Raw genomic sequence first — 101,948 nt, 5'->3', positions numbered from 1 at the left:
AGTCAGGTAGAACAAGTAACAAGCCAAGCTGATGATAAAAAAGCTCGGATTGCGGCTGCCGTTGCAAAAGCTAAAGCTAAGGTAAATGCTAAAAAAGCCCAAGAACAAGAAGCTCTCTTACAAGTCAGTAACAGTGATAACACATCACCTTTAAAACCTAGCAATGAAGAATTAGAATAATTATGGCATTTTGGATAGCAAGTTCGCCCCATAATCACAATCAAACCGAAACATCGGCTTTAATGCGTTTAGTCATTTATGCTTTATTCCCTGGGATATATGCTCAATGGTACTTCTTTGGCTGGGGTAATATTATTCATATAGCATTAGCTATCACCACAGCATTACTCTGTGAATTTTTCGCTTTATCACTACGAAGTAATTCAAAGAAAATCAATAAACAATTGTTCGATGGTAGTGCCATATTAACGGCAATACTAATTGGTATTTGTTTACCTGCTGTTGCTCCATGGTGGATTTCAGTTATTGGCGCTGCATTTGCTATTTTAGTGGTAAAACAACTCTATGGTGGTTTAGGGCACAACCCGTTCAACCCAGCGATGGCTGCTTACGTTATGTTGCTCATTTCTTTTCCTGTTCAAATGACATCATGGCAGCCGCCATTGCACCTGATGAATATAGATTTAAATTTCACCAATACGTTAACCACAATATTTACCGGTTTTACCAATGAAGGCTACTCCGTCGAGCAACTTCGCACGAGTATTGACGGCTTTACTATGGCTACGCCATTAGACACTTTAAAAACGAACCTAAATTTAGGTTTTACCACATTAGAAATCATACAAAACAACTTATTTTCTAATACTATAGGTCCAAGTTTAGGTTTTGCTTTTGGTTGGGAGTGGGTAAATATTGCATTTTTAATTGGCGGCTTAATCCTAATAGCCAAAAAAGCTATTGCTTGGCAAACCCCTATTAGCTTTTTAGTAAGCTTATTTATCTGTTCTTTTATTGCTTATAGTCTAAGCCCAGATACCAGTGCTTCACCTCTACTCCACTGGACAACAGGTGGTTGTATGTTAGGGGCATTCTTTATTTTAACAGACCCTGTCTCTGGTGCTACAAGTGTAAAAGGTCGATTAATTATGGGTGCTTTAGCAGGATTATTAGTGTACTTGATTAGAACGTTTGGTGGCTATCCCGACGGTATTGCCTTTGCTGTGTTACTTTGTAATATGACAGCCCCTTTAATAGATCAATATACACGTCCGCGTACCTACGGCCATGATATTGATAGTAACAAAGGTTAAATAATGACTAACTCTTTACCCCCTAATAAAAATGCTAAAGATAAATCAGCATTCCGATTACCAATACAAAAAAATAGTCAAATACTCGCAATATTCGCTATTGTTTGTACAGTTATCGTTGGCCTAGTTAATGAATTAACAAAAGATAGAATACAAGAACAAACACAATTGCAATTATTAAATACATTGCATGAAATAATTGAGCCAAGTAGTTATAACAACGAAATAACTCAAGACTGTGTGAATATTAGTTCACCTTTACTTGGTAGCACCCAAAATACCAATATAGTGCAAAAAGCTTACATAGCTCGTAATAATAACTCTCCTGTAGCAGTAGCTATCACAAGTACAGCACTCGATGGCTATAATGGTAAAATTGAACTGATTGTTGCTATCAATATAGATAATAGTATTAGTGGCGTTAGAGTGTTAAAGCATCAAGAAACGCCGGGGTTAGGTGATAAAGTAGAGCTTAAAAAAAGTAACTGGATCACAGCCTTTAATGGTAAAAAGCTATTATCAGAACTAGACACTCGCTGGCAGGTAACAAAAGATGGTGGTACTTTTGATCAATTTACCGGAGCAACTATTACGCCAAGGGCAATCGTTAAAGCAGTGAAAAACACGCTATTATTTTTTATCGAAAACAAAAACAAAGTATTAACGCTTCCTAATAGCTGTTTAATAGGTGATCAAGAACCTCAACCTGAATATGAGGCTACTAATGAATACTAGTGAAAATAATGTAAATGAAGCTCCTCAATTGTCAGAGAACAATATTGAGCTTGAGCAACAATTAGCAGAAAAAACATTAGCCCAAAAAGCACTTAAAGCTGAGTATAAAGAGTTAGCTATTCAAGGGCTATGGAAGAATAACCCAGGTATAGTTCAATTACTCGGCCTATGCCCATTACTAGCAGTAACCGCCACTATCACCAATGCTTTAGGTTTAGGACTAGCGACCTTGTTAGTTCTAGTCGCCTCTAATGCTACTGTTTCTGCTATCCGTCATTGGGTACCTAAAGAAATTCGCATCCCTATTTTTGTCTTAATTATTGCTTCATTTGTTACTTGTGTTCAGCTATTAATGAACGCATATACTTATGGTATATATCAATCATTGGGAATATTTCTCCCATTAATCGTCACCAATTGTGCCATTATTGGTAGAGCAGAGGCTTACGCATCTAAAAATCCAGTAAAACAAGCCAGTTTTGATGGCTTAATGATGGGACTTGGTTTTGCATTAGTGTTAATTTTGCTAGGCGCGATTCGAGAAATCTTAGGACAAGGTACATTATTTGATGGTGCTCACCTACTCTTTGGTGATTGGGCAGGTGTTTTACGCATTGAAGTGGTAAAATTAGATAGTCAGTTTTTATTAGCCATACTCCCTCCAGGAGCGTTTATTGCTATGGGCTTTATCATCGCACTTAAAAACAGTATTGATACTTATATAAAACAACGTCAACCCAAAAAAGAAAAAGCCACTATTGAGCGAGTTAGAGTTAACTTTGACTCATAAGTAACATGATACCAATTGCAATGAATAATAGTGACCGATACAAATGAATAAAGCCAAACGATTAGAAATGCTGACTAGGCTGCGTGATAATAATCCGGAGCCAACGACAGAGTTAAACTTTAGTACCCCTTTTGAATTACTAATAGCAGTACTTCTTTCGGCCCAAGCAACAGATGTAGGGGTAAATAAAGCAACCGCAAAATTATATCCGGTAGCGAACACTCCTCAAGCAATACTTGATCTAGGCTTAGAAGGGTTAATTTCTTATGTGAAAACCATAGGCTTATTTAATACCAAAGCTAAAAACACCATGAAAACCTGTCAAATGTTGGTTGACTTACATGGTGGTGAAGTACCAGAGAATCGAGCTGCACTCGAAGCATTACCCGGTGTTGGTAGAAAAACAGCCAATGTTGTATTAAACACTGCTTTTGGTTGGCTTAAAGATAATGAAGGTAACTACTTTTTAGCCGTTGATACTCATATTCAGCGACTGGCAAACCGTACAGGCTATGCCAAAGGTAAAACGGTTGAACAAACAGAACAGGCGATAATAAAAAACACACCAAACAAAACAGAGTTTATGTTCAATTTGCATCACTGGTTCATTTTACATGGACGTTACACTTGCACTGCACGTAAACCTAAATGTGGTTCTTGTATCATTGAAGATTTATGTGATTTTAAAGAGAAAACAGATTAACGCTACTTATTTTAGCTTTTGCTTTAAAAACTCGACAACCCGTTTATGCCGCATTTTTACCGCTGAAAGTTTTAGCTGATGAATATTCGCAATATCCTGAAAACTTAATTCACTACGATAACGTAATAGCATAATGTTACGATCGGTCAATGATAAATGTTGTATTAGCTCAGATAATACGGAAGCAGGGTCTTCGCTATCAGTCTTCTCATCTATTAAGTTTTCGAGGTATTCTTCATCATTCTCAATAATTCCCCAACGTCGCTCTCTTATCTTGTTAATACATTCGTTATAAGCAATTTTGAATAGCCATGCTCTAAAAGACACAACCCACTTAAAAGCCTTTAAATTTTTTAATGTTTTTATAAGAGTTTCTTGTACTACATCCTCAGCATCAGACTGATTATTAAGCAATTTTACACAGTACCCTTTTAATTCAGGTAAATATGGAGTAATTAACTGCTGAAATAAACGCGTATCATAAGGAAGACGCTCTTGTACTAAAACAACAAGCTGTCGTTCATTAAGCATAGTAAACAGTAACTCTTCTTGAAGGCTTTAATTTAATCGAAAAACTATTAGTTATAGTTAATCGATTGCAGAAATTAATTTAAGGTTATTACGAACAAAAAGTACTTAAGGGCCGTTGTGATCAGATATAACTACCATCTACTACTGATATAAATACAGAAGAAGTTATTAAGGCAATTACTATACCTACAGCGAATAACACTCTATTGTTCATTAAGGTTTCCTGACTCATTTGGATAAGATTTGGCACTACAGATGAGTCACTTAATCATGTATCTATGATAGGGGGAAAGTAACTTTAGCGTTTATCAAAATCGGACGTTGTTTTATCAATAACGGTCTAAATAACTTAAAAAGTAAATTTTCATGTTAAAAATAAACAGTTTACGATGTATGTCTGAAATGCGACAATAATAACTTACTGATAAAATGACGTATAAAAATTTTCTATGCCATCAAAAACAATAAAAAATAACTGTTCACTATCCTCCTTTTCTTGGGGGGTATTTTTTATCTTGTTTTTTTCACCAGCAAGTCTAGCAGCGTCCATTGATTACCTTGGTAAAGAACAAGGATTAAGTAACTCCAATTTGCATACTATTTTTCAAGATAGCGATGGTATTATTTGGGCAGGTACTGAGACTGATGTTAATTGGTATTTAGGAGGACAGTTTAACGAGTTAGCTATTGAGTTAAACGATACAGGAGAGAAGCCATTAAATGTTGCCCATATTTATGAAGATAACCACAAGGGAATTTGGTTTTTAAATTTTTCTAATGGTATTTTTCGATTAGACAAACGTGAATGGAAACTAGCTAAAATCTCATTCAAAGATCTACACGGTAAATTAATAGAACTAACTGGTCATCAAGTTTTTGTTGATAAAAAAGGAACTATTTGGTTAACGACTGATTCGGGGGTATTCACTTATGATGCCAATACACAATTACTCACTGCAATTCCTATCGCAAATACTGAACCTAATGAGTTATTAATTTTTAATCAGATTAGTTATTTCTCTGATAATCAAATGGCCCTAGCAACCAGCCAAGGAGTTTATTTTTGGCAAGAGCAATACGGTAAGTTTTATCCGCTAAAATCTGACTTTTTAGAAAACAAACCCGTAGAAAAAATCATTTACAATAATGGCTATAGCTGGATATTAACGACAGAATCAGTTTATCAAGTAAATCAACAGACCGATAAAATTAAAGTTGTTTTTACTTCTGACTCCCCCACCAATAAACTGCTAGATATGCTTATTGAACATGATGCTAGCTACTGGGTAACAGCTGATAACGGTATTTATCAGTTGTCAGCAGAAAACAAACTAATCCAACACTTTCAACCTAAGCTTTTTAATCAATCGGAAAACAACAGAGCCTTAGCAATAAAGAAAATTGATGAAAGGCTATGGGTAGCCTTACCCAGTTCATTAGTTGAATATGATTATAGCAGCCAAAAAATGAAGTTTATTGCACTAGGTGCTTTTCCCAAAAGTGATGAAAGTAACGAGATACTCAATATTTTTAGTGATACGTCAAAAAACTTATGGATGATCACCTCACAAGGGATTGCCAAAGTAAGTTTTAACCGACCAACATTTAATAGTTACCTTTTTGATCCTAAGTCATCTTTTGGACCTATTAGCACATTAAGTCGTGCAATTATGTATGATTCTAAAAACCGCTTATGGTTGGGTAGCCAAGATAGAGGTATTAGCCGCTATCACAGCCAAACTAAAAAGTGGGACTACTTTTCTCATCGTATAAATGACAAAAGCGCCTTGTCCAATAATCATGTAAGAGCCCTTCTTGAAGATTCACAAGGTGACATTTGGGCAGGAACAGAAGGAGGTGGCCTTAATTTATTTAACGAAGAAACCAAAAAATGGCAGCAATTTAAACAAAATGGTTGGCAAGATCATATTTTCAATTTACATGAAGGGAAAGCCCATAACTTATGGATAGGTCATGGCAGAGGCATCACTTCTTTTTCAACCAAATCTCACGAATTTACCAATTACTCTCCAGTAGAAGACAATGATACGGCACCAATGGTCAGAGCATTAAGCCCAGATAATAAAGATAACTTATGGATAGGCACCCATTTTAATAAAACAAAAGAACAAGAAAAATACACTTATGCGAGGGGGTTATATAAATTTAATACGCTAAGTCATGAATGGAAGAACTTTAATCATGATCCCGAACAGCCAGATAGTTTATCTAATGATTTAATATTTGCCATTAAAGTAGACAGTCATCAAGATGTTTGGGTGGGAACTTGGGGGGGAGGCATTAATTTATTAAAAAATGATGGTAAAAGTTTCCAGCATTACACAATGAAAGATGGTCTTTCGAGCAATGTTATTTATGCTATTTTTGAAGATACATTAGGTAATCTGTGGATTAGCTCGGCTGGAGGGCTTGATAAAATGACCCCTTGTCATAGATACCCAGTCACATCTAACTATCAATGCAAACCGATAATAAAACACTATAAATTTTCAACTCCGTTATCGGAAATTGAATTTGATTCCGAGAGCGCGTTTCAGGCCGAGGACGGTACAATATATTTTGGCGGCTTAAATGGTGTACTTAGTTTTAATCCAGAAAAACGTATGGGCTCTAACCCAAATATTCCCAAAAACACATTTTTTAGCCAACTTAGAATTAAAGACCAATTAATCACGCCTGAATTACATCAAGGTTTAGATCAATGGATAGGCTACGCAGATAAATTACAACTCAGTTATGATGATCAGCCCTTCTCACTCTCTGTCGCTAATAATGAATTTACTCAACCAGAAGAAAACCAGTATCGCTATAGAGTTGATAACGGCTATTGGTCAAGCATCAATCCTGATTTCAAAGACTTAACATTTAGAAAGCTACCATTTGGGCAGTATAAAATTGAAATTGATTCCAGTAATAACGAAGGTATGTGGTCTAATAATCCCAAAACACTAATGCTAACAGTTACCCCGCCATTTTATTACTCTTGGCTAGCCTTTACTTTATATGCCATAACTATTATCACCGGTATTTATCTTTATATATTAGCTCGACAAAATGAACATAGAAAACGTGAAAATCAGCTTAAAAGCCAAGTAAAATTAAAAACTGTAGAAATTTTACAAAGTAAAAATGAAGTTGAAAAACTGCTTAAAGAAAAACAACATTTTATTGAAAATATATCACACGAATTAAAAACCCCATTAACACTTATTTTCAACGCATTAGAAACGGTATCTAATACCGACTTAAATGCCGAAAATAATAAAAAAATAAGTAATATCAAACATAACGGCCAACGATTATTTAATCTTGTTGAGCAATTATTGTCACTTGCTAACAACAAACAATCAACTGCCAAAAAGTCAATTGTTAAGTTAGAGCATACCTGTAAACAAATCATTAATAATTTTTCTAGTTTAGCCTCAGCAAAATCGCTAACCTTTTCATTTGATTGCAAAACCAATGCCGAACTAATTATTGAAACTGAGTTGCTAGAGACTGTGTTAAGTAACCTGGTTTCAAACGCCATAAAATATGCCGAGAGTTCGAGTGAAATTAAAATTATCTGTATGTTAGATAACCCTTTTTGCATTATTAAAGTCACCAATGTAGGGCCTAATATTCCAGAACAATACGAAAATGTTATTTTCGAAAAATTTTATCGTCTTAAACATCACCACCAAACGGAAGGACAAGGCATAGGTCTTTCTTCAAGTAGAGAGCTAATTGAGTCTTATCAAGGGATGTTAACTTTAGATAATACTCAGCCTAATCTAGTTCAATTTATTATTTCCTTGCCTATTGATTTGATTTTTAATATCGATCAAACATTAATCGAGAATAAAAACAATCAAGAAGCTAATTTACAACCCAGCATCGCTATAAATCAATGTAATACCAAGCTACTTATTGTTGAAGATAACCTAGAAATAAACCAATTTCTGACGGAGTTATTGGCATCAAACTATGACGTTTTAAGCGTACACAACGGACAAGAAGCCGTTGAGCTTATTGATGGATTTCAACCTGATTTAATTTTATCTGATGTGATGATGCCATTAATGAATGGCTTTGAACTTTGTCAATTTATCAGGACAAGCAATAAACCATATAGTAAATGCCCTATCATTTTTCTTACCGCAAAAAGTGATATAGCAAGCCAAAAACAAGGCTTACAAGTTGGTGCTACAGATTATATCAATAAGCCTTTTAGCGGCGAAATATTAAAATTAAAAATTGCTAATTTATTAGACTCATCCACCGAGACTAGAAATAAAATTACAGCAATAGCAGCTAACCATTTACAAATAGAGTTATCAAACGATAGTACTGGTAATAAGTTTATTCAACGAACTAGAGAGTTTTTAAAAATACACTTTCCTGATCCTGAGTTTAATGTAAAAAAACTATCAGAATTATTAGCTATGGATGAAAGAACATTAAGACGTAAAACAGAACTTTATCTATCACAAAAACCTAAAGATATTATTCGAGAATATCGACTTCAATGCGCATATGAAATGCTAAAATTTGGTGATAGTATTTCAGATATATCAATAGCTTGTGGTTATACAACTTTGCCACACTTTTCGAAATGTTTTAAAGATAAGTATCAAGAAACCCCAAAACAAACTCAGCGAAAACTTATTATTGAAAATAACCAATAAAGAATGTGTTGTTAATAAAAAAATACCCTTCTTCTATTATTGCATGACTTAAATAAGTACAATTTACCGATAGAAGCGTAGAAACTAAGTAATACCCATGTACTAAGATTTTATCTTGCTATAAATTCACAATCAAAGGAATATCAATGAAATTTTTACATGCTATGGTGCGCGTTCGTGATCTTGAGCAATCACTAGACTTTTACATCAACAAGCTCGGTTTAATTGAAACAAAGCGCGTAGATGTACCTGAAGGCAAATTCACCTTAATCTACTTAGCTACAGCGATAGGAGAGCCTGAAGTTGAATTAACTCATAACTGGGGCTCAGAAGAAAACTATAAAGGTGGGCGTAACTTTGGTCATTTAGCTTTTGAAGTAGATGATATTTATCAAACATGTTTAGCGCTACAAAACAGTGGTGTGGTTATTAATCGTCCACCACGATGTGGCAATATGGCATTTATTAAATCACCTGATAATATTTCAATTGAGTTATTACAAAAAGGTGATGCACTACCGCCACAAGAGCCTTGGTTAAGCATGGAAAATATAGGCTCTTGGTAGTATTTGAGCACTATCATTAACGAGCTAAGTATATTATTGCCAAGAATATACTTAGCTCTTAGCAATATTTATTGAGCTAATGCCTCTTTAAGCGCTGCTAAACATAATAAGACATTTTCATTACGCGCAGTATGGCCCATTAATCCAATTCGCCAAGCAGTGCCTGCAAATTTACCTAAACCTGCACCAATTTCTAAATTATATTCTGTTAATAAGAATTGACGAACCTTAGCATCATCAACACCTTCTGGAATATAAACGAGATTTAATTGTGGTAAACGTTCTCCTTCAGGTACGATAAACTCAAGCCCTAAGCTTTCTAAGCCAGACGCTAATTTTTTATGTTGTGCTTGATGGCGTGCCCAACTATTTTCCAAACCTTCATTTTGTAACATAACTAATGATTCATGTAGTGCATATAAAGAGTTTACTGGTGCGGTATGATGGTAGCTGCGTTTACCCTGCCCTGACCAATATCCCATCACCAATGATTGGTCTAAAAACCAACTTTGTACAGAGCTATCACGATTTTTAATAATTTCAGCCGCCTTATCACTAAAGCTTATTGGTGATAATCCTGGCACACAGGATAAACATTTTTGACTACCAGAATAAACTGCGTCAATCCCCCAATCATCAACTCTTAACTCAACACCGCCTAATGAGGTAACAGCATCAACAATAGTTAAACAATTATATTTACGTGCTATTTCACATAAAGTTTTACAATCAGACAGCGCACCGGTAGAAGTTTCTGCATGCACAAAAGCAACAAAACTCGCTTCTGGTGTTTGTTTTAATGCTTCTTCTAAAGCTTCTGGGTCAACTGCTTTACCCCATTCTCCTTCAACAACCACAACCTTAGCGCCAATACGGACAACATTTTCAATCATACGTGCACCAAAAACACCATTTTGACAAACAACGACCGTATCATCAGGGGTTACTAAGTTAACAAAACAAGCTTCCATTCCCGCTGAACCTGGAGCCGAAATTGCCATGGTATAGGTGTTTTTAGTCTGAAATGCATATTGTAATAATGATTTAACTTCATCCATCATTTCAATAAACTTAGGATCTAAGTGACCTATGGTAGGTCGAGCAAGTGCAGATAAAACTCTAGGGCTAACATCTGAAGGACCTGGCCCCATTAATGTACGTTCTGGTGGTATAAAAGATTGAATTGGCATAATAAACTCAAATAAAAAAATTATTAGAACAATACCATAACATTCTCTAAATTATTTATTAAATTTATCGCTATTATCTCAACTATTTATTTTAAAAATGTGTAGTAAGGATTTCTTATACTGTTATCATTATCAATAACTTATTTTTTGAATATAGCAAAAAACACACATGGCACTTAAAGCAACAATTTATAAAGCTAATATTGAGCTTGCAGACATGGATCGTAACTACTACGACTCTTTGCAACTTACCATAGCACAACACCCTTCTGAAACAGATCAACGACTTATGGTGCGTTTGATATGCTACATTTTAAATGCCCATAATGATTTACAGTTTGGCAAGGGGTTAAGTGATGAAGATGAAGCAGTAATGTGGCAAATAAACTATAGCGATGAAATTGCTTTATGGATTGAATTAGGCCAAATAGATGAAAAACGCATCAAAAAGGCTTGCAATAAATCAGCCCATGTAAAACTTTACTGTTATGGGCCAAGCGTTGAGACTTGGTGGTCACAATCGCAAAACACATTAAATAAATTTCCCAAATTGAGTATTGAACAGTTTGAAACCAGTACTACAGATGCATTGGTAAAACTACTCAATAGAACGATGGAATTTCAATGCAGCATTCAAGACGGTCAACTATGGCTAAGCTGTGGTGATGAATCTTTATTAATAGAAACAACTACATTAAAAATAGAGCAGTAATTTACTACAACCTTGCTCAAACTTAACTGCTCAAACTTAATAGAAAACACAGGAAAATAATATGATTAAAAAAATCTCAACGTCTTTATTTACAGCCAGCATATTAGCAACAAGTATCGTCTCCTCATTTTCGACTTTAGCAGAGCAAAGCACGATATCTTTAGCACAAGTGACTAAAGATATAACCTACTTAGCCAGTGACAATTTAAAAGGTAGAGGAAATTTCTCTACCGAAATTAAACAAGCGGCCAGTTACATAGCAAGCCGTTTTCAAGAAAGCGGTTTAATCGGCACTGAAGATATCGCAGCGCATAGCTTTTTACAGAAATATAAAATATCAAAAATGAGTTCTACAAAACTCGACTTAGTTTTAAATGGACAAGCACAGCTCACTGACAACTTAACAATAGCCAGTACAGCAACAGACGTGTCATGGTTAATGACTAATGGGGTAAAGAGCAATGAGTTTACAATTCACACTATTGGTAAAGATGATAGCTTGCGTGACGCACTGAGCAATATAAATAGCCAAGGTGGAGATCACCTGGTTCTTTTAAACCCTGCACATGAAAAAACATTCCAACGCTATCAACAACGATTTGCCCGCGGAGTCACTAAACTGGTAGAAAAAAATAATCAGCAAGATATTGGTGGCACAATAGTAATAGCGCTTTCTAAAGTAACATCAGAAGAAGTTAAAAACATAGGTCTTGTCGCTAAAAACAAAAAAAGTATCAGTGAACTTAGCAACGTAATAGCCGTATTACCCGGAAAAACCAAACCAAACGAAATCGTACTTTATTCTGCCCACTATGATCATTTAGGTATGACAAATAGTGAAGGTGATCATATTTTTAATGGTGCTGATGATAATGCTTCTGGCACAACCGCAATTATTAATATTGCTCAGCATTACGCTAAACAAAATGACAATGCTCGTACCTTAATGTTTGCAGCGTTTAGTGCAGAAGAGCTCGGAGGTTTTGGATCACAATATTTTTCAAAGCAAGTAGATCCTAACAGCATCACTGCAATGATTAATATTGAAATGATTGGTAAACCGTCTAAGTTTGGCGCAGGTACAATGTGGATGACAGGAATGGAACGTTCTAATTTAGGTCAACAATTAAACCAAGTGTTAGCTAAATCGGGTAACGAAATTCATCAAGACCCTTATCCTGAACAAGGTTTGTTTTATCGTTCAGACAATGCAACATTAGCAAGATTAGGCGTACCTGCCCATAGCTTTAGTAGCACTCAATTAGACAAAGATAAACATTATCATAATGTAACTGATGATCTGTCTTCATTAAATTTACCTTCGTTACATAAAGTAATAGAAGCACTAGCAATTGCCACTCAACCTTTAGTAGATGGTTCAGTGACACCATCGCGTATTGATGTCAATAAAGTAAAAAATAGAGGTCTGATATATTAACCTACGCTCTCAAATTAAATAGCTAGAACATCAAGTGGGCAGCGCATCTGAAATTCTACTTTATTTTTTCCTTCAATTTGAAAGCCATGACGTAAATAAAGCCCTCTAGCAGGGTTTTTTAATAATACATTCAGAGTAATAGGTAGTTGAAGCTGTAATGCCTTTTTTTTAACGACCTTTAACACTTTACTGCCGATCCCTTTACCTTGATATTCAGGCAATATTTGTAATTGCCTGATATGCAAACTCTTGCTGGTATTATTAAGAGAAACGATTCCGAGTTTTAGTAGACCTATTGGTTTACGATTTCTTAGGATAATATGTGAATCGTAATAATGCTCTTTCACTCTTTCAAGGTGTTGTTCATTGGTTAGTTTTATTTTTGCATTTGCTAAATGCTTAGACATTGATTTTTTTCTTAAAATTAATAAAAAATCTAAATCTTCATGCGTAACGTTTCTAAAGCCTATTGTAAATTTCATTTAAATAGTTTTTAATTTTTCTGTATAAGGACAGTATAACAATATTTTCTGAAATAAAATCTACATAAGTACGATAATTATTGCGTAATCAGTAGCTATATCATCAACCTAAGTTTATAAGGTTAAGATCTGCGTTTAGCTATCAACAGTGCTGTAACAATAAACAAGGAACCAATAGCAAGTCGTGCAAGCTCTTCTGTTGTACCACCTTTTGCTTCACCAAACACAAATAAAGAAGCAAACATAGCTAACGGCACAACAGCATTATTAAAGGTAGCTAATACTCCGACACTTGTTTGAGTTCCTCCTTTATTCCAAAAAAAGAAACTAAGTCCTGAAGCTATTACCCCCATATACACTAAGACCAACCACTGCTCAGGTGTTGCATCTAAAGGTAAAGGTGGCTTTTGTGAAATTAATAATGTTGCAAGTATAGTAAAGACAGTAGCACCAAGATATAAAAAGCCAAAAACAGAGCTGTCGCTAATATGTGGTCGTTTTTGTTTCCAATCACGATAATAAACTTGCCCAAACGCAAAAGCAATATTAGCTATTTGCATAAGACCAAACCCTAACCAAATTTCGTTTGAGTCAATATTGCCCATTTTTATAATCGCTGCTCCAAACACCGAAAGTATAGTGGCTAATAAATACCAAGGAGTAAAACTGCGTTGTCGCAGGTCATTAATAATAACAATATAAAGCGGTGTAAGTACGCTAAATAGTGCAACTAAATGGGAGGGTAAATAACGAAAAGCAGAGAGATAACAGGTATACATTACACCATACTGAAAAGCTCCCAGTAATATCAGTTGCTTTTTTTCTTGCCAGTTAGTATTGCGTAGCTTTATAAAAGGAAGAAAAGCAAGTAATGCCAACAATAGTCGAGTATCAGCGATCTGCAGTGGATCAATACCTTTAAGCGTATTACCAATAAGACCAAAAGAAAAAGCCCAAATCAACGTAGTTATCACTAAATAAATCATTCAAAATCTCTATAAGTAAAGTTAATGTATTTAATAACTACCCTAATAAATACACAATTTCATCTTGCTCAAATACTGCTTAAAACTATTCCCCCTAATCAATGAATAGGAGGTACTAAACCTTTACTATATTACCAATGGTAAGTAGCACTAATAGTATATTGCTCACCACGACCAGGGGTACCAGGCACTTCTTCAAAAGACTCATCCCAAAGGTTATCAGCAGCAAGCATAATATCTAAACCTTTAATTTGTGAAGGAGATATTTTTACCGTTAGGTGTGTAAATAAAGCATCTTCATCTCCGTTGCGAAGAATATTTTCTTGCTGCTTACGCCATTCATTATCAACACGCACTTCAACAATGCTAGTAGGACGCCAGATCACACCTAAGGTTACACGGTGGTCTGGAAAGTTCAAAGCATAAAAGCTAGCATCAATATCAGCAAGGCCGTAGTCTTCCGATTTATCGAGAAAGGTATAACTAGTGATTATTTCAGCATTTTCTAACCGCTTTATTGCAATTAACTCAACACCTAATGTATCTATGTCAACCGGATTGGCAGTACGAGCAGAGGTTGAACTTAAGCTGTAAGTCCAATCTGTTAAATCATTATCTTGTCGATAAAAAATAGCAGAATCCAAACGCCAAGTGTCGCGATCTAAGGCGAGTCCTAGTTCAATATTTTTCGTAGTTTCTCGATCAAGCTCGTAATTACTTCTAAATAATCCACCGGTATTACTTCCACCAATAGCCGTATAACCAGCTACTTGACTAGCTTCTGCATAAGAAACATAAAGTGTTTGAGAAGTATCATCTGCATTGATTGTATTCCATGTGATATCACCAATTAATGAAGCTTGTGAATCGTCACGGTTCGTATCATCAAAAGCAGCCCCTAAACGAAAAGATAACTGTTGTTCATCAGCTAACTCTATTCTATATTCAGGTAATACACTGAATTTGTAATAGGAACGAGAGGTAAAATTATTTTCAAGTGAGGTTGATGTAATGTTATCTTCTATAAACTGTGCTGAATAATTTAATGCAAATTCAGCTGTTTGTACATGACGACCAGACAAACCTATCGATTTTACATTCGTTTCATGAAAAGATTGAAATGATTCTGGGTTTTCACGAGAAAAAATATAATGATCGTTGTTATTACGATAATAAGCAGATACTTCAAATGTACTATTTTGAGCATAATGCTGTTTATGATTCAATATAAATAACTCTGTTTTAATATCTTCAGTTTCATTAACATTAAATGGTGTGTACATATTCGGCCAGCCAAAAAACTTTTCTTGAGAGCCAAAAAACAAATCAGTTTGAGATGATGGACTCGCTAACTGAATGCGGCCTGAAGCTCGCTGAAAGTCGTGATCGCCAAACTCTATAGTACCGTCACTTTCAGAGCGTGAATATTCACCTTCAAAACCAATAGTCCAATCAGTGAAATCGTCAAGTTCAATACTAACAGCACTATGTATTCGTTGTAGATTAGAATTATTATTACCTACCCCAATTGAAGCACTACCCGACGTTTTTATCTCTTTCCATTCACGAGATACAGTTCCTACAGAGCTATTCATCCCTAGAAGCGCATTATCAACCCCTGTAAGTACGTTAGCATTACTCAACATTTCTTGAGCAATAGGAATTTCAGCAAAGTAATGCCCCGTTTGTGGGTCAACTAAAGTGGCACTGCCGACCCTAAACCCGGTATTTTCAAAAATTCCACCACGAATTGTTACATCTGCTTGGGCTTCAGCCATATTACGTGATTGAAGATCTACACGTGGGTCATATTCTAAATTTGACACTGGCGAGCCAAAGGTCCCTACAGGTTTGTTATTTGCTGTAGTTGAACCTTCCACCATGATTTTTTCAATATCATGACTTGATTCTTCCATCTCATTTTTTACTTCATTATTTGTTTCCTTATTCACATCAGATGCTAATACAGAAGTCGATAGACTAAATAACAAAGCAGGTAAGGCAACTTGTACAATTCGAATCATGTTAATATTCTCTATTCACTCTATTGGTAAAAAACGATCTTTTCTTTTAAGCACAAAATACATCAACAAAAGTTAACTGCTTCAATTGCTAATGTAAAAACAGAGCTTAAATATCGAAACATCAAGCAGGAATACCATCAGTGATATTAGCTTTAGTTATAATCGTTAGGTTGACGGGCATTATATAGCAGTCAGTAAAACATCATAGATGTAAACTAGACAAGAAGTAACTTGGTTTACATTAGTACAAAAAGAAACCACAACTGATGTAGATTATCAATTGGCGTTTACTGGTTTGGTGAGAATATAGCAGCACTAATAGCTAAAATTTATCACAAATTGATTACGACAAAGTTTATAACAAGCTTTCAGTATAAAAAATCGTTAATATGAATATTTTAACTCATTTGTTCACAGCAATAATCGAAATATCACTAACACTATATAAAGAATCAATTACCTCGAACATTAAATACATTAACGCTACTTATATTTATGTAATATTTTTTTAGGGATATGACAGTAATCATTTGGAAAGCGAGATAACCTTTCTTGGTGTTCCTCGTCACTTTTCACATAATTAAGAAGCGGTAATATTTCTACAACAATCTTATCCGCATCATCACGACAGTTAATAAACCGAGTAGCACTTTTGAGGTGACTACTTTGTTTGCTGTATATTCCAGTTCGGTATTTCTTTCCTACATCTTCCCCTTGCTTATCAATACTATATGGATCAATTATTTCAAAAAAATAACCAATAAGTTCATTAACATTAACTACATTGGGAGAAAAAATTACTTTTACACACTCAGCATAACCATCATAACTACTTTTAGTACTATCCGTTAACCCATTAGCTCGTCCTGCTTCAGTTTTAGAAACCCCTGGTAGATACTTAAGAAACTCCTGTACTCCCCAAAGACATCCACCAGCAAAATAAATAACTTCCACTTCGTTGTTATCATGATTATATTCTTCAATCTTCATTTTTACTCTTTACAAAAAGGTTTTTGGTTCGTTGTTTTCGTTAATATACTTTTACCATAACTCGCTATTACATTATTTATCAATAACACCCGAATATCAGTCAGCATCTTTGCAAACAAAAGTAAGTTATCGACTTCAATGGTAACATCATAAGCTATCCCCTATTCTATCAAGTTAAACCGAAAGATAAGCAATACCTTTATTTTACAGTGAAATAAGTCTAATACATTATATAAAGACAACAAATAAAAAATAACTGTTGGCTTTTCTTCATTCATCGCTTATTTTAGCCCATTATTGCCTCCCTCCCTTAAGCAAGGCGTTATGCCAATTTAGAGTAATTTAATGATTTCACGTAAACATCACAAAATAGTATTTTCTTTTTTTATGGCATTGCTCATGTCATGTATTATGTCTTTCGTTATCAGTGTTTTTAACGTAGGTATGGTGAGCAACATCATTGATATTTGGTTAAACGCTTGGAGCTTTGCTTTTCTCGTTGCATTTCCAGCCATCATTATTGTGTCTCCTATCGTCCATAAACTCGTTAACATTGTATTACATGAGGAATAAACAGCAGCTAATTCACTTTTTCATTAGCAATTAGGAGTAAAAGCTTACTCTATAATTATTCTATATATTCTTTATTCTCGACAATCATTTATCAAATATTGTCAATATAGCGATAATGATAAAGGGCTACATCTATGTTGATTAAATAAAAATTAGCACCTTTTGCACCTTCTGACATTTAATAATGCATGAAAAATGAGTTGTAATAGTAATTTACCTCCGTGTATCATCCTTAAGGTGTTTAAATAACAAGCTAAAAATTAACCTGCATTAAGTGTTAGTCGTATGCTAAACCGTTAAATAAATATAAGCGAAAAGGATAAAAACAATGATAAAAGTTAGCGTGATGTATCCAAAGTCTTTAGATGGAACTTTCGACATAAACTATTACTGTAAAACACATATTTCGTTAGTTGGAGAACTGTTGGGAGATAGCTTAAAGCATGTAACTGTTGATTCTGGCCTTGCTGGTGGTGCTCCTGGGGAAGATCCTGCCTTTATTGCAATGGCACATATGACATTTGATTCAGTTGAAAGTTTTGAAGAAGCTTTTGGGCCTAATGCCGAGACCATAATGGCGGATTTGGCAAATTTTACAAATATACAACCTCAAATTCAAATTAGTGAAATTAAACTCTAATATATTCTATCAACAAGAACTTCACTGTAGTATAAAAGTAGAGAATAGTTGGTTATTTTTGATGACTTATTGTTATAACCAACTGTTTATTATCACTAATTAGTCTCTTAATCTATGGTAGATTTTTCTAACACTACTATTTTTTCTCTAATTGCTTCCGCTTCAGCGGTAATCATAGCATACGATTTAATATCGCCACTTCTTTGTGCGTTCATCGCTAGTTCAAGCTTAGCTTCATAAGCCTTATTTAACTTTTTAACTGGATCTTTCTTAAAAATTGCGAACATTATCATTACTCCTAAAATGGTAGTAATTAATTATACGCAGATAAACATATTTTGGTTTACTTATTGCGAACGATTAAAGGATCACAATACGTAAGATTTAAATTTAAAGCTTATATTTATACCAATTTCACTAACTATGTGATCATTTCTACTTGTTAAAACCATCAACTACATCATTATTTATTTAATAATTAGAACAACTAGTTATTGAAATAAATGCCTTGTATTTGACAATTTTTTCTATGTATAAAATTGTAACCTAATGAATGAAACTGGTCTTATTGATATATCATTTCGAGCAATTACATATTTTGATTAGCATAAGCGCGCCAGCCGCCTAAATGCGTAATATCAGTAGCAGATTCGATTGCGTACCCTTCACAAATAAAGCTAGTTATCCAACTACCATCGTCTAGTTCAACTTTACCTAATCCTAATGGTTGCCCTATTCCCTGTAAAAAACTCCCAACAGTACTTACCGGTATACGCCACACTTCAACGTCAATGGCGGTTCCGTCTTCTGCTACTCGAATTAAACCTGGGCGAAAAGGAGGACCACCTGCTAATGCGTAAAAACGATAATCCGCAGAGGTTTTACAACTTTTCACTAAGTAGCCACCACGCTCTGTTAATTGGTGATTCAGTGGAAAACCAGTTAAATGTGCGCCACAAACAGCAATATCAACTTGCTCTACATTTGCATCACTTAAAACTGTACTACTTACTTTACTTAGAGCTTGCTGCGTCGCTCCTAAGGTAAAGTTATTCAGTTGTTGTACTTTAGCGCCAGCGCTCAATAGTAAACGGTCGCTAAACGCAGGGCCAAATAAGGTAATACCAAACGGTAATCCTGATGCTAAAAAGCCGGCAGGCACAGCAATTGCGGCATAATCCAATAAATTCATAAAGTTGGTGTAATAGCCTAAATTAGAATTTAGCTGAATCGGATCGGCTTCAAGTTCCGCTATAGTATAAATAGTGCCAGCAGTTGGCGTGACAATACAATCTAATTCAGCAAGGATGGCATCACATTCCACTTTGAAAGCCTGTAATTTATACATTGCTTTAAAAGCACTTACCGCAGAATGTTTAGTTGCACCACCAATGATGGTTTCAATAACAGGTAAACATTGTTTAGGGTCGTTAACAAAAAATTCTTCAATAGCAGCGTAACGCTCTGCAACCCAAGGGCCTTCATACAGCAGTTTCGCGGCATCTAAAAACGGTTGAAAGTTAATAGTAACTACTTCTGTGCCAGCTTGTTTTAGCTGCTCAACGCTATTCTCAAATAAGGCTTGTGCGCTTTCGTCACCAAAAAAGGCAAGCTGCTCTTGTTCTGGCACACCAATTTTTAATGACGCAAGACCTGACGCTGGTTGATAAACCGCATCAGCGCCCAGGTTGAGTCTAGAGTAGCAGTCGCTCATATCTTGTTTTGCCGCAATCGTTAATAGTTCATTTAACTCATCAACCGTATTAGCAAAAAAGGTAACGCAATCTAAACTTTTACAAGCAGGCACCACACCAGTACAACTCAACAAACCTTTTGTCGCCTTTAACCCCACAATGTTATTAAGCGCTGCAGGTACACGGCCTGAGCCTGCAGTATCGGTACCTAATGAAAAGCTTACGTTACCGTTAGCAACCGCAACGGCACTACCCGAGCTTGAACCGCCTGAAATATATTCAGGGTTAAAACTATTTTTTACTGCACCCCATGGGCTTCGAACCCCCACAAGCCCAGTGGCAAATTGGTCTAAATTAGTTTTACCTAATGGAATCGCACCCGCTGCCATTAACAATTGCACAACTTGCGCTGATTGCTCAGGCTGATAACGATACGCTTCACAGCCGGCAGTAGTCGGCAAAATGTTTAAATCAATATTATCTTTAATCGCAAAAGGTACGCCGTATAAAGGTAACTCGTCGAGCGACTTATCGCTCAGTGCCACTAACATTTCAGTTAACTGCTCATCTGAAACCGTCGCTAACCAAACATTATTTTGATCGTCTTTAGCTTGCTTTAATTTAGCGGTTAAAAAACTTTCAACGTTTAATTCACCACTACGGTAAGCATCTTGTAAAGCGCTAATGGTCATGTTTTGTGTGATCATATTGTTAGTATCAATCATTAGTTTTTCTCCAAAATCAATAAACGTTGTCCAGCGTGTACTTGCGCACCTTCTTTTTGAACTAAGCTTGCAACAGTACCTGCGGCAGGTGCTACTACTTCAATTTCCATTTTCATAGCTTCTAAAATTAATAACGGTTGTCCAGCTGTCACTTTTTCACCTGGCTTCACTAGAATCTTCCAAATATTACCCGCGACATGACTATCAACACCGCGTTGTTCGGCAGTTAAACTCACAACATCAGTTTCTACTTGAGTCATTTCGTCGGCAACAAAATTAGCTTGTCCTGATTCTTGCCATTGTTGACGCTCTGCTTCAAACGCTTTTTGCTGCTTGTCTTTAAAGGCAACAATTGACTCTTGGTTCTCACTCAAGCTTTCTTGGTATTGCGCTAAGCTAAAAGTTGTTTCTTCAATTTTTAATGGGTAATCACCACGTGGAAAATCATGACGAATTTGTGTCAATTCTTCACTACTTACGGGGTAAAATTTAATTTGGTCGAAGAAACGTAATAACCACGGTTTTTGAAATTCTGCTGTTTTACGGTAGCGGTTCCACATTTGCAAAGTACGACCAACAAACTGATAACCACCTGGGCCTTCCATACCATAAACACATAAATAAGCGCCACCAATGCCAACAGCATTTTCAGGAGTCCATGTACGTGCAGGGTTATATTTTGTGGTAACTAAACGATGACGAGGATCTAGCGGTGTTGCCACTGGCGCTCCTAAATAGACATCACCTAAGCCCATCACTAAGTAACTTGCGTTGAAAACAATTTCTTTTACTTCTTCAACCGAATCTAAGCCATTAATGCGACGAATAAATTCAATATTATCAGGACACCAAGGGGCGTCTTTACGCACTAATTCATCGTATTTTTTAATCGCTAAACGTGTTGCATAATCATCCCAAGATAAAGGAATATGCACAATACGTGATGGCACAGTTAATTGGCTTACATCCCCTAATGCCTGTTCCGCTTCTGCTAATAAGTCAAGCAACGTGGCTTGTGGTAGCAATAAATTATCGTAATGTATTTGTAGGGAACGAATACCTGGCGTTAATTCTTCAATACCAGCAATATTCATTTCTTGTAGTTTTAACATCAAGGCATGAACACGGAAACGTAAGGCAACGTCTAATACTTGCTCACCGTATTCAACTAATAAGTAGTCTTCACCACTGGCGCGGTAAACTACTTGCTCGTTTAACTCTGATTTATCAATTGTTTTGATAATAGCACTTTCAGGTAGTTCTGTTGGTGCTTTTTGTTCAACAAACTGAGCTGATTGTAATTGTTCAATTTGTTGTGTTTCTAACTGTTGCGCATCAAGAATAGAGACGGGTTGAAAACGAATGCTCGCCCCCGCTTTTAACTGACCTACTTTCCATAAATCTGCTTTGATAATGGTAACGGGACAAACAAAACCACCTAAACTTGGGCCGTCAGGACCTAGGATAACTGGCATATCACCAGTGAAATCAATGGTACCAACCGCATAAGCATTATCGTGAATGTTTGAAGGGTGTAATCCTGCTTCTCCACCATCATTACGTGCCCATTTAGGTTTTGGCCCCATTAAACGCACACCAGTACGGCTTGAGTTAAAGTGTACTTTCCACGTTGCATCAAAGAAGGCATCAATATCTTCAGGACAGAAGAAGTCTGGCGCACCATGTGGTCCGTAAATAACACGAATAGTCCATTCATCGGTAATATCAGGTAATAACGTTGAGCCTTGTGTTTCAGTACCTTCAAATGTGCATTCAGAAAAGTCTGCAATGCTTAATACATCACCCGTACGTAAAGCACGACCGGCATGACCACCAAATTGACCTAGCGTAAAGGTTGATTTACTGCCTAAATAATCTGGACATTGAATACCTTCTTGTACGGCTAGATAAGCACGTGAACCAGCCCCTTTAATATTACCCAGTGTTAAAGTTTGTCCTGCTTCCACGTTAATAACAACACCATTAGTCACACTAACGTTATCTAATTCCGCGTCTATTGTGGCACCGGCTAAAACAATACGTGTTGCACTGTTAAAGCGTAATGTTGGGCCACTAACAGTAATCTCTAAACCTGCAGCATCATCGGTATTACCTAATAAGGTATTCGCTAAACGAAAACTAACACTGTCCATTGGACCTGAGGGTGGTACACCGATATTCCAGTAACCTTTACGACCAGGGTAATCTTGAATAGTGGTTTGTGTACCACCAGCTAACACGTCAATTGAACAAGGTGAGTAAACAAAGCTATTTAATGTTTGTGTTAATAGCTCGGCATCTTCTACTACTTTACTGCTTAATAACTGGTGTAAATAATCTTTATTGGTTTCTATACCGTAAATTTCACTACGAATAAGTGCTTGTTTTAAGCCGGTAAGCGCTTGTTCACGTGTTTTACTATGACAAATAACTTTAGCTAACATAGGGTCAAAAAATGGTGACACTTCAGTGCCACTTTCTAACCAGTGATCAATACGTAATGTGCCTTGGTCAACTTCTGTTGCCCATTTAACATGACTAATTAAACCGGCGCTTGGTTGGAATGATTTATTCGCGTCTTCTGCATACATACGCACTTGAATAGCATGACCTTTAGCCACTAATGTTTTTTCAAGTTCAGCTAATGGCGCTAACTCTTTTGCCGCTAAGCATACCATCCAGTTAACAAGGTCAACGTTATATACTAACTCGGTTACACCGTGTTCAACTTGTAAGCGTGTATTTACTTCTAAGAAGTAGAATTTTTGATCTTGTTGGTCAAAAACAAACTCTACCGTACCTGCGTTACGATAATTAACCGAAGCGGCTAAACGGGTTGCTGTACTATGTAATTGTTGACGAACATCGTCGGCTAAATTAGGTGCTGGACACTCTTCAATTACTTTTTGGTTACGACGTTGTGCTGAGCAATCTCGTTCACCCAGAGCGATAGCATAACCTTCACCATCACCAAAAATTTGCACTTCAATATGGCGCGCTTGCACAATAAATTTTTCTAAAAATAATGCGCTGTTACTAAAGTTGTTTTCACTTAATCTTTTTACTGAATCATAAGCTTGGCTTAATTCTTCTGCGCTATTACAGCGCTGCATGCCAATACCACCGCCACCAGCAGTACTTTTCAGCATTACTGGGTAACCAATTTTTTCAGCACACGTTAATGCATCATTTAAATCTTCAAGTAGATCACTACCTGGTAATAACGGCACGTTAGCTTCTTCAGCAATTTCACGTGCTCTATGTTTAAGACCAAACTCAAGCATTTGTTCTGGTGTTGGCCCTAAAAATACTAAATCATTTTCTTCACATGCTCGAACAAACTCAACATTTTCACTTAAAAAACCGTAACCTGGGTGAATAGCCTGCGCGCCACATTCTTTGGCGATAGCGATAACTTTTTCGATATCAAGATACGTTTGTTTAGCGCCACCTTCGCCTAATGAATAAGCTTCGTCAGCTTGAGAAACATGCAGGCTATCTGCATCGGCTAGGCTATAAATAGAAACACTTTGAACCCCCATTTCTGATAGGGTACGGATAATACGACAAGCGATTGCGCCACGGTTGGCAATTAATACTTTAGTGAACATAATGATGACCTTTTAAAGGTTGGGTCGTCCCGAAAATAGTACTGAGCGTTTGGTAACAAGGTCGTCCTTGCTGGCTCGTAATGGCTGCTAAATAGTTTATTTACAGCACGTTATCTTTTAATTAATCCCAAATCAGCATTTCAACTGCGGTTGGATTATAAGCATTACAAGGGTTATTCAATTGAGGACAGTTCGACAATAAAACAATTACGTCCATTGCAGCTGTCATTTCTACATATTTACCCGCTCCGCTGATACCGTCAGCAAAACTTAAACCACCGTCACTACTTACAGGTACATTCATGAAGAAGTTAATGTTGTGAGTAATATCGCGTTTACTTAATCCGTATTGTGGGTTTTCGGCTACGGCTAATAACCAGCTATCGCGACAAGCATGCATACATTTTTTTTCTATCGCGTAACGCACTGTATTACTTTCGGTTGCACACGCACCACCTAATGTGTCGTGACGACCACAAGTATCGGCAGTAATTTCTAACATCTCATTACCGTCGTTAGAAAGCAATTTGCTTCCTGTCGTTAAGTACACATTACCTTGCTCACGGATAGTATCCATGGCGCTGTAACGCTCACTTGGGTCGTTCGCGCTGTAAAATAATGTATCTGCCGCTTGGTTACCCTCTAAATCTAAAATGCGTAGCGTTTGCCCTGCTTTAAGTACTTGCATGTAATAGTCACCGGCAAGGACAGTATCGCTGCGAGTCGCTTGCTCTACTTTAAGTTGACTTGAAGTGATCATGATTATGCTCCTTGTGTTTCAGTGTGATTAGCATGTGAGTGATGCGGGTGTTGGCAACTATGCATTAGATTTTGTTGAAAGTTATAACGACGGTTATTTTCAAAACCGCGACCATTTTCATCGCTAGAATTTAAACATTTATCATCATCTGTCATTGCAGGAGCTTCGCTTAAAGCAATGCTCACAGAACGATTAGGATATTCGCTTGCGGGGTTCATTGGATGAGGGCATGTAGTGAATACCACTAGCGTTTCCATTTCAAAACGTAATTCTACGGTATCGCCGGCTTTACTGTGATTTGGAACAAAGCTTAAATCGCCATCGTCATTGGTTTTAACTTGGCTGAAAATATTGATGTTAGCCGCTAAGTCACGTTTGCCTAAACCATATTTAGCCACTTCAACTAATAAACTGTCGTGCCCGTTTTGCAACCAAGCATTACGGTCGCTTTGGTAATTTCTTTCACCCCATTTTTCTGCCACTTTTTGTTTATTAGCAACACCACCAACACTGTCAATCCAGTTGGTGTCATCACGCACAATTGAACAGAAAATACGCCCCATATCTGAATACAAGCAATGGCCATGAGTTAGCTTAAACGTATGTTGGCACTTTAATGTATCAGGGGCGTTGTAACGCTCTAATAAGTTATGTGGGTTATAAAACAACATAGAAACATTAGCACCGCCTTCTATATCGGTAACAGCTAATACTTTGCCTGCAGGAATAACCATAGACCAATGGCTTGCACCTGGAATAGTGTCTTGATAAATCACGCCTTGTGGTGGCTCTTGTAGTGGTTTTTGTAACGAAATATCTTTACTCATGAGTGTTCTCCTGAACAGCGTCTTTAGCTGTTGCTTCTTTTTCTATTAACGTCTGTATTGTTGATGGAATAGCCTGCGCTGAATTAAGCGCAATATCGTAAACAACTTGTGCTCCGTAACGCTCTGGCTGTTGTGGATCGATTCGCGGCTTATCTAATACCCAAACACGCGATCCAAGGCTAAAACCTTCCGACAAATCGTGAGTAATCATAAAAATGGTTAAACCACGCTTTTGCCATAACTCTCGTACCAGTTTATGCATGTCTTTACGAATGCCTGGATCCAGTGCACCAAAAGGCTCATCCAGTAATAAAATACGAGGCTCTTTAATCAGAGCTTGAGCAATAGCTAAACGCTGTTGCATACCACCAGATAACTCACTTGGGTATTTAGCAGCCGCATGGCCTAAGCCAACGGCAGTTAACATCTCTAACGCTTTTTCTTTAATTTCTTTACGTTGTTTACCAAGCACTTTTCCGAAAAATGGAGCTTTGGCAAATTCGGCACCTAACATGACATTTTCTAAAGCATTAAGGTGCGGAAAAGCTGAATACTTTTGAAAAACAATACCGCGAGTTGCGTTAGGCTCTTTAGGCATAGGTTCGCCATCAAGTAAAACGTCCCCTCTACTGTGATCTTCAGTACCTAATAACATATTTAATAACGTTGTTTTACCACAACCTGAGGCACCAACAATGCTAATAAATTCGCCGGCTTGTACGTTTAAGTTAAGTTTTTCAAGCACGATATGATCACCGTATTCTTTCCAAACTTGTTTAATTTCAATAATAGGCTCAACCGTATTTTTAATGAATGGATCTGTCATTATTCTTCTCCTCCTTTACCGTGGTACCAAGGAAAAGCGCGCTTTGAAATAAGTCGTAAAATGGTATCCATTAAAAAAGCTAATACCGCAATCCAAAGTACGTAAGGTAAGATTACGTCCATGGCTAAATAACGACGAATTAAAAAGATCCGATACCCTAAACCTTCTGTTGCGGCAATGGCTTCACCCGCAATCAAGAACAACCATGCACTGCCTAAGGTTAAACGGACTGCGCTCAATAATGGTGGTAATACTTGTGGTAACACTACTCTAATCATTATTTGCCATGTATTAGCACCTAAGGTTTGTGCCTTAAGTAACTGCTCTGCAGGTAATGACTGTGTACGTAGTTGTAAATCACGAATTAAAATAGGACAAATACCAATGATAATTAGCATTACTTTAGATAATTCACCCAAACCAAAGACGATAAACAATATCGGTAATATCGCCATTGGTGGAATTAACGAAATAGCGGTAACCAAAGGAGAAAGTGTTGCTCTGAACAGCGGCAACATGCCATTAATAACCCCAAGAACTAAACCAATAAGTGCACTAATACCAACCCCAAAAAATAAGCGTTCTAAACTTGCCCCGGTATCAGCCCATAACAAATATTCGCCAGTACGTTTACTTGGTTCAAATGCCATACGCTGTACCGCATCAGCAAAACTTGACCATGAAGGTAATAATTTGTCACTTGGGTTTTCTAATAAGCGTGCATCAGATGCAACCGTATAAATAATTAACAAGAGAACAAAAGGTAATAAGTTTAAAATCAGTCGTACTGAACGACTGGGTTTACTATTCATTAAACGCATAACAATCAGCCTTATAGTTTATTGTCGATAGCCATTTGCATAAATGAAGGAGTAAAACGAAGTTTGATATTTTGTTTGTTACCATAAACGCCACTTGGTGTTTCAATACCAATGAATGTAGCATCACTTGCACCCTCACCTAATAAGCCATGTTTAAATGAAAATTCTGCTACTTTACCCATGGTATTTTTAAGGTCAGCGCTGTTGTTAAACATTACGGCATCTTTAGCATTGAAGAACATTTTTGTTGAAGCTAATTGTGCATCGTATCCTGCTAAATCAGTGCCTGAAGCTTCTGCCATCATGGTACGTGCATCAATAGCTTTTTGATCGCTACCTTGCATAGTGGCCATAATTTCATACCAAGCACCTGTTAAGGCTTTACCTAATTTAGGGTTATCATTAAGTGTTTGTGTATTAACAACTAACAAGTCGATGATTTCACCAGGGATCATTGAAGAGTCAAATACTTTACTGGTATTTGGCATTGCGGTTATTTCACTTAATAATGGGTTCCAGGTAGTGACTGCCGTTACATCATCAGTAGTAAATGCGGCAACAAGGTCAGCATCCGAGGTATTTACAACACGTACATCACGTTCAGTTAGCGAGATAGTTTCTAGTGCGCGAGCTAATAAATAATGAGAAACACTTAGTTCAACTAAGTTAATATTTTGTCCTTTAATATCAGCTAGTGTTTTTTTACCTTTAAGCACAACACCATCATTACCGTTAGAGAAATCACCAATAATTACCGCTGTAGAATCAACACCACTGGCTGCAGGAATAGTTAATGCATCCATATTTGTCATTACGGTTGCATCAAAACCACCAGCCGTATATTGGTTAATAGATTCGACATAATCATTAACCTGAACAACTTCAATGTTGATGTCATATTTGTCAGCCCATTTTTTTACAATGCCTGACGCATTACCATAATCCCAAGGCATCCAGCCGACATAAATAGTCCAAGCTAAACGGAAAGTAGGTTTTTCATCTGCTGCACTGGCTACTGAGTTAAACAAAACAACGCTGCAAAGAGCGCTAAGTGTGAGGAATTTAGAAACTGAGCTACGTAAATGTTTAATAATATTCATATCTTTATCCTTTAGTTACACATAGAAAGTATGAGAGACATTGCTCTAATCTTCTCCCGGGCTTTTATCCCTCCGTGTAACCTTCAAATAAAGGTCGACAACTCTCGGTCCAGTCGCTAAAAAGCCGGAACCCTAGATGTCTATTACCAAATTGTGATATTGATAAGTGACTTACCAATATCCCTCATACGAGTAACTAGAAAATAGCAAATATAATGCCAATTAAAAATACTCAATAATTACAGCAATATAGCAGGAAAAAACATTCTCAACTTTAGTCATAATGCACCATAAAGGGTAAATATCAGTTAAGCTTGATCCAAAATAGTGCTTAAATTCTATTCGTAGGTTTATTTAAGAAAGCGCTTTATTTCCTAAAAAAAGCACGTCCCTTTTATAAAAAGAAAGCTTTGTACATGATTAATTTTTAGGATGAATCAGTATCAAATGAATATATTGATGCTTGAAAGTATTTGAGAAGGCTTAACAGCAGCCCTTCATTGATTTATAACAGTTGTTTTTCTACTAAGAGATAAAAGGTAAATTGATTTATCAGCGAGATTACTTTGTTTAGAAAACGAACCAATTTAACTGTTAACTTTTCTTTTACGTACAAAGAAAAATAAGGCAATAGCGAACAAAATAATAACAAGATTAGCAACTATAACAGTAACAATGGTTTTCATACTATTTTCTTCATCTAGTTTTTGTTGCTGCGCTAATTTATCGGCAAGTTCAATTTGCTGTTCATCCACTGTATTCTCCTCTGGTATTTGCGTAATTTCCTTAGGAAATTCTTTAATATTAAAAGAAAAATCAGGTACAGCTAGACGAAACTCACGTCCTGTTATTGTGCGGCCAAAAGCACTCACAGTCACACGATGAATACCAGGTTCAGTGTAAGGGAAATCTTTAGTTCGAACGGTCGGGCTTTCTATATTTTCATTATCCGTAATAGAAAAGGGTCTTGTATGTCTATCAGGTGATGTTATCTTTCCTTGAAAAATTAAACTACTTGGATCGACATAAGTAGGGTCAATAGTCAAAACTAACTTATGTGCCATGGTATCATCTTCTGCAGGCACTACCGATAATTCAACTGGTGCTTCATGTAAAATAACAGGCTCATAACGAAGCTCTCTTGTCATTAATGGCAGCTTTATAACGAAAACAGGTTGCCATTCACCAGGAGCAAAATTCAACATGAATTCCCCCGTATAAATATTATCTCCCGCATACTCATCTAGACCACGACCATCATCGCTAAACGAGCTAACTTTAAGCGCATCGGCACCAAAGTTTGCATAATCTGAATTATTGGTACTAAAAAAGTTTACATCTAACTCAACAACCTCTTTAAACTCTGAAACCTCAATATTTCGATTGCCATTGTAAAGCTTACCAACAACTTTTATCGTTTCCCCTGACAATAAAACATTGGGAAAAGGTTCTATTTCAATTTTAACTTCTGACACAATTAATATCTTACTCTCAGGTAAAATATTACCAATTGCTTGCCAAGGACCAGGCATAGGTTTAGTAATTTTTACCATGTCAAAAGTCTTATCGTCGTACCATTTCACCGTATCAGGATCATGAACACTAGACCGTATCTTTTTACCGTCCGGTTGTACTAGAATTATAGACCTACTACCCTTCACTCTAAAAAATATGAGAGTTATTTCATCAAGCTCAGCATCAATATGAAAGCGATTATCGAAGTAAGGTATTTCATTAGTAATATTATCGCTTTGATAGAAATCTATTTCTCGTTTTGTTAGATTTTTTTCTTCACTATCAGTTAGATAACTATCTTTTTCTATAGCCTTTACGTCTGTTTTTTCTGCATTTTGCGCAACGGCATAATTAACATTCGTTAGTAACAGCAAACAAAATACTAATAGCTTGGTAATTTCCAAAGTGGCTCTCCCCCTTTTTGCTTAACAACGGCTAACCTTTCTTTATGTGCTTCTTTTTCATCGACCGTAGCAGCAATAACCTTTAATTTTTTTCTATCTTTACTAAGTCGTCTAATTTCTTTGGCATCACCACCACTATTATCACCAACAGAAAGGTTAAATGCTGATTGCTTTCGCGTCATTTCAATATACACAAAAGCAAGCAATTGAGCATCAATTAAAGCCCCATGATAAGTACGATCAATAAGCTTATCAACTTTATAAAAACGGGCTAAATAATCTAAGGTTTTAGGTGATCCAAACTCGTCTTTCGACGTTTTCAAAGTATCGGTAATAGTACAAATATCTTCTGTCATAGGTACTTTATTACGAGAACGTTCGGCAAAATTCAATAAAGAAAATTCATGATCCATAAAGCCAACATCAAACTTAGCATTATGAATAACCAAGTTTGCACCGCGAATAAAATCTATGAACTCATCCACAACTTGAGAAAAAATAGGTTTATCATTTAAAAATTCATTTGTTAAACCATGGACGTTAATTACCTCTTGCTCCATCACGAAGACTTCTCCGCGCGAATCCATCGGTTTTATATAGGCATGAAATGTTCGGCCAGTTAACTGTCGATTGATCATTTCTACACAGCCAATTTCAACAATTCTATGCCCTTCTCTTGGGTTGATACCCGTCGTTTCCGTATCAAGAATAATCAACCGCTCTTCTGTCTTAGCGTCGGCTCTTGTATCTTTATTAGTAGGGTTATTGCTTAAATTCACTATACATATCTCTAATTTTTTGATGAAGTTATTTTTCAGGTATTTTTTGTGGAAATTCTGATAGATTAATATTAAATCTGTCACTAGTATAACAAAGTAATATTAACGCTAACGTTATTACCGTTTGAAGTATAAGCCACTCTAAAGAAAATAATTGCCAATAAAAATAAGCAATAACATGGGTAAGTAAATCAAACAATAACGCAACGCTTAAAATTTTTCTGCAATGTCGCCAGCTTGTTTGCACCCAAGAACCGGCTTCTGGCCTGCGTAAACTAATGATCAATAAAACAAATAAACCAATAGCACCTGAAAACAAACTAAAATAAAATAGTGACTTTTCAGGGTATATCCAAGAGATGATACTCACTCTATCACGCATATTAGTCACTGACATCAACCAAACGAGATAACCTCGTAACAAAAATATTAGCACTAAATAAAATTTTTTTGATAATTTTAAGCAATCATAGCTGTCAAAATCACCTACCGAATAATGCTGATATTTTTTAGAAAAACTTTTATTCACCCCTTACCCTTATTTTGCATTTTGTTATCACGTTCAACTTTTAATAGTCTTTGTGCCGCGGTAATTGCTTTTACCGCTTTTGAATTAAATTCACGTGTATATAAAGTATAAACAACCCATATACTCATCAAAATAAGTAAAACAGGATGAAAAAACCAACACATTGCAGCAAGTGCAAAATAATATGAACGAAGCCCATAATTATAGGCGTGAGCAGCTTGGTCTTGTACTGTGGCCATTTGTTTTGCATAAGATTTTAGGTTTTCATTTTGACCTGAAACATCAATAGGAGCAGCACCCATCATCACATTAACAAAACCATATTGACGCATCGACCAAGTAAATTGGAAAAATGATAGAACAAAAATAAAAGCAAGCAAACTTAACTTTAATTGTATCATTAAATGGCTAGTATGATCGGCATAAGGCATGGATGAAATAACCATGTCTAAGGTTTCAATTTTTGCAAAAAGGGTTAATAAACCCGCTAAAATTAATAGAGTGCTCGAAGCAAAAAACGTTATATTTCGCTCTAAATTTGACAATAATGAAGCTTCACCAACTCTCATTTCTTTAGTAATAGCTTCGTGCATCCAGTGAATTCTATGCTGATGTAAGCTACGCGCTAAACAATCCGTACTTTTTGCTTTTTTACGAGCAAACCAACTGTAGCCAGACCAAGAGAGGATAAAGACAAACAAGGCAAAAACATCAATTATCGATAAGGGCATTTAAAACTCATAAAATAAAAATGAACTAACTTTAGCAATAGTAACTTTTTAGCTAAATACTGCAACACAATATCGATGATAATTACCTTTTTTCGAAGAAAATAAAGATATAACAATTAATTTCGCTATTAAAAAACGATCGTAAATACTCAAAATAAAGTAAACATTGTGTTAACGAATAAAATTTGTAACAATTTACCTCAAAATTTATACAGTTAAACTTAACTTGCTATAGAATATGAAAATTAATTAATAGCGATAGGGATATATTTAAAATAAATATAATATTTTAAATTCATAATAATAATAAATTTACGGATGATGTATGCAAAAGCTAAGTTATAATAACTTATTTGTGCTTTTTGTTGCTTGCTTGCTGATATTACCAATGTCAGCAGTACAAGCATTTAACACAAAAAAAGAAAGTGAAACAACAATTCAACCTTTAGATATCCCCTATTACGAAGGTAAAATTAATATTGATGGCAAACTCAATGATAATTTGTGGTTACATGCCCTTACTGTAGAATTAAACTTGGTAAATAGTCCATGGAATAATCTGCCTAGCCCAGTAAAAACGACCGCTAAACTGGTAGAAAATGGTGAATTTCTTTATATATCATTTCTCGCAATAGATCCTAATCCTGAAAAAATTCAGGCATTCTTAACCGATCGTGATAATGCTTGGTTTCATGATTTAGTCGGTATTAAACTTGATACCCACAATAATCGCCGCTTAAATTACGAATTCTTTGTCAACCCTTATGGCGTACAAAATGATGCTACCTTCAATGAAATTACTGGTGAAGGAAATACTTCCTGGGATGGACTTTGGTATTCCTTTGGCAAAATAACGAGTCAAGGTTATCAAGTAGAAATAGCGATTCCCTATAATATTTTAAATTTTAAAAATGATGGTCTAGAAAAAAAATGGGCGATTGAATTAGTAAGAACCTACCCAAGAGACACAAGTTTACGTATATCTCATGTTCCGCTTAATAGAGATAACCCTTGTTGGTTATGTCAATACCCAGAAGCAAAAGGCTTTAAAAATGCTCGCATCGGAAAAAATTTAAGGTTCACACCAACTCTTACAGCAACAAGAGATGAATTTCGTGATGTCTATTTAGCTAATGATGACCCAGCGAATGGTTGGACTACAAATGATGATATTGAAGCTGGTCTTGATTTACGCTGGGGAATTAATAGCAATAATTTATTAAATGCCACGATAAACCCTGATTTCTCTACCGTAGAAAGTGATAGCGGACAACTTAGCGTTAATACTAACTTTTCATTATATTATGAAGAAAAACGTGCTTTTTTCTTAGATAATAGCGACTATTTTAGTAGTGATTTCGATTTAATATATACGCGAAATATTGCTGATCCTGATTTTGGGGCTAAACTCACTGGGCGTATAGATAAGCACAGTTATGGTGTCTTTACCGCTAACGACACTGAAACGAATATACTACTGCCTGGCAATTTAAATTCTAGGTTAGTCACTCTCGATAAGAAAAATAATGCTAGTGCTTTACGTTATCGTTATGATTTTAATGAAAACTTAACTGTAGGCTCTATAGCAACATTTCGTTCTGCAGATAACTATCATAACTATGTTGCAGGAATTGATGCACGTTATCGTTTATCTGAATCAAATGCTATTAAAGCACAAGTATTAAGCTCTAACAGTGAATATTCTGACAGTATATTCTCAAATAAACCCACTAAATACGTTGAGCTAAATAATACCCGTTTAAAAGATCAAGCTTTTAAAATGAATTTTAATCACCATTCTGAATATTGGTTGTTAGACATAGAGCATCAAACTATCGGCGCAGACTTTCGTGCTGATTTAGGTTATATGCCCCAAACAGATATAAAAACAAATACAGCATTGTTAAAAAGGACTTTTTATTCCGATCAAGACAGTTACTGGCAAGAAGCTGGTCTGGCAGGCGAGTGGAAAATTGCTCATAATATAAATAATGAATTGATAGAGCGAGAGTTAACAGCAAGCTTTACGATTGATGGTCCTTTACAATCGATCTTAGAAGTCGATTTCATTCATGGTGAAAGAGTTGGACTTCGTTATGATAAGAGTATAGCCAATATTGATGGTAATACTTCCATGTTTAACGAAGATCAGCTGCAACTATATTCCAGTGCCAATATAAATAATCGTACTTATTTATCACTTAATATTATTGTTGGTGATAAAATTGATTATTCTAACGACCGTTTAGGTGACTTAATAGAAGCCACGGGTAATTTAACTGTTTTTATTACTGATCATTTAGAATTTGATTTTTACCAAACTTACAGTAAATTAGATGCCAAAGAAGATGATCATGATATTAATGTTTATATCGCCAATATTTCTGAACTACGCTTATCTTATCAATTTGATGTACTGAGTTACCTTAAATTCAGTTTAGTTTATGATAACATTGAATACTCAGGCTCTGAGAACATAAAAGCGTTATCTACTCAACTAATTTATGCTTATAAGCTCAACCCCCAAACTGTATTTTTCTTAGGTTATTCCGACAATAGCTATCAAGATCAAGATTTAACTAAGTTAACCCGAACTGATAGAACTTTTTTTACAAAAATCAGTTATGCTTGGGCTCCATGAATTTAATTAATCTAATATTGGCTTACGCGCTTTATTCAGGTCAATTACCACTGTTGCCGAAATTTTGTCATGAATAGCTTGTTTATTAGGATCCCAATAAATTTGAATAAAGCCTAATAACCCCGTAGCAAGACCGGCTCCATAACCACCGTATCGACCAAAACTATCCCATAAAGACAAAGGTGTACCATCTAACTGTATTACTTTAATTTTTAATAGTTTTTTACCTAATGTTTGACCTTTTCCTAAAGCAATGGATACGGTGAAATAAAACATAGCCCAACCAAAACCCAACCCGAGATCATTTATTATTCCTTTGAGCCATGCAATGAGAGAATAAGCTTGTCTATTCGTTTCTTTCTCTTCAAGAGTATCACCACTCATTAAACTTTCATCTCCTGCTAAAACAATGGCTACGTCTGTCTGAGCTTTATTAATAGGTTTGCTAGGTTGCTCTATTACTGAAGAGTCTTTTATTATTTTATTTTCTGAATTTTTAATCAACTCGCTTGGTTGCTGAAAAATTTCTTTATCATAACTCGTCTGCATAGCGGTAATTAATTGTTCTTTATCTTTTTTCGGTAAATCAATTTCTTGCACAATATCGGTAAATATTTCACTGAGTTCAGTGGGCGCTACATTTATCTCATTCTCAACGCTTACATTTGCAATATTAGCTGCTACTGCTGTTAACTCAACTTGCCAACATTCAATTTTTTTGCAATGACTATTATGTATTTTTTGCAGTGTAGACAATGTAATTGCGCCAATCGATAAAGACTGACTTAACGATAGCGAATTATTATCAACACTATCCTGATGTTGACCTTCTTCAATACCAACAAGTTTAAATAAAGCGGGTAACACACTCAGCAAAATAATAAACGCCATCGAGGCAGCAATAAAACGCATAGTAGCGCGACGTTTACGCCCTTTTGTTTTATTTTGATCTTGTGCTCTTTTTTTATTGCCTAAATAGTAAAGTGTGATTGCAATAGCAAGCGCTAACAATACGCCAGGTATATCACTTAATAAAGCCACTAAAAGTAAATCGATCAATAAAGCTACCCCTCGTTTTGTTGGTGTCGCTAGAGGTAAACCAAATAAAGAGTTATCCATCTTAAAAGCAAATGGCGTTAAGTATTGCTTAGTTTCTTTTTCCGATAACGCTGCAACATTATCAACAGACATATGTTCAACAGGTATAGTGCTATTTTCCAACAGGGTGATCCTTATTCCATTACTTTGAAACAATTAAGTTAATGCTTTGATACCTTGCCCTAAGCCAGCCAGCGTTAACGGATACATTTTACGTTCAACAAGTTGCTGCATTATTTGTATCGATGCATAATAAGGCCATTGTGACTCTGGTTGAGGGTTTAGCCAAATCACTTTATTGAAGTGATCTGTTAACCTTTTCATCCATACACTACCGGCTTCTTCATTCCAATGTTCAACACTACCGCCAGGATACGTAATTTCATAAGGCCCCATAGTAGCATCTCCCACAAAAATGACTTTATAATCTCGACTATAGGTATGCAGTACTTGCAATAAATCTATTTTTTCACTTTGTCGACGATTATTATCACGCCAAACCGTTTCATAAAGGCAATTATGAAAATAGAAAAACTCTAAATGTTTAAACTCGCCATGTATTGCCGAAAAGAGTTGCTCACACACTTTAATGTGATCATCCATTGAACCACCAATATCAAAAAACATCAGAACCTTAATGGCATTATGGCGTTCAGGTTTCATTTTAATATCTAAATAGCCAGCATTACGTGCTGTCGCGGCAATAGTATCATCAAGAGCAAGTTCTTCACTGCTACCAGTGCGAGCAAATTGACGTAACTTACGTAACGCGACCTTAATATTTCGTGTGCCTATCTCAACATTTGCATCAAGGTTTTTAAATTGGCGTTTATCCCAAACTTTTGTCGCCTTACGATGTCGCGAGCTATCTTGCCCAATACGAACACCTTCAGGATTATAGCCATAAGCACCAAAAGGAGAAGTACCACCAGTGCCTATCCATTTATTACCACCTTGATGACGCTTTTCTTGTTCTTTTAGCCGCTCAGCAAGCGTTTCCATCAGTTTATCTAAACCACCTAAAGCCGCTATTTTTGCTTTTTCTTCATCACTTAATTGTTTTTCAAACTGCTTTCTAAGCCATTCTTCTGGTATTTCAGACAAATCTAACTCTAATGACGCCACGCCTTTAAAATAATCAGCAAAAGCACGGTCAAATTTATCAAAATGCGCTTCATCTTTAACAAGAATAGTACGACTTACACTATAAAAATCATCAATACTAGCAAACACAACGCCTTGTTCTAACGCACGAAGCAAATCTAACAATTCACGTAATGTACAAGGCACTTTGTAGTCGCGTACTTTACAAAAGAAATCAATTAACATAAGAATTTCAGCCTTCGATTAACGGTTGCGCTGGTTCATAAAAGCAAGTTTTTCAAATAAATGAACATCTTGTTCATTCTTTAATAAGGCACCGTGCAATGGCGGAATAACTTTTTTTTGTCTGGTTTCATGTAAAACTTCTTCTGAAATATCTTCGGCCAATAATAATTTTAGCCAATCAATTAATTCAGACGTAGACGGTTTTTTCTTCAGTCCTGGCATTTCACGTAAATCAAAAAATAAAGCAAGCGCTTCATCTAATAACTTTTGTTTTATCTTGGGAAAGTGAACATCAACAATGGCTTGCATTTCAGATTTTTCAGGAAAATTGATGTAATGAAAAAAACAACGACGTAAAAATGCATCTGGCAGCTCTTTTTCATTATTTGACGTAATAATAATAATAGGTCTTTGCTTAGCCACGATTTTTTCTTGAGTTTCATAAACAAAGAACTCCATTTTATCAAGCTCTAATAATAAATCGTTTGGAAATTCAATATCAGCTTTATCGATTTCATCAATCAGTAATACTGGACGCTTGTCTGCAGTAAAAGCATGCCACAATTTACCTTTAATAATATAGTTACCAATATCTTCAACTTTATCATTGCCTAACTGGCTATCTCTTAAGCGAGATACGGCATCATACTCATACAATCCTTGTTGTGCTTTAGTTGTCGACTTTATGTGCCACGGAATAAGCTCTACATTTAAACTAGCTGCTAACTCTTCTGCTAACATCGTTTTTCCGGTACCCGGCTCGCCTTTTATTAGCAGTGGCTTTTCTAAAGCAATCGCAGCATTTACAGCTAATTGAAGATCTTTTGATGCTATATAATTGGTTGTCCCCTGAAATGCGTTCATATGTAATTTCCAATAATTTATAATAATAGTGGTGTGCTTACTTTACACTTTTTGAATAATACTAGAAAAGTATATATCTATTCCATAAAAGCATATAAGTTATAACAAAATATCACTTCTTTTTCTGTTGTAAAGGACTAATCTTAGCAAATATACTTATGTGAAAGAAGTCAGAGGATCCCGCTATGTCTAATATATTTGAAGATAATTCAACCTCCATTGGTAATACACCACTGGTAAAACTTAACCGTGTAATCGCAAGTAAAAACAGCGATGGCACCCCTACAGCAACTGTTTATGCAAAAATAGAGTCGAGAAACCCTAGTTTTAGTGTTAAATGTCGTATTGGTGCTGGCATGGTTTGGGATGCAGAAGAAAAAGGGTTATTAGCTCCTGGTAAAGAAATTGTTGAACCAACAAGTGGTAACACAGGTATAGCCCTTGCATTTGTTGCTGCTGCTCGAGGTTACGGTATTACGTTAACTATGCCAAGTACAATGAGTTTAGAGCGCCGTAAACTACTAACGGCTTTAGGTGCAAAAGTTGAATTAACTGATGGTGCTAAAGGTATGAATGGCGCGATAGCTAAAGCCCAGGAAATTAAAGACTCTAATCCTGAAAAATATGTTTTATTAGGTCAATTCGATAATCCTGCGAACCCAAAAATTCACGAAAAAACGACAGGTCCTGAAATTTGGCGTGATACTAAAGGTGCAATTGACATTTTAGTAGCAGGTGTAGGTACAGGTGGAACAATTACTGGTACTAGCCGTTATATTAAACTAACCGAAGGCAAAGCAATACAAAGTATCGCCGTTGAGCCTACCGATTCTCCGGTTATTACTCAGAAAATTGCTGGTGAAGATCTAACACCTGGCCCTCATAAAATTCAAGGTATTGGCGCAGGCTTTATTCCAGGTAACCTTGATTTAGATATAATTGATGGTGTTGAGCAAATAACAAATGATGAATCGATGGCAATGGCACATAGATTAATGAAAGAAGAAGGTATTCTTGCCGGTATTTCATCTGGCGCAGCGGTAATGGCTGCCAAGCGTCTTGCTGAAAAACCAGAGAATTCAGGTAAAGTTATTGTCGCTATTTTACCTAGCTCTGCAGAGCGCTATTTATCTAGTGCTTTATTTAGCGATACTTTTTCAGAAAAAGAATTAGTACAGTAAGTTTTATGCTTATTCTATAAAATGAAATAACAATTTTTCTCATTTTATCTTTAAAGGCGCTTCGGCGCCTTTTTTATTGAACAACGGATCAAGTTTGCGTTATGCTAATGTTAATACTCGTTAGTTGGCTTAGTTAATTTACTTTATGTATAAGACACTTTCTTTAATATTCATGTTTATCATTTTTCTTCCAGCTTGTAGCGATGAAGACAAAATTAACGACCTTGATGATCCAAAACTTGTCACAATTGCTTTTTTTGAAGCAATATACAATGAGAAAAATATTAAGAAAGCTGCTTCGGTTTGCTCACCTAAATTAGCACGTTTACTCTTACACTATAAAACACCACAGTCAGTTGCTAGGCACTTATTTAACATGCCATATGATAAGGTTACAGAAATAAAGCCTGATGATTCTGGCATGAAAATCAGAGAAATATTTAAAGATAAAGCGATCGTAACTGTCTATTTATCTGGCTATCAAGGTGAAGATAATATCAAAGATGTTAAACGCCTATCTTTGATTCAAAACGATAGAAATCAGTGGATTATCGATAAAATATTGAAAGATCCTTTTTAACATTATTAGTGAAACCTATATAGATAGAATACTTATCTTGCTCGCCAATAAATATTAAACACAAACTCGGTTTAATGTAATATCTACCTCTGTAGATGTTTGCTGTTGTAGGTTTGCATGTTCGGCAACAAAAGCAAGTCCTTCATTTACATCCCTACTAAGGGATAATACTGCAACCATATTATCATTGATGGAAACCGTTGAACTTTGCTGTGCTTGAGTGCTTTGAGCTATTTGAGAGGTTAAACAGTCGACTTCTTCAAATGACTGCTTAATTTGTGTTAATGCACTAACAACCTCTGTCGATTGAGATAAACTATGTTGAGATAAAGTTTGCCCTCGGGTAACCGCGGCGACAGCATTTGCTGTTTTATCTTGTAAACCTTCAACCATAGACTGAATTTCAACAGTAGCTTGTTGAGTTCTATGCGCAAGTGCTCTTACTTCATCAGCAACAACAGCAAAACCTCGACCTTGCTCACCTGCCCTAGCCGCCTCAATGGCTGCATTAAGCGCCAGTAAATTAGTTTGATCTGCAATACCTCGAATAACATCTAACACAGAGCCAATATGAGCACTCTCTTCTTTTAAAAGTACTAAATCTTTAGTCATACTGTCTACTTCTTTAGCAAACGATTCACTGGTGTCTTGATTAAGGTTAGAAGATGAGATCCCTTGATTCAATATATCCATAACAACATTGGTAGTATTACTCACTTGATCCGTATTCGTTGTTAAAATTGAAGAGGTATTCACAACCTCTTCAATTGAAATCGCCATTTGCTCAATTTGATTAACCGACTTATCGACAGAGCAAACCGATTTTTTTATTTGAGCTGTCAAGGTAATAGCACCCTGATTTAATTGTTCTGATTTACTACGAATATCACTAATAACATCAGCTAAACCGACGATAAACCCACTTAGTTCATTTGCTACCTTGCCAAAATCATCATCAATTGCATCGGTTAAAGGGTCTGAAGGTGCTTGTTCAGTACTGACAACTAAAGCTAAGTAGTTTTGCAAATTAACAATACGAGCTGTTACTTGTTTTGAAAAAAAAGCAGCACTCACTGTAACTTGCGTTATAACAAGTATAATTATCATGGCTAATACGTTATATTTACTTAACGACTCGGGTAAAAATAAAATAACTAAAACAAAGAGCAACCCTACTATTGTCATAGGTAAGATAAGCTTTGTACTTAAATTTTTATTCATATATATATCCAGCCATACTTATTATTATGTTTTATTTAATAAGATAAGTTACCTGTTAAAAAGCTGTTTTACTATTACTATTTAACAATGGCGACTAGGATAAAATTCAACAAAGAGGTTTTATGTCATTATTTGGAATCGTTATAACGGTTATCGCATTAGGTTCAATAATAGGTAGCGTATATTTTATAAAAAAATCTGCTCAAAAATTTAACTTAACCCCAGAACAACTAGAAAAAATTAAGAAACGTAATGAAGAGCTAGACAAAGAAGAAGAAGAAGAAGAGAAAAAGATAAATAGTTAATCTGTATCGACATAGTTAACATTGTAACTATGTCGAAGCTCGGTTTAATATTTCTTTCTCTAACAGTAATTTTTCCTTACTTCATCGTTAAATTTACTTGCAATAGACTAGCTATTGACGCGAAATTGTCCTTGAATTAAGAAAAATTATCAAGTTAGAGTATAAAATATGGTTATATTATTAATAATTTCAATAAATTAAAAACATCTTAAACCGAGTTCAGGTTAACTAGGCAATTATATTCAGTTAATATTACCCCTCACTATTATTCTACTGGTAATACCATAAATATCTTTTACTCAATTAGTTATTACCATAAAATGCTAGCAACTTACCTTACATCAATATAAAACCACTATATGAGCACAATAAAACATTTATTTGAAAATAATAAACAATGGGCTGACAAAATCACAGCAGACAACCCTACTTTTTTCAAAAGCCTTTCTGAGCAACAATCACCACAATATTTATGGATAGGTTGTTCAGATTCTCGCGTGCCTGCAAATGAATTATTGGGCATGCTACCAGGAGAAGTATTTGTTCATCGTAATATTGCCAACCAAGTTGTTCATTCAGATCTTAATTGCTTATCGGTAATCCAATTTGCTGTAGAAATTTTAAAAGTAAAAGACATTATTGTTTGTGGTCATTATGGTTGTGGTGGTATTCATGCGGCTTATCATGATGAAAGCCATGGTTTAATTGATAATTGGTTACGCCATATACAAGATGTTTATCGCTTTAACCAAGAGAAATTAAATAATGTTAAAAGTGAAGCAGAGCGCATTGATTTACTTTGCGAGCTTAATGTTATTGAACAAGTTGCTAATATTTCAAATACAACCATATTACGTAGTGCTTGGCTTGCTAAACAAAATGTAACTGTACATGGTGTTGTTTATAATTTACGCGATGGTATATTAAAAGACTTAAATGTTTCTGTAAGTGGTAATAAATAAAACCTTTAACAGGATGATTAACTAATCTAAATCATCCTGTTAACAAAAAACTGCAAGGTTTATAACGTGCCTCGCTCCATTTGATTTAACTCAATAGATTTGAATAGGGTTGAAAAATTCCCTTCTCCAAAACCTTGATCATCAACTCGTTGGATCATTTCAATAAAAATAGGTCCAAACAAGTTTTTAGTAAATATTTGAAGTAAATAAGTATTTTCAGCTTGGCTATCAACCAATATTTGATGTGCTTTAATTTTTTCTTTATCTTCTTTAACCCAAGGAACACGATTGAATATTTCATCATAATACTCTGGCACAATATGCAATGTTTCAACGATATTACGATCTAACTTATCTAAAGAGCTTACTAAATCATCAGTGATAAAAGCTAGGTGCTGAACTCCTGGACCATTGTATTCATCCAAATATTCATCAATTTGATTATTATTATTCCCTTTGCCTTCATTAATAGGGATAGAAAACTTTCCACAAGGGGATTGCAGTGCGTAAGAAATAAGGGCACTTTTAATACCTTTAATATCAAAATAACGTACTTCAGTAAATCCAAAAATATCTTTATAAAAATCAGCCCATATATCCATAGTGCCTTGATAAACATTATTTGTTAAATGATCGACAGCTAAAAAGCCTTTTTCCTCTACTAAAACAGGTGAATCATGTGAATCAAAATCGACATCATATATATAACCTTTATTTTTACTATTATTGCGCTCTTCTTTGGCAAAATTATCTATAAAGTATATTAAGCTTTTTCCAATCCCAAAAATAGCCGGGTAAGGTAACTTACCTATTTCATTTTTAGCTGACTTAGCACCTCGCTTAAGTGCTTCTTGAAAAGCAAAGTCAGCATCATCAACACGCCACCCCATAGAACAAATAGCAGGTCCATGATTTTTAGCAAACTCGTTTGAAAAACCTTTTATTTCTTTATTAAGCAAAAAATGAATATCATGTTGATTAAAATAATCAATATCACGACCTTTAAATTTTTTAATCTTTGAAAAACCAAAACCATAGAAAACCTGCTCCATAAAATCAGAATCAGGACTAGCAAATTCAATAAATTCTATACCACATAGTTTTAACGGATTATGATTGATTAACGTTGTGCTATTCATTTTATCATCTCTTCATTTTTGAAATATTTACACCTTATAAGGTAAGGTGCTTATTGTTATAACTTCATTATCTAGAGGATTTAGCCTTTACGGAAGCCTATGATAAATAGCAAAAGCAAAGTGTACGTAAATGAATATTTACGTTAAATTTAATAGAAATAGTACAAATAGAAAGCAAACCTATATAGAGGCTTAATAGAGGATGTATTTAATTATTTACAGACAATAAAAAAGGCGCTTAAAAGCGCCTTTTGCTACGTAATAAATTACTACAAATTAGTTTTGACGTTGTGAACGTTCACTACGACGACGTGGTGCTTGTTGTCTTTCAACTTGTTCTTCTGAAGCTGTAATAGCTAATGGTTGACGACGTACACGTACACCTTTTAATTGTTTAAATAAATCATCTGGGATACCTTTAGGTAACTGTACGAAACTGTGCTTGTCATGCAAGTTTATAGCACCAATATAGCTGCTATCTAATGATATTTCATTCGCAATTGCGCCAACAATATCACCTGGACGAGCACCGTGCTCTTTACCAACTTCTAAGCGGTAAGTCTGCCAATCTACATCATTACGATCTACTTTTGCTTTACGCGGCTTTTCATCACGTGAACCACGTTGACCATTACGATCGCCTCGACTATCTGATCGTGCATCACGACGAGAATCTCTACCACGGTCATTTCTATCACGACCATTGCGATCACCACGACCTTCTGAGCGACTATCTGAACGAGCGTCACGGCGTGGTTTAGGATCTTCTTTCGGTTGGAATGGCTGCTTTAACTGCTTTTGATATATTAACGCTGCCGCTAGATCTGTCATAGACATATCAGATTCACTTGCCATTGCTTCAACAATTTCACGCATACTTGCTAATTCTGTTGACTCAATAATTTTAGCTATTTCATCACGAGCACGTTCAATACGTTTTTTACCTAACTCTTGTATGTTTGGTAACTCATACATATTCACTGTACCGGAAGTTAAACGCTCATAGTGACGTAATGAATACATTTCACGTGGACGAACAAAAGCAATTGACATGCCTTCACGACCCGCACGGCCTGTACGGCCAATACGATGAACATAAGCTTCATGATCACCAGGTAAATCATAGTTAATCACTAAAGAAATACGTGGAATATCTAATCCACGAGCAACAACATCTGTCGCTACCAATATTGACGACTTACCTGATTTCATTTGATCAATACAACGCTCACGTTGCGCTTGGTTAAGATCACCATTAAGGGCTAATGCTGGATAGCCAGCACGCTCTAATTTTTCAGCAACATCAACAGTATCATTACGTGTGCGTACAAAAATTATCATTGCATCGTAATCAACAATTTCAGCAATACGCTCTAAAGCAGTCATTTTAGTGATGCCACCTACTTTCCACGCATATTGTGTAATATTAGCTTTTGCTTTTTTAACCGCTGCAATTTTAATATGCTCAGGATCTTTTAAGAAGCGATTCGCTATTTTACGAATGGCCGGAGGCATAGTTGCAGAGAATAAACACATTTGTGTCGTTTTAGGTAAGTGATCTAAAATCCACTGAATGTCTTCTAAAAAGCCCATGTTTAACATTTCATCGGCTTCATCAAGTACGCATACTTTTAGATCATCTAATTTAAGGCTTTTACGACGTAAATGATCCATTAAACGGCCTGGTGTGCCAACAACAACTTGCGCACCACGCTCTAATTGTTGAAATTGTGGGCCATAAGACTGGCCGCCATATAATGTAGCAACACGTAAACCTTTCATATTTTTACCAAAAGATTCAATAGCTTCTGCTACTTGCATAGCCAATTCGCGTGTTGGTGCTAAAACCATTAATTGTGGTTTTTTAATTGAAGTGTCTACTTTAGCTAATGCAGGTAAACCAAACGCAGCCGTTTTACCAGTACCCGTTTGTGCTTCACCTAAAACATCTTTGCCTGCCAATAAAGGCGGAATAGTTTGTGCTTGAATACCAGTAGCAGAAGTGAAACCAATAGAAAGAACCGCTGTTAATAAGTCTTGCGGTAAACCTAAAGAATCAAAACTAACAGCAACTTTATCTAGTGCTACAGGAGATTGTTCATTATTTTTTTCTGTGTTTTTTTGTTCAGTCATTTTAAATATCATCATTTTAAGGCAGGTGTTTAGAGTATCTCTAAGACACTTATATAAAGACTTCTAATAAAGAAAAATTAGCAAAAAATAAAGAACAAAGAATAGATCACCTTCACACATAACATTGTTATGGAAAGTATACTGAATTGAATAAATTTTAAATTGCTAAGTCTTAACCTGCGTATATCATACGAGGAAACCACCAGGAAGACTTAAAGCGCATAGCGTAGGAACGCTATATTTCTGCTGAAAACGAAATGTTCAGCTGGGCAAGTCTATTGGGCGGAAAACCCCTACTCATATCGATGAGCTTATTAGTTTTATAAAATTCTTTCTTTAAGAATATTACCAATAAGCTAAACACTATTTTATAAATTAAGTGTTATCTATCATTTTGTCGACTTTACTGCGATATAAAAATATATAGTAATCAGTAGAATCAACATCCCTTCATCGAGGATGCGCATTATACACAAAGCATACCAGTTTACAAGTTATATTAATAAATCTATTAATATAACTTGAGATTATCTGATAGTAATCGCCTAATAACTGAAAGATTTATAACCTGATATGCTGTGTAAAGATAGGTAAATGCTCATCTTTTCGATGGCTCACTAATATTAAAGTACTATGTTTTTGTTGGACCAATATTTCTAAAAAGTTAAGTACTCGATGGCGATTAATTTCATCTAAACCTTGTGTCGGCTCATCTAATATTAATAAATAAGGTGATTTCACAAGCGCCCTAGCAATTAAAGCTAATCGCTGTTCACCATAACTTAACTCTTGAAACATAGCATGCTGACATGACAATAACCCCACCATATCCAGCCACTTTCGAGCTATATCAATCTGGTAGTTCTCCGGTTTTTGATATAAACCTACAGAATCAAAAAAACCGGATAAAACTACAGTTAAGAGCTCTCCTTTTACTCGATATTGCCGATGAAACTCTGAACTAACAATGCCCATATGTTCTTTTAGTTGCCAGATACTTTCACCTGAGCCACGTTTAAAGCCTAACACTTCAATATCATTGCTATAACACTGTGTACAATCACCCGTTATAAGCTGCATTAATGTTGATTTTCCGCTACCATTTTTACCTGTTATTAAAGTATGCTGTAAGGGCTTTATCGTAACGTCTAAGTTTTCAAATACATTAACGCCACCATAATGTACTTTACCATTAGTTAATTTAACTATGTATGGGTGTTCATAGTCAGACAATGACTTAATCGATGGTGGCCATTCAAGGTTATCAGGTTTCGGTGTAAGCAACGCATCTAATTGACGTTTTGTTTCTTCATTGTCAAATTCGCCTATAACATCAAGTTGTCCTCGTTCAATAAAAGCAACTTTCTGGCACCAGGTAGGAATGTCTTGACGATTACTTAAAATTAGTAATACATTAATATTTTGTTGTGGTAATAATGCTAATATTGTTGATAAAGCGTCACATGAAGCTTCATCTAAACTGTCAAATGGGTTATCACATACCAGTAAATCCACACCACTAAGTATTGCTTGTAAAATAAGTAACTTTCGCCCTTCCCCAGTACTAAGTTGTCGATAACCACTTTCTAATTTATGTTCTAAACCAAATTGAGCGATTAATGGGTCAGTTAACTTGTCTTGAGGAAGAAAGTTTTTCGCTTGCGTACCAATATCATTACTATCATTAAAATCGGTCGCATCCATTTTTAATTCATTTTCATATATAACTTGTTGTGCTTCAAAAGAAACAATTCCAACTTTATTCGACTTAGGTAAGTGAAAATGATCGACTGAGTAATCAAATAATTCTCCAGTTAATAATTGATCAAGGTACTCTTTGCCAGAGCCATTTCTTCCCAATACACACCAAGTTTCATTCTCAGTCATTTTCCATTGTTTAATACTGAGGTTGTCATGCTTAAAGTTAGTTATTTCTATCATGGTAATGTTGAAACCTAAAGAGTCGATGGTTGAAATAAAAACTATTATAAATCATTAAAAGTAATGATTTAAGCGTTATCTATTGACTATCTGGTCAACTTTAATCATATTCTTACTGTTTTTTAACATTAATGTAACATTTAAGGTTCAAAATCAGGTTAGTTTTTAAAAATAATGATTACACACTTGGAGATATTAAATGATAACGAATAAGGTAAAAACAAGTCGACTTCTCGGCTCTGGTACAATAAATTTAAGCTTGATAGCCCTCTGCGTTGCATCAAGCTTTGTCACCCACAGTGCGTTAAGTGCTGAAACATTATGGGCAGAAGACTTTAATGACATAGCATTAGACACTAAAGGTGCCATTTTTGATACGCTTAATATGAATGATGTTACGCGCTGGTCAATCGATGTAAGTAATGCAGATTTAGCAGATGATAGTGACTGGTTTAAAGTCACCAATGGCAAACTTGAGGCTAGAGATGTTGACGGGACAGTAGACTGGTTATCAGAGCCTATTAATATTGAAGGCAAACGTGATATAAATATATCCGTATTGGCTGAAGAAGATGGAACGCTAGAATCAGCAGACTTTTTTGACCTTTCATACTCATTAGATAATTCTCCCTTTGTCAAAATAGAAAATTGGCAAGGCAATGGTGATGATAATCATACATTAACTGACGACTTTACCTCAGCTGAAATTACACAAGCAATCCCTGAAGGCAGTACTCTACAATTAAAAGTATCTATGTCGAATAATTCTGCTGCTGAATACATCAGGTTAGATAATGTATTAGTTACCTCAGGGGTTTATGATGAAGCTAGCAACGATGACAACGATACTACTATCATTACGAACGCCTGCTTTAATTGTCCTGACTTAAGCAAAATAGAAAATGCTGCAGATTTTGATGCTGCTACTTATTATGCGCCAGTTATCAGCGCAATAAATTCAGAACAAAGTGTTGATATTATTAGAACGAACATCAATGAAGTAATTTCAACCAACCACAAACAACTCACTTATTCAGAAGCATGGACAGCGTTGACAGTAACGGATGAAGATCCGTTAAATGCTGATAATGTTATTTTATTTTATCGTGGCATTTCAAAAGCAAAACATTCAAATGGTAGTGGCTCACAATCTACAAACCCTGATAACTGGAATCGCGAACATGTTTGGGCAAAAAGTCATGGCTTCCCAAGCTCTAGTGCACTTGCCTATTCAGATATTCATCATTTAAGACCTACTGATATATCGGTTAACGCATCAAGAGGTAATTTAGATTTTGATAATAGTGACTCTGCTTTAGCTGAATCACCAGAAAACCGTGTTGATGATGATTCTTTTGAACCAAGGGATGCAGTAAAAGGTGATGTAGCTCGTATCGTTTTATATATGGATATGCGTTATGCAGGTTTAGACTCTATCACACCTGATTTACAAGTTAGCGAAACATTAACGACTACTGGTGAACCAAAGTTAGGTAAATTATGCACTCTTTTATCATGGAGTGATGCCGATCCTGTTGATGAATTTGAAATTAACCGAAATAACAAAATTTATGAATTTCAAGGAAATCGTAACCCGTTTATCGACAACCCAGAATGGATTTCAATCATTTATGGTACATCATGCTCAGATGTTGAGCCGGTAGACCCTGTTGACCCTATTGATCCAGTAGACCCAGTTGAGCCAACAGTGCCAACTAATAACCTCTTTTTCTCTGAATACGTAGAAGGCTCTAGCTTTAATAAAGCAGTTGAGATTTATAACCCAACTGATTCAACGATTTCGTTAACAGATTATCAATTCAAACTTTATTCAAATGGTAGTACAACAGCAACAAGTAGCTACACATTAACGGGTGAATTATTAGCAAAAGATGTGGTAGTACTGGGTTCTTCTCAAATCACTGATGATAGTGCTTTAGTACCTTACATTGATCATTTTGTTAGTGCTATTAATTTTAACGGTGACGACTACATCGAACTTGTTCATGGCAATAATATTATCGATACAGTTGGTATTTATGGTGTTAAAGAAAATTGGGGCAAAGATACTACCCTAGTACGCTCATCTTCTATAACATCTGGTGATACGGATCGCACAGATGAATTCGTAACAACGGCACAATGGGATGTACACGCTAAAGATACTTTTACAAATTTAGGCTCTCATTTATCTAATACTGGCCCAACAGATCCTACCGATCCGACAGATCCAACAGATCCAATTGAAGAACCTGTAATAGGAATGTGCGGAGATAACGCAGATCTCATTAGTAGCATTCAAGGAACGAGTAGTGAATCTCCATTTACTGGCCAAATAAAAACTATTGAAGGTACTGTTACTTCGGTATTACAAGACTCTTCAGGTTACTTTGTTCAAGAAGAAGCAAGCGACAACGATAATGATCCTATGACTTCTGAAGCTATTTTTGTTTACTTTAACGGCATTAGTAACTTCCCAACAGTAGGTAATAAAGTAAGAGTTAATGGCAGTGTCACTGAAAGCTATGACCGTACGCAATTAACTGCAACATCTGACTTTATTGATTGTGGCGTAGGTGAACCTGTATTAACAACTTCAGTATCTTTACCAGTATCAGCCATTAGCTACTGGGAAACAGTAGAAGGCATGCTGGTTACCTTCCCTGAAACGCTAAAAGTAAGTGATACATATTATTTAGGTAGATACGGTCAATTAACTTTGTCTAATGGACGCTTAATTATTCCTACCAACATCTATGATGCAGGAAGTGAGCAAGCTATCAATTTAGCCGACAAGAATAGCCGAAACCGTATCACGTTAGATGATATCAATAATGCTCAAAACCCTGATAATGTACCATTTCCGGCACCTGGATTAACCTATCAAAATACTTTACGTTTAGGTGATTCAGTTTCTGATTTAACCGGTATTATTGATTATAGTTTCAGTGAGTATCGTGTTTTACCTACAATTACACCACAGTTTATTAATAGTAATGCTAGAACATCACAACCTGAAATTGCAAATACTGGTACTTTAAAAGTAGCAAGTTTTAACGTGTTAAATTACTTTAATGGCGACGGTACTGGTGAGGGTTTCCCTACAGAACGAGGTGCTGATACTTTAGAAGAATTTGTTCGTCAAAGTAGCAAAATAGTCTCGGCGTTAGCTGATATTAATGCTGATATTGTAGGTCTAATGGAGATTGAGAATGATGGCTTTGAAAGTAATAGTGCTATTGCTGAGCTTGTACAACAGCTAAATAATCAATTAGGCGAAGGTACATATAACTACGTTCGTATGAATCAAGCTGGTATTGGTGAAGATGCAATTACTGTAGGTTTAATTTATAAACCAGCAACGGTAGCATTAGTTGGTGATGCAATCACTACAGATGATAGCCCATTTGATTTCGGTAACCGTCAACCACTGGTACAAACTTTCAAAGAAATTTCAACTGATGAAGCCTTAACTATTGCAGTAAATCACTTTAAGTCAAAAGGCAGTTGTGGCAGTGCCTCAGGAAATAACCTTGATAACGGTGATGGTCAAGGCTGTTGGAATGAATTAAGAACACAAGCAGGTAGTGCCTTAGTAGACTGGTTAAGTACTAATCCAACGGGTTCAACAGATAATGACTTCCTTATTATCGGTGATTTAAATGCTTACGGTAAAGAAGATCCGATCAACGCGATAACCGCTAAAGGATACCAAAACCTAGTGGCTGAGCATATGGGATCTGCTGGATATTCTTATAGCTTTGGCGGAGAAATTGGCTACCTAGATCATGCTCTAGCAAGTAGCGAATTAGCAAGCCAAGTGGCTGACACTACTGTTTGGCATATCAATGCTGATGAGCCAGCAATTTTCGATTATAACACCGAATATAAATCATCTGAGCAACTATCAACATACTTCGCTGAAGATGCTTACCGCTCTTCAGATCATGATCCTGTTATTATTTCGCTTAATTTAACTAGTCAAGTTGAGTTAGCCGGTGATTTTGATGGCGATAATGACATCGATATCAATGATATCAATCAATTTTTGAGCATGATTAGAAGCGGTGCAGCAAGTAATATCCAGTATGACTTCAATAACGACAATGTTGTTAATAGTCTTGATGTAAGAGCACTTATGTCTTTATGTACACGTTCACGCTGCGCTGCAGAATAACAATTAACTTAATTAAAAAATATACAGGAAATTATCATGAAAAAAACAATACTATTACTAACCATGCTTTTCGTTTCGTTAAGTAGTAAAGCAACCTTACTAACCATCGACTTAAACCAAGATAGCTATCAAGTGGGTGACACATTAACGGCCGACTTTATCTTTACTGATATTGAAGACGATTCTTTAGGCTTTCAAAAGTTACTCGCATCATTTGAATTTTCGTTCGCTTGGAGTAACGATTTAATTGAGTATTCTTCAACCAGTTTTGGCAATTTACTTGATGTTGACCCATCTTTTGCTTCTTTTCAAACCATTGATACAGAAACAAATAGCTTAACGATTAACGAATTAAGTTTCGCTCAATCAATCGACCTTTTTACAGCGCAAGACGGTTTAAGCAGCTTTGTATTAGCTAGCATCAACTTTAATGTATTAAGTAATGGTGAAGGTGAGTTTATTTTATCAAACATATTATTTGGTGATGCTTTTGGCAATAATTTTACCAATATAGCGAATGATATTGACGATAACTATAAGCCTTATGTGATTACAGCAACTAAACCTGTTGACGTGCCAGAGCCAGCATCAATTCTGCTTCTTCTAATGGCGCTAATGTTAATAATGAAGCAAAGAAAAGTTAACTAATTTAGCATTCATCTATATTAGTTAAAGCCCTTATCTTGGTGATAAGGGCTTTTTTTTGATTATTTTTCGTGTATTGAAGTATACGTTATACCAGTTTCATTAATTAGGTGAACAATTTTATACGTAAAAAAATTGCCAAATATAAGGCCTTTATTTCAATAACTAGTTGTTCTAATTATTAAATAAATAACGATTTCGTTGGTGATTTTAACAAGCAGAAATGATCACATAGTTAGTAAGATCGGTATTAATAATTTCCAAGTGAAATAAGTTTGAGAGTTAGCCAATAGCGCTAGTCAAAACTAGCGCTTTAAATATTGATTGAAGTCGATATCACTACAACCAAGCACCACTTTTACTCGGTTAGAGGCACCTAACTTCTTAAGAATAGATGAAACATGCGATTTCACCGTTGTTTCTGAAATATGAAGATTGAACGCAATTTGTTTATTCGCTTCACCTTTCGTTAAATGCTTTAACACGATTAATTCTCGGCGAGTGAGTAAAGAGATATTTTCAGGTAAAACTTTATATTCTTTTGCAGTGGCAGTTGTCGTGGTGGTGGTGGTAGCTTCTGAGCGCATAATGTCTGAAGGTAAATAAACATTACCTTGAAAAACACTCTCTATCGCTTCACCAATAACATCTTTTGACGATGATTTAGAAATAAACCCCACGGCGCCATATGATAGGGTTTGCAAAACCTTTTGTTTTTCTTGTTCTGCTGAAACAATAACAACAGGCGTTGTCGGACATTGATTACGTAAATCTAATAAACCATTAAGGCCAGACATACCAGGCATATTTAAATCTAAAAGTATTAAATCTATTTCATCATTATCTTTAACAAAAGCAAGTGTAGAGTCTATATCTTCAGTTTCATAAGTCGTTGACCCAGGAAATTTCATGCCAATAATATTAACAATGGCATCTCTAAATAGCGGATGATCATCTGCAACCAAGATTTTATACATAAAGCAAAATACCGTAAAATGAGTAAGCTACTAGACTCTAGCAGGTTATTATCAACTAGTTAACCCTCCTAAAGTTGTAGAAAACTCATCTTTTAGATATAAAGTAATAATTTAATCGCTATATTCGTTTAAAATATTATCTCTTTGATTTTTAAGGAGCAGAATATTTTTCTACTCCTTAAGCTAGATTACGACATTAAAAAGTCACCACAGCACCAATTGAGAAAGTGTTGTTGTCTTCAGCTATTAAAGAATCTGTGGCATCTGCTTCAGTATTATTATATTCAACTACGGCAGTCAAGCCTGGAAGAATTGTTCGAAAGTAAGCAATACCAGTATTACTGTGTGTCGCATCACCTACAATACCAACAGTTTCAACATTACCACTATTACTGGTTTCTGATTCACCATAAGTTAAGACTATACGGTTATCATTTAGGGTATAAGCGGCCTGAATTAGATAGCCTTCAGTTTCAACTGTGTCTGGTCCAACGATTTGATCTAAACCTGCAACATGACCTAACCCTTCAGCACTATAACCGGAAGCGGTTAGTGATAAACCTGAAATTTTGTAATTAATACCATAACCAATGCCGGTCTGATCATGTTCAACATCATTAATTTCACTTGACTGAGTAACCCCACTAACCCAAGCTTTTAATGAAGAATCATTATTAAAATTAGTACTATACATTAATTCAGCTTCAAAACGAGGTAGATCTTCGGAAGAGTCTGCACCAAGTTTATTAGGGTCCATAATGGCAACCGCTAATTGAAAACCGTTTAAATCAGGCGTTCTATAAGTAATTTGTGATTTAGGCATTGGATAAGTATAACCTGTTGCGATATTACCAAAAGAAACATTGTTACCATCAGCTAAGCCAAAAAAGTCAGATGTTTGACCAAAACCAAGTAAAAGTTCATCGCCAAGAATGTTAGCACGATTATATAAACCAAAATCTTTACCAATTAATACTTCCCCGAAATCGCCGCTAATAGTGGCATAAAACTGACGAACGTCGATTAATGAACCAGTACCCAAATCAGCAGGTGATTCATCACGTACATTGTCTGTATCACTTAGAGAAACCCAAAATGAAGAACGCATAGCGATTTTTACATCATCAAGTTGTTTAGCGATATTAAAACCGATATTACTTGGCAAAAAACCAGTACGAACTCGTGATTGTGTGCGATCTGTTTCTACCCCAGTAGCATCAGTTTTATCAATTGAGCTATTAGAGTAAAATACATTAACTAACCCGTCAGTGCTGAAGGTTATCCCGTCATTATTGTATATTTCAACGGCGGCATTTGAGTTAAATGCTGCCATAGCTAATGTCGCAGTGATTAAGCTAGTTTTGAATCGTTTAGTCATTTTCATGCTTCCTTTTTTATCGTTATTAGAGTTCAATCATCATAAAAATAACTTTAAGCGAATAGAATGAGTCAACTTATCGAAATTAACAGTGCTTTAGTCGTAAGTAAGAGTCTTAGTGCTTTAGTAGGAGTACGGATGAAAAGGTAGGAAGTAATTTAATCAGCCTGCTGTAATATAAATAAATAGCCTAATATTACAGATAATTAACGCTACTTTACTATTTAAATATACTTATGGGTGCTTTTTGACATAACGAATGGCAAGTCGAACAAATAACCAAGTTATCAGTAAAAAAATAGGAACTGAGAAGCCTTTGACAAGTGTTTTATTAACTTCAAAACCTGAAAAAGTCACGGCATTAAGCACATAATCTAACAAGCCCATCAAATAAAAAGCCATTGCAGCAACAGAAACACCTTCAACCATTTGTTGTAAACGAAGCTGTACTTTGCCACGTTGATTAATCGCAGATAATAATTGTTGATTTTGTTGCTCAATTGTTAAATCAACCCGAGTCCTTAACAAGCTACTCGCTCGAGCAATTCGGCGAGTTAGTCCATCTAAACGAACAGATAATGCCTGACAAGTACGAATTCCAGGACTCAAGCGTCGAGTAACAAATTCGTTTATCCGTTCAAAACCTTCAATGTCCGTTTCTTTGAGCTGTTCAAGTCGAGAGCACACTAATTCATAGTAAGCATTCGTCGCACTAAAACGATAACTAATATCCGCTATCAGTTGCTCGGTATTTCCTGCTAAATCTGACAATTTATCTAGCATTTGACTATCATTTTTTTCACCCACACCTGCCATTTCTTGATTTATATCGACTAAATCATTTTCCATTTGAGCTACTTTAGGCGACAAAGAGCGAGCTATAGGTAAACTCAATAACGCCATGACTTGATAGGTTTGTATTTCTAGCATGCGTTGTATAAGCCTACCCGCTTGATAACTATTGAGTAAGTTACTTTGAATGATAATACGGTCAAAACCATCACTATGTACCCTAAAAGAAGCATAAACATTTGCTCGATGGTCAGCAACACTACTCCCCAATATTTGATGTCCTTCAAAAGCGCAGTGTAGTACTTCTTCCGATATTTCATCCTGATGAATGACTAAGTTAACCGCACTCACTAATTCACCAACAATATTATCAAACCACTCTTGTGGCACAAACTCTGTTGCATAACCATCAAATAGGTATTGCCCTACCCCTTTACGAATAAAACTATAACTTGAAAACTCTAAATGACGTTCCCAACGTAATTCAAAACCGCCAAAATCTTGATAATAACAACTTGCATCACGGCTAGGAGGGTTAACATTATAGCGTTGGCATAAAGAATAAATTTGTTGATATTCTTGTTCTTGATCCTTTGCTGTTAAACGTACAGCCATATGTGTTATCGATGATGGCACAGTAACTTGTGGTGATGGCCTATTATGTAACTCTTGTGAGACTTGTTGTCGTAGAGGAGAAACCACAATGCTTGCGCGTGTTGAATTACAATGATTAACCCTTGCTTTTTTCTGTGTCGTATACAAAGTAGATGTCATTTAGTCATTCCTAAAAATCAATCAATTTTACCCGCTAGTAAAAGGGGAAATTGCCTCGTAAGTTTTGCTTGAAACTCTAATTCAGCAATGCCAGACTCTGTACGAGGTTTAGGAAAATTAATGATAGACTCATGGATAATAGTACAAGGGGAATCGCTTAAGAAAATAATACGATCTGCTAGATAAATAGCTTCTTGTAAATCATGAGTAACAAACACAACCGTAGTCTTTTTTTCTCGACATAAATCAAGTAGTAGCTTTCGTAATCGCCCTGCAGTAGGTGCATCAAGAGAGTTAAATGGCTCATCTAACAACAGTAATTGCGGGTTGATCGCAAAAGCACGTGCAATACTCACCCGTCGCTGCATTCCACCAGACAGTTGGCTAGGAAAGTAATCACCTTTTTGTGCTAAACCAACTTCTGCTAGTAACCCTTCAATTTTGTTGAACTGTGTAGGATCTAATACCAATTCAATATTTTCTCTCACGGTCAGCCATGGCATTAACCTTGGTTGTTGAAAGATATATCCAATACGATTAGCCTGTTCATTTTCTAAGTATTCGCTTTTTGAGCAATCACTTGCTAAGTCATTTTTCTTAAAACGATTACCACTTGAATTGCTGCTGTAAGAAATATGCTGGCCCACGCATGATTCAAGGCCGCTAATCATATTTAATAACGTAGTTTTTCCACAGCCTGAAGGACCGATAATAGCAAGAAATTCGCCAGAATTGACCTTAAAATCCAACTGCGACAATACCGCAGTTTCGCTATTTTCATAATACTTATCTTTAATAGCAACATTGAGTTCAATCAAAACGTTTTCCTCTGGCGACGACTTTATCAAAGGGCTTAAAGAACAATAGTTCAATGATTAATATAATAATGACAAAGGCGATGGTGTATGCAAGGATTCCGGCAATATCAAAAAACTGAAATAAAGTATTAAGCGCAAAACCAACACCATCGCTTCGCCCTAGCAGTTCAACCACTAATACTATTTTCCAAATTAAAGACAAACCAGAGCGCGCAGAAGCGATGATAAAGGGGTAAAGTTGAGGTAAAAAAACACGAAAGAAAGTTTTACTCGGTGACAATTTATAAATTTTAGCTACGGCTAGTAAATTCTGATCAACGGCTCTCGAACCTTCTCTAATCATCACAACAACTGTTGGTACTTTATTGATAACAACAGCAGTAATAGCAGCCGTTTCTACTAAACCTATCCAAATATAACAAAGCAATATGGTCACTAAGGCTGGAATATTAAGCATAATAATAAGCAACGAATCTGTAAGCTTATTAGCCAACGAATTCATCCCCATCAAGATACCAATTAAGCCACCAAGTACCATAGCAATAATAAAACTCAATAATGCACGCTTTAAGGTAATGAAAAGATTACTTACCATTTCCCCTTCAGTTAAATGGAAATGTAAACTTTTCAGCACTGTCAATAAAGATGGAAAATCTGAGCTAGCAATTACCCAAGCCAAGCTTTGCCAAAGCACGCATAGAGTAAAAACAACACCAAGCTTAGTAAACAGCAATGAAAAGAGCTTCATTGTACCCTCGGAAGATCGGAGGAAAGATTAGCAGTATTGATAGTAGAAAGGTTCATTAAATAGGCCAACTGACTAGGTCGCCAAAAAAGCCCATCACTTAACGATGTCGCTTTTCCCACTAAAGCATGCCCGCCTTCCTCGGCCAATATATTGAAAACTTGTTTACTCGCTTCCATTTCTTTTGTACCAAACTCACCTAATAAACCTGACCGGTAATCTTTTTTTAATGCGGTGAAAACTTCATCATTCTCAGCCTTTAGTAACGGTCGAATTCGATCCCATTCACCATCAGATGAAACGAGTATCTGCTTGGCTTCTCGTGAAGCTAATAAGAATCGAGTAACCGCTTCAGGCTGTTCGTTTGCCCATACTTGATCAAACACCCATCCTAATAAAGGAACGTTAGTTTCAATACCAAATTCGGTCAACATGTCTCTCATCGTCACTAACTGCTTATAACCTGTCGCTTTTAGTCTGGCGCCATAATGCCAAAAATTAATGGCAGCAGCTAAGTCGCCACGGAGTATTAATCTATTTAATAACGGTGGTACCGCAAATGTAGGCTTAGTTTCATTATTTAAATCAAAGCTATATTTTTTCTTACTATACGCTTGTAACAATAACCAACTTTTATCAACGGCACCGCCTGCAATACCTATTTTCTTTCCCTTAAGATCCACTAAAGATGCGATGCTACTATTAGCCGAAATATAAAGTCCACCTGTTGCCATTGATGTTGGAAATATAGTGTACATTCTCTGTTCAAATCGTTGACGATTTACCCAAAGCCAATCACTAAGAATAATATCAACTGCATCACCTTGTAACGCCACTGCAGATGCGTTTTTACTCGCTAGTGACATTACCTTTAAGTTAAATTGATATTTTTTATCTAACTGATGATGCTTGATCACCGCTATTTCCCAATTGACCGTGCCATATTTTAAAACACCGACTCGTATTTCAGGGGTAGCAAAAGTATGAAAAGGTAAGAAGATGCATAATGTAATACCAATTAACCATTTACTCATATTCAACCCTCTATTTCAAAATTTTTCTTGAGTAGAATTGAATGTTAATAGTTAACGTTCATCCCAAGATGCAATACATATAACTCCCCATTTAAAACGAGATGATTTGAATATAAATACAAGTAGTTCAATTTGAATAGCACTGGAATAAATGACGTTAATATTGTCATACTCTGTATTGAACTGTATTCCATATTTTCGTTAAAAATAAGTATATAAAATATAGCTCTAATTCTATTAGGACTTACTTAACAATACGTTCCTTCTTTAGTATGACAAAGCTCGTCTTTTAGTAAGACAAGCTCATCTTCAGTACAATGGTTTTTGCTCACTAACCTTGAGCCAGTTCCATTTAAAAATAAGAATTACTGCTTTTAAAATTGATAGTTTAGGTTGATACTGGCTGATAGTGGTCTTGATGGTCCAACAAAATATTCGTCGAAATCGGCATCAGGATATATATCTTCTAACACTTCATCTGCTTCACCGTAGGTACCAAAAGTATCAAAATGACGATCAAATACATTATCAACTTTAGCTGATAAACGTAACTGTTCGGTAACTTGGTAATTTAAGTAAATATTGGTGACAGAATAAGAAGGTATTTTCTTATTCTCATTTGCTTCATCACCACGATAGTATGATGAAGAGGCATATAAAAACTCAGTACCAAGATTAACAGCATCATTAATTTGCCAATTAGCGTGGAACTTAACTTGGTGCTCTGGTTGACCCGGAATAGTATCGCCTGGATTAACTTGTCGATTAGCGCCTAACGGATTCACCGGACTAAAAGAAACAAAAGGTGACTCAAAAGTTGCCTTTAATAAATTATAGCTAGCGCCAAAATCCACGTCTTTTATCTGAGTATTAAAAGCAAGTTCAACACCTTGACGTTGAGTTTTATCAAGGTTGATAAAGTAACCTTGATTAGACTTATTTGTCGCTTGTTGAAAAATAATATCTTGATGGCTAATCGTTGAAAAAACCGTTGCTAGTGCAGAAAAGTTATCTTTATTATAATTTAAAGAAGCTTCTACTGTTTTCGCGACAACTTGTTCAAGCGGAGGATCGGCCACAAAACCATTAGGCAACTTACAAGGATCATTTTCATCTGCACAGCTTAGCTCTGCTGGGCTTGGTGTTCTTGATGATTCGCTATAACTTAATTTAACCATATAATCAGAAGAAAGCTGATAATCAGCTGATATGGCAGGGTTAAATCGATTAAAAGAGTGTTCACCATTAAGTGAGCCTTCATCCGTATCTATCTGATCTTGCATACTTATTTGAGCATGATTGTATCGACCGGCCAAGTTAATGGTAAATTTATCGCTAATAGAGATGCCGTTCATAAAGTAAAAGTATTGCTGCTTTGTATCAACTTTCAAATCAACACGTGATTCCATATCAAAAAAGCCAATACCAGTGACAGAACGATCATCCGTTACAGTTTCATTATGAAGTACTGCAAATTGGGTATCACTTCTAAAGTGAATATCGGCTTTATCTATGCCTAAACCAAAAATAAATTCGTTATCAAAAGAATCAAATTTACTTAACTTAACAAATTGTAATGCTGCACCATAACTTTCATTATCAGTAAAACCGGTATTTAGTGTGCCATCCACTGTGTCAGGATCTATATCACTCAACTCACTGAGAAAAACCCCTTCATCATAACCAACAAAGTGGACAAGCTCTAACTCATCTTCTTCCTCTTCTTCACATAAACTATAGCTTTCGCCAAATTCACATTCTTCATAGTCACTGTCATCACCATTAATGCTATTAATTTCATTTTGACGATAATAGGCATTTGCCTGCCATGACATTTCGCTATTAATAACACTGTCAGTTTTAACACTAAACTGTTTATAACGATTATGAGTTTTATCTGGTTGCGTATAAATAGCATCTCTACTTGCCAAGTCAGCAAGTATTTCAGGTATAGCACCATTACCTAGCATTTCATTATCATTACCTGCAAAAGTAAACTCTACGGTGCGTACATCAGTTACATAACTCAATGTTGCAAACAACTGATTTAATTCACTTTCAGAATAATCTCGCCAGCCGTCTTCTTTGTAATGATTAGCCAAAATATAATAGCCCCAATTACCTTTATTACCGCCAGACTGCAGCGTATATTGCTGTTGTCCAAAGCTGCCAAAGCGTACATCAAATTCGTTTTTTGTATAACTAAAACCATTTTTTGTTTGTAAAGCTAATGCACCACCTAAGGTATTTTGACCAAAGGCAGGATTCGATCCTGAATATAAAGAGACGATATCAAGTGCAGCAAGGGGAATAAGATCCCAGTTAACAGTATCGCCAAAAGGTTCGTTAAATCGTACGCCATTTAAATAAACAGAAATTCCCTGAGGTAAGCCAAGTAATGGTGAGGCTGTAAAACCTCGATATTGTACATCAGGCTGGAAAGGGTTATTTTGTACATCATTTATATGTAAACTCATTAGCTGATTTTTCATATGCTCTGCTAATGAAATACTTTGTGATTGAGCAAGTGTTTCTGCATCGATTGTTTGAACACTACCAAAAATACTTTTATCACTGACTGCATTCGATGAAAGTGGTGTTTGCCCATATATACTAATTTTTTCAACACCGGTAATATCATCCCCTAAAACGGGTAAGCAAGTGCAAGTAATAATACAAGCTAATAATATTTTCATTACAGTTTCCAAATAAATAATAACTTGCTTCAGTCTACCCCCATTTATAAAAATGTAACAATTGATGTTAGTGTTTAAATAACACTCAAAGTAAAAATAAAACTAATAAATACAGATAGATAATAAAAACACAATCAATAAGCATCATGCTAAAGTATGATTAATTTACTACCCAATATTTATGGTTATAGATGATACAAAGTCTACATAAAATAAAAAATAGCGGCTATTTACCTAAAACTTAATTAACGATGACAATTTCGTCAGACACTATTGCTATTAAGAGTGCTGTTCATACATTATTATTCACACAAAACGATTAGCACGTTATGATATTGCCAAGAGAATCAAAGGAGTAAATGATGGAAAAATTAACCGTCCGTAAGGCTGAAAAAAAAGATACCGCATTAATCTTACATTTTATTCGTGAGTTGGCTATTTATGAAAAAGCCGAGCATGAAGTGTTAGCAACTGAAGATACCATTAAGCAGTCAATTTTTGCTGAAAATAGTCATGTTAATGCATTAATTTGCATGCAGGGAGATCAAGCCATTGGGATGGCAATTTACTTTTATAACTATTCAACATGGTTGGCAAAGTCAGGACTTTATTTAGAAGATCTTTACATATCTTTAGAACACAGAGGTAAAGGTGGTGGAAAACTATTACTTAAAACAATGGCTAAAATTGCTGTCGATAATAATTGTGGTAGATTTGAATGGAGCTGCTTAGATTGGAATAAACCGTCCCGCGATTTTTACCAATCGATTGGAGCACAATCACAAGACGAATGGGTTGGCTATCGCATGTCTGGTCAAACACTTATTGATTTTGCAAAAGAGGATTAACGCTCTTCTACATTTGCTAGTAACACTCCAACTAAATAAGCCTTTCTATAGCCGCTAATTTTCTGACTTAATCATTGAAATACAGTTAATAAGTATTTCAATGATTAACAACATCTGCAATCAAGCGTCGTTTATTTACCACTACGTCCATGTTGTGGTCTAAAGCTCATTAAGGCAAAAAACGATACTGTGATGGTGACAAGTAACACAGTAGTCAACGCCGTAGGTTCAATCTCGCCATAAAGCGCAAACCTTAATAACTCTACACACGCAGTAAAAGGATTAAACTGACATAACCAATATAACCAAAGACTCGCTTCTTTCATCTTCCACAAAGGGTATAACGCACTTGATAAAAAGAACATTGGAAAAATAACAAAATTCATCACACCTGCAAAATTTTCCAATTGTTTAATAAGATTGGATAACATAAGCCCGAGCGAACCTAGAAAGAAAGCGATTAAAAAAATTGCTGGGATTGCCGTAATATAGCCAATTAGTGGGATATCCACATCAACAAATTGAGCGAAAAATAAGAAAATTACAACCTGTAATAATGACAACAAAGCGCTCGCCACTAACTTACTACATAATAAAAATGGTCTTGGTAATGGACTCATCAATAATACTTTCATACTGCCCATTTCACGGTCATATACCATAGAAAGCGAGCTTTGCATGCCATTAAATAAAATAATCATGCAACAAAGCCCTGGAACAATATATTGCTGGTAAGTAATATAAGTACCATAAGGCTCCATAATAGAGACACCTAATGCGGCTCTAAAACCAGCAGCAAAAACCACTAACCACAATAATGGCCTAATTAAGGCACTTAATAAACGAGAACGTTGTTGAAAAAAACGAAAAATATCACGCTTAACAATGCCATTGAAACAATAAAGGTAGGTACGGTTCATTAAGTGATCTCCGTATTAGCCGTTAACATTCTATATAATTGATATATGTCAGCAACATTATGTGTTTCGCATAATTCACGACTTATCCCTTGCACCTTTACTTTTCCTTCATTTAGAATAATAAGTTGATCATCTGCTGATATTTCATCAATTAAATGAGTTGCCCATAACACACAAATTCCCAGTTGTTGACTCAACGTTTTAACGTATTCTGTGATCATTTTTCTACTGTCAATATCTAAGCCGACTGTTGCTTCATCAAGTAATAATACCTTAGGTTTATGGATTAGTGCTCTAGCAATTTCAACACGGCGACGATGACCTCCATTTAATGATCTGACTTTATCATTCAATCGCTGCGTCAATTTCAATTGTGATAATATATCACCAATATTTGTTAACGCTTCGGAGGATGAAATTCCTTGTAAAGCAGCATAATAAACCAAATTTTGCTTAACTGATAAATCTAAATCAACCGTACTTTGTTGAAAAACAACCCCCATAGATTTCATGATTTCAGCTCTATTGTCACGAAAATCATAACCATCAATTTTAATATTGCCTGATGATGGCTGATAAAGACCTGTTAGCATTGAAAACAAGGTACTTTTACCTGCCCCATTTGGGCCAAGCAAAACGTTAAACCCTTTATTAATCGTTAAGTTCAAATCATAAACGGCTGCTTTTTTACCATAATAAAAAGACAGTTCATTAGTTACTATACTCATGGCATTTGACGTATTACAACGCCCCAAGGATAACGCCCCACTTTAATTGATTTGGTTACTTTTAATGCATTAACATCTATCAAAGAAACATCGCCACTGATTCCATTGGTTGTTATTAACTGGCTTTCATCATGATTAAAGGCAAGTTGCCAAACTCTACGCCCAACTAACAGATATTTTTCAATAGACATTGTTTTTCTATCAATAACAGCTACATGATTTGCGGGCCCTAATGCGATAAACGCATACCGGCCATCCTCAGTTAATTCAATACCTACTGGTTGTACACGATCTCGGTGAATGCCCTTAATATGAAAAGTAAATTCTTTAACAATATTTTGTGTCGCCACATCAATAATAACTACCATACCGCCAATTTCAGAGCTCACCCATAGATACTTATTGTCTTTGGTAAAAAGCGCAGATCTTGGTCTGGAGCCAACGAGTGTATTAGCAAAATTTTCATGAGTTTCAGTGTTTATCCAATGTACCATATTGGTTGTTTCTGAGGTGACTACAACAATTTTTCCATTAGGACTTACCGCTAGTCCTTCAGGCTCAACACCTACGTCTATCTGCGTAGTAACACTAGCATCTTCAATATTGATAACTGTTAATAAAGCATCATCTTCATTCGCCGTATAAATAATCTTACCGTTGGGATGTAATACGACCGTTTCTGGATCTTCTCCTGAGGGCAACTCACCAATAATTTGTTCCGTATTTAAATCAACTATTTGGATACGATCTGAATCACTCGCACAAACATAAGCCAGCGATTGATCCTTATTTAAGATAATGCCGCGTGGTCGTTGACCAACATCTATTGTTCTGATGACTTTATTTTGACCCAGATCGATTACCGAAATATTGTCATCTTTCTCATTGGTAACATACGCATACTCGTTGGCATAACTAACGTTAATATTAAATAAAAGAGCTAGACTTAATAATTTTAATAGTAATATGTGTTTCATAATTTATTGTAAACCTTATTTACATTGAGATTCTTGAATATCAAATCCAAGCGTATCAAGTTCAGTTATAGGGTGAAGCATACCTGGTTGTGGCGACTGCGATACCAAGGCATGAGGATGTACTAACGCTAATGGCATTCTTAATTGTTTATTCCATGCTCTAAAGCTCAGTTTCCGTCCCTTATATGCTGCCAATTCAAAGGCATCAGACGTAATATAATCAAGAATATGAGCACTAACATTAGTATTCAGTTCATGTACTGATTGAGCAACACTACGTACAGCAAGGTAACCGGCAAAATCGGTTTCATTCATTTTCCTATTAGCTAATGTCATAAAACGCCCTTGTAATTGTGCCGCTCCCCATTGCTCTATTACAGCATGCCAGGCTAACGCTTCTAGACCTGCCGAGCCAATAACAGGTCGAGGTAAATAAGTATTAAAGGGAATAAACTCTGAAAAATCTTTTTCTTTATCTGCTACGTAAACAGCATCATAATCTTTAATTGTTTGAGTAAATAAAGGAATTTCCTGCTGTGCAGTACGTCTCATATCCGTATTAAAATCCCATACCTTTTCATCAACAACTTTAATACCAAAGCGTTTAGCTGAACGTTTAAAAGATTTTGCCAGTTGAATATCTTCAACTTGACTACCTCGTACCAATAACACATTACTCATACGACGATAAAGTAACCATTGTGCCAGCGCATCAGATTTCATTGCATCGCTAGGTATAGTATGAAATACCGACGCTAAACACTGAGTACTACGAATTTCATCGGCCGGCTCTCCCACATTAAATAACAAAACAGGCTTATCTTTGGCCCACTGATCTATTGGTATTAAATGGATTAACGGAACATCAAGAATAAAAATTCTACGTCCTAGATCATATTCACCTTCGATATAGGCTAATAGTTCTGTTGACTTCTTCGTGACGAAATGTGTTATTTCAAAATGTTGCTGTAAAAACTTACCTGTTGTATTGGAATCATTAATAGCAAGTTTCGCGCCCGAGTATCCTGTATTCTCAGGTATTGGGAAAATATTTGATAACGTTGGTGAGTGCTTTTGTAATAACTGAACATAACTAATATCAACCGTTATAGGCTTTGATAAAGCAGTAAAACAAATAGCCCACGTACTGATAGCAATCCCTTTTAGTAGAAACTTTTTTAACTTTGTCCTTGTCGCAAAAAACATGTTTACCTCAGCTGTATAAAGACGTACAAAAGAAATTAATGACACTAGGTCAAATAAATGTATGTACATAAGCATATAGAAAAACTTACTAAAGTAAAAAATAATCAACTACCACATAAAATGCCTTAATACTTTGATATAAAACAAGATAATATTAAAATGTGGCTTTTTACACCCGTAAAATCATACTAAGTGATGAGAACTAACCGCGCTAAAGTACAATTCTTCCACTACATCAACACAGTTAAGCTTATATCATTAAAAACATATACATAATTAATTTTGTAGAAATTGGAGTACTGAGTGATGATAAAGTTTAATTTAGGTTTAAGCCAAAAATGTTTAATTACATTGATATCTGTTTGTTCATTTAGCATAGCTGCTCACGGCCCTGTAACACCACAAGCAATAAATACTTCTACTTTACCTACCTTAGGTGAAGAATGGTTTGACACGAATCCCTACCGAGAAAAAGAAGGTGATGTGCTCACAGAAATTTTACGCGTAGGTGCTTCTGCTTATAACCAAAATTGTGCTCGTTGTCATGGTTTGGGTGGTGTTTCAGGTGGTATAGCTCCTGATATACGCAAACTGCCAGCGGATTTTGATGGTGATGAATGGTACATTTATCGAGTACAAAATGGTGCGGTAAGAAATGGTGCTGTTTATATGCCGAAAATGACCGAGCATTTAAACCAAGAAGCACTTTGGGCAATTCGTACTTGGTTAGAGTCTGTCAGTGAAAAATAATATTTTAAATGCGCTAATTTTGTGGCTAAGTTGTTGCGGCATTCTTTGCTCAACAGCTCTTGCCCGATCTTACGATGATATTATTGAAAGCAAAGAGATCACTGTTGCTGTTTATCGAGATTATGCACCTTTTTCATACCAAGAAGACGGTAAAGAGAAAGGTATTGATGTCGAAGTCGCCAAACATATCGCCAAAGAATTAGGCGTAGAACTGCATATCAGATGGGTAACAGCAGATGAAGATGTAGAAGGTGATTTACGCAATAATATTTGGAAAGGACATTATCTTAACCGCACTATTGCAGATTTAATGCTCAGAATCCCTTATGATCAAGCATACTCTAACCTTAGAGACGATATTGGCGAACCTGTACATGAACAAGTACATATGTTTGCCCCTTACCATACAGAATCGTGGAAAATCATTTTCAATAAAAACAAAATTGAAGATGTTAGTACCATGGCCGTTTTTCAATACCATAACATTGGTGTTGAAGTCGATTCCATTCCTCAATTTTATCTATTATCGGTCTTCAATGGCCGAATGCGCGACAAAACTAAACAATTTCCTTCTCTACCGTTAGCGATATCGGCCATGCAAACACATAAAGTTGATGCGGTTATGGGGCTACGTAGTCAAATCAGTCACTATCAACAGCAACTTGATCCAAAAACCTATGTGTTAGCAAATAATGGTTTTCCAATGATAGGCAAACAACAATGGGATATTGGAATGGCAATAAAAAGTGATTATCGCCAACTAGGCTATGCTATTGGCGATATTGTTCAGGCGATGGTAACTCAAGGAACAATGAAAGACATTTTCACTCAATATAATGCTATCTACCAAGTGCCTGATTATTACGCCGAAGTAGAATAAGACTAGTCGACATATACAATAGTCAACTTCATCCCTTTAATCATACTAAATGATGAAAAAAACGCTACTGCCGAGTCATATATAAGTAAATAGAGACATTTTAATATCGTTATAGCCTGCTTCAACGTTTATTCATATCTATGATTGATAAACAAGCTTATTAATGACAGCAGGTAAGTAAACATAGTACATGATCTTTAACCAAAAATTTACAACCCGAGAGGAAATAACAATGATAACAACATGTAAAACCAAGGTATTGTCATTATCCATGGCGATATCTTTATCACTAACAGGTATAGCAAATGCTTATGTAACCGATAAAGATATTGCACAAGACCAAATGACCACTGAAAGTATTGTGTCTTATGGAATGGGTCTAAGAGGACAACGTTACAGCCCTCTTGATAAAATAAATATCGACACAGTGAAAGAAATACGTCCAGTATGGGCATTTTCATTAGGTGGCGAAAAACAACGCGGTCAAGAATCTCAACCGATGATTAAAGACGGCGTTATGTATATTACTGGCTCATACTCAAGAGCATACGCTATTGACGTAAATACAGGTGACGAAATTTGGCAATATGATGCTCGTTTACCTGACGGTATTATGCCTTGTTGTGATGTTATTAACCGTGGTGTTGCGCTATATGGCGACCTAGTTATTTTTGGTACCCTTGACGCCAAACTTGTTGCTCTTAATAAAGATACAGGTAAAGTCGTTTGGAAAAAAACGGTAGAAGATTATAAAGCCGGTTATTCAATTACTGCTGCTCCAATTGTTGTTAAAGGTAAAATCATCACAGGTGTTGCTGGTGGTGAATTTGGCGTAGTAGGTAAAGTAAGAGCTTATGATGCTAAAAATGGCCGACTAGTTTGGGAACGTCCTACAGTTGAAGGCCATATGGGTTACATCTGGAAAGATGGTAAAAAAATGGAGAATGGTATTTCTGGTGGCAAACCAGGACAAACATGGCCAGGTGATCTTTGGAAGTCAGGTGGTGCTGCTCCTTGGTTAGGTGGCACGTACGATGCTGACACAGATCTACTTTTCTTTGGCACAGGTAACCCAGCGCCATGGAACTCACATTTACGTCCAGGCGATAACCTTTTCTCATCATCGCGTTTAGCACTAGATCCTGATACCGGAAAAATTGTTTGGCATTTCCAAACAACACCACATGACGGTTGGGATTTCGATGGTGTTAATGAACTGATTCCATTCGACTATAAAGAAAATGGTAAAACAGTTAAGGCTGCGGCAACAGCTGACAGAAACGGCTTTTTCTATGTATTAAACCGTGAGAATGGCGATTTTATTCGAGGCTTCCCATTTGTTGATAAAATCACTTGGGCTAAAGGACTAACCGATAAAGGACGTCCAATTTACGATGATACCAATAGACCAAGCGATCCAAGCAAATCAAAAGATGGTAATAAAGGTAGCACTGTTATTGCAGCCCCTGCTTTCTTAGGTGGTAAAAACTGGATGCCGATGGCTTACAGTCAAGATACTGAACTATTCTATGTGCCTTCAAATGAATGGGAAATGGATATCTGGAACGAACCTACTGCCTATAAAAAAGGGGCAGCTTACTTAGGTGCTGGTTTTACTATTAAACCAATTAATAAAGATTATATTGGTGTATTAAAAGCAATTGACCCTAAAACAGGTAATGTTGTTTGGCGTTACAATAACTACTCACCATTATGGGGTGGTGTACTTGCTACCGCAGGTAACCTAGTATTTACCGGTAATCCTGAAGGTTATTTATTGGCACTTGATGCTAAAACAGGTGAAGTAAAATACAAGTTTAATACCGGCTCAGGTATTGTTGGTACTCCGGTAACCTGGGATATGAATGGCGAACAATACATTTCTGTTTTATCTGGCTGGGGTGGCGCTGTACCACTATGGGGCGGTGATGTTGCCGAGCGTGTGAAACACTTTAACCAAGGTGGCAGTGTGTGGACATTTAAACTGCCTAAATAACCTTAACAACCGTTTAAAAAAGGCTTTTGAATTTATTCAAAAGCCTTTTTTTTAATTAATACGTTGCAACGAATTAATTAAAAAAAAGATATAAAAACCAGCATAAAAGAGCCTATTCCTTCTAAAGTATGATGTTTTCAATGCAAAGGGATAATAGTTTTACTTGCCTTATCAACCTTATTATAGATATACCAAAACACTTTGGTAACAATCAAAGTATACATAAACAAGATCAAGGAAAAGAGTCTTACTCTGACTGATCTAATTACGAGGTGATATATGATCTATGCAAACCCAGGCAGTGAAGGTTCTGTCGTTTCTTTTAAACCTAAATATGAAAACTTTATCGGCGGTGATTGGGTTGCTCCTGTTAAGGGTAATTACTTTACCAATACAACCCCTATTACAGGCGAAGAGATTTGTAAAATACCACGTTCAAGTGCGGAAGATATTGAATTAGCACTCGATGCTGCTCATGCAGCAAAAGTAGCATGGGGGAAAACATCAGTACAAGAACGTTCAAATATTTTATTGCAAATTGCCGATAGAATTGAAGCAAATTTAGAAACTATTGCTGTTGCCGATTCATGGGATAATGGTAAGCCGGTACGTGAAACTCTTGCAGCTGACATTCCGTTAAGTGTTGATCACTTCCGTTACTATGCTGGTTGTATTCGTGCTCAAGAAGGCACACTTTCTCAAATAGATGACGACACTGTTGCTTATCACTTCCACGAGCCTATTGGTGTTGTTGGTCAAATTATTCCTTGGAATTTCCCTATTTTAATGGCGGCATGGAAACTTGCACCTGCCCTTGCTGCTGGTAACTGTATAATACTAAAACCAGCAGAACAAACGCCTGTTAGTATTTTAATATTAATTGAGCTTATCGCAGACTTACTTCCTCCTGGCGTATTAAATATTGTAAACGGCTATGGTAAAGAAGCTGGTGAAGCCTTAGCAACAAGTACACGTATTGGTAAAATTGCCTTTACTGGTTCAACACCTGTCGGTCAACATATATTAAAATGTGCTGCTGAAAACTTAATTCCATCAACTGTTGAGTTAGGTGGTAAATCACCAAACATCTTCTTTAATGACATTACTCAATTTGAAGATGATTTCCTTGAGAAATGTGCTGAAGGCTTTGTATTAGGTTTCTTCAACCAAGGTGAAATTTGTACTTGTCCTTCTCGTGCATTAATCCAAGAAGATATTTTTGATGAATTCATTGAAAAAGTTATCGCTAAAGCGAATAAAATTATTCGTGGTAATCCACTAGATACTGAAACTATGGTTGGTGCTCAAGCATCTGAAGAACAGTTCGATAAAATCATGAGCTATTTAACTATTGGTAAAGATGAAGGTGCTAAAGTACTGACAGGCGGCGATAAAGAAAGCTTAGTAAATGAACTAGGCAACGGTTATTACATTCAGCCAACAATCATGAAAGGTAATAACTCAATGCGTATTTTCCAAGAAGAAATTTTTGGGCCTGTTATTGCCGTGACCACTTTTAAAGATGAAGCTGAAGCGCTTGCTATCGCTAACGACAGTGCATTTGGTTTAGGTGCTGGTGTTTGGACACGTGATGCCAACGTTGCTCATCGTATGGGCCGTGGTATTCAATCTGGACGTGTATGGACTAACTGTTACCATTTATACCCTGCTCATGCTGCCTTCGGTGGTTACAAAAAATCAGGTATTGGTCGCGAAACTCATAAAATGATGCTTGATCATTATCAGCAAACTAAAAACTTATTAGTGAGCTACAGCACAAGTCCTTTAGGCTTCTTCTAAGCTTAATAGTGTTGACTGAATGAGTGCCAACTATGGAGTAATGCTGCTCATTCAGCCAACAAAAAATTAAACAATTTATATAGCCTTTACTTAGCATATGACTAAATATGAAGTAAAGGCTATAACAATTTCTTTGGGTGTTAACATGCATTCTAAAAAAGTAAACCCGTTAATATTGTGGGTAACCCTGACCCTTTTTTTTATGTTATCACCCTCTTTTACCGCTTTAGCTTTCAATAACCAAACAAATCCAAATGCGACATCCATTGAGGATGATATTGCCCATATTTTTCCTAGCGCAACTCGCATTGGCCCTATCGATAAAGAAATTCCTGTTACACCAGTTTATCAACTGAATGAACTCTTAGGTTATGTTTTCGAATCTGATGATTTTGTCAATTTCATTGGCTTTTCTGGCCAAACAATTAATGTACTAATTGGTATTGATACCGACGGTGTATTTACCGGATTAAAAATATTAAAGCACAATGAACCGATCTTTTTACATGGCTTAGGTGAAGAGCCAATGTTTGATTTTATTAAGCAATTTAAAGGACATTCAGTAAAAGAGCGCTTCATCGTGAATGCACGAAATAAAGACTCGCTTGGTGCAACATATATTGATGGAGTCACGAAGGCGACGATATCAGTATTAGTTATTAATGACACCATTACCGCCTCCGCTATTCAGGTCGCTCGAGAGCGGCTCTCTGGTTTTGTTGCTCCATCACGAACCAGTATTAATCCTGACTACTATAAAGTGCTCACTTTCGCTGAACTTTTAAATGAAAACCTTATTAAACATTGGCGAGTTACACGTGATCAAGCACTGGCAATTGTTGATAAATCATCCTCAAGCTTAATAAATAAAATTAACCAAGTAAGCGAAGGAGAAAATGACTTTATCGATTTATACTTTGCTTTTGTCCATGTGCCTATTATTGGTAAAAATTTATTAGGTGAACAAGAATATCAACGCTTAATTGAAAGCTTAAAGCCTGATGAACACGCATTAATGGTATTTGGTCGTGGTAAATATGCTTTTGTTAGTGATGAGTTTATCCCCCAAACCGTACCTAGTCGTTTAACAGGACAACAAGCGACACTGCCGGTTGATCTTCGTGATATCGACTTTTATAGCTATTATGAGCCGTCATTTATACAAGCAGTTCCAGACTTTACTGATATAAAAGTCTTTCGTATAAAAGCTCAGTCTGGTTTCGAATTAAATAAAAGTTTATCGTTATCCCTAACATTGAATTACAACCAGTCTTTTTTATCTAAAAATCAGTATAGCTTTACAATTGATAATACCTTACCTGACTATTTATTTATTCATAAAGATGTAGAAGTTAATCCAGACAAAAAACAACCTTTATGGTTAAAAATCTGGATAGAGCGTAAGCTTGAAATACTAATATTAAGTGCTTACCTCTTCTTTTTGTCTTGGTTGTTTATTAAACAAGAAACCATTGCTAAAAATGTTAAAAAGACACATAAATTACGTTTTGCGTCATTAACTTTCGTCCTGTTTTTTATCGGATTTTACTCGCAAGGTCAATTATCAGTAGTCAACATTTACACACTACTATTATCGATATGGCAAGGGTTTAATATTGATGTTTTTCTACTTGATCCCATTATTTTTATTCTTTGGATTTTTGTTTTTATCAGTTTATTCTTATTTGGCAGAGGCTTGTTTTGTGGATGGTTATGCCCCTTTGGTGCCTTGCAAGAATTTGCCGCATTAATCGCCAACAAGTTAAAGATAAAACAAATTAAAATAAAACCACATCATCATAGTAGAGCGCAAAAAATAAAATATGCCGTGTTGATATTATTAGTTGGTAGCTCTTTTTATTCGCTTAGTATTGCCGAAAAGCTTGCCGAAATTGAACCATTTAAAACAAGTATTACATTAAATTTTGTACGTTACTGGCCATTTGTTCTCTATGTTGTTTTATTATTAGCACTGAGCTTGAAGATTCATAAGTTTTATTGTCGCTATTTATGTCCGTTAGGCGCTGGCCTTGCTATCATTGGTCGCTATCCTATTTTTAAGTGGTTAAGACGACGCAAAGAATGTGGCACACCATGCCAACTTTGTCGTAACAAGAAATGTGGAATAGATGCGATAAACCAAGACGGTTCAATTGATTACGGGGAGTGTATTCAATGTTTGGAATGTTTAGTTACTATTGAGAGCCCACAACAGTGTGTTGTTAATAAATATTCAAATAAACCAAAGAGAAAAAAGAATGCAACAACGTCTACACCGATAACGGTTAACTATATTGAACTATAACGAGTCAATAATATGGTAGGCGTATAATAACAATAAAATTAATAGGTAACCTTATGCAGCCAATAAAAACAATAACCGCAGTCAGTACAGCTACCGATCCATTAATTGCTAGCCAAGAGCTCTACCAGCAGCTTAATAAAGAAAATATCTGTTTTATATTATTTTATTGCTCATCAACTTATGCGCTGTACACACTAGCACAAACAATGGAAAGTACTTTCAAGGACATCGAAATTGTTGGCTGCACAACTGCAGGAGAAGTAAGCCAGCAAGGTTACAAGCAGCACTCTATTGTTGCGATTGGATTTTCTAGCCAATACTTTGCCATCAGTTCAGCCTTAATTGAATCAATGGAAACATTCGACACCATCAGCGCACAATCAACCATCAACGAACTGATAGAACAGTGCCAAGCTAAAAAATTAACCGACATTAAAAACAATAGTTTTTTACTTACATTGCTCGATGGACTTTCTTCCAACGAAGAGCAATTTTTAGTAACACTAAACTCTGCTTGTAGAGGCATCCCTCACTTTGGCGGCTCTGCCGGTGATGATATTAGTTTAGCGAAAACACATGTCTATTATCAAGGAAGTTTTTATCAAAATTCAGCCATTGTCATCATGGTAAATACTATCTTATCTTTTGAAGTCTTTAACTGTAATCATATTGCCCGTCCGATAGAAAAATTAGTCGTGACAGCCGCAAATGCAGACAGTAGAACTGTGTATGAACTAAATGCTGAGCCGGCAGCGCTTGAATATGCAAAATTATTAAACATGAATTTGAAAGACTTAAGTCCTGAAGTATTTTCACTGAACCCGTTGGCAGTTAAAGTTGGCGGGCACTACTATATTCGTTCAATTCAAAAAGTTAATGAGGCTGACTTAAGTTTGACCTTTTACTGCGCTGTCGATGTTGGTATTGTGCTCACGGCAGTTGAAATGGGCGATATATTTGCTCCAGTAGTACATAAATTAGACGAAATATCATTGCGTTACGGTAAACCAGAGTTGGTTTTAGCCTGTGATTGCTTTTTAAGACGCCTAGAGATAGAACAAAAAGGCCTCGAAAATAAAGTACGAGAGTTAAATAATAAGTACAGTATTGCGGGATTTAATACCTATGGCGAGCATATTAATGGTACACATTTAAATCAAACATTTACCGGTGTTTACATTGCCGGAGGTATTAATGAGTAATCAAGCTTTAGAAGAAGAACTTGCTCAATTAAGACAGCAAAATAGTAAATTAAAAAAAATTAACGATGCCTTGATGCAACGTGTTGAAGATAGTGGTGAAAATCAATATGCACCTTATACAGCATTTGAACACTCCGTACATCTAGCTGAACAAGTGCGAGAAAAGACTCACACTCTAAACGAAACTTTAGCAAAACTTGAACGAAGTAATCATGCTTTAAAACTAGCTAACGCACAAGCTAACCTGTTCAAACAGCGCTTTGTTGATGCGATAGAAAGCATTACAGAAGCCTTTGTATTACTCGACAGTAAAGGTCGAATTATCTTACAAAACAGTAATTTTGCTAATTTTTGGAAAAACTCAGGGTTGCCGATTAAGAAAGGTGCCAACCTAAAAGACTTAAAAGAATTAGCTAAAACACGTGGCCTTATTCGACGTGCATCACCTGGTGATGCGTTTGCTAGCCCAGTATACCAACTCGCAGATGAACGATGGTTTCAATTAAACGAACACCGAACCAGTGAAGGTGGTTGGGTTATGCTCTATACCGACATTACGGCGGTAAAAACGGCAGAAAGTGCTCGTTATGAACGAGGGATGGCACAAAAATCATTATTATTACAAAACTTAATTGATAATCTCTCGCAAGGTGTGGTGTTAATTAGTAACCAAAATAAGATTGAAGTATGGAATAGACGCTTTTCACAGCTTAGTTCATTATCTTCTAACCTTTTACAGTTGATCCCTAGTACTGATAATATGCAAAAATTAACAGAACTCGATTTAGCTCCCAAGTTTAACACCAATAATGAATATTACACTCAAACCCTTACTGATGGCACAGTACTAGAAATAAGGGATCATCGTCTAAATAACGGTAAAATAATTAAAACTTATAGTGATATTACCGCACGACATCGCTATGCTGAATCATTAATAAAAAGTGAGAGTTGGCTACGACTGATCACAGATAACGTTCCTGCAATGATTGCTTATGTGGGTAAAGATTTAAAGTATCAATTTACTAATCAAGTTTATGTTGACTGGTACGGCTGGCCTCAAGGGGCCCTAAATGGCTTAGAATTAGAGCAGAATCGTGTTCAGTCAGAGTTCATTAAGTTAAAGCCTTATGTCGATCGAGCTTTAAATGGTGAGAGTGTAATTTTTGAGATTAAAGAAAAAAACAAAAATAATGAATTAAGCTACTTATTAAAATCCTACGTGCCTAACCGTGATGCAAAAGGTGATGTTCAAGGTTTTTTTGTACTTATTCGTGATGTTACTGAACGTCGTAAAAATGCTCTCGCTTTACAAAAAGCCCATGATGAACTCGAGATTAGAGTACAAGAGCGAACATTTCAATTACAAAGCTTAAACAATAAATTGCAGACAGAAGTAGAAGACCGTCGTCAAGCACAAATCAACCTACAAAAAGCAAAAAGTGAAGCTGAGTTTGCCAACAGTTCAAAAACTAAGTTCCTTGCGGCGGTAAGTCATGATTTATTGCAACCGTTAAATGCTGCACAACTATTCACTAGCTCATTAATGGACTCACCTTTAGAAGGTAACACCCAAAAATTACTACGCTCAGTTTCCAATTCACTCGATGATTTAGAGAATCTAATTTGCACCTTGGTCGATATTTCAAAACTTGATGCTGGTGTTGTAAAAGCGGATAAAAGCTCATTCAAATTGTCCGAATTACTCGACAATTTAGTCAGTGAATATCGACATGTCAGCGGGCAATTTCAAGTAGAACTACGTCATGTTCGTAGTGATGTTATTGTGCACAGTGATAGTGTTTTACTCGTGCGTATATTACGTAATTTTCTATCAAATGCTTTTCGATATACAGACAATGGTAAAGTTTTACTTGGCTGTAGACGTAAGGGTAATCATATTTTCATTGAAGTTTGGGATAATGGTACTGGGATAGCTAAAGATCAGATTCAAGAAATATTTAAAGAATTTAAAAGGTTAAATTCGTCACACACCGCCTTTCGGAACGGCTTGGGTTTAGGCTTAGCGATTGTAGATAAAATATCTAAAGTACTCGAACATCCAATTATGGTAAATTCAACATTAGGTAAAGGATCCGTATTTTCAGTAAAAGTACCACTGGGTAAAATCAGTAATGTCTCACAAGCAAGTGATCAGTATAATTATAACCTCGATACCACACTACTAACCAATAGTAAAATTTGGCTTATTGATAACGACGCTAGCATTTGCGCGGGCATGTCACAATTGTTAGAACGCTGGGGCTGTGTTGTGATAACAGCTTCGAGTCTACAACATTTGGAGCAAAAAGTAAGCGTTACCACTGACAAAGCAGATATCTTGATTGTTGACTATCACCTTGATGATGATGTGAACGGACTATCATTAGCAAAAGAAATTAACGCATCACGTAGCGAGCCTCTTCCTATAATGATGATTACAGCAAATTACAGTAAAGAACTAAAAGATGAAGTAAAAGAAAGTGGTATTTTATTGTTAAATAAACCAGTGAAGCCAATGAAGTTAAAAACATCCATGCTTTATTTATTAAAATAACCTTTGTTCAGATTAACATGATAACGTGTTCAACATACTAGCCTGATGATAAACAAACTTTAATGACACATAAAAAATAACGCCTTAATAGTGCTTTTATTATAAAGCACTATTAAGGCGTTATTTATCGTTCATATTTTACTTTTAAGCTGTATACTCCGCTTAGTTTAATATTAATGACAATAAATTAATTAATATTGTGACTTTTACGTTTATTGTTCGTTATACCCCTAGAAAGTAAATTTTTTATTCCTCTTACTTTTTCAGTTTACATTAAAGTTCACACTAAATTTTATCAAATCAGATAGATAACAAGGAAAGAAATGAAAAAAATGAGTTTACGAACGCGTCAGTTTATTAATGATAATATAAAAATTAATGCTGCAGCCTCTTCTTATCCACAACGAATTGTAGCTCCTGGCGCTGTTAACAACATAATTAAAGCAACTGAGCCTACTTTAAATAGCCAATCACCAACCTTAAATCACTCCAGACGCCTGAAGATTGATAAGTAAAAATTGTCTCTGTGTTGTTTGCCAAAACCTTATAAATTGTTAAATTCAAATTAGTTCAAATATAGGTTTTGGCTATACCTTTATTATGGTAATAAAGGTATTTTTGACGTATATGAAAAAACTCAGAGATACGCTATTACCTTAACTTCCCTTTCAAAAATTCGATAATCCTTTTATGTCGCATTTTTATAGCAGATAACTTTAAATTACAGATATCTGCTATTTCTTGAAACTCTAATTCAGTACGATAACGCAATAACATTATATTACGATCTTCAAATGATAAGTTTTTCATTAAGGCCGATAGTACCGCAGGTAAATCTTCATAATCATTATTCTCTACGACTAAATTCTCCAGGTACTCATCATCGTTGATCATGGCATCCCAACGGCGGTCTCTTATTTTATTAATACATTCATTGTGTGCAATTTTAAATAACCATGCTTTAAAAGACCCAACCCACTTAAAGCTTTTCAAGTGAGTTAGAGCCTTAATAATTGTTTCTTGCACAACATCTTCTGCATCAGACAGGTTATTCAGCAGTTTCGCACAATATCCTTTTAAAACAGGCAAATATGGTGTGATTAATTGCTGAAACAGACGCGTATCGTAAGGCAGACTTTCTTGCACTAAAGCAACAAGCTGGCGTTCGGTAAGGGTACTCAAAAGTTAAAAAACCTAATTATTGTTTAGTAACTTTATTCGCTAATAAAAAGGTATTAGGCACTGTTGTTATCGATTCATTTTCACCCATAACTTTACTTGCGACACTACCAATAGAAGCTAACGTTCCTTTGATATCTTTTACTTCAATGTTATCGCCTACTTGATACATTTCTCGTAAATAAACTCCGGCTACAATTTCTTGTGCCATTGACTTGGTTCCTATTCCTAAAGAAATAGCGGCAGCCAAACCAACACTAGCAATAACAACGGTCATAATGTTGTTAAGCAGAGATACATCAATATCAAGTTGAGTGATTGATAACGAAATAGTGATAACAATAATAATACCACGACATACTTCAGCAACAGAGCGGCCATAATCAACACCTGTATTCTTAGCTGCTATTTTTACACCATTGAAAACGATCTGCGCAACAAAAAAGCCACAAGATAATACGGCGAGTGAAGCAAGTAACTTAGGTAAGAATAAAACTAATGTATCGATTAAACCTGAAAGTACTGTTAAACCAACAATATCTAATGCCGCTAATAAAAATATTAACAAGAAAAATATTGAAATAAGACTAGAAACAATTTGGCTACCAGTAACCGTTACTTCCATTTTTTTCAATAAAGCATCTAAACCAAGTTTATCTAAAAAGGTATTAAAGCCAATTTTGATTAATGTTTTATTTAAAAAACGTTTAATCATTGAAGAAATCATCCAACCAACCAGTAAAAAAACAATGGCAACAATTAGGTCTGGTATAAAGGTGACAACTTTATGCCAAATAACCATAAAACCGGTATATGCTTTATCTGTAATGTTTTCAGTATCCATCATTTGTTCTCATCATTTATCGTGTTAGTGTTTATCGTCTTTGGATTTGCTGCTACTTTCTTAAATATTGGCTTTAGTATTTTCATAAATATGCTAACAAAAACTATCCAAATAGAAGCCATACCCAATGTAATCAGGTCTTTAGAGCCTTGCTGGTTATTCATAGTTACTGTGGCGCGCTTAAATAGCTCATCATCTGAAGTATTAAAGGCAAATTCACTATCACGCTTAAGCTCTAATGCTATATTCTTTTCTATATTTTTCATCTTTTCCTCTAGCAATAATTTTTATCGCTTTACCTTATAACGATTGAGTCGCTCAAAAGTCACATTTAAATTTATATATGTTTAATTTTTATCCTTGTATACCTATCTATTACTGATTAAACCAGTGCATTCTACTTTATTTAAGTAATTTTTTATTACCTAAACATAAATAAAATTTTGTGACTTTCTAAAATTCTATCCGTTATAGCTCGGTATGTCGGTTTTATTAAACGATAACTACTAACACGCCCTTTAACACTTTCGACTAAGATGACTCATGAATAACATTAATATCAACACCCAAAATCAACAGGGAAATGTTTCGATTAAGACTATTTCTAAAGATAATAATGAAGAGAATGGAGGCTTACTAGCGCCGGAACAGTGGGAAAAAAGAAACAGTAATATACTCCCCCCTTATTGGTCTGATGATTATGCTTTTGCTCTGCACAAGGGATACCAGCAATATTTATTAAAAAACAAAGAATATATTGAACAGTCTTCTTATGAGCTGTTACTTAATGATACTGAAACACAACAAGAAACATCATTTACTAGAATATTTGTTACTTTTCAAAAAAAAATGGATCAAGGTAATTTACAGCTGGTATTAAAAACACATCAGACGGATGAAATTACGTTATGTGACATAATAGATCTTGAAGAACAACTTACTAATTCAAAGCGTATTATTAACCAACAAGTTGATTTTGCTCGTGCCTTACATGCAAAAATACCTGACTTTTGTATTGCGCATGGTCAGCAGCTTTTATTGCGTATTACAGGAGGATTTCTCCTTAAAGACAACATCCTTGTTTGTTCTAAATCACTATAAACGCCACTTTTAAACTAACTCTACCTTTACTTAATTAGATGCTTAATATGTTGTTAAACTGAATATCTACCCTACTTTTATCACTTGTTTCCCCGTAAAACCGCCATTAATTTGTGTATGTAATGCGTAAGAAACATCTTTTGCAGAAAAATTCACTAAGGTGACTTCAGGTGTATGAACACTATTTTTTGCCACAGCATCAAGTAATTCATTACTCATAAACCCCATTTTTTGCTGAGCACATAAACTATTGCTTAACCATGCCCCTGCTAAAGAAATAATACCAATATTTGGTGCTTTCCTGAACATAAGTGCAGGCTCTAAAAATGGTAAAGGTTTCAAACAAGCAATACGACCACAAAAGCGCATAAGTTCGATGTTACGAGCGGTAAATTCCCCACCAAGTGAATCAAGCACAGCATCAAAACCTTCGGGCCCTATCTCTGAACTTATTTTCTGATGTAGCTTGTCATCCTGTGAATCAAAAACAAAATCAGCCCCTAATTGCTTTACTAATTTATGATTACGTTTAGCTGCTGTTGTAAAGACATCAGCCCCTAAGCTTTTAGCAAATTGAATCGCAAATTGCCCTACACTGCTAGCACCTGCATCAATAAATATTACTTCACCTTGTGTAACTTGTAACTTTTTCATGGCGATTAAAGCCGCCATTCCTGAGCATGGTAATGTTGCGGCATCACTACCGCTAATATTATTGGGAACAACTGACACAGCGAAATTAGGTACGGTAGCATAATCACTTAATATACCTTGTTTTTCTATATTGGCGTGCCACATAACACGGTCGCCAACATTAGGAAATAAGCCTTTCTTGGCTTCTACAACAGTGCCTACAGCGTCAAACCCTATAGTATGAGGGTATTGCCAATCACAAAAACCAGTTTTAACTAATTCTGCATCAATAGGATTCAAACCTACATATTCCACTTTAACTAACAGCTCTTGTTCACCGCGTATTGGAAGTGGAATTTGAACCTCAGATAAAGTTAATTCATCATTAGGTTTAACAAGTACAATTGCTCGCATCGATTTAGGTAGGTCAATTATGTTTATTTCGTTGCTATTTAACATGAAACACTCAAATATTATAAGGTCTTTAAACCATAACTCCATCGACCATTAAACGCTTGGTAAGCCTTTACTTTCGCTAATGATGAAGTGATCTTGGCATTAACTGCATTATCTTCTGCTATTAAAACATCTTGCCGCGCATCTAACAACGCTAAGTATGGAATTTGTCCTTCTTGATACATCGCATTAGCTTGCAAAAATGCTTTATTGGCAAAGCTATAACGCTGATCGGCATACCCTTTTTGTGCAATACTTTTTGATAGTAAACGTAATGAAAGTTCACTGTCATTAAGTGCGCCCAATACTACTTTTTGGTATTCATTATAGGCGGCTTTACTCAAGTATTGTTGTGCATCACGTTGCGCTAATAATGCAGGATAGCTTAATAATGACCATTTAATTTGTGGTAAAATTTGCCATTGTTGCTGTGTATTACTTAACGTATTAGTACCAAGACTTACAATACCCACAAAGGCGTCTAAACTAACATCAGGTAACAATGCTTTACTTGCTGCAACACTTAGCGAATTAGTTTGGCTAAACTCATATAACGCTCTACTAATATCAGGACGTAAGGCAATAGCCTTATTAGGTTCAGCTAAAGCCACAGTAAAAAGTGTATCTAAAATAGTTTGCTCGTCTTCTAGTATAATATCACCACTAAAACGCCCTGTTAGCATAGCTAAAGTTGATAAATCTCGATATTGCGCATAGCTTACATCAGGTAATAACGCCTGTTGTTGACTAAGTTGCGCATGTGTACGATTTAAATCAAGCTCACTTGCAATCCCTTCTTGCACGCGCGCTTCAAGTACATCAATACTTTGCTCTAGAGCAGTAATCTGTAAATTAAGAATTTTTTCCTTCTGTTTATTACCTTGATAGCTGATATAACCGGTGACTACGGCAGATACTACTTCAATTCGTAATGCTCTTAACTGTTCAGCTTGACTCATAGCTGACGCATTAGCCGCGTCAACCAATGCAGTGATTCGACCGAATAAATCAAGTTGCCAATTTAACCCTAAATTAGCTGATGATTGACGAGTAACATCATCAGCTAAACCTGTACGTTGAGCACCAAGATTCACGCCACCTTGTGGAAGGTACTCAGCTTTTTGCGCACCTAATTTTGCCAGCGCACTTTTCATTTGTAATTGACTGGTCTTCAAATCGTAATTACTGGCTAACGCATCGTTAACCAGTTTATTAAGCTGAGCTGAATGCAATTGTTGCCACCAGTTTATTTCATCTTCACTGGCTAAATGCGCTGCAACATTTGTTTCTGCAACAAAAGCTTCCATTGATTGCCGATAGTTTTGTTCATCCACTTTACTAGCACAACCAGACAACACAGGGGTAATTAAAATAACACTAACAGCTAACTTATGGGCTAATTTGCACCTAAGCTTATTTGTTAAGTTAATCATGACTCCCCCTTTCCTGTTCTTTGTTTAGGTGCCGTCAGTAAAATATAAAATACCGGAGTAAATAATAAACCAAATACCGTTACTCCTATCATGCCTGAAAATACAGCATTCCCCATCGCATGTCTCATTTCAGCGCCAGCGCCTGTCGCTAACACTAATGGCACAACACCGGCGGTAAATGCAATGGAAGTCATTAATATTGGACGTAAACGTAATCGGCACGATTCAATAATTGCGTCGAAGTGAGATAAGCCTTGTTCATGCTGATCTTTAGCAAATTCCACCATCAAAATCGCATTTTTAGAGGCTAGCGCGACCAGTACAATTAATGCAATTTGAGTAAATATATTATTGTCTGAACCTACTAACCAAACACCTAACAACGCTGAAAAGATAGTCATAGGTACAATTAATATAATCGCTAATGGTAAACGTAAACTCTCATATTGCGCAGCTAATACCATGAAAACGAGCAGTACCACTAAAGGGAATACATATACCATAGTATTACCAGCCAATATTTGTTGGTACGTTACCTCGGTCCATTCATACGTAATGTCTTTTGGTAGTACTTCTGCTAAAACTTTCTCTATCGCTGCTTGCGCTTGATCTGAACTATAACCAGGTGCAGGGCTACCATTTAATTCAGCACTTGGATAACCATTGTAGTGCATAACACGATCAGGTCCGGTGGTTGGCGTAACCGTTAATATTGAACCTAATGGCACCATATTACCTTGGCGATTACGTACTTTTAAGTTAAGGATTTGCTCAGGTACTTGACGAAATTCAGCTTCAGCTTGTGCTTTCACTTGATAAGTACGACCAAACATATTGAAATCATTAATATAAACAGAGCCTAAGTATATTTGCAATGCATCAAAGACTTCATCTAACGGTATTCCTTGAATTAACGCTTGTTCACGGTCAATTTCAATATCCATTTGTGGAACTTGAACTCGAAAGCTCGAAAACAGCCCCATTAAGGCAGGGTCTTGTCTTGCTTTGTTAATCACACTTTGTAAACTGTTAAATAATACTTCAAAACCTTTGTTGCCACGGTCTTCAATTTGTAATTTAAAGCCACCCGTTGTTCCTAAACCACGAATTGGTGGTGGTGGGAATACCGCAACAAACGCTTTATCTATTGCCATAAATTTTTGATTTAACTGTGCAGCAATCGCCATAGCCGATTGACTAGGGTCTGTACGCATATCAAAAGACTCTAATGGCATAAATACAATGGCACTATTGGGACTATTGGTAAAACCATTTATTGATAAACCAGGGAAAGCAGCCGTATTAGCAACACCTGACACTTGTAGTGCAATCGCTTCCATTTCTTTTACAACAGCTTCTGTACGGTCAAGACTTGCGGCATCAGGTAACTGTGCAATGCCCACTAAATACTGTTTATCTTGTGCAGGAATAAAACCACCCGGCACTGTATTGAATAACTGCACAGTGCCACCAACTAGAATAATATAACCGGCAATCGCAATAACGCTCATACGCATTAATTTTTTAACTATCTTTTGATATCGTTTACTCGCACGATCAAAAAGGCGATTAAAAGGAGCAAATAACCAAGCACCAAACAGTTTATTTAATATTCGCGTTAACCTGTCTGGTTTGCTGTCATGTGACTTTAACAATATAGCGGCTAATGCTGGCGATAACGTTAATGAATTAAAGGCGGAAATGATCGTTGATATAGTAATAGTTAACGCAAATTGTTTATAAAACTGACCTGATACTCCACTAATAAAGGCTGTGGGAATGAATACAGCACTAAGCACTAAAGCAATGGCAATAATAGGCCCTGTTACTTCGGTCATTGCAACTTTTGTCGCTTCCAACGGAGATAAACCTGTTTCAATATTACGTTCAACGTTTTCAACAACGACAATGGCATCATCCACCACAATCCCTATGGCGAGTACTAAACCGAATAAAGATAAGGTATTGATAGAAACACCAAGCCAATGCATCACAGCAAAAGTACCTATTAATGAAACAGGTACTGCAATTAATGGAATAATTGACGCACGCCATGTTTGTAAAAAGAGTATCACTACAATCACAACAAGCACTATCGCTTCAATTAACGTTGTAATAACCGCATCGATAGAGTCACGTACAAAAATAGTTGGATCATAAACAATATCGTATTCAACCCCCGCAGGGAAATCTTGAGATAAGCGCGCCATGGTTTCACGTACTTGATCTGACAATTCAATGGCATTAGAGCCTGGACGTTGGAATACTGGGATAGCAAGTGCAGGTTGACTATCTAACATAGCGCGCAAAGAATAAGAGTCTTGTCCTAATTCAACACGTGCTACATCTTGTAAGCGTGTAACTTGACCTTCATCGCCTACCTTAATGATCACTTGTTCAAATTCTTCAACGTTATCAAGCCGCCCTTTAACATTCAATAATATTTGAAATTGGCTATCATTAGCAGAAGGTTGAGAGCCTAAGCTACCCGCTGCAACTTGCTGGTTTTGTGAGCGTAACGCACTGATAACATCTGATGCAGTTATTTGACGCGAAGCTAAAGCATCAGGATTAAGCCATACGCGCATTGAAAATTGACCACCACCAAATAATCTAACATCACCAACACCCGCTAAACGGGCAATTTGGTCTTTAATATAAAGATCTGCATAGTTAGACAAATAGGCCGTGTCGTGAGTTTTCTCTGGTGAGAATAGATGCACAACCATGGTTAAATCAGGTGTCGATTTTTCAGCAACAACACCTAGTCGTTGAACTTCTTCTGGCAAACGAGATAATGCACTATTAACACTATTTTGTACTTGTACTTGAGCTCTATCAAGATCAGTACCCAGTGCAAAGGTTACGGTTAAACTCATTCGGCCATCACTTGTCGCTTGAGATGACATGTACAACATATTCTCAATACCATTTATTTCTTGCTCAAGTGGCGTTGCAACAGTTTGCGCAATAACTGACGGATTAGCACCAGGGTAACTTGCTGTAACAACAACCGTTGGTGGCACTACTCCAGGATATTCACTAACAGGTAATTGAAAAAGCGAAATACTGCCGGCAATTAGAATTAACATCGACAAGACCGCTGCGAAAATAGGTCTTTGTATAAAAAAGTGGGAAAATTTCATTGTTAATTCTTACTCTTGTGACGTTAGCTGTGCCGTTAAATTGGCATCAGCAATAGGTAATAAAGTAAAAGTAACACCTGTACTATCAAGTATTATAGTGTTTGGGGAGATAGTCATACCAGGACCAACTCGGGCAGGACCATTCACGGCAATAACATCGGTTGCAACTAAACCAGCGTTAATCGCTCTATAGCTACCGTAGAGTTCACCGACTTGAATTGCCTTATATTCTAGAATATTGTTTTCGCCTACCGTTAAAACAAAACGGTTTTTTAAATCAGTACCAATAGCGCGATCAGGCACAATAATTTTATCACTTATACCATTAGCCGCTAATTTAATGCGAGCAAATGAACCGGCTCTAAGTTGACTTTGATTTTCATTAAATACAGCTCTTACACGTAACGTGCCTGTTGCTGAGTCAATCTGATTATCAATAAAATCAATGTAACCTTTAAAGGCAAAATCATCCTGTCCAACTTTTTGCATGACAACTTGCTGCTTATCATTAGCGGTAACATCAGAAAATGATCTATTCCATGTACGCTCATCTACGTCAAAATAAGCATACATTGCTTTATCTGACACAATACTGGTAAGCACACTTTGTCCTGCAATAACGTTATTACCTTTAGTAATACTGGCACGAGAGATTATTCCATCAATTGGTGAACGAATAGAAGTAAACTCTAATTCAAGTTTTGCAGCGATTAACTGTGCCTGTAAAGCATCAAGTTGTGCTTGGCGTTGACGTAAAGTTGAAGTACGTGATTCAGCTTGCTCTGTTGATATAGCTTTACGTTCAGTTAAACGTATAGCGCGTTTTTCTTCGCTTTTTGCTTGTTCTAATGCCGCTTCAGCACTATCTTTTTGCGCTTCTAGGCTAGCAACGATAGCTAAGAAAGGACGATCATCTAATTGAAAAAGTAGATCACCCTCTTTTACTTTTTCACCTTCATTAAAGGCGATATGCTCTATAACACCAGACACACGTGGCTTTAAAGCAACTTGTTCAGGTGCTTCTAAGCGTGTGGTATAGGTGTGCCAATTTTGTACAGGTTTAACAATAACATTTGCAACATCAATCGATTGTAATGGCGCCTGTTGTTTTTGTGCGTTCGGCTCTGGTGAGCAACCGGCTAGTGTTAAGATAGCAATAGTAATAACTATTGAGATTAGATGTTTGTTCATGTTAACTCCTATGGTGATGTGGCCGCAATTTTATGTAATTTGTTTAGTGACAAAAAGAATAGTTTTTACATTTGATTAGTGCCAAAATGGCAACAATAGAGTTAAATCGTGATAATCAATGGGGATAACTAATGGACACAACGAGTCGATTATTAATGTTACTTGAGGTGGTAGAGCAAGGTTCTTTTATCAGAGCAGCCGAAATACGCAATATAGATCGTTCTGTTATCTCTAAACAAATTAACCGTTTAGAAGATGAGTTAGGCGTAAGACTACTTAATAGAACCACACGTTCATTCTCATTAACCGCTGCTGGCTCTGAAATGATAAAAAAAGCAACAGAATTACGAACGCTATTGGGTGACACCGTACGTATTGCAGAGAACTTTCATTTAGAGCCACAAGGGTTACTGAGAATTACCTCAAGTACTTTATTCGGTAAACGTTACTTACAACCAGTGATTAATGATTTTCAAAAACGTTTTCCACAAGTAGAAGTTGAATTGAATTTAAGTGATCGCTTAATGGATATTGTCTCAGAAGGATTTGATTTAGCTTTTCGTGTCGGCGAGCCCAAAGATTCGTCACTAATTGCCCGACAAATTGCTCGAAATCGTTTATTAATACTGGCAACACCCGAGTTTATTAAGAATTATGGTATGCCTAGTACCATGGAGGATTTAGCTAGATTACCAGCAGCGACCTATGCTGGCGCATCTTTTAGAATTGACAGTGTACATTATTATGATGAACACGATCAGCTACAAGAGCAGAAACTTAAAAGTGTGTATAGAGCAAATGATCCTGAAGTGTTACTGATGAAAACACTTTCAGGTACTACTTTTATTATTGCGCCAGCGTTTATACTCGCTAACGAAATAATGGAGGGTAAATTAGTTCCTTTATTGACCAATATAAAACTAATACAGTTCGGGGCAATTTATGCCTATTATCCCCACCGAGATCTTCCTGTTAGAACAAGGTTATTTTTTGATGCGGTACGCGAATATATAGGCAAAGAAATACCAGTTTGGGAACAGGCGATTCCAAATTTTGAAGATATGTATTAAAAATAACAAAATATTATTTTAATGCCTTAGCTCGCTCATCGATATAGATGTAACCCATTGGAATTATTTAGGATACTTCAATGGCTCTAACATAAAAATCTGCGTCAGAGATAGAGATAATGTTCAATAACAACAAGCTTTCTAGCCATTCATATAAACATTACCCTATCAGAAGATCGTTCATCTCATTAAATTCACCGTCCATATAATAACCGTAAATATCAAGAGAATTATAGCACTTTACTTTAAAAGTCTACTTTAACTTTATTTGCAGTATTCACTGCTATTTCAATTGCTCTTTCAATCGACTCTGCACGTTTTAAAATAACACCTAAGCGACGTCTTCCATCAATTTCAGGTTTACCAAATAAACGAACTTGTGTTTGAGGCTGAGCTAATGCATCTTCAAGGCCTGAAAAACGAATATCTTTTGAGGTACCTTCACGCAAGATAACCGCTGAAGCACTTGGACCATATTGCTCTATTTGATGAATAGGTAAACCTAAAATCGCACGAGCATGCAAAGCAAACTCAGATAAATCTTGTGAAATAAGAGTGACTAATCCAGTATCATGTGGGCGTGGTGATACTTCACTAAAAATAACATCATCACCTTTAATAAAAAGCTCAACACCAAATAAACCGCGACCACCTAGAGCTTCAACTACACTCTTAGCCATTTGTTGTGCTTTTTCAATAGCCACAGCAGACATAAGTGCTGGCTGCCATGACTCTCGATAATCACCGTCTTCTTGTCGATGACCAATCGGAGCACAATAATGTATGCCATCTTTAGCATTAATCGTTAATAGCGTTATTTCATAATCAAAATCAACAAAACCCTCGATGATAACTTTTCCTTTACCTGCACGACCGCCTTCTTGTGCATATTTCCAAGCAGTTTCAATATCATCATTTGAACGAATCAGTGATTGGCCTTTACCCGACGAACTCATAATAGGCTTAACAACACACGGTATTCCTATTTTTTCAATACCGGCAGTAAACTCTTCATACGTAGCAGCAAATATATATGCTGAAGTAGCTAACCCTAACGTTTCAGCAGCTAAACATCGAATACCTTCTCTGTTCATTGTTAATTGTGTTGCTCTAGCACTTGGCACAACATTGAACCCTTCTTGCTCAAGTTCAGCTAACGTGTCTGTAGCAATCGCTTCAATCTCAGGAACAATAAAATGAGGACGTTCTTTCTCTACTAAAGCACGCAATTCTGTACCATCAAGCATGTTAATAACATAACTTCTATGAGCTACCTGCATACCAGGTGCATTGGCATAGCGGTCAACACCAATAACTTCAACACCCAAGCGTTGTAATTCAATAACAACTTCTTTACCTAATTCTCCGCAACCTAACATCATTACTTTTGTAGCTGATGCTGAACAAGCTGTACCTAACATTAATACCTCAAATATTTATAGTAAGTTAATTAAAAAGATCATAACTGAAGTTGTGTATTCACCCTAGTAAAAATCTCTCATTTAATACTAAAGATAATAACAGCATCATATAAAGTAATTTGAAACTATACATCCTCCTACGGAGTATGTTTACATTGAATTATCAATAAATAGTTAATTTATGATCTGAAACCAATTAAATCCATTAAAGCTTAAGTGGTTTATTTTAATGATTAATAACGGTTTATTTAGACGGTGGAATTATTAAAGTAATGTTGTTATATAACCTACATCGTTAATAATGAGAATAATAGCCTATTTCTTCACGCTAATGTTTTCAAGTAATTTAATAATTGTATGATTTTTATTTAATTGAGCTAAATCAATAAGGTAGCTTTTTTCAATATCGAGCATAGGTTCGTGTGATAGCAATTCCCTTACTAATTGATCTTCACCATTGACTATAGCGGTTTTTAAGGCCGCAAAATTGGCTATCCCTGGTTTATTTCTATCGGTATTATCAGATCCCATAAGTCGTACTCCATTAAATAATTCAAGAATGAAATTCAAGCATAGTCTTATGGCTACAAATTACCAGTGCTATACCTGATAAATATAGGTGATTATTAATTATTTATAAACCAATTATAATCGGCTCTCGAATTAAGCTTCTGTGATAGATACAAGCCTAATTCTTTAAGCTGGGTATTATTTTGGTAATTTGGAATTAACGCCTTTAGTTTATCTAAAGCATCCTGACTTTGCCCTGCTCCATCTAATGCAAGCACATATGTATAAGCATACTCAGGGTTACTTGGCATAAGCTGCATAGATTTTTTAAACAAAGGTAACCCTTTATCTAAGCGTTTTTGGCGAACAAAGTGTAACCCATAAGAATAATGCAAAGCAGCTGACTTAGGATTGAGTTTAATACCTTTTGACAGTACCGATGCTACCTGAAATGACTTCTGCTGAGAGCGATATATATCAGCTAAATTAATATAACCCGTTTCAAAATAAGGCTCTATTTTAATTGCCTTTTTGAAGGCCTCTTCAGCTGCTGTTTTTCTATTCATCTCAAGAGCTAATATGCCTTTATTCGCCATACCTTCACCACGCCAACTATTAACATCATTAAAAATAATTAATTCTTTAAATGCTTTATCAAAAAGAGTTTGATTGAGAAAAAGTACATCGCCTGATAATAAACTACGTGCAGTAGCAATTCTTACCGATTTATATTTATCTTCAAGTAAAGGGCTGAGTTGATTAACTCTGTCCTGTGATGGCAATAAAGTTGCTACACTTGCGGCACTCAATCTTATTAATGCTTCATCATGAGATAAGTACGGAGCCAACTCAGCTACACTAATTGTAGTTGTGGTGTAACTTAGTAATTGAATAGCAGTAGCTCGACTCATAATATCAAGTTGTTCATCTGCCATAATAGATAAATGCTGTTGTAATGAAATACCTTGACCGCTATTTAATAACATCAATAAGTGCTTACTTGAAAGAATAGCTTTAGGCTTACCATGCCATTTTTCTAAAGTAGCACTTGCCCATTCATTAGACTTCTCTTCATGGCATTGTACACAAGCATTTGGCGTATCGAAGGTTTCAGATAAATATGGACGAGGTATTTTGAAGCTATGATCACGTCTATCATCTACACCCATATAAGTGTTTTCAGGCATATGACAATTTACACATTGAGCACCTGTAGAGTTTTCATTATGTTGATGATGTTTTTTAACGTTATAAACTTCAGCGCCATGACATTGTAAACATAAGCCATTGCCTTCAACTTTTAGTTTCATCGTATGTTTATCATGGCAATCTAAACAGTTAACCCCCTCTTTATACATTTTGCTTTGCAAGAAAGAACCATAAACATAAACTTCTTCTTTAATTTGGCCATCAGCATAATAGTTAGGGCTAGCGGTAAAATTAGGTGTAAATTGATCTAAAAAAGGTGTATTTGCTTTAAAGCCGTCGGTTAATGGGGCTCTAAGTGAATGACATGCAAAACAGTTATCCATAAAATCGTTATTACGTTCACCACCTTCCCAATGAGCTGTTTTATCGCCGATGCTTCGTAACCATCGACCTGTAGGATGATTGATAGATGTAACGCTAGCACGTACTTCCGCTTGCTTTGGTGTTTTCATATGGTCTGTCATATCCCCATGACAAGATAAACAACCTACATTGATATTATCAAATTCAGTTTTAAAGGTATTATCTTGACCATTATAGTTTCTAACCAGTCCATCAGAATGACAATCTGCGCACATGCCGTTCCAATTTTGTAATGGCTGTCGCCAATGTAGTCTGTCTTCTGGACGTATTTCTTCATGACTATAGTTGTGATACCAACGCTGTCCACCTTCTTCTTTACTTCTAGCATCCCAAGCAAATGGAAGTACTTGCAATCTCCCTGGCTCAGTTTCAACTAAATATTGCTGCAATGGTGTATAGCCAAAAGTATATTTTATTGGATAAGTATCCACGTTATCATCATAAGAAACAGTAACTTGATAGCTATTGTCTTTAATGAAGAAGTGAGCTTTCTGACCATAATGTTCAACATTTACACCTGAAAAGTCAGCGATTACTGTCGTGCTATCTGCAATCGACATGGCTTTAGCATGATCTGAATGTGTCCATTCTTGTTCAGACTGAGCATGACAGGAAGTACAGGTTTGATTTGATATAGGTGCTTTCTTTTGAAAATCATGTCCACTTATTACTGCTGACTGTGCGGAAGCAATAAACAGAGAAAACACAAATAAAATAGTTACTACATTTTTAATATTCAAAATTTATATTTACCTTAAAAAGCTTACTTATTTATTAAATTAACTTCGTAATAATTTTTTTATTATACGGCTTAATGTTCGGAAAAAACGTGCTCTAACTCTTACTTATTAAGTTACCAATGTTGAGATATCATATTGATAAATTGTGCTAAAATTTTATATGAGTATTAAATAATAAGATTTATTAAATAGTTCAACATCCTTTCTTTTCGGCCAGCTCATTAAGCTTTATCACTATTTATACCTAACCAGCCACTACAGTACAATAATCAAGCTGCAACTATAAATATTCTTTCTCTTACCTCATAAGTTATAATATTTATCGCCTCCCTTTGCCTAAATATTTTTATCCTCAAATATTAATAACTGACTTATTTTTAATAAGAATAAATGAGGTAGCCGACAAAAAATAATAACTCACATTATTCAATCTGACGTTATTCGTCTTCAACAATAATAATATGTAAAACTTCAGGTCCGTGAGCACCTTTAACTAATACACCTTCAATATCCGTTGTGCCACTAACCCCTGATATTAAACACATATTTCGTGGCGTTTGTTTTTTCTTAGCCATTTCATTTGCGATAAGCGCGTAGTCATCCATGTAGTGAAGTATTTTTGACTTAGGTATAACGGCAATCAAATACAACGGAAGGAAGTTAAGTAAAATAGGCATTTCAGGACCCGAATGTGCAACAAACGAACCGGTTTCAGCAACACCATATTCCGCCCAACATAAACCCACAGTGTTATCGTTTACAATATCGATATCTGTTGTTATACCCTGCCAGTTTAATTTATTTAATGGTTCAACACTCTGGACTTTAAGTTCAGGCGGTAAAGAGTTTCTGTCAAAAAACTGCTTTACCGAATGAGGTAACATATCAAGGGTCGAAATTTTCTCGCAGGTTGTTCCTATAACTAAACCCGCATCAATTCTTAACATTAATGCTTCAGTTGCGTCTGCACACATTAATTGAGGACGCGCAAATTCACTCTCTTTTAAAAGCTCAAGTGCTTCATCTTCAATAGTTTTAGCATCGGCAGTGATAGTTGGTTTTGCACTTTTAATAGCATTAAATATTTTTTCTCTGCTCATATCGCTTATGTGTTTATTCATTATTTACGCTCCATCACTTTTAAATTTTTTCATTTTTTTATATTGATGCATAAATGTTGTTGTTTCTGGCTCTATTAAGTCGCGATTTTTCGTCCATCCAGAAGTAAAAGGCATAAACTTGATCCAGCCATTACGACTAAATATTTTCATAAATATAACGCTACATGACGAGAACAACTGAAACAATTGAGGTCTTTTAGCTAATTGGCCAAAAAACTTAACAACAAAGCGATTGGTCTGTGGCTCATACTTTTTCTGCCACGATTGCGCACGCAGCGAGCGTAATAATTTAGGAAGAGGAATATTAACAGGGCAAACATCTTCACAACGCCCGTTCATGGTACAAGCATGAGTTTGTTTATTAGCGACTTCAAGGCTTTGTAAATGAGGCGTAAGTACCGAGCCCATAGGCCCAGGATATACAGAGCCATAAGCATGTCCGCCAATATGTTTATATACCACACAATGATTCATACAAGCTCCACAACGAATACAGCGCAGCATTTCTTCCATACCTTCAGCGAGCATTTTTGTTCGACCGTTATCGACTAAAACAATGTGACATTCTTCAGGTCCGTCAGCATCGTTCTTTCTTTTGGGGCCGTTATGAAAAGTTATATATTGCGTGATATCTGCGCCAGTAGCAGAGCGTGTTAACAAACGTAATAAAGGGATTGCATGTGCCATTGATGGTACAAGCTTCTCAATACCTGCAGTAACTATGTGTACTTTAGGTGGAGTAATTGTTAGCTCAGCATTACCTTCATTGGTTACTGTACAAGAAGAGCCACTGTCGGCAAGTAAGAAATTAGAGCCACTAATGCCAATATCAGATGTTAAAAACTTAGTGCGCAGATCCCTACGTGCACTTCTTACCAGATCAGTAATTTCTTCTGAATAAGTTGGATCGCTATGAAACTCCCTAAAAAGTTTAACAACGTCTTCCCTGCTTCTATGCATAGCAGGCCAAATGATATGCGATGGTGGATCACCCGCCAGCTGAATAATATGTTCGGCAAGATCGGTTTCAATGCGCTCCATATCTGAATTATCAAAAGCGTGTGTTAAGCCTATTTCTTCGCCCAACATAGATTTACTACGAGTTACTTTTTTAGCTTTGTGTTCACGGCAGATATCTAACACAATTTTTGAAGCTTCTTCAGCAGTACTCGCCCAATGAACAATAGTACCTTGAGCTAAAGCATTTTTTTCAAATTCAGCCAAATAATGATCCATATGCTTAATGGTATGGTCTTTAACTTTTTGACCTTGTGCTCGTGCTTTTTCAAATTCAGGAAAGTTTGCAATGGCATCACTACGTTTTGCTTCAGCTTTGTCGGTTGTACGCCTGATGATCATTTTTAAATCAGGTTGCGCTAAAGCATCAGTAACATTTTGAGTAAAATTTTCAGGTTTATTAGCTTGCATCGTTAGCCCCTATAATCTTTGGTGCTAAACCCGCCAAAACTTCAGCGGTATGCAATGCTGTAATTTTTTGATTACCTTCTCGATTAAGCTTTCCAGCGATGTTCATTAAACATCCCATATCGCCACCAAGTAAATAATCAGCGTCAGCAGCAACAACATTCTCTACTTTTTCGCTAACAATGGCGTTAGATATGTCTGAATATTTAACACAAAATGTTCCACCAAAACCACAGCATTCAGAATGACCATTCAATGGTTTATGCTCTAAACCTTTAACGGTAGAAAGCATTTCTCTTGGTTGCTCGTAAACATTAAGAGAACGGTAACCAGAGCAACTATCGTGATAAGTGAATGTCCCATCAAGTTCAACACCTTTCGGTTTGAAATTACATACATCAACTAAAAATGAGAGTAGTTCATGAGTTCTGTCAGCTAAATGTTGAGCTCTTGCTTGCCAACCGGGTTGTTCTTTAAATACTTCTATAAAGTTCTTTTTGATCATTGAAGCACATGAACCCGAAGGTAAAATAACATAATCAAATTCTTCAAACTGTTCTATAACTTGATAAGCGATTTGACGAGTACCTTCATCGTCACCTGAATTAAATGCGGGTTGTCCACAGCAAGATTGAGCTGCTGGAACTTCAACAGTACAACCTGCTTGCTCAAGCAAAGTGATGGAAGCAAAACCTACTGAAGGACGCATTGTATTTACCAAACAGGTAACAAATAGTCCGACTCTCTTCTCGGAAATATTTAAACATTCAATCGTATTAGATTGATTAGCGTCAGTATAATTATTTTTGTCAGACATTTATCCGCCCTTATTCTACGAAGGTAATTTGGATATAGATTCAATATCCATCTACTTGAACAATTTAGTATGAAACACAGACAAAAGTATTATTATTTATAATACCCTACGTCGTTTCTCCTATATGAGCAATATACTCTGTTGGTATTTACCTGTATATTCGCAATAGAAAAATAAACTATTTCCATTTTAAACATAATGAGTTTGATATGAACGGTGCATCTGAGTTAGCAATTTTTGCTGTAGTAGTAGAAGAGAAGTCTTTTAGCCTGGCAGCTCAAAAAACAGGTTTGTCCAAAACCGTTGTTAGTAAAAAAATATCGGCACTAGAAAAACAGTTAAATACACAGCTACTTTATAGAACCACTCGAAAGCTTAGTCTTACTGACGCAGGTAAATTACTTTATAAACATGCAAAAGGTATTAACCAGCAAGCAAATGATGCTTTTACCGCGGTTAACGAGTTATCTAAAGACATTTCTGGTCATATTACAATGTCTGTACCGACCATTTCAGGTGAGTTATTACTGGCAGAGTTAGTATCAAGTTTTTGCAAAACCTACCCTAAAATCACCATTGAATTACGACTTGAAAATAAGCTTATCGACTTAGTTGAAGAAGGTGTTGATTTAGCTATAAGAACAGCTGTACTAGAGGATTCTTCCCTTATAGCTGTGCCTTTATTGGAATCTAATTGGATTGTCTGTGCTTCACCCGAGTATTTAAAAGCGAATAAAGCATTAAATACAATTGATGATCTGAAACGCCATAACTGTCTTTGCTACGATCTACAAGCAAATGGTAGTAATGAGTGGCGCTTTGATGACAATGGCGAGCAAAAATCAATATTAGTAAGAGGCTGTATGTCTTCAAATAATGCTTATTCTTTAAAAAAAGCAGCTATGAATGATATTGGGATTATTTATGTGCCTAAATGTAGTGTTTATGAAGACTTACAAGCAGGTTTATTGGTCAATGTGCTGAGCGATTATAAGGCACGTTCGCTAGGGGTTTTTGCTGTTTATCCCTACACGCGATATAAACCTGAAAAGCTAACCTTACTTATTGAGCATATTAAGCAAGGCTATCAAGATTTGGAGCATTATTTTACCTAAATCTCACTGCAAAGGTGACAATATTGCAACAGGGTGAATCAACACACTGATCCCAGCCGATCACCCTTCCTGATACCAACTCATAACTTCATTTTCCCCGTTAATTGGTGAGAGTTAAGCAGTTGCTTTAATTTCTCTTGTGAAAAATATCTTTCAGTCATAGCCACCTCTAAAATAGGTTTATTTAGCTGATAAGCCAACTTGGCAATAGTGATACTCGGTGCGTTAGTGACAGTTTTGATAATTTATAAAATATTTTGGAGGCTGTTACTCAAGCTAAACTTCATTTAAATCAAGGTAAAAACACTTTTAGCTGATTTACAGCGCCTATCTGCTGTGTAGTCAACTTGCTTTTTATTGTTAGTTTTTAAATATTCCCTTTACACCATATAATTTATTAAATTTCTTTCCAACTCGGTGCTATGTTAGATACCCAATAACAAAGTGAATTTAGTTATGAATCGCTAAGGCTTTCTAAAACGAGTATATAACTAAAGCACGAGTATATATTTAAAGCAGTTGTTCACTAACAGGCAACAAATACTCTTGTATGTTAATGTAGATTTACTAAGCTTTAATGTGATCTATAAAGACACTTTTTAATGGAGGTAACGATTAATGACCAAATCAATACAATCTTTGAAGCCACTTGAAATTAATGGTGAAACTTACCACTACTATAGTTTTGACAGTTTGGCAGAAAAATATGATATTTCACGTTTACCTTTCGCAGCAAAAATTCTGCTAGAAAATTTATTACGACATGCCGAACATGATTTTGTACAGCAAGGTGATATTGAAACTTTAGCCAAGTGGGATGTAGATAACTGGCAGGATACTGAAATTTCCTTTGTGCCTTCTCGTGTAGTTTTACAAGATTTCACTGGGGTTCCTGCCGTAGTTGATTTAGCAGCTATGCGTGATGCCATCGTAAAAATGGGCGGCTCAGCAGACAAAATAAATCCATTAAACCCTGTCGAGTTGGTTATTGATCATTCAGTGATGGTCGATGTCTTCGGTAAAGCCGATGCCATGGAACAAAACACTGCCATTGAGTTTCAACGTAATAAAGAACGCTATCAGTTTTTACGCTGGGGTCAGCAAAGTTTCGATAATTTTAAAGTAGTACCTCCAGGTCGTGGCATAGTCCATCAGGTTAATCTCGAATATTTGGCGCGAGTTGTTTTTAAAAAAATAGATGAAAATAATTTACTGTATCCTGATACTTTAGTTGGCACCGACTCTCATACCACCATGATTAACGGCCTAGGCGTTTTAGGCTGGGGGGTTGGCGGCATAGAAGCTGAAGCGGCGATGTTAGGCCAACCGGTTACTATGTTATTACCAGAAATAGTCGGTTTTGAATTAAAAGGTAAGCTACCTTCGGGTACTACCGCTACTGACTTAGTATTGACAGTAACCGAACAATTGCGTGCTGCCGGTGTAGTGGGTAAATTTGTTGAATTTTTTGGCTCCGGAGTAAATGAACTGACCTTAGCCGATAGAGCAACTATTGCCAATATGGCACCAGAATACGGGGCTACTTGCGGTATTTTTCCTATCGATAATCAAACCATCGACTATTTGCAATTAACAGGACGTGACAGCGAACATATTGAGCGCATAAAGCTATATTTAAAAACAATGGGGATGTGGGGTACTGAGTCTCAAGATAATGCGGTGTATAACAGTCGATTATCCCTGCAATTAGAAACGGTGGTGCCTTCAATTGCCGGTCCAAAGCGCCCACAAGATAGAATTTCACTAGACCACGCTGGTACGGCCTATCAAGACTGGTTAACATTACAACATGGCGTACAAAAAACCAGTTCAAACAAAGATGAAAGTGGCTTTGAAAGTGAAGGCGGCCAACCTTCAGTGTTATTACCAGCAAGTGACGAAGATCCTGGTATCCCCTGCAAGTATGGTGATGAAGAGTTTATATTGAAACACGGTTCGGTAGTGATTGCAGCGATTACCAGCTGTACTAATACCTCGAATCCATCGGTATTAATTGCCGCGGGTTTATTAGCCAGAAATGCTAGGCAGCGTGGATTAACCGTTAAACCTTGGGTAAAAACGAGCTTAGCGCCAGGCTCTCAAGTTGTCACAGACTATCTCCATAAGTCTGGTTTAAATGAAGACTTAGATGCCCTTGGTTTTCAACTTGTGGGGTATGGCTGTACCACATGCATTGGTAATTCAGGTCCTTTGCCCCTAGAAATTAGTGAAGCAATTCATCAAGGCGATTTGTCGGTGACTTCTGTGTTATCAGGTAATCGCAACTTTGAAGGACGTATTCATCCTGAAATACAAGCTAACTATCTAGCCTCACCTCCTTTAGTGGTTGCCTATGCATTAGCAGGTAATATGAAAATAGATATTACCACTGATTCTTTGGGTGATGATGACTCAGGCAACCCCGTTTATTTGCATGACATATGGCCAGATAATCATGAAATTAAAGAAGTTATCAAAAACGTTATTGACAGTTCGATGTTTACTTCCCGTTATGCTGATATTTATAACGGTAATAAAGACTGGCAAAATATGGAGGTCGTCCAAAGCCAAAAATATGATTGGCCTGATTCTACTTACGTAAAATTACCGCCATTTTTTGATAATATTAGTGCCCAAATACCGGAAATTAAATCGATTGAAAATGCTCGATGTTTGTTAAAACTGGGCGACAGTGTCACCACAGATCATATTTCACCCGCAGGTTCAATTGCGCTAGATAGTCCCGCAGCTGAGTATTTAAAACAGGAAGGCGTGTCGGTCAAAGATTTTAATTCTTATGGCTCTAGGCGCGGTAATCATGAGGTAATGATGCGAGGTACCTTTGCTAATGTGCGTTTACGTAATTTGTTAGCTCCGGGCACCGAAGGTTGTTGGACTAGAATGATGCCATCAGGTGCAAAAATGAGTGTATTCGATGCTGCTATGCAATATCAACAGCAGAAGATTGCTTCAATTGTATTAGCCGGTAAAGAATACGGTACAGGTAGCTCACGTGATTGGGCTGCAAAAGGACCTGCATTATTAGGCGTAAAAGCAGTTATTGCACAAAGCTATGAACGTATTCATCGTTCAAACTTAGTTGGCATGGGCATATTACCATTGCAATTTATGTCTGATGATAGTGCTGATTCATTAAATATCACAGGTGAAGAAAAATTTAGTATTCCAGCGGTGAAAATAGGACAAAAAACAGTAACCGTATTTGTCACAAATGAGGATGGCAATCAGCGTTCATTTGAAGCGAAAATTCGAATTGATACACCAAACGAATTTAGTTATTACCAACACGGTGGCATATTGCATTATGTACTGCGTAACTTAGCTACCACATAAGTAGTTACTAATAAGTAAGTAGTCACTCAGTGATTATGGTCCTGAATCATAATCACTGAGCTCCATACTTGCTGTAACTTATTTAGTGGAGAGCATTCACTTCATAAGCACTGGTGAAAACAGTAATGATTATCACTAACATTGTCAATGATATTTTAATATTTATTGTTTGTTTTTCAAATCGCCCGTAGGACAATAAAAAAATCAATAAATAAAACCTAAATAGGTATATTAATACTTATTTTATATTTTTCTATAAAGCTTTAAATTAGAGTGACTTAGATATTTTTGAATTGGTTTAGAGATTTATATATTATGAAAGCGAACTGACGAGCTTAGTTTTTATTTAAGTGAAATTGGTTGCGGGAGCCGGTATATCATGAAAGCGAACTGACGAGCTTAGTTTTTACTTAAGTGAAATTGGTTACGGGAGCCGGTATATTATGAAAGCGAACTGACGAGCTTAGTTTTACTTAAGCGAAATTGGTTACGGGAGCCGGTATATTATGAAAGCGAACTGACGAGCTTAGTTTTACTTAAGCGAAATTGGTTACGGGAGCCAATATATTATGAAAGC

80 protein-coding genes and 1 riboswitch are annotated in these 101,948 nt (G+C 36.0%); of the genes, 31 read left to right on the top strand and 49 right to left on the bottom strand.

Annotated elements, in window-relative coordinates; translation table 11 throughout:
- From Q4496_RS10250 to nth, 5 genes are all read left to right on the top strand, one after another.
- Nucleotides 1–180, top strand: a 180-nt coding sequence (locus tag Q4496_RS10250) for a hypothetical protein (RefSeq protein WP_303610404.1), incomplete at its 5' end; no start/stop codon positions are given.
- A 2-nt stretch (nt 181–182) separates the two neighbouring features.
- Nucleotides 183–1,274, top strand: coding sequence for an electron transport complex subunit RsxD (gene rsxD, locus Q4496_RS10245; protein WP_303610403.1), 1,092 nt, complete (start codon nt 183–185; stop codon nt 1,272–1,274).
- 3 nt (nt 1,275–1,277) lie between these two features.
- Nucleotides 1,278–2,009 carry an electron transport complex subunit RsxG gene (gene rsxG / locus Q4496_RS10240; RefSeq protein ID WP_303601933.1) on the top strand — a complete coding sequence of 244 codons (732 nt, stop codon included), beginning with the start codon at nt 1,278–1,280 and terminating at the stop codon, nt 2,007–2,009.
- Nucleotides 1,999–2,799, top strand: coding sequence for an electron transport complex subunit E (locus tag Q4496_RS10235; RefSeq protein WP_215972572.1), 801 nt, complete (start codon nt 1,999–2,001; stop codon nt 2,797–2,799). Before rsxG ends, Q4496_RS10235 begins: the two co-directional genes overlap by 11 nt.
- 43 nt (nt 2,800–2,842) lie before the next feature.
- Nucleotides 2,843–3,502: an endonuclease III gene (nth, locus tag Q4496_RS10230; RefSeq protein ID WP_215972573.1), complete on the top strand. Its 660-nt coding sequence runs from the start codon at nt 2,843–2,845 to the stop codon at nt 3,500–3,502.
- A 6-nt stretch (nt 3,503–3,508) separates the two neighbouring features.
- Here the strand turns inward: nth and sigX (Q4496_RS10225) are convergent, their stop codons facing one another.
- The gene (sigX, locus tag Q4496_RS10225; RefSeq protein WP_215972574.1) at nt 3,509–4,033 is read right to left on the bottom strand and encodes an RNA polymerase sigma factor SigX; all 525 of its coding nucleotides are present in this window, start codon (nt 4,031–4,033) and stop codon (nt 3,509–3,511) included.
- 515 nt (nt 4,034–4,548) lie between these two features.
- On the opposite strand from sigX (Q4496_RS10225), the gene Q4496_RS10220 reads away from it, so the two are divergent.
- Together Q4496_RS10220 and Q4496_RS10215 are read left to right on the top strand one after the other, a co-directional pair.
- Nucleotides 4,549–8,721, top strand: coding sequence for a two-component regulator propeller domain-containing protein (locus Q4496_RS10220; protein ID WP_303610402.1), 4,173 nt, complete (start codon nt 4,549–4,551; stop codon nt 8,719–8,721).
- 146 nt (nt 8,722–8,867) lie between these two features.
- Complete coding sequence (locus tag Q4496_RS10215) at nt 8,868–9,287, top strand: VOC family protein (protein ID WP_215972576.1); 420 nt, start codon at nt 8,868–8,870, stop codon at nt 9,285–9,287.
- A gap of 68 nt (nt 9,288–9,355) precedes the next feature.
- Here Q4496_RS10215 and Q4496_RS10210 read toward each other — a convergent pair whose 3' ends face one another.
- A complete protein-coding gene (locus Q4496_RS10210; RefSeq protein ID WP_215972577.1) occupies nt 9,356–10,477 on the bottom strand; it encodes an alanine--glyoxylate aminotransferase family protein in 1,122 nt (373 codons plus the stop codon).
- Nucleotides 10,478–10,646: 169 nt separating this feature from the next.
- Here Q4496_RS10210 and Q4496_RS10205 point away from each other — a divergent pair, with 169 nt between their 5' ends.
- Nucleotides 10,647–11,189, top strand: a complete 543-nt coding sequence (locus Q4496_RS10205; RefSeq protein ID WP_303601930.1) for a YaeQ family protein — start codon at nt 10,647–10,649, stop codon at nt 11,187–11,189.
- Nucleotides 11,190–11,250: 61 nt separating this feature from the next.
- On the top strand, nt 11,251–12,627 hold the full coding sequence (locus Q4496_RS10200) for a M28 family peptidase (RefSeq protein WP_303610401.1): 1,377 nt from the start codon (nt 11,251–11,253) through the stop codon (nt 12,625–12,627).
- A gap of 14 nt (nt 12,628–12,641) precedes the next feature.
- Here the strand turns inward: Q4496_RS10200 and Q4496_RS10195 are convergent, their stop codons facing one another.
- The 4 genes from Q4496_RS10195 to Q4496_RS10180 all read right to left on the bottom strand — a co-directional run bounded on the left by Q4496_RS10195 (nt 12,642) and on the right by Q4496_RS10180 (nt 17,109).
- On the bottom strand, nt 12,642–13,109 hold the full coding sequence (locus Q4496_RS10195; RefSeq protein WP_215972580.1) for a GNAT family N-acetyltransferase: 468 nt from the start codon (nt 13,107–13,109) through the stop codon (nt 12,642–12,644).
- Nucleotides 13,110–13,231: 122 nt separating this feature from the next.
- Nucleotides 13,232–14,095: an EamA family transporter gene (locus Q4496_RS10190; RefSeq protein ID WP_303601928.1), complete on the bottom strand. Its 864-nt coding sequence runs from the start codon at nt 14,093–14,095 to the stop codon at nt 13,232–13,234.
- A gap of 131 nt (nt 14,096–14,226) precedes the next feature.
- A complete protein-coding gene (locus tag Q4496_RS10185) occupies nt 14,227–16,119 on the bottom strand; it encodes a TonB-dependent siderophore receptor (protein ID WP_215972582.1) in 1,893 nt (630 codons plus the stop codon).
- A 483-nt stretch (nt 16,120–16,602) separates the two neighbouring features.
- Nucleotides 16,603–17,109, bottom strand: coding sequence for a peptide-methionine (S)-S-oxide reductase (locus Q4496_RS10180; RefSeq protein ID WP_215972583.1), 507 nt, complete (start codon nt 17,107–17,109; stop codon nt 16,603–16,605).
- Between the two features lie 345 nt (nt 17,110–17,454).
- On the opposite strand from Q4496_RS10180, the gene Q4496_RS10175 reads away from it, so the two are divergent.
- Both Q4496_RS10175 and Q4496_RS10170 read left to right on the top strand, forming a co-directional pair.
- Complete coding sequence (locus Q4496_RS10175) at nt 17,455–17,682, top strand: DUF2798 domain-containing protein (protein ID WP_215972584.1); 228 nt, start codon at nt 17,455–17,457, stop codon at nt 17,680–17,682.
- A gap of 328 nt (nt 17,683–18,010) precedes the next feature.
- The gene (locus Q4496_RS10170) at nt 18,011–18,322 is read left to right on the top strand and encodes an EthD family reductase (protein WP_303601926.1); all 312 of its coding nucleotides are present in this window, start codon (nt 18,011–18,013) and stop codon (nt 18,320–18,322) included.
- Between the two features lie 107 nt (nt 18,323–18,429).
- On the opposite strand, the gene Q4496_RS10165 is transcribed toward Q4496_RS10170, so the two are convergent.
- From Q4496_RS10165 to Q4496_RS10110, 12 genes are all read right to left on the bottom strand, one after another.
- Complete coding sequence (locus Q4496_RS10165; RefSeq protein ID WP_215972586.1) at nt 18,430–18,609, bottom strand: DUF6435 family protein; 180 nt, start codon at nt 18,607–18,609, stop codon at nt 18,430–18,432.
- Nucleotides 18,610–18,911: 302 nt separating this feature from the next.
- A complete protein-coding gene (gene atzF, locus Q4496_RS10160; RefSeq protein WP_303610400.1) occupies nt 18,912–20,741 on the bottom strand; it encodes an allophanate hydrolase in 1,830 nt (609 codons plus the stop codon).
- The gene (gene uca / locus Q4496_RS10155; protein ID WP_303610399.1) at nt 20,741–24,352 is read right to left on the bottom strand and encodes an urea carboxylase; all 3,612 of its coding nucleotides are present in this window, start codon (nt 24,350–24,352) and stop codon (nt 20,741–20,743) included. The genes atzF and uca overlap by 1 nt, the downstream gene beginning before the upstream one ends.
- Nucleotides 24,353–24,473: 121 nt before the next feature.
- Nucleotides 24,474–25,112, bottom strand: coding sequence for an urea amidolyase associated protein UAAP2 (locus Q4496_RS10150; protein WP_303610398.1), 639 nt, complete (start codon nt 25,110–25,112; stop codon nt 24,474–24,476).
- 2 nt (nt 25,113–25,114) lie between these two features.
- Nucleotides 25,115–25,939, bottom strand: a complete 825-nt coding sequence (locus tag Q4496_RS10145) for an urea amidolyase associated protein UAAP1 (RefSeq protein WP_303610397.1) — start codon at nt 25,937–25,939, stop codon at nt 25,115–25,117.
- Complete coding sequence (locus Q4496_RS10140; protein ID WP_303610396.1) at nt 25,932–26,765, bottom strand: ABC transporter ATP-binding protein; 834 nt, start codon at nt 26,763–26,765, stop codon at nt 25,932–25,934. The genes Q4496_RS10145 and Q4496_RS10140 overlap by 8 nt, the downstream gene beginning before the upstream one ends.
- Entirely contained in the window at nt 26,765–27,577 is an 813-nt protein-coding gene (locus Q4496_RS10135) for an ABC transporter permease (protein WP_252727433.1), read from the bottom strand. Before Q4496_RS10135 ends, Q4496_RS10140 begins: the two co-directional genes overlap by 1 nt.
- 20 nt (nt 27,578–27,597) lie before the next feature.
- Nucleotides 27,598–28,686, bottom strand: a complete 1,089-nt coding sequence (locus tag Q4496_RS10130) for a putative urea ABC transporter substrate-binding protein (protein ID WP_303601921.1) — start codon at nt 28,684–28,686, stop codon at nt 27,598–27,600.
- A 51-nt stretch (nt 28,687–28,737) separates the two neighbouring features.
- Nucleotides 28,738–28,833, bottom strand: a riboswitch (guanidine-I (ykkC/yxkD leader).
- A 440-nt stretch (nt 28,834–29,273) separates the two neighbouring features.
- Nucleotides 29,274–30,605: a TIGR03503 family protein gene (locus Q4496_RS10125; RefSeq protein ID WP_215972593.1), complete on the bottom strand. Its 1,332-nt coding sequence runs from the start codon at nt 30,603–30,605 to the stop codon at nt 29,274–29,276.
- A complete protein-coding gene (gene dnaQ, locus Q4496_RS10120; protein ID WP_215972594.1) occupies nt 30,584–31,384 on the bottom strand; it encodes a DNA polymerase III subunit epsilon in 801 nt (266 codons plus the stop codon). Before dnaQ ends, Q4496_RS10125 begins: the two co-directional genes overlap by 22 nt.
- Before the next feature lie 28 nt (nt 31,385–31,412).
- Nucleotides 31,413–31,913: a DUF2919 family protein gene (locus Q4496_RS10115; protein ID WP_215972595.1), complete on the bottom strand. Its 501-nt coding sequence runs from the start codon at nt 31,911–31,913 to the stop codon at nt 31,413–31,415.
- Nucleotides 31,910–32,644 (bottom strand): DUF599 domain-containing protein, encoded by a 735-nt coding sequence (locus tag Q4496_RS10110; RefSeq protein ID WP_215972596.1) that lies wholly within the window; start codon nt 32,642–32,644, stop codon nt 31,910–31,912. Before Q4496_RS10110 ends, Q4496_RS10115 begins: the two co-directional genes overlap by 4 nt.
- 325 nt (nt 32,645–32,969) lie before the next feature.
- Here Q4496_RS10110 and Q4496_RS10105 point away from each other — a divergent pair, with 325 nt between their 5' ends.
- Entirely contained in the window at nt 32,970–35,285 is a 2,316-nt protein-coding gene (locus Q4496_RS10105) for a carbohydrate binding family 9 domain-containing protein (RefSeq protein WP_215972597.1), read from the top strand.
- Between the two features lie 6 nt (nt 35,286–35,291).
- Here Q4496_RS10105 and Q4496_RS10100 read toward each other — a convergent pair whose 3' ends face one another.
- The 3 genes from Q4496_RS10100 to Q4496_RS10090 are packed head-to-tail and all read right to left on the bottom strand — an operon-like array spanning nt 35,292 to nt 38,576.
- The gene (locus Q4496_RS10100; protein WP_252727434.1) at nt 35,292–36,506 is read right to left on the bottom strand and encodes an RDD family protein; all 1,215 of its coding nucleotides are present in this window, start codon (nt 36,504–36,506) and stop codon (nt 35,292–35,294) included.
- Between the two features lie 33 nt (nt 36,507–36,539).
- A complete protein-coding gene (locus tag Q4496_RS10095) occupies nt 36,540–37,712 on the bottom strand; it encodes a VWA domain-containing protein (RefSeq protein WP_303610395.1) in 1,173 nt (390 codons plus the stop codon).
- An 18-nt stretch (nt 37,713–37,730) separates the two neighbouring features.
- The gene (locus Q4496_RS10090) at nt 37,731–38,576 is read right to left on the bottom strand and encodes a MoxR family ATPase (protein WP_215972599.1); all 846 of its coding nucleotides are present in this window, start codon (nt 38,574–38,576) and stop codon (nt 37,731–37,733) included.
- Nucleotides 38,577–38,761: 185 nt separating this feature from the next.
- Here Q4496_RS10090 and cysK point away from each other — a divergent pair, with 185 nt between their 5' ends.
- A complete protein-coding gene (cysK, locus tag Q4496_RS10085) occupies nt 38,762–39,757 on the top strand; it encodes a cysteine synthase A (protein ID WP_215972600.1) in 996 nt (331 codons plus the stop codon).
- A gap of 145 nt (nt 39,758–39,902) precedes the next feature.
- Nucleotides 39,903–40,337, top strand: coding sequence for a hypothetical protein (locus Q4496_RS10080; protein WP_215972601.1), 435 nt, complete (start codon nt 39,903–39,905; stop codon nt 40,335–40,337).
- A gap of 54 nt (nt 40,338–40,391) precedes the next feature.
- Here Q4496_RS10080 and Q4496_RS10075 read toward each other — a convergent pair whose 3' ends face one another.
- Entirely contained in the window at nt 40,392–41,558 is a 1,167-nt protein-coding gene (locus Q4496_RS10075) for a methyl-accepting chemotaxis protein (protein ID WP_303610394.1), read from the bottom strand.
- Nucleotides 41,559–41,680: 122 nt separating this feature from the next.
- Here Q4496_RS10075 and Q4496_RS10070 point away from each other — a divergent pair, with 122 nt between their 5' ends.
- Together Q4496_RS10070 and can are read left to right on the top strand one after the other, a co-directional pair.
- Entirely contained in the window at nt 41,681–41,863 is a 183-nt protein-coding gene (locus Q4496_RS10070) for a DUF2897 family protein (protein WP_303610393.1), read from the top strand.
- Nucleotides 41,864–42,222: 359 nt separating this feature from the next.
- Nucleotides 42,223–42,825, top strand: a complete 603-nt coding sequence (gene can / locus Q4496_RS10065; protein WP_215972604.1) for a carbonate dehydratase — start codon at nt 42,223–42,225, stop codon at nt 42,823–42,825.
- A gap of 59 nt (nt 42,826–42,884) precedes the next feature.
- On the opposite strand, the gene hppD is transcribed toward can, so the two are convergent.
- From hppD to Q4496_RS10050, 3 genes are all read right to left on the bottom strand, one after another.
- Nucleotides 42,885–43,964: a 4-hydroxyphenylpyruvate dioxygenase gene (gene hppD, locus Q4496_RS10060; RefSeq protein ID WP_215972605.1), complete on the bottom strand. Its 1,080-nt coding sequence runs from the start codon at nt 43,962–43,964 to the stop codon at nt 42,885–42,887.
- 276 nt (nt 43,965–44,240) lie between these two features.
- A complete protein-coding gene (locus Q4496_RS10055; RefSeq protein WP_303601914.1) occupies nt 44,241–46,097 on the bottom strand; it encodes a DEAD/DEAH box helicase in 1,857 nt (618 codons plus the stop codon).
- A gap of 561 nt (nt 46,098–46,658) precedes the next feature.
- A complete protein-coding gene (locus Q4496_RS10050; RefSeq protein ID WP_215972607.1) occupies nt 46,659–48,038 on the bottom strand; it encodes an ATP-binding cassette domain-containing protein in 1,380 nt (459 codons plus the stop codon).
- A gap of 199 nt (nt 48,039–48,237) precedes the next feature.
- Here Q4496_RS10050 and Q4496_RS10045 point away from each other — a divergent pair, with 199 nt between their 5' ends.
- Together Q4496_RS10045 and Q4496_RS10040 are read left to right on the top strand one after the other, a co-directional pair.
- Complete coding sequence (locus Q4496_RS10045; protein ID WP_303610392.1) at nt 48,238–52,215, top strand: ExeM/NucH family extracellular endonuclease; 3,978 nt, start codon at nt 48,238–48,240, stop codon at nt 52,213–52,215.
- A gap of 36 nt (nt 52,216–52,251) precedes the next feature.
- The gene (locus Q4496_RS10040; protein ID WP_215972609.1) at nt 52,252–52,863 is read left to right on the top strand and encodes a PEP-CTERM sorting domain-containing protein; all 612 of its coding nucleotides are present in this window, start codon (nt 52,252–52,254) and stop codon (nt 52,861–52,863) included.
- A 302-nt stretch (nt 52,864–53,165) separates the two neighbouring features.
- On the opposite strand, the gene Q4496_RS10035 is transcribed toward Q4496_RS10040, so the two are convergent.
- From Q4496_RS10035 to Q4496_RS10005, 7 genes are all read right to left on the bottom strand, one after another.
- Nucleotides 53,166–53,837 carry a response regulator transcription factor gene (locus tag Q4496_RS10035; protein WP_215972610.1) on the bottom strand — a complete coding sequence of 224 codons (672 nt, stop codon included), beginning with the start codon at nt 53,835–53,837 and terminating at the stop codon, nt 53,166–53,168.
- A 196-nt stretch (nt 53,838–54,033) separates the two neighbouring features.
- The gene (locus Q4496_RS10030) at nt 54,034–55,215 is read right to left on the bottom strand and encodes a porin (protein WP_215972611.1); all 1,182 of its coding nucleotides are present in this window, start codon (nt 55,213–55,215) and stop codon (nt 54,034–54,036) included.
- A 234-nt stretch (nt 55,216–55,449) separates the two neighbouring features.
- On the bottom strand, nt 55,450–56,781 hold the full coding sequence (locus tag Q4496_RS10025; RefSeq protein ID WP_303601910.1) for a DUF3422 family protein: 1,332 nt from the start codon (nt 56,779–56,781) through the stop codon (nt 55,450–55,452).
- Between the two features lie 17 nt (nt 56,782–56,798).
- Nucleotides 56,799–57,599, bottom strand: a complete 801-nt coding sequence (locus Q4496_RS10020) for an ABC transporter ATP-binding protein (protein WP_215972613.1) — start codon at nt 57,597–57,599, stop codon at nt 56,799–56,801.
- Complete coding sequence (locus Q4496_RS10015) at nt 57,592–58,347, bottom strand: ABC transporter permease (protein ID WP_303610391.1); 756 nt, start codon at nt 58,345–58,347, stop codon at nt 57,592–57,594. Before Q4496_RS10015 ends, Q4496_RS10020 begins: the two co-directional genes overlap by 8 nt.
- The gene (locus Q4496_RS10010) at nt 58,344–59,378 is read right to left on the bottom strand and encodes an ABC transporter substrate-binding protein (protein WP_303601909.1); all 1,035 of its coding nucleotides are present in this window, start codon (nt 59,376–59,378) and stop codon (nt 58,344–58,346) included. Before Q4496_RS10010 ends, Q4496_RS10015 begins: the two co-directional genes overlap by 4 nt.
- 374 nt (nt 59,379–59,752) lie before the next feature.
- Nucleotides 59,753–62,074, bottom strand: a complete 2,322-nt coding sequence (locus tag Q4496_RS10005; RefSeq protein WP_303610390.1) for a TonB-dependent receptor — start codon at nt 62,072–62,074, stop codon at nt 59,753–59,755.
- Between the two features lie 359 nt (nt 62,075–62,433).
- On the opposite strand from Q4496_RS10005, the gene Q4496_RS10000 reads away from it, so the two are divergent.
- The gene (locus Q4496_RS10000; protein WP_215972617.1) at nt 62,434–62,922 is read left to right on the top strand and encodes a GNAT family N-acetyltransferase; all 489 of its coding nucleotides are present in this window, start codon (nt 62,434–62,436) and stop codon (nt 62,920–62,922) included.
- Between the two features lie 131 nt (nt 62,923–63,053).
- On the opposite strand, the gene Q4496_RS09995 is transcribed toward Q4496_RS10000, so the two are convergent.
- From Q4496_RS09995 to Q4496_RS09980, 4 genes are read right to left on the bottom strand one after another with little or no spacing between them, the layout of a single operon-like run.
- Entirely contained in the window at nt 63,054–63,842 is a 789-nt protein-coding gene (locus Q4496_RS09995; protein WP_215972618.1) for an ABC transporter permease, read from the bottom strand.
- Nucleotides 63,842–64,570, bottom strand: coding sequence for an ABC transporter ATP-binding protein (locus Q4496_RS09990; RefSeq protein WP_215972619.1), 729 nt, complete (start codon nt 64,568–64,570; stop codon nt 63,842–63,844). Before Q4496_RS09990 ends, Q4496_RS09995 begins: the two co-directional genes overlap by 1 nt.
- Nucleotides 64,567–65,547, bottom strand: coding sequence for a YVTN family beta-propeller repeat protein (locus tag Q4496_RS09985; RefSeq protein WP_215972620.1), 981 nt, complete (start codon nt 65,545–65,547; stop codon nt 64,567–64,569). The genes Q4496_RS09990 and Q4496_RS09985 overlap by 4 nt, the downstream gene beginning before the upstream one ends.
- 15 nt (nt 65,548–65,562) lie before the next feature.
- A complete protein-coding gene (locus Q4496_RS09980; protein WP_252727435.1) occupies nt 65,563–66,828 on the bottom strand; it encodes an ABC transporter substrate-binding protein in 1,266 nt (421 codons plus the stop codon).
- A 231-nt stretch (nt 66,829–67,059) separates the two neighbouring features.
- On the opposite strand from Q4496_RS09980, the gene pedF reads away from it, so the two are divergent.
- The 8 genes from pedF to Q4496_RS09940 all read left to right on the top strand — a co-directional run bounded on the left by pedF (nt 67,060) and on the right by Q4496_RS09940 (nt 78,758).
- On the top strand, nt 67,060–67,503 hold the full coding sequence (gene pedF, locus Q4496_RS09975; RefSeq protein WP_215972632.1) for a cytochrome c-550 PedF: 444 nt from the start codon (nt 67,060–67,062) through the stop codon (nt 67,501–67,503).
- A gap of 1 nt (nt 67,504) precedes the next feature.
- On the top strand, nt 67,505–68,383 hold the full coding sequence (locus tag Q4496_RS09970; protein ID WP_303495476.1) for an ABC transporter substrate-binding protein: 879 nt from the start codon (nt 67,505–67,507) through the stop codon (nt 68,381–68,383).
- Between the two features lie 271 nt (nt 68,384–68,654).
- Nucleotides 68,655–70,379 carry a PQQ-dependent methanol/ethanol family dehydrogenase gene (locus tag Q4496_RS09965; protein ID WP_289847529.1) on the top strand — a complete coding sequence of 575 codons (1,725 nt, stop codon included), beginning with the start codon at nt 68,655–68,657 and terminating at the stop codon, nt 70,377–70,379.
- 279 nt (nt 70,380–70,658) lie between these two features.
- Nucleotides 70,659–72,179 carry an aldehyde dehydrogenase family protein gene (locus Q4496_RS09960; protein ID WP_215972623.1) on the top strand — a complete coding sequence of 507 codons (1,521 nt, stop codon included), beginning with the start codon at nt 70,659–70,661 and terminating at the stop codon, nt 72,177–72,179.
- 145 nt (nt 72,180–72,324) lie between these two features.
- The gene (locus Q4496_RS09955; protein ID WP_215972624.1) at nt 72,325–74,484 is read left to right on the top strand and encodes a 4Fe-4S binding protein; all 2,160 of its coding nucleotides are present in this window, start codon (nt 72,325–72,327) and stop codon (nt 74,482–74,484) included.
- 53 nt (nt 74,485–74,537) lie between these two features.
- On the top strand, nt 74,538–75,686 hold the full coding sequence (nosP, locus tag Q4496_RS09950; protein ID WP_215972625.1) for a nitric oxide-sensing protein NosP: 1,149 nt from the start codon (nt 74,538–74,540) through the stop codon (nt 75,684–75,686).
- The gene (locus tag Q4496_RS09945) at nt 75,679–78,243 is read left to right on the top strand and encodes a PAS domain-containing hybrid sensor histidine kinase/response regulator (RefSeq protein ID WP_215972626.1); all 2,565 of its coding nucleotides are present in this window, start codon (nt 75,679–75,681) and stop codon (nt 78,241–78,243) included. The genes nosP and Q4496_RS09945 overlap by 8 nt, the downstream gene beginning before the upstream one ends.
- A 323-nt stretch (nt 78,244–78,566) precedes the next feature.
- A complete protein-coding gene (locus Q4496_RS09940) occupies nt 78,567–78,758 on the top strand; it encodes a hypothetical protein (protein WP_215972338.1) in 192 nt (63 codons plus the stop codon).
- A gap of 136 nt (nt 78,759–78,894) precedes the next feature.
- Here Q4496_RS09940 and sigX (Q4496_RS09935) read toward each other — a convergent pair whose 3' ends face one another.
- The 3 genes from sigX (Q4496_RS09935) to Q4496_RS09925 are packed head-to-tail and all read right to left on the bottom strand — an operon-like array spanning nt 78,895 to nt 80,532.
- Nucleotides 78,895–79,425 (bottom strand): RNA polymerase sigma factor SigX, encoded by a 531-nt coding sequence (gene sigX / locus Q4496_RS09935; RefSeq protein ID WP_303610389.1) that lies wholly within the window; start codon nt 79,423–79,425, stop codon nt 78,895–78,897.
- A 16-nt stretch (nt 79,426–79,441) separates the two neighbouring features.
- Nucleotides 79,442–80,269 carry a mechanosensitive ion channel domain-containing protein gene (locus Q4496_RS09930; protein ID WP_252727414.1) on the bottom strand — a complete coding sequence of 276 codons (828 nt, stop codon included), beginning with the start codon at nt 80,267–80,269 and terminating at the stop codon, nt 79,442–79,444.
- Nucleotides 80,266–80,532: a hypothetical protein gene (locus tag Q4496_RS09925; RefSeq protein ID WP_215972340.1), complete on the bottom strand. Its 267-nt coding sequence runs from the start codon at nt 80,530–80,532 to the stop codon at nt 80,266–80,268. The genes Q4496_RS09930 and Q4496_RS09925 overlap by 4 nt, the downstream gene beginning before the upstream one ends.
- A 277-nt stretch (nt 80,533–80,809) precedes the next feature.
- Here Q4496_RS09925 and Q4496_RS09920 point away from each other — a divergent pair, with 277 nt between their 5' ends.
- Complete coding sequence (locus tag Q4496_RS09920; RefSeq protein WP_303610388.1) at nt 80,810–81,367, top strand: hypothetical protein; 558 nt, start codon at nt 80,810–80,812, stop codon at nt 81,365–81,367.
- A gap of 66 nt (nt 81,368–81,433) precedes the next feature.
- Here Q4496_RS09920 and Q4496_RS09915 read toward each other — a convergent pair whose 3' ends face one another.
- Genes Q4496_RS09915 through Q4496_RS09900 form a run of 4 tightly spaced genes read right to left on the bottom strand, consistent with a single transcriptional unit; the run spans nt 81,434 to nt 88,226 of the window.
- Nucleotides 81,434–82,459 carry a zinc-binding dehydrogenase gene (locus Q4496_RS09915; protein ID WP_215972342.1) on the bottom strand — a complete coding sequence of 342 codons (1,026 nt, stop codon included), beginning with the start codon at nt 82,457–82,459 and terminating at the stop codon, nt 81,434–81,436.
- Between the two features lie 14 nt (nt 82,460–82,473).
- Entirely contained in the window at nt 82,474–83,889 is a 1,416-nt protein-coding gene (locus tag Q4496_RS09910; protein WP_303610387.1) for a TolC family protein, read from the bottom strand.
- On the bottom strand, nt 83,886–87,035 hold the full coding sequence (locus Q4496_RS09905; RefSeq protein ID WP_215972344.1) for an efflux RND transporter permease subunit: 3,150 nt from the start codon (nt 87,033–87,035) through the stop codon (nt 83,886–83,888). The genes Q4496_RS09910 and Q4496_RS09905 overlap by 4 nt, the downstream gene beginning before the upstream one ends.
- Before the next feature lie 9 nt (nt 87,036–87,044).
- Entirely contained in the window at nt 87,045–88,226 is a 1,182-nt protein-coding gene (locus Q4496_RS09900) for an efflux RND transporter periplasmic adaptor subunit (RefSeq protein ID WP_303610386.1), read from the bottom strand.
- Between the two features lie 131 nt (nt 88,227–88,357).
- Here Q4496_RS09900 and Q4496_RS09895 point away from each other — a divergent pair, with 131 nt between their 5' ends.
- On the top strand, nt 88,358–89,296 hold the full coding sequence (locus Q4496_RS09895; protein WP_215972346.1) for a LysR family transcriptional regulator: 939 nt from the start codon (nt 88,358–88,360) through the stop codon (nt 89,294–89,296).
- A 245-nt stretch (nt 89,297–89,541) separates the two neighbouring features.
- Here Q4496_RS09895 and purT read toward each other — a convergent pair whose 3' ends face one another.
- The 6 genes from purT to Q4496_RS09865 all read right to left on the bottom strand — a co-directional run bounded on the left by purT (nt 89,542) and on the right by Q4496_RS09865 (nt 96,902).
- The gene (gene purT, locus Q4496_RS09890; protein WP_303610385.1) at nt 89,542–90,717 is read right to left on the bottom strand and encodes a formate-dependent phosphoribosylglycinamide formyltransferase; all 1,176 of its coding nucleotides are present in this window, start codon (nt 90,715–90,717) and stop codon (nt 89,542–89,544) included.
- Nucleotides 90,718–91,032: 315 nt separating this feature from the next.
- Entirely contained in the window at nt 91,033–91,248 is a 216-nt protein-coding gene (locus Q4496_RS09885) for a hypothetical protein (RefSeq protein WP_215972348.1), read from the bottom strand.
- 95 nt (nt 91,249–91,343) lie between these two features.
- Nucleotides 91,344–93,539, bottom strand: a complete 2,196-nt coding sequence (locus Q4496_RS09880; protein WP_303601897.1) for a cytochrome c3 family protein — start codon at nt 93,537–93,539, stop codon at nt 91,344–91,346.
- A gap of 437 nt (nt 93,540–93,976) precedes the next feature.
- On the bottom strand, nt 93,977–94,660 hold the full coding sequence (locus Q4496_RS09875) for a lactate utilization protein (protein ID WP_303610384.1): 684 nt from the start codon (nt 94,658–94,660) through the stop codon (nt 93,977–93,979).
- A 3-nt stretch (nt 94,661–94,663) separates the two neighbouring features.
- Nucleotides 94,664–96,088, bottom strand: coding sequence for a lactate utilization protein B (locus Q4496_RS09870; RefSeq protein WP_303610383.1), 1,425 nt, complete (start codon nt 96,086–96,088; stop codon nt 94,664–94,666).
- Complete coding sequence (locus tag Q4496_RS09865) at nt 96,078–96,902, bottom strand: (Fe-S)-binding protein (protein ID WP_303610382.1); 825 nt, start codon at nt 96,900–96,902, stop codon at nt 96,078–96,080. Before Q4496_RS09865 ends, Q4496_RS09870 begins: the two co-directional genes overlap by 11 nt.
- Nucleotides 96,903–97,111: 209 nt before the next feature.
- On the opposite strand from Q4496_RS09865, the gene Q4496_RS09860 reads away from it, so the two are divergent.
- Together Q4496_RS09860 and acnA are read left to right on the top strand one after the other, a co-directional pair.
- Nucleotides 97,112–98,017 carry a LysR family transcriptional regulator gene (locus tag Q4496_RS09860; RefSeq protein ID WP_303610381.1) on the top strand — a complete coding sequence of 302 codons (906 nt, stop codon included), beginning with the start codon at nt 97,112–97,114 and terminating at the stop codon, nt 98,015–98,017.
- Nucleotides 98,018–98,635: 618 nt separating this feature from the next.
- Complete coding sequence (gene acnA, locus Q4496_RS09855; RefSeq protein WP_215972925.1) at nt 98,636–101,371, top strand: aconitate hydratase AcnA; 2,736 nt, start codon at nt 98,636–98,638, stop codon at nt 101,369–101,371.
- Nucleotides 101,372–101,948 lie beyond the last annotated feature (577 nt).

The organism is Colwellia sp. 5_MG-2023 (assembly GCF_030547795.1).
Taxonomy (GTDB): Bacteria; Pseudomonadota; Gammaproteobacteria; order Enterobacterales; family Alteromonadaceae; genus Colwellia.
Note: the sequence above shows the minus strand (reverse complement) of the source record. Positions and strands in the feature narration are given on the sequence as shown.

Coding starts and splice junctions, on each gene's coding strand:
- rsxD (WP_303610403.1), top strand. CDS start 183: ATGGCATTTTGGATAGCAAGTTCGCCCCATAATCACAATCAAACCGAA.
- rsxG (WP_303601933.1), top strand. CDS start 1,278: ATGACTAACTCTTTACCCCCTAATAAAAATGCTAAAGATAAATCAGCA.
- Q4496_RS10235 (WP_215972572.1), top strand. CDS start 1,999: ATGAATACTAGTGAAAATAATGTAAATGAAGCTCCTCAATTGTCAGAG.
- nth (WP_215972573.1), top strand. CDS start 2,843: ATGAATAAAGCCAAACGATTAGAAATGCTGACTAGGCTGCGTGATAAT.
- sigX (WP_215972574.1), bottom strand. CDS start 4,033: ATGCTTAATGAACGACAGCTTGTTGTTTTAGTACAAGAGCGTCTTCCT.
- Q4496_RS10215 (WP_215972576.1), top strand. CDS start 8,868: ATGAAATTTTTACATGCTATGGTGCGCGTTCGTGATCTTGAGCAATCA.
- Q4496_RS10210 (WP_215972577.1), bottom strand. CDS start 10,477: ATGCCAATTCAATCTTTTATACCACCAGAACGTACATTAATGGGGCCA.
- Q4496_RS10205 (WP_303601930.1), top strand. CDS start 10,647: ATGGCACTTAAAGCAACAATTTATAAAGCTAATATTGAGCTTGCAGAC.
- Q4496_RS10200 (WP_303610401.1), top strand. CDS start 11,251: ATGATTAAAAAAATCTCAACGTCTTTATTTACAGCCAGCATATTAGCA.
- Q4496_RS10195 (WP_215972580.1), bottom strand. CDS start 13,109: ATGAAATTTACAATAGGCTTTAGAAACGTTACGCATGAAGATTTAGAT.
- Q4496_RS10190 (WP_303601928.1), bottom strand. CDS start 14,095: ATGATTTATTTAGTGATAACTACGTTGATTTGGGCTTTTTCTTTTGGT.
- Q4496_RS10185 (WP_215972582.1), bottom strand. CDS start 16,119: ATGATTCGAATTGTACAAGTTGCCTTACCTGCTTTGTTATTTAGTCTA.
- Q4496_RS10180 (WP_215972583.1), bottom strand. CDS start 17,109: ATGAAGATTGAAGAATATAATCATGATAACAACGAAGTGGAAGTTATT.
- Q4496_RS10175 (WP_215972584.1), top strand. CDS start 17,455: ATGATTTCACGTAAACATCACAAAATAGTATTTTCTTTTTTTATGGCA.
- Q4496_RS10170 (WP_303601926.1), top strand. CDS start 18,011: ATGATAAAAGTTAGCGTGATGTATCCAAAGTCTTTAGATGGAACTTTC.
- Q4496_RS10165 (WP_215972586.1), bottom strand. CDS start 18,609: ATGTTCGCAATTTTTAAGAAAGATCCAGTTAAAAAGTTAAATAAGGCT.
- atzF (WP_303610400.1), bottom strand. CDS start 20,741: ATGATTGATACTAACAATATGATCACACAAAACATGACCATTAGCGCT.
- uca (WP_303610399.1), bottom strand. CDS start 24,352: ATGTTCACTAAAGTATTAATTGCCAACCGTGGCGCAATCGCTTGTCGT.
- Q4496_RS10150 (WP_303610398.1), bottom strand. CDS start 25,112: ATGATCACTTCAAGTCAACTTAAAGTAGAGCAAGCGACTCGCAGCGAT.
- Q4496_RS10145 (WP_303610397.1), bottom strand. CDS start 25,939: ATGAGTAAAGATATTTCGTTACAAAAACCACTACAAGAGCCACCACAA.
- Q4496_RS10140 (WP_303610396.1), bottom strand. CDS start 26,765: ATGACAGATCCATTCATTAAAAATACGGTTGAGCCTATTATTGAAATT.
- Q4496_RS10135 (WP_252727433.1), bottom strand. CDS start 27,577: ATGAATAGTAAACCCAGTCGTTCAGTACGACTGATTTTAAACTTATTA.
- Q4496_RS10130 (WP_303601921.1), bottom strand. CDS start 28,686: ATGAATATTATTAAACATTTACGTAGCTCAGTTTCTAAATTCCTCACA.
- Q4496_RS10110 (WP_215972596.1), bottom strand. CDS start 32,644: ATGCCCTTATCGATAATTGATGTTTTTGCCTTGTTTGTCTTTATCCTC.
- Q4496_RS10105 (WP_215972597.1), top strand. CDS start 32,970: ATGCAAAAGCTAAGTTATAATAACTTATTTGTGCTTTTTGTTGCTTGC.
- Q4496_RS10095 (WP_303610395.1), bottom strand. CDS start 37,712: ATGTTAATTGATTTCTTTTGTAAAGTACGCGACTACAAAGTGCCTTGT.
- Q4496_RS10090 (WP_215972599.1), bottom strand. CDS start 38,576: ATGAACGCATTTCAGGGGACAACCAATTATATAGCATCAAAAGATCTT.
- cysK (WP_215972600.1), top strand. CDS start 38,762: ATGTCTAATATATTTGAAGATAATTCAACCTCCATTGGTAATACACCA.
- Q4496_RS10080 (WP_215972601.1), top strand. CDS start 39,903: ATGTATAAGACACTTTCTTTAATATTCATGTTTATCATTTTTCTTCCA.
- Q4496_RS10075 (WP_303610394.1), bottom strand. CDS start 41,558: ATGAATAAAAATTTAAGTACAAAGCTTATCTTACCTATGACAATAGTA.
- Q4496_RS10070 (WP_303610393.1), top strand. CDS start 41,681: ATGTCATTATTTGGAATCGTTATAACGGTTATCGCATTAGGTTCAATA.
- can (WP_215972604.1), top strand. CDS start 42,223: ATGAGCACAATAAAACATTTATTTGAAAATAATAAACAATGGGCTGAC.
- hppD (WP_215972605.1), bottom strand. CDS start 43,964: ATGAATAGCACAACGTTAATCAATCATAATCCGTTAAAACTATGTGGT.
- Q4496_RS10055 (WP_303601914.1), bottom strand. CDS start 46,097: ATGACTGAACAAAAAAACACAGAAAAAAATAATGAACAATCTCCTGTA.
- Q4496_RS10050 (WP_215972607.1), bottom strand. CDS start 48,038: ATGATAGAAATAACTAACTTTAAGCATGACAACCTCAGTATTAAACAA.
- Q4496_RS10045 (WP_303610392.1), top strand. CDS start 48,238: ATGATAACGAATAAGGTAAAAACAAGTCGACTTCTCGGCTCTGGTACA.
- Q4496_RS10040 (WP_215972609.1), top strand. CDS start 52,252: ATGAAAAAAACAATACTATTACTAACCATGCTTTTCGTTTCGTTAAGT.
- Q4496_RS10035 (WP_215972610.1), bottom strand. CDS start 53,837: ATGTATAAAATCTTGGTTGCAGATGATCATCCGCTATTTAGAGATGCC.
- Q4496_RS10030 (WP_215972611.1), bottom strand. CDS start 55,215: ATGACTAAACGATTCAAAACTAGCTTAATCACTGCGACATTAGCTATG.
- Q4496_RS10025 (WP_303601910.1), bottom strand. CDS start 56,781: ATGACATCTACTTTGTATACGACACAGAAAAAAGCAAGGGTTAATCAT.
- Q4496_RS10015 (WP_303610391.1), bottom strand. CDS start 58,347: ATGAAGCTCTTTTCATTGCTGTTTACTAAGCTTGGTGTTGTTTTTACT.
- Q4496_RS10010 (WP_303601909.1), bottom strand. CDS start 59,378: ATGAGTAAATGGTTAATTGGTATTACATTATGCATCTTCTTACCTTTT.
- Q4496_RS10005 (WP_303610390.1), bottom strand. CDS start 62,074: ATGAAAATATTATTAGCTTGTATTATTACTTGCACTTGCTTACCCGTT.
- Q4496_RS10000 (WP_215972617.1), top strand. CDS start 62,434: ATGATGGAAAAATTAACCGTCCGTAAGGCTGAAAAAAAAGATACCGCA.
- Q4496_RS09995 (WP_215972618.1), bottom strand. CDS start 63,842: ATGAACCGTACCTACCTTTATTGTTTCAATGGCATTGTTAAGCGTGAT.
- Q4496_RS09990 (WP_215972619.1), bottom strand. CDS start 64,570: ATGAGTATAGTAACTAATGAACTGTCTTTTTATTATGGTAAAAAAGCA.
- Q4496_RS09985 (WP_215972620.1), bottom strand. CDS start 65,547: ATGAAACACATATTACTATTAAAATTATTAAGTCTAGCTCTTTTATTT.
- Q4496_RS09980 (WP_252727435.1), bottom strand. CDS start 66,828: ATGCTTATGTACATACATTTATTTGACCTAGTGTCATTAATTTCTTTT.
- pedF (WP_215972632.1), top strand. CDS start 67,060: ATGATAAAGTTTAATTTAGGTTTAAGCCAAAAATGTTTAATTACATTG.
- Q4496_RS09965 (WP_289847529.1), top strand. CDS start 68,655: ATGGCGATATCTTTATCACTAACAGGTATAGCAAATGCTTATGTAACC.
- Q4496_RS09960 (WP_215972623.1), top strand. CDS start 70,659: ATGATCTATGCAAACCCAGGCAGTGAAGGTTCTGTCGTTTCTTTTAAA.
- Q4496_RS09955 (WP_215972624.1), top strand. CDS start 72,325: ATGCATTCTAAAAAAGTAAACCCGTTAATATTGTGGGTAACCCTGACC.
- nosP (WP_215972625.1), top strand. CDS start 74,538: ATGCAGCCAATAAAAACAATAACCGCAGTCAGTACAGCTACCGATCCA.
- Q4496_RS09945 (WP_215972626.1), top strand. CDS start 75,679: ATGAGTAATCAAGCTTTAGAAGAAGAACTTGCTCAATTAAGACAGCAA.
- Q4496_RS09940 (WP_215972338.1), top strand. CDS start 78,567: ATGAAAAAAATGAGTTTACGAACGCGTCAGTTTATTAATGATAATATA.
- Q4496_RS09930 (WP_252727414.1), bottom strand. CDS start 80,269: ATGATGGATACTGAAAACATTACAGATAAAGCATATACCGGTTTTATG.
- Q4496_RS09925 (WP_215972340.1), bottom strand. CDS start 80,532: ATGAAAAATATAGAAAAGAATATAGCATTAGAGCTTAAGCGTGATAGT.
- Q4496_RS09920 (WP_303610388.1), top strand. CDS start 80,810: ATGAATAACATTAATATCAACACCCAAAATCAACAGGGAAATGTTTCG.
- Q4496_RS09915 (WP_215972342.1), bottom strand. CDS start 82,459: ATGTTAAATAGCAACGAAATAAACATAATTGACCTACCTAAATCGATG.
- Q4496_RS09910 (WP_303610387.1), bottom strand. CDS start 83,889: ATGATTAACTTAACAAATAAGCTTAGGTGCAAATTAGCCCATAAGTTA.
- Q4496_RS09905 (WP_215972344.1), bottom strand. CDS start 87,035: ATGAAATTTTCCCACTTTTTTATACAAAGACCTATTTTCGCAGCGGTC.
- Q4496_RS09900 (WP_303610386.1), bottom strand. CDS start 88,226: ATGAACAAACATCTAATCTCAATAGTTATTACTATTGCTATCTTAACA.
- Q4496_RS09895 (WP_215972346.1), top strand. CDS start 88,358: ATGGACACAACGAGTCGATTATTAATGTTACTTGAGGTGGTAGAGCAA.
- purT (WP_303610385.1), bottom strand. CDS start 90,717: ATGTTAGGTACAGCTTGTTCAGCATCAGCTACAAAAGTAATGATGTTA.
- Q4496_RS09885 (WP_215972348.1), bottom strand. CDS start 91,248: ATGGGATCTGATAATACCGATAGAAATAAACCAGGGATAGCCAATTTT.
- Q4496_RS09875 (WP_303610384.1), bottom strand. CDS start 94,660: ATGAATAAACACATAAGCGATATGAGCAGAGAAAAAATATTTAATGCT.
- Q4496_RS09870 (WP_303610383.1), bottom strand. CDS start 96,088: ATGCAAGCTAATAAACCTGAAAATTTTACTCAAAATGTTACTGATGCT.
- Q4496_RS09865 (WP_303610382.1), bottom strand. CDS start 96,902: ATGTCTGACAAAAATAATTATACTGACGCTAATCAATCTAATACGATT.
- Q4496_RS09860 (WP_303610381.1), top strand. CDS start 97,112: ATGAACGGTGCATCTGAGTTAGCAATTTTTGCTGTAGTAGTAGAAGAG.
- acnA (WP_215972925.1), top strand. CDS start 98,636: ATGACCAAATCAATACAATCTTTGAAGCCACTTGAAATTAATGGTGAA.